Origin of the sequence: Olleya sediminilitoris, assembly GCF_016785945.1 — a bacterium.
Lineage (GTDB): Bacteria > Bacteroidota > Bacteroidia > Flavobacteriales > Flavobacteriaceae > Olleya > Olleya sediminilitoris.
Map to the genome: position 1 here is coordinate 1 of NZ_JAEMEF010000016.1, position 82,306 is coordinate 82,306.

Annotated in this window: 94 protein-coding genes and 1 tRNA gene; 55 read left to right on the forward strand and 40 right to left on the reverse strand. The window is 30.8% G+C overall.

Features of this window, described 5'->3' with window-relative positions; all coding sequences use genetic code 11:
• Positions 1-280 precede the first annotated feature (280 nt).
• The gene (locus tag JAO71_RS14290) at positions 281-760 is read right to left on the reverse strand and encodes a hypothetical protein (RefSeq protein ID WP_203001486.1); all 480 of its coding nucleotides are present in this window, start codon (positions 758-760) and stop codon (positions 281-283) included.
• Positions 761-1,111: 351 nt separating this feature from the next.
• On the opposite strand from JAO71_RS14290, the gene JAO71_RS14295 reads away from it, so the two are divergent.
• Positions 1,112-1,774, forward strand: a complete 663-nt coding sequence (locus JAO71_RS14295; RefSeq protein WP_203001488.1) for a class I SAM-dependent methyltransferase — start codon at positions 1,112-1,114, stop codon at positions 1,772-1,774.
• An 83-nt stretch (positions 1,775-1,857) separates the two neighbouring features.
• Here the strand turns inward: JAO71_RS14295 and JAO71_RS14300 are convergent, their stop codons facing one another.
• The 3 genes from JAO71_RS14300 to JAO71_RS14310 are packed head-to-tail and all read right to left on the reverse strand — an operon-like array spanning position 1,858 to position 4,638.
• Positions 1,858-3,066, reverse strand: coding sequence for a peptidylprolyl isomerase (locus JAO71_RS14300; RefSeq protein WP_084561288.1), 1,209 nt, complete (start codon positions 3,064-3,066; stop codon positions 1,858-1,860).
• Positions 3,067-3,083: 17 nt separating this feature from the next.
• On the reverse strand, positions 3,084-3,629 hold the full coding sequence (gldI, locus tag JAO71_RS14305) for a gliding motility-associated peptidyl-prolyl isomerase GldI (RefSeq protein ID WP_116823250.1): 546 nt from the start codon (positions 3,627-3,629) through the stop codon (positions 3,084-3,086).
• Positions 3,619-4,638, reverse strand: coding sequence for a DHH family phosphoesterase (locus JAO71_RS14310; protein ID WP_116823249.1), 1,020 nt, complete (start codon positions 4,636-4,638; stop codon positions 3,619-3,621). The genes gldI and JAO71_RS14310 overlap by 11 nt, the downstream gene beginning before the upstream one ends.
• Before the next feature lie 142 nt (positions 4,639-4,780).
• Here JAO71_RS14310 and JAO71_RS14315 point away from each other — a divergent pair, with 142 nt between their 5' ends.
• The gene (locus JAO71_RS14315) at positions 4,781-5,200 is read left to right on the forward strand and encodes a nucleoside-diphosphate kinase (protein WP_028290520.1); all 420 of its coding nucleotides are present in this window, start codon (positions 4,781-4,783) and stop codon (positions 5,198-5,200) included.
• Positions 5,201-5,371: 171 nt separating this feature from the next.
• Here the strand turns inward: JAO71_RS14315 and JAO71_RS14320 are convergent, their stop codons facing one another.
• From JAO71_RS14320 to recF, 4 genes are all read right to left on the reverse strand, one after another.
• On the reverse strand, positions 5,372-5,563 hold the full coding sequence (locus JAO71_RS14320) for a cold-shock protein (RefSeq protein WP_028281616.1): 192 nt from the start codon (positions 5,561-5,563) through the stop codon (positions 5,372-5,374).
• A gap of 110 nt (positions 5,564-5,673) precedes the next feature.
• On the reverse strand, positions 5,674-5,970 hold the full coding sequence (locus JAO71_RS14325) for a DUF721 domain-containing protein (RefSeq protein ID WP_054851578.1): 297 nt from the start codon (positions 5,968-5,970) through the stop codon (positions 5,674-5,676).
• A gap of 3 nt (positions 5,971-5,973) precedes the next feature.
• Complete coding sequence (locus tag JAO71_RS14330) at positions 5,974-6,387, reverse strand: lipocalin-like domain-containing protein (RefSeq protein WP_054851580.1); 414 nt, start codon at positions 6,385-6,387, stop codon at positions 5,974-5,976.
• Position 6,388: 1 nt separating this feature from the next.
• A complete protein-coding gene (recF, locus tag JAO71_RS14335; protein ID WP_116823248.1) occupies positions 6,389-7,468 on the reverse strand; it encodes a DNA replication/repair protein RecF in 1,080 nt (359 codons plus the stop codon).
• Between the two features lie 134 nt (positions 7,469-7,602).
• Here recF and JAO71_RS14340 point away from each other — a divergent pair, with 134 nt between their 5' ends.
• The 8 genes from JAO71_RS14340 (at position 7,603) to JAO71_RS14375 (ending at position 14,008) form a co-directional block, all read left to right on the forward strand.
• Positions 7,603-8,379: a tetratricopeptide repeat protein gene (locus tag JAO71_RS14340; RefSeq protein WP_054851576.1), complete on the forward strand. Its 777-nt coding sequence runs from the start codon at positions 7,603-7,605 to the stop codon at positions 8,377-8,379.
• An 8-nt stretch (positions 8,380-8,387) separates the two neighbouring features.
• Positions 8,388-8,867 carry a 6,7-dimethyl-8-ribityllumazine synthase gene (gene ribH, locus JAO71_RS14345; protein WP_116823247.1) on the forward strand — a complete coding sequence of 160 codons (480 nt, stop codon included), beginning with the start codon at positions 8,388-8,390 and terminating at the stop codon, positions 8,865-8,867.
• Positions 8,868-8,957: 90 nt separating this feature from the next.
• Entirely contained in the window at positions 8,958-9,176 is a 219-nt protein-coding gene (locus JAO71_RS14350) for a hypothetical protein (RefSeq protein WP_028607764.1), read from the forward strand.
• 8 nt (positions 9,177-9,184) lie between these two features.
• Complete coding sequence (locus JAO71_RS14355) at positions 9,185-9,466, forward strand: riboflavin synthase subunit beta (protein WP_028607765.1); 282 nt, start codon at positions 9,185-9,187, stop codon at positions 9,464-9,466.
• Positions 9,467-9,469: 3 nt separating this feature from the next.
• Positions 9,470-11,326 (forward strand): DNA mismatch repair endonuclease MutL, encoded by a 1,857-nt coding sequence (gene mutL / locus JAO71_RS14360; protein WP_203001491.1) that lies wholly within the window; start codon positions 9,470-9,472, stop codon positions 11,324-11,326.
• 3 nt (positions 11,327-11,329) lie between these two features.
• Positions 11,330-12,121 (forward strand): rhomboid family intramembrane serine protease, encoded by a 792-nt coding sequence (locus JAO71_RS14365; RefSeq protein WP_203001493.1) that lies wholly within the window; start codon positions 11,330-11,332, stop codon positions 12,119-12,121.
• A gap of 1 nt (position 12,122) precedes the next feature.
• Complete coding sequence (locus JAO71_RS14370; RefSeq protein ID WP_203001495.1) at positions 12,123-12,983, forward strand: rhomboid family intramembrane serine protease; 861 nt, start codon at positions 12,123-12,125, stop codon at positions 12,981-12,983.
• Between the two features lie 8 nt (positions 12,984-12,991).
• A complete protein-coding gene (locus JAO71_RS14375; RefSeq protein WP_116823243.1) occupies positions 12,992-14,008 on the forward strand; it encodes an endonuclease/exonuclease/phosphatase family protein in 1,017 nt (338 codons plus the stop codon).
• A 2-nt stretch (positions 14,009-14,010) separates the two neighbouring features.
• Here the strand turns inward: JAO71_RS14375 and JAO71_RS14380 are convergent, their stop codons facing one another.
• The 13 genes from JAO71_RS14380 to udk form a co-directional block, all read right to left on the reverse strand.
• Positions 14,011-14,322 (reverse strand): DUF6122 family protein, encoded by a 312-nt coding sequence (locus JAO71_RS14380; protein ID WP_028290508.1) that lies wholly within the window; start codon positions 14,320-14,322, stop codon positions 14,011-14,013.
• On the reverse strand, positions 14,315-14,944 hold the full coding sequence (locus JAO71_RS14385; protein ID WP_203001497.1) for a WbqC family protein: 630 nt from the start codon (positions 14,942-14,944) through the stop codon (positions 14,315-14,317). The genes JAO71_RS14380 and JAO71_RS14385 overlap by 8 nt, the downstream gene beginning before the upstream one ends.
• Before the next feature lie 52 nt (positions 14,945-14,996).
• A complete protein-coding gene (gene lepB, locus JAO71_RS14390) occupies positions 14,997-16,691 on the reverse strand; it encodes a signal peptidase I (protein ID WP_203001499.1) in 1,695 nt (564 codons plus the stop codon).
• Positions 16,692-16,754: 63 nt separating this feature from the next.
• On the reverse strand, positions 16,755-17,456 hold the full coding sequence (dapB, locus tag JAO71_RS14395; RefSeq protein WP_203001500.1) for a 4-hydroxy-tetrahydrodipicolinate reductase: 702 nt from the start codon (positions 17,454-17,456) through the stop codon (positions 16,755-16,757).
• A gap of 45 nt (positions 17,457-17,501) precedes the next feature.
• Entirely contained in the window at positions 17,502-18,143 is a 642-nt protein-coding gene (locus tag JAO71_RS14400; protein WP_054851567.1) for a DUF5683 domain-containing protein, read from the reverse strand.
• Positions 18,133-19,041 (reverse strand): ParB/RepB/Spo0J family partition protein, encoded by a 909-nt coding sequence (locus JAO71_RS14405; RefSeq protein WP_054851566.1) that lies wholly within the window; start codon positions 19,039-19,041, stop codon positions 18,133-18,135. The genes JAO71_RS14400 and JAO71_RS14405 overlap by 11 nt, the downstream gene beginning before the upstream one ends.
• 3 nt (positions 19,042-19,044) lie before the next feature.
• Entirely contained in the window at positions 19,045-19,809 is a 765-nt protein-coding gene (locus JAO71_RS14410; RefSeq protein ID WP_028607771.1) for a ParA family protein, read from the reverse strand.
• 247 nt (positions 19,810-20,056) lie between these two features.
• Positions 20,057-22,177: a methylmalonyl-CoA mutase gene (scpA, locus tag JAO71_RS14415; RefSeq protein ID WP_028290500.1), complete on the reverse strand. Its 2,121-nt coding sequence runs from the start codon at positions 22,175-22,177 to the stop codon at positions 20,057-20,059.
• Entirely contained in the window at positions 22,177-22,608 is a 432-nt protein-coding gene (locus JAO71_RS14420) for a hypothetical protein (RefSeq protein ID WP_203001502.1), read from the reverse strand. The genes scpA and JAO71_RS14420 overlap by 1 nt, the downstream gene beginning before the upstream one ends.
• Before the next feature lie 208 nt (positions 22,609-22,816).
• Positions 22,817-23,512, reverse strand: a complete 696-nt coding sequence (locus tag JAO71_RS14425) for a hypothetical protein (protein ID WP_054851562.1) — start codon at positions 23,510-23,512, stop codon at positions 22,817-22,819.
• A 13-nt stretch (positions 23,513-23,525) separates the two neighbouring features.
• Positions 23,526-24,848: a methylmalonyl-CoA mutase subunit beta gene (locus JAO71_RS14430; RefSeq protein ID WP_203001504.1), complete on the reverse strand. Its 1,323-nt coding sequence runs from the start codon at positions 24,846-24,848 to the stop codon at positions 23,526-23,528.
• Positions 24,841-25,140, reverse strand: coding sequence for an FtsB family cell division protein (locus tag JAO71_RS14435; RefSeq protein ID WP_036600125.1), 300 nt, complete (start codon positions 25,138-25,140; stop codon positions 24,841-24,843). The genes JAO71_RS14430 and JAO71_RS14435 overlap by 8 nt, the downstream gene beginning before the upstream one ends.
• 5 nt (positions 25,141-25,145) lie before the next feature.
• Positions 25,146-25,754 (reverse strand): uridine kinase, encoded by a 609-nt coding sequence (gene udk, locus JAO71_RS14440; protein WP_054851560.1) that lies wholly within the window; start codon positions 25,752-25,754, stop codon positions 25,146-25,148.
• A gap of 223 nt (positions 25,755-25,977) precedes the next feature.
• On the opposite strand from udk, the gene JAO71_RS14445 reads away from it, so the two are divergent.
• Positions 25,978-26,052: transfer RNA gene (locus JAO71_RS14445), tRNA-Pro, on the forward strand.
• Between the two features lie 41 nt (positions 26,053-26,093).
• On the opposite strand, the gene JAO71_RS14450 is transcribed toward JAO71_RS14445, so the two are convergent.
• Both JAO71_RS14450 and JAO71_RS14455 read right to left on the reverse strand, forming a co-directional pair.
• Positions 26,094-26,246, reverse strand: a complete 153-nt coding sequence (locus tag JAO71_RS14450; protein WP_162874852.1) for a hypothetical protein — start codon at positions 26,244-26,246, stop codon at positions 26,094-26,096.
• A 5-nt stretch (positions 26,247-26,251) separates the two neighbouring features.
• Complete coding sequence (locus JAO71_RS14455; protein ID WP_116823233.1) at positions 26,252-27,616, reverse strand: NAD-dependent succinate-semialdehyde dehydrogenase; 1,365 nt, start codon at positions 27,614-27,616, stop codon at positions 26,252-26,254.
• A gap of 190 nt (positions 27,617-27,806) precedes the next feature.
• Between JAO71_RS14455 and JAO71_RS14460 the strand changes: the two genes are divergently transcribed.
• The 6 genes from JAO71_RS14460 (at position 27,807) to JAO71_RS14485 (ending at position 30,518) form a co-directional block, all read left to right on the forward strand.
• On the forward strand, positions 27,807-28,133 hold the full coding sequence (locus JAO71_RS14460; RefSeq protein WP_028290493.1) for a YtxH domain-containing protein: 327 nt from the start codon (positions 27,807-27,809) through the stop codon (positions 28,131-28,133).
• A gap of 1 nt (position 28,134) precedes the next feature.
• The gene (locus JAO71_RS14465; RefSeq protein ID WP_116823232.1) at positions 28,135-28,482 is read left to right on the forward strand and encodes a phage holin family protein; all 348 of its coding nucleotides are present in this window, start codon (positions 28,135-28,137) and stop codon (positions 28,480-28,482) included.
• A 2-nt stretch (positions 28,483-28,484) separates the two neighbouring features.
• A complete protein-coding gene (locus tag JAO71_RS14470) occupies positions 28,485-28,685 on the forward strand; it encodes a hypothetical protein (protein WP_028290491.1) in 201 nt (66 codons plus the stop codon).
• Positions 28,686-28,705: 20 nt separating this feature from the next.
• Positions 28,706-29,140 carry a hemerythrin domain-containing protein gene (locus tag JAO71_RS14475; RefSeq protein WP_054851556.1) on the forward strand — a complete coding sequence of 145 codons (435 nt, stop codon included), beginning with the start codon at positions 28,706-28,708 and terminating at the stop codon, positions 29,138-29,140.
• A 10-nt stretch (positions 29,141-29,150) separates the two neighbouring features.
• A complete protein-coding gene (locus JAO71_RS14480) occupies positions 29,151-30,227 on the forward strand; it encodes a DNA topoisomerase IB (protein ID WP_203001506.1) in 1,077 nt (358 codons plus the stop codon).
• Positions 30,228-30,359: 132 nt separating this feature from the next.
• Positions 30,360-30,518, forward strand: a complete 159-nt coding sequence (locus JAO71_RS14485) for a DUF1328 domain-containing protein (protein WP_028607782.1) — start codon at positions 30,360-30,362, stop codon at positions 30,516-30,518.
• A 2-nt stretch (positions 30,519-30,520) separates the two neighbouring features.
• Here the strand turns inward: JAO71_RS14485 and JAO71_RS14490 are convergent, their stop codons facing one another.
• The gene (locus tag JAO71_RS14490; RefSeq protein ID WP_028290487.1) at positions 30,521-30,931 is read right to left on the reverse strand and encodes an arsenate reductase family protein; all 411 of its coding nucleotides are present in this window, start codon (positions 30,929-30,931) and stop codon (positions 30,521-30,523) included.
• Positions 30,932-31,109: 178 nt separating this feature from the next.
• Between JAO71_RS14490 and trxB the strand changes: the two genes are divergently transcribed.
• Positions 31,110-32,093, forward strand: coding sequence for a thioredoxin-disulfide reductase (gene trxB / locus JAO71_RS14495; RefSeq protein WP_028290486.1), 984 nt, complete (start codon positions 31,110-31,112; stop codon positions 32,091-32,093).
• Between the two features lie 69 nt (positions 32,094-32,162).
• Here trxB and JAO71_RS14500 read toward each other — a convergent pair whose 3' ends face one another.
• From JAO71_RS14500 to JAO71_RS14515, 4 genes are all read right to left on the reverse strand, one after another.
• Positions 32,163-32,987 carry a GIN domain-containing protein gene (locus JAO71_RS14500; protein WP_203001508.1) on the reverse strand — a complete coding sequence of 275 codons (825 nt, stop codon included), beginning with the start codon at positions 32,985-32,987 and terminating at the stop codon, positions 32,163-32,165.
• Between the two features lie 188 nt (positions 32,988-33,175).
• The gene (locus JAO71_RS14505; RefSeq protein ID WP_203001510.1) at positions 33,176-35,020 is read right to left on the reverse strand and encodes a PspC domain-containing protein; all 1,845 of its coding nucleotides are present in this window, start codon (positions 35,018-35,020) and stop codon (positions 33,176-33,178) included.
• The gene (locus JAO71_RS14510) at positions 35,017-35,358 is read right to left on the reverse strand and encodes a PadR family transcriptional regulator (protein WP_028290483.1); all 342 of its coding nucleotides are present in this window, start codon (positions 35,356-35,358) and stop codon (positions 35,017-35,019) included. The genes JAO71_RS14505 and JAO71_RS14510 overlap by 4 nt, the downstream gene beginning before the upstream one ends.
• A 159-nt stretch (positions 35,359-35,517) precedes the next feature.
• A complete protein-coding gene (locus JAO71_RS14515; protein ID WP_028290482.1) occupies positions 35,518-35,964 on the reverse strand; it encodes a DUF4870 domain-containing protein in 447 nt (148 codons plus the stop codon).
• Between the two features lie 145 nt (positions 35,965-36,109).
• On the opposite strand from JAO71_RS14515, the gene JAO71_RS14520 reads away from it, so the two are divergent.
• The 7 genes from JAO71_RS14520 (at position 36,110) to JAO71_RS14550 (ending at position 41,228) form a co-directional block, all read left to right on the forward strand.
• Positions 36,110-36,565: a DUF4442 domain-containing protein gene (locus JAO71_RS14520; RefSeq protein WP_116823227.1), complete on the forward strand. Its 456-nt coding sequence runs from the start codon at positions 36,110-36,112 to the stop codon at positions 36,563-36,565.
• Between the two features lie 60 nt (positions 36,566-36,625).
• Positions 36,626-37,456: a TIGR00266 family protein gene (locus tag JAO71_RS14525; protein WP_036598879.1), complete on the forward strand. Its 831-nt coding sequence runs from the start codon at positions 36,626-36,628 to the stop codon at positions 37,454-37,456.
• Positions 37,457-37,603: 147 nt separating this feature from the next.
• On the forward strand, positions 37,604-37,801 hold the full coding sequence (locus tag JAO71_RS14530) for a hypothetical protein (RefSeq protein WP_028290479.1): 198 nt from the start codon (positions 37,604-37,606) through the stop codon (positions 37,799-37,801).
• A gap of 136 nt (positions 37,802-37,937) precedes the next feature.
• Positions 37,938-38,291 carry a hypothetical protein gene (locus JAO71_RS14535; RefSeq protein ID WP_203001512.1) on the forward strand — a complete coding sequence of 118 codons (354 nt, stop codon included), beginning with the start codon at positions 37,938-37,940 and terminating at the stop codon, positions 38,289-38,291.
• A 66-nt stretch (positions 38,292-38,357) separates the two neighbouring features.
• The gene (locus tag JAO71_RS14540) at positions 38,358-39,161 is read left to right on the forward strand and encodes an MbnP family protein (RefSeq protein WP_203001514.1); all 804 of its coding nucleotides are present in this window, start codon (positions 38,358-38,360) and stop codon (positions 39,159-39,161) included.
• Between the two features lie 56 nt (positions 39,162-39,217).
• The gene (locus tag JAO71_RS14545; RefSeq protein ID WP_116823225.1) at positions 39,218-40,264 is read left to right on the forward strand and encodes a cytochrome-c peroxidase; all 1,047 of its coding nucleotides are present in this window, start codon (positions 39,218-39,220) and stop codon (positions 40,262-40,264) included.
• On the forward strand, positions 40,242-41,228 hold the full coding sequence (locus JAO71_RS14550; protein WP_394370874.1) for a transporter family protein: 987 nt from the start codon (positions 40,242-40,244) through the stop codon (positions 41,226-41,228). The genes JAO71_RS14545 and JAO71_RS14550 overlap by 23 nt, the downstream gene beginning before the upstream one ends.
• Positions 41,229-41,282: 54 nt before the next feature.
• On the opposite strand, the gene JAO71_RS14555 is transcribed toward JAO71_RS14550, so the two are convergent.
• The gene (locus tag JAO71_RS14555; RefSeq protein WP_028290475.1) at positions 41,283-42,224 is read right to left on the reverse strand and encodes a LysR substrate-binding domain-containing protein; all 942 of its coding nucleotides are present in this window, start codon (positions 42,222-42,224) and stop codon (positions 41,283-41,285) included.
• Between the two features lie 104 nt (positions 42,225-42,328).
• Between JAO71_RS14555 and JAO71_RS14560 the strand changes: the two genes are divergently transcribed.
• Positions 42,329-42,808, forward strand: a complete 480-nt coding sequence (locus JAO71_RS14560; RefSeq protein WP_028290474.1) for a Dps family protein — start codon at positions 42,329-42,331, stop codon at positions 42,806-42,808.
• Positions 42,809-42,860: 52 nt separating this feature from the next.
• On the opposite strand, the gene JAO71_RS14565 is transcribed toward JAO71_RS14560, so the two are convergent.
• Complete coding sequence (locus tag JAO71_RS14565; RefSeq protein WP_203001518.1) at positions 42,861-43,319, reverse strand: DUF2141 domain-containing protein; 459 nt, start codon at positions 43,317-43,319, stop codon at positions 42,861-42,863.
• A 332-nt stretch (positions 43,320-43,651) separates the two neighbouring features.
• On the opposite strand from JAO71_RS14565, the gene JAO71_RS14570 reads away from it, so the two are divergent.
• On the forward strand, positions 43,652-44,254 hold the full coding sequence (locus JAO71_RS14570) for a trimeric intracellular cation channel family protein (protein WP_203001520.1): 603 nt from the start codon (positions 43,652-43,654) through the stop codon (positions 44,252-44,254).
• Positions 44,255-44,271: 17 nt separating this feature from the next.
• On the opposite strand, the gene JAO71_RS14575 is transcribed toward JAO71_RS14570, so the two are convergent.
• The gene (locus JAO71_RS14575) at positions 44,272-44,910 is read right to left on the reverse strand and encodes a glutaredoxin family protein (RefSeq protein WP_116823223.1); all 639 of its coding nucleotides are present in this window, start codon (positions 44,908-44,910) and stop codon (positions 44,272-44,274) included.
• A gap of 68 nt (positions 44,911-44,978) precedes the next feature.
• Here JAO71_RS14575 and JAO71_RS14580 point away from each other — a divergent pair, with 68 nt between their 5' ends.
• The 8 genes from JAO71_RS14580 (at position 44,979) to ftsY (ending at position 49,875) form a co-directional block, all read left to right on the forward strand.
• Entirely contained in the window at positions 44,979-45,752 is a 774-nt protein-coding gene (locus JAO71_RS14580) for a 3'-5' exonuclease (protein WP_116823222.1), read from the forward strand.
• 56 nt (positions 45,753-45,808) lie between these two features.
• Positions 45,809-46,420 (forward strand): fumarylacetoacetate hydrolase family protein, encoded by a 612-nt coding sequence (locus JAO71_RS14585; RefSeq protein ID WP_028289503.1) that lies wholly within the window; start codon positions 45,809-45,811, stop codon positions 46,418-46,420.
• Complete coding sequence (locus JAO71_RS14590) at positions 46,421-46,762, forward strand: hypothetical protein (RefSeq protein WP_054851543.1); 342 nt, start codon at positions 46,421-46,423, stop codon at positions 46,760-46,762.
• The gene (locus tag JAO71_RS14595) at positions 46,762-48,012 is read left to right on the forward strand and encodes a competence/damage-inducible protein A (protein ID WP_116823221.1); all 1,251 of its coding nucleotides are present in this window, start codon (positions 46,762-46,764) and stop codon (positions 48,010-48,012) included. The genes JAO71_RS14590 and JAO71_RS14595 overlap by 1 nt, the downstream gene beginning before the upstream one ends.
• An 81-nt stretch (positions 48,013-48,093) precedes the next feature.
• Complete coding sequence (gene rpmB / locus JAO71_RS14600; protein ID WP_028289506.1) at positions 48,094-48,330, forward strand: 50S ribosomal protein L28; 237 nt, start codon at positions 48,094-48,096, stop codon at positions 48,328-48,330.
• A 29-nt stretch (positions 48,331-48,359) separates the two neighbouring features.
• Complete coding sequence (gene rpmG / locus JAO71_RS14605) at positions 48,360-48,542, forward strand: 50S ribosomal protein L33 (RefSeq protein ID WP_028282775.1); 183 nt, start codon at positions 48,360-48,362, stop codon at positions 48,540-48,542.
• A gap of 38 nt (positions 48,543-48,580) precedes the next feature.
• Positions 48,581-48,733 carry a DUF4295 domain-containing protein gene (locus JAO71_RS14610; RefSeq protein ID WP_082396086.1) on the forward strand — a complete coding sequence of 51 codons (153 nt, stop codon included), beginning with the start codon at positions 48,581-48,583 and terminating at the stop codon, positions 48,731-48,733.
• Between the two features lie 167 nt (positions 48,734-48,900).
• The gene (ftsY, locus tag JAO71_RS14615) at positions 48,901-49,875 is read left to right on the forward strand and encodes a signal recognition particle-docking protein FtsY (protein WP_203001522.1); all 975 of its coding nucleotides are present in this window, start codon (positions 48,901-48,903) and stop codon (positions 49,873-49,875) included.
• Positions 49,876-50,221: 346 nt separating this feature from the next.
• Here ftsY and JAO71_RS14620 read toward each other — a convergent pair whose 3' ends face one another.
• Entirely contained in the window at positions 50,222-51,298 is a 1,077-nt protein-coding gene (locus JAO71_RS14620; RefSeq protein WP_203001524.1) for a serine hydrolase domain-containing protein, read from the reverse strand.
• Between the two features lie 94 nt (positions 51,299-51,392).
• Here JAO71_RS14620 and rimO point away from each other — a divergent pair, with 94 nt between their 5' ends.
• From rimO to JAO71_RS14635, 3 genes are all read left to right on the forward strand, one after another.
• On the forward strand, positions 51,393-52,697 hold the full coding sequence (gene rimO / locus JAO71_RS14625) for a 30S ribosomal protein S12 methylthiotransferase RimO (protein WP_203001526.1): 1,305 nt from the start codon (positions 51,393-51,395) through the stop codon (positions 52,695-52,697).
• Between the two features lie 76 nt (positions 52,698-52,773).
• On the forward strand, positions 52,774-53,244 hold the full coding sequence (locus tag JAO71_RS14630) for a DUF4878 domain-containing protein (protein ID WP_203001528.1): 471 nt from the start codon (positions 52,774-52,776) through the stop codon (positions 53,242-53,244).
• 5 nt (positions 53,245-53,249) lie between these two features.
• Positions 53,250-53,885, forward strand: coding sequence for a YiiX/YebB-like N1pC/P60 family cysteine hydrolase (locus tag JAO71_RS14635; protein ID WP_028289512.1), 636 nt, complete (start codon positions 53,250-53,252; stop codon positions 53,883-53,885).
• Between the two features lie 2 nt (positions 53,886-53,887).
• Here JAO71_RS14635 and JAO71_RS14640 read toward each other — a convergent pair whose 3' ends face one another.
• Positions 53,888-55,141, reverse strand: a complete 1,254-nt coding sequence (locus JAO71_RS14640) for a carboxypeptidase-like regulatory domain-containing protein (protein WP_054851536.1) — start codon at positions 55,139-55,141, stop codon at positions 53,888-53,890.
• Between the two features lie 129 nt (positions 55,142-55,270).
• On the opposite strand from JAO71_RS14640, the gene bshC reads away from it, so the two are divergent.
• The 6 genes from bshC (at position 55,271) to JAO71_RS14670 (ending at position 62,762) form a co-directional block, all read left to right on the forward strand.
• A complete protein-coding gene (gene bshC, locus JAO71_RS14645; protein ID WP_203001530.1) occupies positions 55,271-56,872 on the forward strand; it encodes a bacillithiol biosynthesis cysteine-adding enzyme BshC in 1,602 nt (533 codons plus the stop codon).
• A gap of 3 nt (positions 56,873-56,875) precedes the next feature.
• Positions 56,876-58,249, forward strand: coding sequence for a pyridoxal phosphate-dependent decarboxylase family protein (locus JAO71_RS14650; RefSeq protein WP_054851534.1), 1,374 nt, complete (start codon positions 56,876-56,878; stop codon positions 58,247-58,249).
• An 80-nt stretch (positions 58,250-58,329) separates the two neighbouring features.
• Positions 58,330-59,865, forward strand: coding sequence for a glutamine-hydrolyzing GMP synthase (guaA, locus tag JAO71_RS14655; protein ID WP_203001532.1), 1,536 nt, complete (start codon positions 58,330-58,332; stop codon positions 59,863-59,865).
• Between the two features lie 142 nt (positions 59,866-60,007).
• A complete protein-coding gene (locus tag JAO71_RS14660) occupies positions 60,008-61,945 on the forward strand; it encodes a LysM peptidoglycan-binding domain-containing protein (RefSeq protein WP_203001534.1) in 1,938 nt (645 codons plus the stop codon).
• Between the two features lie 38 nt (positions 61,946-61,983).
• A complete protein-coding gene (locus tag JAO71_RS14665) occupies positions 61,984-62,523 on the forward strand; it encodes a DUF922 domain-containing protein (RefSeq protein ID WP_236011292.1) in 540 nt (179 codons plus the stop codon).
• Between the two features lie 2 nt (positions 62,524-62,525).
• The gene (locus JAO71_RS14670) at positions 62,526-62,762 is read left to right on the forward strand and encodes a DUF3820 family protein (RefSeq protein ID WP_036598481.1); all 237 of its coding nucleotides are present in this window, start codon (positions 62,526-62,528) and stop codon (positions 62,760-62,762) included.
• 105 nt (positions 62,763-62,867) lie between these two features.
• Here JAO71_RS14670 and JAO71_RS14675 read toward each other — a convergent pair whose 3' ends face one another.
• Positions 62,868-64,496 (reverse strand): T9SS type A sorting domain-containing protein, encoded by a 1,629-nt coding sequence (locus JAO71_RS14675; RefSeq protein WP_203001536.1) that lies wholly within the window; start codon positions 64,494-64,496, stop codon positions 62,868-62,870.
• Positions 64,497-64,770: 274 nt separating this feature from the next.
• Here JAO71_RS14675 and JAO71_RS14680 point away from each other — a divergent pair, with 274 nt between their 5' ends.
• The 3 genes from JAO71_RS14680 to JAO71_RS14690 all read left to right on the forward strand — a co-directional run bounded on the left by JAO71_RS14680 (position 64,771) and on the right by JAO71_RS14690 (position 69,198).
• A complete protein-coding gene (locus JAO71_RS14680; protein WP_028289521.1) occupies positions 64,771-66,387 on the forward strand; it encodes a CTP synthase in 1,617 nt (538 codons plus the stop codon).
• Between the two features lie 83 nt (positions 66,388-66,470).
• On the forward strand, positions 66,471-68,381 hold the full coding sequence (gene yidC, locus JAO71_RS14685; RefSeq protein WP_203001538.1) for a membrane protein insertase YidC: 1,911 nt from the start codon (positions 66,471-66,473) through the stop codon (positions 68,379-68,381).
• A gap of 133 nt (positions 68,382-68,514) precedes the next feature.
• Positions 68,515-69,198, forward strand: coding sequence for a toxin-antitoxin system YwqK family antitoxin (locus JAO71_RS14690; RefSeq protein WP_203001541.1), 684 nt, complete (start codon positions 68,515-68,517; stop codon positions 69,196-69,198).
• Positions 69,199-69,301: 103 nt separating this feature from the next.
• Here the strand turns inward: JAO71_RS14690 and JAO71_RS14695 are convergent, their stop codons facing one another.
• Positions 69,302-70,273, reverse strand: coding sequence for a fasciclin domain-containing protein (locus JAO71_RS14695; protein WP_203001543.1), 972 nt, complete (start codon positions 70,271-70,273; stop codon positions 69,302-69,304).
• A 150-nt stretch (positions 70,274-70,423) separates the two neighbouring features.
• On the opposite strand from JAO71_RS14695, the gene mnmA reads away from it, so the two are divergent.
• From mnmA to JAO71_RS14730, 7 genes are read left to right on the forward strand one after another with little or no spacing between them, the layout of a single operon-like run.
• Positions 70,424-71,641 carry a tRNA 2-thiouridine(34) synthase MnmA gene (gene mnmA, locus JAO71_RS14700; RefSeq protein WP_262510791.1) on the forward strand — a complete coding sequence of 406 codons (1,218 nt, stop codon included), beginning with the start codon at positions 70,424-70,426 and terminating at the stop codon, positions 71,639-71,641.
• A gap of 25 nt (positions 71,642-71,666) precedes the next feature.
• Positions 71,667-73,298 carry a S8 family serine peptidase gene (locus JAO71_RS14705; protein ID WP_116823206.1) on the forward strand — a complete coding sequence of 544 codons (1,632 nt, stop codon included), beginning with the start codon at positions 71,667-71,669 and terminating at the stop codon, positions 73,296-73,298.
• 33 nt (positions 73,299-73,331) lie between these two features.
• Entirely contained in the window at positions 73,332-74,273 is a 942-nt protein-coding gene (locus tag JAO71_RS14710; RefSeq protein ID WP_116823205.1) for an NAD(P)H-dependent flavin oxidoreductase, read from the forward strand.
• A gap of 14 nt (positions 74,274-74,287) precedes the next feature.
• Entirely contained in the window at positions 74,288-75,049 is a 762-nt protein-coding gene (locus tag JAO71_RS14715; RefSeq protein WP_203001545.1) for an FkbM family methyltransferase, read from the forward strand.
• A 42-nt stretch (positions 75,050-75,091) separates the two neighbouring features.
• Positions 75,092-76,474, forward strand: coding sequence for an MATE family efflux transporter (locus JAO71_RS14720; RefSeq protein WP_203001547.1), 1,383 nt, complete (start codon positions 75,092-75,094; stop codon positions 76,472-76,474).
• 20 nt (positions 76,475-76,494) lie between these two features.
• The gene (locus tag JAO71_RS14725) at positions 76,495-76,722 is read left to right on the forward strand and encodes a hypothetical protein (protein WP_028289530.1); all 228 of its coding nucleotides are present in this window, start codon (positions 76,495-76,497) and stop codon (positions 76,720-76,722) included.
• A gap of 32 nt (positions 76,723-76,754) precedes the next feature.
• On the forward strand, positions 76,755-77,330 hold the full coding sequence (locus JAO71_RS14730; protein ID WP_203001549.1) for a phosphatase PAP2 family protein: 576 nt from the start codon (positions 76,755-76,757) through the stop codon (positions 77,328-77,330).
• Position 77,331: 1 nt separating this feature from the next.
• Here JAO71_RS14730 and JAO71_RS14735 read toward each other — a convergent pair whose 3' ends face one another.
• Genes JAO71_RS14735 through JAO71_RS14745 form a run of 3 tightly spaced genes read right to left on the reverse strand, consistent with a single transcriptional unit; the run spans position 77,332 to position 80,295 of the window.
• Positions 77,332-78,966, reverse strand: coding sequence for an ArnT family glycosyltransferase (locus JAO71_RS14735; protein WP_203001559.1), 1,635 nt, complete (start codon positions 78,964-78,966; stop codon positions 77,332-77,334).
• A complete protein-coding gene (locus tag JAO71_RS14740; RefSeq protein ID WP_028289533.1) occupies positions 78,959-79,582 on the reverse strand; it encodes a lipid-A-disaccharide synthase N-terminal domain-containing protein in 624 nt (207 codons plus the stop codon). Before JAO71_RS14740 ends, JAO71_RS14735 begins: the two co-directional genes overlap by 8 nt.
• The gene (locus tag JAO71_RS14745; protein WP_054851519.1) at positions 79,582-80,295 is read right to left on the reverse strand and encodes a glycosyltransferase family 2 protein; all 714 of its coding nucleotides are present in this window, start codon (positions 80,293-80,295) and stop codon (positions 79,582-79,584) included. The genes JAO71_RS14740 and JAO71_RS14745 overlap by 1 nt, the downstream gene beginning before the upstream one ends.
• Positions 80,296-80,389: 94 nt before the next feature.
• Here JAO71_RS14745 and JAO71_RS14750 point away from each other — a divergent pair, with 94 nt between their 5' ends.
• Complete coding sequence (locus JAO71_RS14750) at positions 80,390-81,331, forward strand: NAD-dependent epimerase/dehydratase family protein (RefSeq protein ID WP_203001561.1); 942 nt, start codon at positions 80,390-80,392, stop codon at positions 81,329-81,331.
• A 166-nt stretch (positions 81,332-81,497) separates the two neighbouring features.
• On the opposite strand, the gene JAO71_RS14755 is transcribed toward JAO71_RS14750, so the two are convergent.
• Together JAO71_RS14755 and JAO71_RS14760 are read right to left on the reverse strand one after the other, a co-directional pair.
• Positions 81,498-81,713, reverse strand: a complete 216-nt coding sequence (locus tag JAO71_RS14755; RefSeq protein ID WP_054851517.1) for a hypothetical protein — start codon at positions 81,711-81,713, stop codon at positions 81,498-81,500.
• Between the two features lie 18 nt (positions 81,714-81,731).
• Complete coding sequence (locus JAO71_RS14760) at positions 81,732-82,172, reverse strand: hypothetical protein (RefSeq protein WP_116823200.1); 441 nt, start codon at positions 82,170-82,172, stop codon at positions 81,732-81,734.
• Positions 82,173-82,306 lie beyond the last annotated feature (134 nt).

Consider the following 82,306-nt stretch of genomic DNA (forward strand, 5'->3'; position numbering starts at 1 on the left):
CGACTAAAAGTTTGGTTTCTAAAGTGGCTTTTTGGTAGCTTTTTTTTCGCCAGTGTTCATTTTGTGTTTTCATAAGTGACTGTAATTAATTGCTTAATTTTTAGTCAACCTATTTCAGGAAAGTTCACATTTCAAATGTATGCTAACGGTTTAGTATATGGTTTGTTGCGTGATTAAGTCACTAAGTTAGCAAATAAAAACCGAATAGAATATTCCGCAGGAATATTCGTAAGCAGGCTAGAACCTAGCAATAAAATATATGCATTGTTGTGCATAGTATTTATTCTACGCAAATAACTCCTTCTTGTGAAATTTTTTGTCCTTCATTCGTTGTCATTGTTGCATTGTAAAATAAACATTTTCCTTCAATTTTAATTTTAGAAACAACAATTCCGTTATTTTCGTTTACCCATTTAGTCATTTCGTCCATTTCTCCTTTGGAAGAGTCGTAAGTTAATCGATAAGTACAATCATCAATCCATTCAAGAATTTCATAAGTTGGGTTTCCGTTTCCGATTCCGTTTTTCCATTCGGTTTGAGAGTTTTTTTCTCGGATAACAACATAACGATTAACATTTAGGTCTCTTTCGGCTGTCATTTCACTTATACTGTCATTTGAAGTAATTTTATATTTTTTCATTTCATCACTCGTTGGAATGTAGAAAGTTCCGATTTTAAAATCCGAACAAGTCAATTCTTGCGCATTGATTTTAAGTCCGATTAGAAGAAATAGTGTTATTAAGATTATAGTTTTTTTCATTCAGCGATCTGTTTGTCTATATTATGCACAACTGGTTATATGACAACTAATATAGTTGTTTTTGGGGTTAAATTTCCCGTTATGACAACTTTTTGTGACTTATATCAAATAATTGTCTTTTTATTATTGTTGTTTATTGATAGCTAAATTATAATAATGCACTTGTAAATTCAATACGTATAACTAAGTGTTTTTAGCCATTGTTTATTTTGTGTTTAGATAGGTGCTTGTATTTAATTACTTAATTTTTATAAAATAAACTGGCGCTAACATTAAATGTTTTTTTACTTATTTGTAGGTTTGTTATAAGGTTAGTAAAATAGTTTTTAATAAAAATTTTACTTGTTATTAATGACAAAAACACGAACAAAACAACCTTGGCCAACTAAAAAGGCAATGGAGCAGGTTTATGAAATGAAACTTTGGGGAAGTAATAACACCCAGTTTTATTCTGGAGAAGGGTCTCATGATCCAGAAATTATTAGTCCTTATTTAGAGGTTGTGCTCACCTTTTTAAAATCGTTTAAAACACCATTAGCGGTTTGTGATTTAGGTTGTGGAGATTTTAATATTGGGAAACATTTAGTTCCTTTTACAAAGACATATCATGCAATAGATATCGTTGAAAATTTAATAGATTATAATAAAGCTAAATATAAAGCTGAACATTTAGATTTTAAATGTTTGGATATTGCAGTTGATGAATTGCTTGATGGAGATTGTGCCATTATTAGACAAGTTTTACAGCATTTATCTAATACAGAGGTGAAAAATGTACTTAAAAAACTAATAAAATATAAATACATTATTCTAACCGAACATCTTCCAAATTCGGCGTTTGTACCAAACTTAGATATTATTTCTGGTCAAGGTATTAGAATAAAAAAGAAGAGTGGTTTAAATATTTTAGAAGCACCTTTTAATTTTAAAGTAACCTCAGAAACACAATTAATGTCACATGTTTTAAAACACAATAAAGGTCTTATTGTGACAACTTTATATCAAGTTTTTTAAAATAGAATGTAGTTAATCTTTAAGTTTTGATAATAAAAAAAGCACTCTGAAAAGAGTGCTTTTTTTATTATTGTAAATAGTGTTTATTTTTTATCTAAACCAACTAATTCTATATCAAAAATTAAGTTAGCATTTGGTGGTACTGGACCACGTCCAGCAGCTCCGTAACCTAAATAACTTGGTACAAAAATTCTAGCTTTATCACCAATATCCATATTTAACATTGCTTCTCTAAATCCTGGAACTAGAGTAGCAGACTCGTTATATGGCATAGCAAATGCATTATATGCACCTTGCTTTTCAGCATCTTCATTGTAGTTGTTGTATTTTTTAGCGTCTTCTACTATTGTAGAAAAGAAAAAACTTCCGTCTTCAAAAAGACCAGTACAATCAATTAAAACACGGTCAGAAGGTTTTGGTTTAATACCATCTGCTTTAGCGTCTAATATCATAACCATTCCTGTAGGAAACTCTTTAACTTCTCCAGGGAAATCAGCATGTTTTTTAATAAAGTTAGCAGCTGCTTCTTTTGATTGTTCTTTAATTCGCTCTAATTCTTTAGCTTTAAGCTCTTCCAATTTTTGAGGTAATAATGGTTCTTGTTCTGTAAATACTTTAGCTGCATCAAATGCTTTAGCTGCATCACCTTTGCGTATTATATTTAATTTTTGAATCACAACATCTTCTAAAGGTTTGTTTTTTGGGTTAACGGCAACATTAGAGATACTGTCTTGTACTTCTAATCCTTTAACTAATTCTCCAAATACAGAATGACAACTTACGCGACCATTACAGTTTTTTAAGCTACCATCTGCGTAAAAACCATCAAGATTTTGTTTTGGTACTTCGGTTATAAAAAATTGACTTCCGTTTGTATTGTAACCACCAGAATTAGCCATAGATAAGATTCCTGCTTTGTCATGACTTAAACTTGTGTCAAACTCGCTAAAAAACTTATAACCAGCACTTCCCATTCCTGTTCCTGTTGGGTCACCACCTTGAATCATGAATTTGTCCATAACTCTATGAAAAATAATACCATCATAAAATGGTTTTCCTTTTAAAGAATCTGCTAATTTAGGGTGTGTACCTTCTGCTAATCCTACAAAGTTAGCGACTACAACTGGTACTTTTTCGTAAAATAATTTGGCAACCATTGTACCTTTATTAGTCACAAACTCGGCATAAAGACCATCTTCCAAATCTTGGTGTTTATCTTGACAAGAGCTACTTGTTAAACTGACCATTAAGGCAATAAATAATAGTTTCATTGTTTTAATTAATTTGTTCATTTGTTTTGGGTTTATATCTATTCTTTTTGGTTAATCGAAAATACTGAAACTTCGCAAATTATAGGAAGGTTAATTCCTATTTTATTTTCATCTCCATAATAACCGTATGCTTTTTGCGACGGAAAAATAAAAGTTGCACTCTCGCCAGCCTTCATTAATTTTAATCCTTCGCGTAGACCAGAAAATAACTCTTCTTGATCCATTGCATACTTTTGTATTTTAAGTTCCTCTTTACTATATATAGTTGTTCCTTTTAAATCCTTAATATTATAGCTAAATACAATTTTGTCTCCAAAATTGGGTGTAGATAAGCTATCGCTTTCAATTTTAGTATCAAAATAATACCAAAAACCATTACCTGATATTTGGTAGTTTTTTTCTGGTTGTTGGGCTATAATTGCTTCAATAGCTTTAGTTTCTTTTTGATTTAAAGATTTATTTCTTTCAATAGATTCATCTATAAAAGAGCCACTACTAACTGTTACTGGTTTTCTGGCTTCAGGAGATTTACATCCTAAAACCGTAAAACCTGTAATTATTAATATAATTAAACTATGCTTCATGTAATGCTGTGTTGTATTGCGGTAAGATACTAATAAATTTTTCAACAGTTTTAGCAATATCTACATCGCTTTTTCCTCCTGCAGCATTAGTATGTCCACCACCTTGGAAGTGCGCTCTTGACATTTCGTTTACAGAAAAATCACCTTTTGATCTTAAAGATATTTTTATAATGCCTTGTTGTAAATCTTCAATAAATATAGCTGCTAATACTACATTGTTTAAAGATAAAGCATAGTTTACAAAACCTTCTGTATCTCCTTTTTTGTAATCAAATTGCTGTAATTCTTTTTGAGACAATGTTATAAATGCAGCTCTAGATTCTGGTATTACTTTAAGGTTGCTTAAGGCGCAGCCCAAAAGTTGTAATCTATTATAGCTATTGGTGTCAAAAACCTGATTGTGTATAAAAGTATTGTCTGCACCTTTGTCTATTAAATTGGCTATAATCCTATGTGTAGCACTAGTTGTAGACCTAAATCTAAAAGAGCCAGTATCTGTCATGATACCAACGTAAATGGCTGTAGCAATATTACTATCTATAACAGGTAAACCGTCTAAATACTCTATAAAATTATAAATCATCTCACATGTACTACTCATGGTAACATCACTATATGTGTATTTAGCGTAATCATCAGGTTGTTGATGATGATCTATCATGATTTTTAATGCTTGACTATTAGCTAGTACATTTACCATGTCTCCAGCACGATGAAACGCGTTGAAGTCTAACGTAAAAATTATATCAGCTTCAGCTATTTTTTGTTCGCTATCTTCTTTTTGACTGTCGTATTTTAATATTAAATCTTGACCAGGAATCCATTTTAAAAAATCTGGATAATCATTAGGGACAATAACAGTCGCTAGATGATTAGTTTTTGTTAAATAATGAAATAAAGCCAAACTAGAACCAATAGCATCTCCATCAGGATTTTTATGGCTTACAATTACAATTTTTTTAGGTGTTGCCAATAACTGATTAATGGCTGTAATGTCTTGTTTTGTCATAGCCAACGAAGATACAATTTTTTAATATTGGATTGTATTGTTTTTCTTAATAAATGGCGTACTTTTGCACAAAATTAACAGCTACTTTATAACAATTACAGTGGTTGTAATTAATTACATTAGATAACATTAAAATTAAAAAATGGCAACTAACAGAACATTTACAATGCTTAAGCCTGACTCTGTTGAAAAAGGGTACATTGGCGCAATCTTAGAAAAAATTAACGCTTCAGGTTTTAGAATCGTTGCAATGAAGTTAACACAAATGACTAAGCAAGATGCTGAAGCATTTTACGCTGTACATAACGAAAGACCTTTCTTTGGTGAGTTAGTAGAGTACATGACACGTGGACCTATTGTTGCTGCTATTTTAGAAAAAGATAATGCAGTTGAAGATTTTAGAACTTTAATTGGTGCTACTAATCCTGATGATGCAGCAGAAGGTACTATCCGTAAATTATATGCAGCTTCTATTGGAGAAAATGCAGTACACGGAAGTGATAGTGATGAGAATGCAGCTATTGAAGGTGCTTTCCATTTTTCTGGACGTGAAATGTTTTAAGTATAAAACACTATAGATTATATAAAAAAATCCAGCGTATGCTGGATTTTTTTTGTTTTTACATTACTCAAAAATAAATTTAAAAGTAATTGAGTAATAAGGTGTGCCACGAAAAAAGCCTTTCCAATTGGAAAGGCTTTTTTTGTAATGGTTTAAATAGAAAATATATAATTATACTACTTTTACATTTACTGCGTTCATTCCTTTTCTTCCTTCTTGTAAATCGAATTCTACAACATCACCTTCACGAACTTCGTCGATAAGTCCAGAGATGTGTACGAAATGGTCTTTGTCTGATCCTTCTTCAGTTATAAAACCGAATCCTTTTGAATCATTGAAAAATTTTACTGTGCCTTGAGCCATTGTAATAAAAAAATTTGTTAATAATAGTGTCAAAGATAGAATTAATAATATTAACTAAACGTTATTTTTAAATTATTTCAAAAAAAAATATTTAGCATTTCTATTTTTAATTATCTCAAAACCAGTTTTTTAATAATTTCCTTTCCTAATTCCTCATTTAGCATGGTAATTATCTTTTGATTACCATAACTTAATTCTTCTCTTAAAGCACTAGAACTTAGTTGTATATAGAGGGTGTCTCTTTTTAGCTCAATTGCAGTGGTGTAATTGTTAATTCCGTTACCCATTAACTTAGACCAAGCGTCTCTAACATTAACTTTGTCAAGTCCTTTTTCAAGTTTATTTTCGGTAACAAAATCTTGTAATGCTTCAGATATGTTAAGTAAATTGTTGCTGCGTTTTGCCATGTTTTAATCTAGTGTAATTGGTGTGTAACGTCTGTATAAATACAAATCTTTATTTTGGTTTATGACTTGTAATTTGTCATTACTTGCTTTTAATATAGTTTCTTTCCATTTAGCAAATGGAGTTGAGTAATATAAATTTAGACTATCGTTTTCTATCTTAAATATAAATTGTTCTTGATTTTTTGAGGTTTGGTAAGTGCCTCCAAAATTAGGTTTTAGTTTTTTTCTAAATCCAACCGAGTCGTTATTTATTTCAATATAATCTATAGTTTCATTTATAGTGTATTGTTTTTTTGTGCCATCCTTAAGGATTACCTCTTCAATCTCCCAATATCCAGTAATATGTTGTTTAAATTGTTCAGGATTATTACTACAACTAAGTATAAGTAATAATACTATATAGATGGATTTTTTCATGTTAAAGTTTAAAAATTTCATAAGATTGGTGTACTTGTTTTACTGCATTTTCTGTACGTTCGGCATGTGTGTCACTTATAAAAATCTGACCAAAATTTTCGTCATTTACAAGTTTTATAATTTGGGCGACGCGTGTTTCATCTAATTTATCAAAAATATCATCCAAAAGTAGTATTGGATTATCACCACTTAGCGCTTTAATACTATCAAATTGAGCTAATTTTAAAGCAATTAAAAACGATTTTTGTTGGCCTTGACTACCAAATTTTTTAATAGGATAGTCTCCAATATTAAACTCTAAGTCATCTTTATGTATGCCTACACTAGTATATTGTAACGCTTTATCTTTGTTAATGGCTTTTCTTAGTAACTGCTCTAAATCGCTTGTAAATAGGTCACTTTTGTAATTTAAGCTAACTTCTTCGTTATTGTTGCTTATAGCCTTGTGACGTGCTTTGAATAACGGAATAAAGTCTTCTAAAAACTGCTTGCGTTTTTCAAAAATTTCGGTACCATATAATTGTAATTGCTGGTTGTAAACTTCTATGGTATCGTTATTATAAGTGTGGTTTGCTGCAAAATATTTTAATAACGAATTACGTTGCGATAGTATTTTGTTGTAATTAATAAGACTACTTAAATAGTTTTTATCACTTTGGCTTATAACGCTATCTATAAACTTACGTCTTGTGTCACTACCTTCAATAATTAAATCTCTATCTGCTGGACTTATTATGACTAAAGGTAAAAAACCAATATGATCACTAAATTTGTCATAAGCTTTAGTGTTTCGTTTGATAACCTTTTTTTGTCCTTTTTTTAGGCTAACAACTATGTTTTCGGTTTTATTATCTTTATCATATTCGCCATTTATAACAAAAAACTCTTCATTATATTTAATGTTTTGCGATGCGACAGGGTTAAAGTAACTTTTACCAAAGGATAAATGATAGATTGCATCCAATACATTAGTTTTTCCGACGCCATTATTACCTACCAAACAGTTAATAGTCTCATTAAATGCAAAGGTTTTTGAGTCAAAATTTTTATAGTTTAATAGTGATAAAGACTTTAAAATCATAGAGTTATTTCTAAAAGGGAAGGCTTTTAATGCGATAGCCTTGTAAGGATGTGCAAATTATTGAAAAATATCAAATAAATAACCTTTTATTTCTGAAGAAAAATTATATTTTTGTGCGCATTAATAAAATTAATATGGCAACTTACAAGAAAAGAGGATACAAACCAAAAACAAAAGTAGAAAAGGAAATTGAGGTTGAAGACACATCGTCATCAACAACAGCTGAGGTTTTTGATACTTTAGATGAATCTGCAAACAAAGCAGAAGAATTTGTAGAGAAAAATCAGAAAAATATTTTTATTATCATTGGTGCTGTAGCAGCTGTAGCATTGCTATATTTAGGATATCAACAATTTGTTGTTAAGCCTAATCAAGGTGAGGCAATGAATGAAATGTATCAAGCACAAAAATTCTTTAATGATGCTGTAACAGCAGCAGTAGGACAAGACTCTTTATATACGTTATCTTTAAAAGGAGGAGAAGGTAAGTTAGGTATGGTTGATATTGCTGACCAATATAGTGGTACTGCTGCAGGAAACTTAGCTAATTACTATGCAGGAATGGCGTATTTAAATACTAAAGATTACCAAAATGCAATTACATATCTTGATAAGTTTGAGAGTGATGACGAAACTTTAGCTCCTATGGCTAAAGGTGCAATTGGTGATGCCTTTATGCAATTAACAGAAGCAGAAAATGCTTTAGATTATTATATAGAAGCTGCTAACTTACGTCAAAACGAGTTTACTGCTCCAACATATTTATTTAAAGCTGGTATTACTGCTTTAAATTTAAACCAAGCATCAAAAGCATTAGATTTATTTAATAAAATAAAAGACAATTACCCAAGCTCACCTGAAGCAACTCAAGCAGAAGTGTTTATTGGTAAAGCTAAGGCAATGTCTAACTAATACATACTATGGCAACAACAAATTTATCAGCATACGATAAAGCAACAATCCCAAACGGAGAGCAATTTCGGTTTGGGATTGTTGTTTCTGAATGGAACGAAAAAATCACTAAAGGTTTATTAGAAGGTGCCAAAAGCACATTAATACAACATGGTGTAAATGAAGATAACATAGCTATTTGGGATGTTCCAGGAAGTTATGAGCTAATTTATGGTTGTAAAAAAATGCAGAACCAAATGGTAGATGCAGTTATAGCAATAGGTAGCGTTGTGCAAGGTGAAACAAAACATTTTGATTTTGTCTGTGAAGCTGTAGCACAAGGTATTAAAGACCTAAATGTTATTGATGAGACACCAGTTATTTTTTGCCTATTAACAGATAATAACATGCAACAAGCTATTGATAGATCTGGAGGTAAACATGGTAACAAAGGTGTTGAAGCAGCAGTTGCAGCATTAAAAATGGCCCAATTACGTAGTAATGCTTAAGGACTGTTAACAATTTTTAGCATTCTTAACCTATAGCTTTATAGTATTTTCAGTATTTTTGAGTAGTATTCATTTAAAAACTACTTAGACTTGTTTGGTCAAAAACAAAATAAAAAATTTAACTATCAGTCTCGTTTTTCAAAAGACGAAAACTCAGCAGCTAAACTTAAACAAAGTTTAAATACAAGTTGGACTGAAACTAGACGAACAGCTTCAAAATCAAAAAAAGGAAACACATTGTTTCTACTTATTGGTGTGTTAGCTGTTTTGTTGATTGTAATGGTGTACTTAAACACCAAAATTAAATAGATAACGCTATGGGATTACTATCTAAACGTAAAAATAAAAAGTTTAATTACTCGCCTAGATTTTATAAAGGTGAAGGTAATCCGTATGAAATCAAACATAAGTTTGATGAGCATAGAACAACAGTTGGTGAAAATCCAAATTTTAAACAAAAATTTAATAATGCTTTTGATGAGCTTAAAAATAGTCCAGATAAAGCAGCCAATAGACGTATACTGATAATCGTAGCTGTATTAATATTTTTATTTTTATTAATCATCGGTTTTGATTTGTCTATATTCTTCTCTAATTAAAGTATGGCAGATATTATTCAATTATTACCAGATCATGTAGCTAATCAAATTGCTGCAGGTGAAGTAGTGCAACGACCAGCTTCGGTTGTAAAAGAGTTACTTGAAAATGCAATTGATGCAAATTCTGACTCCATTAAATTAATTATTAAAGACGCAGGAAAAACCCTAATCCAAGTTATTGATAACGGAAAAGGGATGAGTGCTACAGACGCAAGACTTAGTTTTGAACGTCATGCGACTTCTAAAATAAAATCTGCTGACGATTTATTTCAACTTAACACAAAAGGGTTTAGAGGAGAAGCTTTAGCAAGTATTGCTGCAATTGCACATGTTGAGCTAAAAACGAAACAAGACGACGAAGAACTTGGTACGACTATAGTTATTGAAGGTAGTGAAGTTAAAACCCAAGAGGTTATTGTAACACCAAAAGGGACGTCATTGTCAGTAAAACACTTGTTTTTTAATATACCAGCTAGACGTAATTTTTTAAAATCAAATACGGTTGAACTTAGACATATTATTGACGAGTTTCATCGTGTTGCATTAGCACATCCATCCATTGCGTTTTCAATGTTTAGCAATGGTAACGAGACTTTTAATCTTCCTCAAAGTAATTACAGACAACGTATTGTAAATATTTTTGGAAACAAAACAAACGAAAAATTAGTACCTGTAGAAGAAACCACAGAAGTATTAACCATATCTGGATTTGTTGGTAAACCTGAGTTTGCTAAAAAGTCTAGAAACGAGCAATTCTTTTTTGTAAATAACCGTTTTATTAAAAGCGCGTATTTAAATCATGCAATTAATTCTGCTTTTGAAGGTTTGTTAAAAGATGGAGCACAACCAAGTTATTATTTAAACTTAACGGTTAATCCGCAAACTATAGATATTAATATTCATCCAACAAAAACCGAAATTAAGTTTGATGATGAACATACGTTGTATGCTATTTTAAGATCCGCTGTAAAACATAGTTTAGGACAATTTAATATTGCTCCTGTTTTGGATTTTGATCGTGATGCTAATTTGGATACACCTTATAGCTATGAGCAAAAAGGTATGCCAAGTGTAGAGGTAGACCGAAGCTTTAATCCATTTAAAGACGACACACCAGTTTCCAAACCTACAGCAATTGCTAGTCCTAGTTTTAAAAAAGATACAGGAGCAAGTTGGGAGAGTTTATATGTTGGTTTAGAGTCTAAAGGCACTAAAACGACTAAAGATTTTAATGAAATTACTTTTGAAAGTCAACCTGAAAATGAAAGTATTTTTAAAAATGAAAATGAAGTCGAAACTAAGCAAACTACTTACCAATTAAATAATAAATTTATAATAAGCACCATTAAATCTGGTATGTTGGTTATAGATCAGCATCGTGCACATCAGCGTGTTTTATATGAAGATTTTTTGCGTCATATTACTATAAAAGAAGGCGTAAGCCAACAATTACTGTTTCCGTTAGAATTGCATTTTTCTAGTCAAGAAATAGCCTTGATTAATCAATTAAAAGAAGATTTAGAATCTACAGGGTTTGTATTTCAATCCATAAAAGATGCTACTGTTTTAATTTCAGGTGTACCAGTAAATGTACCAGAAAGCGAAGTGTCTATAATCTTAGAACAGCTAATTAGTGATGTTGAAAACGAAGTGCCAGACAGCAATTTTTCGGCAACAGATTTATTAGCTAAATCTATGGCAAAAAGTTTAGCCATAAAAACAGGTCAAACGTTAACCAATCCAGAACAAGAACATTTAGTAAACCGATTGTTTGGTTGTAAGGAACCTAACGTGTCACCTACTAATAAAACCACATTTATAACAATGACTGTGGATGAGTTAGATAAAAAATTTATGTAAGTTATGATTAAAATAACAGATACAGTTAAGCATTTAATTATCATAAATGTATTATTTTGGATTGCAACATTAGTTCTTGTTAAGAATGGTATTGATCTCAATGCTATCTTTTCCATGCACTTTCCTTTAAATAATGAGTTTAAAATTTGGCAAGTTATTACTCATATGTTTATGCATGCTAGCTATGTTAATTTTGGTAACGGTCCATCAATTTTCTTTTTACATATATTTTCCAATATGCTTGGTTTGTGGATGTTTGGATCAGCAGTTGAAAAAAACTTAGGTAAAACAAAGTTTTTATTTTTATATTTTTCATGTGGTTTAGGCGCTATGATTCTACCTTTAATAATTGATTATGTGAATTTTTATTCTATTATTTCTCCTTTAATTGAAAATGGCTTAGATACACAAATGTTAACTAGTATTATGAATGAAGGAAAGTATAATCCAGAATGGTCTAATATTGTAGGCGAAGATAATTGGCTGAAAGTTAGTCGTATTTTTTATCAAGAAAGTTTAGGTGCTTCAGGATGTATAATGGGATTATTGGTAGCATTTGGTATGATGTATCCAAATAGTGAACTTATGTTATTGTTTCTGCCAATACCAATAAAGGCTAAAGTTTTTATACCTTTATTATTGGCATATGAAATATATTCTGGTATTGCAGGAGGAAGCTCTATATTTGGTTTTAATGTTGGACATTTTGCTCATATTGGAGGAGCAATTGTAGGATTCATTATTATTTGGTATTGGCGTAAAACACAATTTAATAAAAACCGTTGGGATAGCTAATATGAATCAAATTCAGCAATTAAAATATAAATATGCTAGACTAAATGTGCTAGAAAAAATTATAGCAATTAATGTTGTAGTATTTTTATTTGCTTTATTGTTAAGACGTTTGGTTCCTGTAATATTTGTGTGGCTACGTTTACCTAGTGACTTTATTGGTTTCTTATATAAACCTTGGACAATTATCAGTTACGGATTTCTTCATTTTGATCCGTTACACATGCTATTTAATATGTTATGGCTTTACTTTTTAGGTAGAATCATGCTTAATTTATTTAGTCCTAAAATGGCACTTAATATCTATTTTATGGGTATTATATCAGGAGGTTTGGCTTTTTTATTAGGTTATAACTTGCTGCCAAAATTATTTTTACAACCAGCCTATTTAATTGGTGCATCTGCAGGAGTAAGAGCTATTTTAATATTTTTGTGTACTTATATGCCTAATAAAGAGTTAAGGTTTTTTACCTTTAATTTAAAATTATGGTGGATAGGAGCAGTGCTAATTGGCTTTGATATTATTAATATATTTAGTGGTCAAAATGCTGGTGGAAATTTAGCCCATTTAGGAGGTGCTTTATTAGGTTTTGTTTACGCTAAACAGCTAGTTAAAGGTCAAGATATAGGTACAGGTTTTTCGCGTTTTATGGATTGGATTACTGATGTTTTTAAAAGTCGTCCTTCGACCAATTTAAAAACTGTACATAAACAAAAAGGGAAAGTTGCTGGTTATAAAAAAGAAGAGTTTAACCAATTTAATAATCAGAAAAAAGTAGACACCATATTAGACAAAATAAGCAAAAGTGGTTATGATAGTTTGTCTAAAGAAGAAAAAGAGTTTTTATTTAAAGCTGGTAAATAATTAATAATATGAAGAATTTAAATTTTTTAGAGAAAGTCGTGTTCTTCATAAATTCTATTGCTGCTTTTTTATTGTTGTTATCTTATGTTTTGCCTAATATTCCGCCAAAAACATTTGCAATATTATCTGTTTTAAGTTTAGGTGTTCCTTTTTTAATATTACTTAACGTTTTATTTTTTGTGTATTGGTTGCTTAAAATAAAAAAGCAATTATTACTGTCTTTAGTAGTCATAGCAGTCGGCTATTTTTTGTTTGGATCGTTGTACAAATTCTCTAACTGGGAAGAAAATGATGCAGATAGTTTATCTATTATGAATTATAATGTGCGTTTATTTAACCTTTACGATTGGATTGAAGATGATGCTATAGATAAGAAACTTGTAGATTTTGTAAAGAATGAAAATCCTGACGTTTTATGTATTCAAGAATATCATGAGCAAGAAAGTATTGATTTTTCTTTTTACAAATACAAATACAAAAAACTGGATGACAAAACTAAAAAAATAGGACAAGCTATATTTTCTCAATATCCTATTGTTAATTCTGGCTCTGTTCAATTTCCTAAAACAGCTAATAATGCCATTTTTGCAGATATTGTTAAAGGTAAAGATACTGTTAGAGTGTATAATTTACATTTACAATCTTTAAGAATTGATCCAAGAGTACAAAGCTTAACTACCCAAAATTCTGAGGAATTGATACATGGAATAGGAGAGGCATTTAAGCTTCAGCAAAATCAAACAGAATTGTTTTTAAAACATAAAAACCAAAGTCCACACAAATCAATTATAAGTGGTGATTTTAATAATTCTGCTTTTTCATACGTTTATAAAGCTATAAGAGGAGACATGAAAGATGCTTTTAAACAACAAGGTAATGGTTTTGGACGTACCTACAACTTTAAGTTTTTTCCGTTACGTATAGATTTTATTTTAGTTGATAAATCGTGGAATGTCAACAGTTTTAAAACTTATGATGTACAATACTCTGATCACTTTCCTATACTTACTAAAATTTCATTTTAATTTTAAGACATTAAAATACAGTCTGTAATATCTGCAATAATATGAATTACTAATCCTAGACCTATTAACCTAGTGGTTTTGGGTAATAGTAAAATAATATATAATGCAATTGCGTAATAGCTGTGTAAAGGATGAAAGTTTATACTACATCTGTCTGCCTGAAAGATTGGTGTAGCTAATAAATGATCTAAGTCAATTAAATACCCTGAAAGCATAATTAAGTATGCTTTTTTCCAATTAGATTTAAAAAATAACACTGCTACTAAAAGTGGTAGTAAAAAATGAATTCCGTAATGTATAAACGGTCTAATCATTATGTATTAAGCTTTGATTTTCTAAATAGTTTAAAGCATTTGTACCTTCGTTAAATAATAAATCAAGGATACTTAAATTACTTATAAAGCCATGTTTAGGACTAAAAACTTGTGTGTAAGCTTCAAAATTAAAATTTTGTTCCTGTCTTGCATTTGATAAGGACCTATAATCTTTTGCATTTGCATTAGTTTCCTTTTCAAAGGTAGTTGTAAATTTTGGTGTCATATCCAATTGAAGACAATCACAAACTATTTCAAAACATTTAAGATTATGGTCAAAAATAAAATCTGATTTTACATTGAAAAGCGGTTGTAATTCATCTTCATAAAATTCAAAAAAAGGTGACGTTCGGTAAGCTGACTCTAAGCTTTTCCAATGTACAGTTTGCCAATTATCTACATCACTAATTTTAACTTCTTTATAAAGCTGACGTTGTTTATGACTATGAATAATAGGTACACTTAATTGTAGCTTTCCGTTTGCTCCATAAATATAAGTCCTATTTCTGTAAGATTGTTTCTGAAAATTATCATGTATTTCAAACGTCAGACTTTCAGCTTTAGCTATAGCAACAAATTGTGCTATACTTGGAAAATATGTTGGATGTAGTACTATATTCATTTTAAAATGGAGTACACTTAAATTAATATTAGAATACTAATGTTTTTGGATTTTAAGTGGTTTTTTTATTTTTTCTAAATTTTTTGTAACCAAAAAATAAAGCTAATACTATTAAAAACGGAATAAAATAAGAGGTTAATTTACCATTACCACCAACGGTTGTAAATAATCTGTTCCAACGTATTTTATTAATACCTTTTCCGTTAGTATCATAACTCATCCATACAAAAACAGGTTTTCCAACAACATGATCAAACGGTACAAAACCCCACATTCTTGCATCTTGAGAGTTGTGTCTGTTGTCTCCCATCATCCAATAATAATCTTGTTTAAAGGTGTATGAGGTTGCAATTCTTCCATTAATTAAGACTTGGTTGCCTTTTACATTAACAGTATTGCCTTCATAGGCTGTTAGTAAGCGTTTGTAAACCGGTAAGTTATCTACATTAATATCAATAGATTTTCCTTCTTGTGGTATGTAAATTGGTCCAAAATTATCTCTGTTCCAAGTATATCCAGGAGCATTAGGGAAAATGTTTTCAGTTGTACTATTAGATAAATCCTTAGTAACGCTTTTAACGTCAGGATCACTTTTCATTATAGTCGCTAAATCTTCAGTTAGATTAACATGTAATTGACTTTCAGCAATATCTAATTTTAACAAGTTAAATGATTCTTGATCAATATTAGCTGTAAAGTTAACTTGTAATGAATCCTGTTTAGTGATATCTACACCAATTTTCTTGACCTTCAAGTAATTCTGAAATTGAGGTCTATTAAAATTAGCAGTTTCAGTTTTAAAAACGTATTGGTCGTATTTTTCTGTAATGTTATATTTTTGATAAATAGATTCAGGTGACACACCATTTAATATAACTTTATAAAAAAACTGTAGTTTAGCTCTGTCTGGTAATTGGTTTTTAGTTCCATTTATATAAACATAACCATCTTTAATAGATAGATTGTCACCAGGTAATCCAACACAACGTTTTACATAATTAGTTTTTTTGTCAATTGGTTTGTGTCTTACTTCTCCATAAGGATTATTTATGTCAACTAAAGTATCTACAGGCCAGTTAAAAACAACAATGTCATTACGTTTTATACTTTGAAAAGCAGGAAATCTAAATTTTGGTAATTGAGGAAATTTAAGATAGGATGGTGTAGTACTTCCTGGTATTGCATCATGTATCATTGGTAAAGCTACTGTAGTTTGAGGTGCTCTTGCACCATAATGTACTTTACTTACCAATAAAAAATCACCAACTAATAGTGTTTTTTCAAGTGATGATGTTGGTATAACAAAGGGCTGAATAAAATATGTATGCACTATAGTTGCAGCAACAATTGCAAATAATATAGAGCTTACCCAATCACCAACTTCTGTTCTAGGTTGTAAGTCTCTATCTTTTATATGGTTGATGTCCTTAGCGACATAGTTTAAATAAAAACTATAAAAACCAAAAGTGAAAATAGCTAAAAAGGTATCTACAGCAGAATTTTTGCCATAACTTCTTGCAATTTCAACCCAAATTACTGGAAATAGAATGAGATTAACAATTGGTAAAAACAATAGAATAGTCCACCACCAAGGTCTGTTAATAATTTTCATTAAAATTACAGCATTATAAACAGGAATAAATGCTTCCCAAGCTTGTCTGTCAGCTTTAATGTATAGTTTCCAAGTGGCTAAACCATGTAAAACCTGAATAACTAGAAAAAATATAATCCACTGCGTAACGTCCATATTGGTAAAAATTATTGTTTTTTGGTTAATCTATTATTGCAAATGTTGTTAAAATTAATAAAGTTACCCAATATTTAACACATCTTTCATAGTAAAAACACCAGTTTTATCTACAATCCACTCTGCAGCTATAACAGCACCAAGAGCAAAACCTTGCCTGTTGTGTGCTTCGTGTTCTATTTTTATAGTATCAATTGGACTAGTGTAACTTATAGTATGCGTTCCTGGTACTTCGGGAATTCGTTTAGCAACTATAGGTATATTGTTATTATTAGCTTTATCTAATTCCCATCCTTTATAAGCGTCATTATTTTTAATGATACCTTCTGCTAAAGTAATAGCAGTACCACTTGGCGCGTCTAATTTTTGAGTATGGTGTATTTCTTCAATATCTAATTTGTAATCCGTTAATTTAGACATCATTTTTGCTAAAGTTTCATTTAGCTCAAAAAAGATATTTACTCCTAAACTAAAATTAGAAGCATAAATAAAAGCCCCTTTTTGTTTTTTACAAAGCGAAACCACATCGTTATATTGATCTAACCATCCTGTAGTACCAGATATTACAGGTACTTGATTGTTAATACAATTACTAATGTTTCCAAATGCAGCAGAAGGGATGCTAAAGTCAATGGCTACATCTGCATCTGTAATAGTATAATTGTCAGTTTTTGAAGTTTTAATTACTATGGTATGACCACGTTGTAATGCTATGGTTTCAATTGCTTTTCCCATTTTACCGTAGCCTAGTAAAGCTATTTTCATAAGATGATAGTGTTTTAGTTTTCAGAATTATTGAAAACTATAGTTTTAAAATTGAAAATTTAAAGTTAATCCTACACGACCCACATTATCAATTTCTTCAATTTGATAGTGTGGTTTTAAACTTAAATCGTCATTAATATTATATTGTAGTAAATGCGCATCAACATTGGCATCAATTATATTTAAAGCATACATGCCTACAGTTACTAAAAGTGATAATTCTTTATTTCTACGGTAGTTTTTTTGAGCTTCTCTTAGACCGTCATCTGTTATACGATCTTGGAATTCGTCATCAGAAAAACCAGCTAAACGTCTTTTATAAGCGTCTCTAGCGCGTTTATATTGCTTATTATTATCTATATAAAAATATATACCTGTTCCTAATGCAGCATAGACTATAGGGATTTTCCAATATTTACCATTATAAGCTTGGCCTAAACCTGGTAAAATAGCAGAATAGAAGGCAGCTTTAGATGGCGCTAAAGGATCATAGGCTTTAGTTTTTTTTACAACTGTACTATCTATAATTACAGGTTTGTCTCTTTTTTTTTGTTTTAAGGATTTAGGTAGTTTTTTTGACGATTTAGCACTATCTGTTGTTTTGACAGCATCATCATCTGTTTGAGCAAAACCAATTGCACAAAATAAACAGAATATAACACAGAATAGATATGGCTTATTTACCACCTTCGACTAGCTTTTTAATACGATTAAAATCTTCTTCAGAATGAAAAGGAATCGTTATTTTACCTTTACCATTATTAGATACTTTAACGTCTATTTTATGTCCAAAGTATTCAGAAAATGTACTGATTCCTTTTTTAACAAAAATTGGTAATTGTTCTTTTTCTTTTTTAACAGGGATTTTGACTTCTTTAGTTGTGTTGTAGTTACGTACTAAAGCTTCAGTATCTCTAACAGAAAGTTTGTTAGCCAATATTTTTTCGTAAATCTCTAACTGTATATTTTGATCTTCAATATTAATTATAGCTCGACCATGACCCATAGATAAAAATCCGTCACGCATTCCTGTTTGAATAATTGGATCTAATTTTAATAAACGTAAATAGTTAGAAATGGTACTTCGTTTTTTTCCAACACGCTCACTCATTTGGTCTTGAGTCAGCTCAATTTCATCAATCAAACGTTGGTATGACAAAGCAATTTCAATAGGGTCTAAATCTTGACGTTGGATATTTTCTACCAATGCCATAGTCAGACTTTCCTGATCATTAGCTATCCTGATATAAGCAGGAATAGTTTCTAACCCAATGGATTTTGAAGCTCTAAAACGACGCTCTCCAGAAACTAATTGGTATTTTTCAAATCCTAATTTTCTAACAGTAATAGGTTGTATAACCCCTAATTCTCTAATAGAAGATGCTAATTCACGTAAAGTTTCTTCGTTAAAATTAGTACGTGGCTGAAATGGATTCATTTCAATAGCTTCTAAATCTAACTCAACTATGTTTCCTATAACTTTATCTGCATTTTTATCTTTTGCAGATTGAATATCATTTTCTGGATCTTTTAATAATGCTGAAAGTCCACGTCCTAAAGCCTGTTTTTTTGTTGCCTTCGCCATATTTTAGGAGTTTTTTGTAATAATTTCTTTTGCTAAACTTAAATAGTTACTTGCACCTTTACTTGATGCGTCATAGTTTATAATGCTTTCTCCATAACTTGGTGCTTCACTTAACTTAACATTACGTTGAATGATAGTTGAAAACACCATGTCGTTAAAATGCTTTTGCACTTCTTCTACGACTTGATTAGATAAACGTAAACGTGAATCGTACATAGTAAGTAGTAAGCCTTCAATATCTAATTCTGGGTTGTGTATCTTTTGAACACTTTTTACAGTGTTTAATAGTTTTCCTAAACCTTCTAATGCAAAATACTCACATTGTATTGGTATAATTACAGCGTCTGAGGCTGTTAAAGCATTAAGGGTTAGTAAGCCTAAAGAAGGCGCACAGTCAATTAAGATATAATCGTAGTGATCTTTGATGTCTTCTAATGCTTTTTTAAGCATGTATTCTCTTTGGTCTTTATCTACAAGTTCTATTTCAATAGCAACTAAGTCTATATGAGCAGGAATAAGATCAAGGTTAGGCGAATCTGTTTTTAATACAGCTTGTGCAGCCGAGTTTGTATGCTCTAATAATTGGTAGGTACCAATATCTACACTTTCAACATCTATACCTAAACCAGATGTTGCATTAGCTTGTGGATCTGCATCAATAAGTAGGACTTTTTTTTCTAAAACACCTAGTGAAGCTGCTAAGTTTACTGAGGTTGTTGTTTTACCAACACCACCTTTTTGATTGGCAATTGCTATTATTTTACCCATTAATTCGATTTGGTTTTATTGAAATTTTAGCTTTTAACAAAAGCTAAAAGACCAGCGTAAAAATACAATTATTTATGACTAATAAAAACCTTAGTTGTTAACAATGTTTTAAATGAAACAACCTTGGTTTATAAACCTGCTTTAAACTTCTATTTTAATGATGGTTATGCTTTAAATATAAAAACAAACTCACATTTTTGTATATAATTTATAAATTTGATTGTTTATGTAGGAATTTGATGAGTGATTAATCTATTAAAATTTCCAAAATTTTAATAGCAGCATCACTAATTTTTGTTCCAGGTCCAAAAACAGCAACAGCACCTGCATCAAATAAATATTGATAATCTTGTTTTGGTATCACTCCTCCAACAATTACCATTATATCGTCACGACCGTATTTTTTTAGTTCTTCAATAACTTGCGGAACCAAAGTTTTATGTCCAGCTGCAAGAGAGGATACACCAAGTATGTGTACATCATTTTCTACCGCTTGTTTTGCAGCTTCTTCTGGAGTTTGGAATAATGGTCCAATGTCTACATCAAAGCCTACATCTGCATAGCCAGTTGCTACAACTTTTGCACCACGATCATGTCCATCTTGTCCCATTTTTGCAATCATTATACGTGGTCTTCTACCATCTTGATCTGCAAATTGGTCTGCTAATGCTCTTGCTTTTGCAAAAGACTTATCATCTTTAATTTCTTTACTATACACGCCAGAAAATGATTTTATTTGTGCTTTATAGCGTCCAAATTCAGCTTCAAGAGCATCACTAATTTCACCTAAAGTAGCTCTTTCACGAGCAGCAATTACAGCTAAAGCTAATAAATTTTCTTGACCTGTTTTAGCAGCTTTAGTTAAATTGGCTAAAGCTTGATTCACTTTATTTGTATCTCTAGTGGCTTTTATCTTTTCTAAACCTTCAATTTGTTGTAATCGTACAGTTTGGTTGTCTACTTCAAGCGTTGCAATAGCATCCTCTTCATCTAGTACATATTTATTGACGCCAACAATTATATCTTGACCAGAATCAATACGTGCTTGTTTTCTAGCAGCAGCTTCTTCAATACGTAACTTTGGTATACCAGCTTCAATTGCTTTTGTCATACCACCTAAAGCTTCAACTTCTTCAATTAAAGACCAAGCTTTTTCAGTAATATCATGTGTGAGTTTTTCGACATAATAGCTACCTGCCCAAGGATCAACTGTTTTAGTGATATTAGTTTCTTCTTGTAAAAATATTTGTGTGTTACGTGCAATTCTAGCAGAAAAGTCTGTAGGTAATGCTATGGCTTCGTCTAATGCATTAGTGTGTAAGCTTTGTGTACCACCAAAAGCAGCAGCAGCAGCTTCAATGGTTGTTCTAGCTACATTATTAAAAGGATCTTGCTCGGTTAAACTCCAACCACTAGTTTGGCAATGTGTACGTAGTGCTAAACTTTTAGGGTTTTTAGGGTTAAATTGACTTACTAATTTTGCCCAAAGCATTCTAGCAGATCGCATTTTTGCAATTTCCATAAAATGATTCATCCCAATTGCCCAGAAAAAGGATAATCTTGGCGCAAAAGTGTCTATATCCATTCCTGCAGCTAGTCCTTTTCTAATATATTCTAGCCCATCAGCAAGTGTATATGCTAGTTCAATATCGCAAGTTGCTCCAGCTTCTTGCATATGATAGCCAGAAATACTAATGCTATTAAATTTAGGCATATTTTGACTAGTGTATTCAAAAATATCCGAAATGATTTTCATGGAAGGAGTAGGAGGATAGATGTAAGTATTACGTACCATAAACTCCTTTAAAATATCATTTTGAATAGTTCCTGCCAGTAATTCAGGTTTAACACCTTGCTCTTCAGCTGCTACAATATAAAAAGCCATGATAGGTAAAACTGCTCCATTCATGGTCATTGAAACAGACATTTTATCTAATGGGATTTGATCAAATAACACTTTCATGTCTTCAACCGAGTCTATCGCAACACCTGCTTTGCCAACATCTCCAACAACACGTGGATGATCAGAATCATACCCTCTGTGAGTCGCTAAGTCAAAAGCAACAGATAATCCTTTTTGACCAGCTTCAAGATTACGTCTGTAAAAGGCGTTACTTTCTTCAGCTGTACTAAAACCTGCATATTGACGTATAGTCCAAGGTCTTCTAACGTACATCGTGCTGTAAGGTCCACGTAAATTAGGTGCTAATCCAGCAACAAAATCTATATGATTGACTTGACTTAAATCGTCTTTAGAATATTCAGATTTAATACTAATGTCTTCTGCAGTTAAAAACGTATTGTTGTTTGTGTTTAACTTTTTTGCGTCAGATTTTAGGGTTATATGTTGAAGGTCTTTTCTAGCCATTAGTTAATTATGGTTTTTTGTATGAACTTATTATAATCTCTGTTCAATAAAGAGCGAAAGGTTATTATAAAAGATTTAGAATTAGAACTTACAGCATATATAGTTGAACAGCTAGAAGGTTCTGTTTCTGAATCGATTTTAAATTTAGCCATAAAAGCTTTTGTTTTATGGTTTCCTGAATAGCCTGATTTTATCTTTGTACATGTACTATTGGTTGTTTCGGCAATTTCTTGACAATGATGCGTTAATAAAGATGACATGTAATTAGAATCTTTTTTACTAAATGGATAATAATCAATCATTTTTACGGAAACATCTGTAGTATGATTTGCAGATCTAAAGAAGTAAACGTTTTTTTTTGAATATTTTAAAATATTATAACGCAATATCTCAGATTCTCTAGCTATTGAATCTTCAATAGTATTGAGCATTCTTTTGTATTCAACTAAGTTATATTGATGTAAGGTATTAGGTAAATAAATATCAATATTATCTTTTTTTAAGTTGAAATATTTACCAAATATCTCTTGTTTGACAACAGTTTGTTTCTTTTTCTCTTCACAAGAAAAACAAATAAATAGAATTATTAATATTGAAATTTTTATTTTCAAACTGTGTTTCGATAAAGTGGTTTACTTATTAGTTGTGATTATGTCCTGTATGGTCAATATTATTATTAATAGGTTCTTTAACTTTTAAAGGTGTTTTAGCAGGTGTCTTATTAAAATCTATTGGTTCTGGTTTTGGTGTGTTTGCTGTTAAATCTACTTTAGAAAAATCTATGTCATGTAATTTAGAATAGTATAAATCTAAAGCAACAAAAGTTGCTAAATAGGCATCTCTTGAGTATGCAGTACTACTTCTTAATGGTGCAGCAAATAAGTCCGAACTCATACTATTAACAGATAATAATGACTGTATGGTTTGCTTTAAGTTTTTGTCGTTTAAATTGTCAATAATACATGTTACTTCTGGGCTACTGTAGTTTAACTGTTTGCCATTCCATAATGTTTTTTTGGATTTTAAAACATCAAAAACAGCTTTGGTGTGAGGTGAAACTGTTTCTTGTAAAGCGGTTCTGTTAGAAATGTAATTACTGATATATGCACGATAAGCGCGTAATTTGTTTTTTTGTTTTGGGTCGTATTTATTAATAATATCACTCTCAAAAGTATACAAAGCTTCTTTTAAAATAGCGTCATAACCTGTATTACAAGTTATGGTTTCTTTTTGGTCAGCGTATTTAAACTGTTCAAGCTTAGCTTCATTTGTATTACAACTTAAATTAAAAGCAATGATTAATAATAATGAAATTTTTAAAATACGTGTACTCATGGTTGTTTTGATTTTATTCGGTTTTTAAACGATTTTGTTCAAGGGTTTCGGCTAATCTTTTTTCTATAATAGGTTCGATTAAAGTTTGTCTTGGGTTCATTTTAACAAAAGGATACAATTCCAGCTCATTTTGCATTTTGTCATTTTTATTAGGATGTTTATTGGTTCCTAACAAAGTGACTTGTCCATTATCAAATTGTTCTTGCTCTTTGGCAGCGCTTTCTTTTATTTTTTTCTGAATACTGCCTTCTTTTAACTGAGCGATAAAACCACCATTAGCCTCAATATCTTTAAAGATAATTAAAGCTTTCTCTGCTAATTGAGAGGTTAAAGTTTCGATGTAATAACTACCATCTGAAGCATTGTTGACAATATCAAAATAGCTTTCGTTTTTTAAAATTAACAATTGGTTTCTGGCAATACGCTCGCCAAACTCGTTATCTTTATGGTAAATAGCGTCGTAAGGCAAGTTAAAAACTGTGTTTGCACCACCTAAAATGGCACTCATACACTCTGTTGTAGTCCTAAGCATGTTAGTATTGTAGTCGTAAATAGTTTTATTACGTTTACTTGGGATTGCATTAATTACCAAATCTGCATCACAATTATACTCAGCTGCTAAAGTGTTATAAAGTGCACGAAAAGCACGAAGTTTTGCAATTTCAAAAAAGTAATTGGTGCTAATGGCTACATTAAAAGTAACCTGTTGTATTGCAGAAACATCAGCTTGAGCAACATTAAAATATTCGTTTAAATGTGATAAACCATACGCTAATTGTTGCGTTATATTTGCTCCTGCATTTTGATACGTATCAGTATTAATGGTAATAGTATTACTAACTATTAAGCTGTTATTAGTTGTGTTAAACCAGTTACCTGATTTAGCAAAGTGACCAATTGGATCTATAATTAATACTGCTTTCGCAGAAATTTTAGCCAGTTGATCTATATATTCTTGGTTAAAAAACTGAAGTTCTATTTTAATATCGGCAGTGTCAAGGTCAATATTTAATAGTGTTTTTTCAATTGAAATAGAGTTGTTAGGGATTACAAACTTTATTGTTTGTGCACCTCTGTTTAAAGCATCAATAGCCTTAAGGTTTGCAGCACTTTCATTTTGAACAAATATAATTTGACCAATCGTCCATTGTTGCGGTCTGATGGTTAATGTTTCAGTCATTTCATCTTGATGATAAAATGGTCTAACATCTATACCATGATTGGTGTTCCAAATTAAAATGTCATTATAATCAGCACCTTTTAAATCTACATGTATTTTTTGTTTCCATGCTTTAGATGATACTTTTTCAAATGCGGAAAAAAGTGAATTATTCATTGTTATTAGTCTTTAAACTGTCAGCATACTCGATGATATAAATATCTTCGTTCTCTTTTTTCATATAATATTTTTCTCTAGCAAACGTCTCTAGACCATCTTCGCTAGTCAAACGTTTGATAGCTTGCTTATCCTTAATGATTTCTTTTTTGTAGTATTCTTTTTCATCTTCCAATTTATTTTTTTCTTGGTTGACGTCATTATGGTTTAGCAAAGAATTGGTGTCAAAAAATATCATCCATACACCAAAAATGATGAGGATAAGAATATATATGTTTTTGAACCATTTCATCTTAATTACTGAAGTTTTTCGTTAATAATTGTTTTAACAATACCAACAGCAACTGTATTATATTTGTTGTTAGGTATAATTATATCAGCATACTCCATCATTGGTTGTATAAATTGTTGGTGCATTGGTTTAAGTGTGTTTTGGTAACGTGTTAAAACCTCGTCAATATCTCTACCACGTTCAGTAATGTCGCGTTTAAGTCTTCTAATAAGTCGTTCATCACTATCCGCATGCACAAAAATTTTAATATCAAACATCTCTCTCAATTCAGGATGTGTTAAAATTAAAATACCTTCTACAATCATAACCTTTCTAGGTTTAGTTCTGATGGTGTCACCAGTTCTGTTGTGTTTTACAAACGAATATACAGGTTGGTCAATTGGTTGACCTTGTTTTAATTCTTTTAAATGTTGTTCTAATAATTCAAAATCTATTGATCTTGGGTGATCAAAATTAATTTTAATACGCTCATCATAAGTTAGATGACTTGTATCTTTATAATATGAATCTTGAGAAATAATACCAACTTCTCCTTCTGGTAACTGAGTTAAAATTTGATTAACAACCGTCGTTTTACCACAACCAGTTCCTCCTGCAATACCTATAATTAGCATAATATTTTATTAAATCTTTTAAAGTACAAATTTAATAAAATCTTTAGGATGTTTGTTATTGATGTTATGTAAATGCAAATTAGTTTTATTTAATTATGTAGAAATTGTCTTGCTAGATTTATTTTTAAAAATTTTTTTTGAAAAAATAACTTTAGTTTAAAGAAAAGGTATATATTTGCACCTCCAAAAAAACAAATAGTTTTTAAGGAAAGATAATCAAATTCGGGGTGTAGCGTAGCCCGGTTATCGCGCCACGTTTGGGACGTGGAGGCCGCAGGTTCGAATCCTGCCACCCCGACTTTTAAAGCTTCAGTTTTTACTGAAGCTTTTTTTTATATATTAAAACCATTTGAATATATAACCTGACGCAACTACCGCTGTTATTAATACTATTAGAACGACAGCTATAAATCCTCCTGTACGTTTTGTGGTTTTGTCTTTTTGTAAAATGTAATCTTTTGTGTTTTCGTTTTTCTCTTTTATCAAACTCATAGTTTTTATTTATTAATATATACTGTTTTAGTGTTTACAAATTCTAAAATACCTTCTTTAGATAATTCTCTTCCATAACCTGATGCTTTTGTACCACCAAATGGTAATCTTGGGTCTGACTTAACCATTTCGTTTATAAAAAGTGCACCATCAGGAATTTGACTAATATCTTGATAAATGTTATCAATATCTTCGGTGAAGATCATGGTTCCTAAACCAAATCTTGAATTTTTGGCAAGATTTAAAGCTTCTGTTTTGTCTTTTGCTTTAATTATTGCTGCAACAGGACCAAAAGTTTCTTCTTTAAATATTGGCATGTCAGTAGTTACGTCTGTAATGATTGTTGGTTGGTATTTTGCTTTATCTCTTAAATTTCCATAATGAACTTTTGCTCCTAATTGTAATGATTTAGAAACTTGTTCTTCTAGCTCTTTAGCTAAATCTTCTCTAGCCATTGAGGTACTGTAAGCATCATAGTCTTTAGGATTTGCTTGTTTTAAGTCTTTTACTTTATTAGTAAATGTTGTTAAGAATGTGTCATAAATATTTTTAGTTACAATAAACCTTTTTGCAGCAATACAGCTTTGACCATTATTTTGCATACGTGCATTTACCATTGTATCTATATATTTATCCAGATTAGCATCATCTAATACGATGCATGCATTATTTCCTCCTAACTCTAAGACTGTTTTTTTTAAGTTTTTTCCTGCTAAAGCAGCAATGCTTCGACCTGCTTTTTCGCTACCAGTTAATGTTACAGCTTTTATAGTATCGTTTTCTAATAAGCTGTCCATTTGATCATGTTGAATGATTAAGGTTTGAAAGCAACCTTCAGGATATCCAGCATCAGTAAAAAGTTTTTGAATGGCTAAAGCAGTTCCTGTTACATTAGAAGCATGTTTTAAAAGCCCAACATTACCTGCAGTTAAAGTTGGAACAGCAAATCTAAAGACTTGCCAAAATGGGTAATTCCAAGGCATTATGGCTAGAATTGCTCCTAATGGGTCGTAACTAATGAAGCTTTCTGAAGCTTCGGTTTCAATAATTTGATCTGCTAAAAAGTTTTCCGCATTAGCGATATAAAAATCACATAAGGTTGCACATTTTTCGATTTCAGCTATACTTTGGGATATAGGTTTTCCCATTTCTTCAGTCATTAAATTAGCATACTCTTGTTTATTGTCTTCAAGTAAATTGGCTAAATTCTTTAAAAGTTTAACTCTGTGTGCTATTGGTTTGTTACTCCAATCGTTAAATGTTTGATTAGCAGTTTCAAGTTTAGAATTGACTTCAGAATTTGAATTAAAGTTGTAAGATTTTAATTTTTCGCCTGTATACGGATTATAGGTTTCAACTTGCTTTTTCATCTCTTTTTGTTTTTGTTAAAATTATGAATAATCAGTATTTTTAGCTTTGTAATTTTGTGTTTTAACATAGATTTATCAGTTTATTTAAAGTTTTATTAAGAATTATTTAATGTTAAAATTTTATCTTTGAGTAAGTTACTTTGAGAGAGCTCTTAGAGTAAATTTATTAACCAAAAAAACAAAAAGAAAAATGAGTAAGAACACAAACACAGCATTAGGATTATTATTAGGAGGAGCAATTGGTACAGCAGTTGGAATTTTATTTGCACCAGATAAAGGAAGCAATACTAGAAAGAAACTTAAAGAGGATGCGGTTGCTACCAAGGATAAACTAACCGATAGTGCTTTACATATGAAAGATCAAGTAACTAGTACTTTGACTTCTAAAAAACATACGTTAGATACTCAATTAGAGTCAATAGTATCTGATGTAAGTTACAAAGCAGATGACGTTATTACAACTTTAGAGAATAAGTTGAAAGAATTAAAATTGAAGAACAAAAAACTTCAGAAATAAGATGACTGTATTTGAATCGATACAAGACTCGTCCAACCAAGCTATAGATAAAGGAGAGGAATATCTTAAAAAATCTCATGAGTACTACAAATTAAAAGTTTTTGAGCAACTAACTACATCTGTAAGTTTAGTTTTAAAAGCACTTTTAATTGGTGGTTTAATATTGATTGCTTTTGTTTTTATGGCAATAGCAGCTTCCATTGCATTAGGTAATGTAATGGATAGTTATTCAGGTGGATTTTTAATAGTTGGTTTATTTTTTATTGTTTTTGCAATTATTATATACGTTGCTAGAAAACACATAAATAATAAAGTCATCCAATCTATATCTAAAACCTTTTTTGAATAATTATGGCACAATATAAAACACAAGAAGATATTGAAATTAATTTAAAGCGTTTACGTCTTGAAAAAGATATTGCTTGGGAAGAACTTAAAGGCATTAAAGGAGATTTTAAAGAAGCAGTCCAACTACCAAATTGGTTACAAACTGGATATAAAATGATTTCTAAATTTAGTACCATGATGCTATTAAAAAGAATTATAAAATAATTAACCACAAAACAACCACCATGACTATATTTGAATCTATTAGAAAAGACCACGATACACAACGTCACTTACTTGATAGACTTGTTAAAACAGAAGGCGACAGTGACCAAAGAGATGATATCTACAAATCGTTAAAAAACGAATTAGAAATTCACGCTCAAGCTGAAGAGCGCCATTTTTATAAGCCATTAATTAGTAATGATATGATGCAAGAGAAAGCCAGACACGGTATTGCTGAACATCATGAAATAGATGAATTGATTAATCAATTAGATGAGACCGATTACAGCTCGTCTGCATGGTTAAAAATAGCTAAAGATCTTAAAGAAAAAGTTGAGCATCATTTGGAAGATGAGGAGCATGTTTTTTTTCAATTGGCTGGAAAAGTTTTTAATGAAAATGAAAAAGAAAGCTTAGCAAAACAGTATAGTGATTACATGGTGAATAACCTTTAATTTTAACAAATTGAAGGCTTTAACAAAACAAATTTACAATCAAATTCTTTTACAACCAGAACAGGTTATAGAAGAATTTGATTTGGTTTATACCAATCCGTCCAACTTAAAAATTATAAGAGAAAGACAGGATGATAATTTTATTTTTAAACTGAAAAATAAAATTATCAAAGAAAAAACGGAGCTAAGCAGAATTAATAACTTAGTTATACCTCCAGCTTGGAAAAACGTTAAGATTTCTGAATTAAAAAATGGTCACCTTCAAGTTGTTGGAAGAGATGCTAAAAGACGCAAACAATACCGCTACCATCCTAAATGGAATAAAATAAGGAGTCAGACTAAATTTTATAAAATGTATTTGTTTGGCCAACAGCTACCAAATATTCGTGCTCAAGTGGATTTGGATTTAGATCAAAACACTTGGACTAAAACTAAAGTTTTAGCTTTAATTGTAAGATTAATGGAAGAAACGCATATAAGAGTTGGAAATACTCAGTATGCAAAGCGAAATGAGACTTATGGCTTAACTACACTTAGAAGTAAGCATGTTAATACTTATAAGGATAGAATTTTATTTGAATTTACAGGAAAGAAAGGTAAAGAATATAAAATTTCATTAAGAAATAAGAAATTAATACGTTTAGTTAATAAATGTGAAGACATACCTGGTTGGGAATTGTTTCAGTATTATGATGAATTTGGAGAAAAGCACAAGGTGGATAGTACCATGTTGAATGATTATTTAAAAACCTTAAGCGGAACTTTATTTACAGCAAAAGACTTTAGGACTTGGGCAGCAAGTATCATTTGCTTTGAAACCCTAAAATCTATTGGTTATGTTTCCAATGTAAAACAAAATAATAAAAATATAATTCAAGCTATAGACATTGCAGCAAAGCAATTAGGTAATAGTCGTAATGTGTGTAAAAAATATTATATACATCCAGCTGTTATTAGTAGTTATCAAGATGGCACGATTGTAAATTATTTTAAGCAGGAAGCATTAGCCAGAAAAACAGCAAATTTCACCAAAATGGAACATGTGATGATGCAGTTACTTAAATCTTATCAGCCTCAGTTTGATTAATATTTTTCTTAATGACTTCTTAAAAATTTGATATTACTGTTAAGTGCAGTTAAAGTCTTTGTAAATGCGTGTTAAACAATGTTATACAGTCTTTTTTAGGTTTTATATTTGTAAAACTAAATATAATTAAACATGCGTTGGACTATTTTTTTTATAACATTTGCGTTTATATCTGCTGTGTTGGGATTTGGGCATATTGCAGGTAACTTAGCTATTATAGCTAAGTTATGCTTCTTTATTTTTATAGCCTTATTTTTAGCAAGATTATATAAAACGATAAACGAATATTAAACTTATATGTGTTTTTTATCGTCAATAATGTTCGAGCTTCCTTCTAGATATTGTCTAGCTTCAGAGGGATTTTCAATTTTATAAAATTTATCACCAATAACTAATATAGAAAAGGCAACGACTTGAGGACTTTTTTGTATTACTTTAAGCCAATCTTCATTATTTAAATTATTATCAGAATTATAATTATTTGTGTAATCTGGATGCTGTTTGTTTACCAAATCTGCAACAGATATATTTAATTTATCACAAATTTCAATCCATTGTGTATCTGCAACTTTTGTTTTAGAAAAATCTATAGTTGAAAGCTTTTTCAAGCTATCTGTAACATATGCTAAAGTTTGTTTGTCTAAGTTGCTGTTAGAGTTGTAATAAAAAGTTGTTTTGTTGTTATTGGTGGCTATAATTCCCATGATTTAGTTTTGTTTGTATTTAAGGGTTAAGTTATAATATTTGAATTATAATTTTCTTAAAAAAAAATCAAAAATTACAGTATAAGAACTGTTTATGATTAAATAATAACTTTTAATAATTGTAGTGTAAGTTTTCTTTTAAAAATTCTACTTTTGTAACAGATAAAATGATAAAATTATGTCAGACACAATAGAAAGAGTAAAATGCTTAATAATAGGTTCAGGTCCTGCTGGTTATACAGCAGCAATCTATGCAGCTAGAGCTAATATGAGTCCTGTTTTATATCAAGGCGCTCAACCAGGAGGGCAATTAACAACAACCAATGAGGTTGAAAATTTCCCTGGATATCCTGACGGAATTACTGGTCCTGAAATGATGATGGAACTTCAAAAACAAGCAGAACGTTTTGAGGCTGATATTAGAAATGGTTGGATTACTAAAGTGGATTTTTCTGGAGATGTACATAAAGTGTGGGTCAATGATGAGAAAGAAATACACTGTGATACTGTAATTATCTCTACAGGAGCTAGTGCTAAATACTTAGGACTTGACTCAGAGCAAAAATATTTAAATCTTGGTGGTGGAGTATCTGCTTGTGCAGTATGTGATGGATTTTTCTATCGTAATCAAGAAGTTGTAATTGTTGGAGCAGGAGATAGTGCTTGTGAAGAGGCTCATTACCTATCAAAACTATGTTCTAAAGTTACAATGTTGGTACGTCGTGACGAGTTTAGAGCTTCAAAAATTATGGCAGAACGTGTTAAAAACACTGAAAATATTGAGATATTATTTAATACTGAAACAGAAGAGGTTATTGGTGATGGTCAAGTTGTAACTGGTGTACAAGTAAAAAACAATCAAACTAATGATCAACATTTAATACCAGCTACTGGATTTTTTGTTGCTATTGGACACAAGCCTAATACAGATATTTTTAAAGGCTTTATAGATTTAGATGAAACAGGTTACATTATTAATGCTAAACCAGGAACTTCAAAAACTAATGTTGATGGTGTTTTTGTAAGTGGTGATGCTGCAGATCATGTTTATAGACAAGCTATTACAGCTGCTGGAACAGGATGTATGGCTGCTTTAGATGCAGAGCGTTATTTGGCTGCTAAAGATGCTAACTTTGAAGTAAGTACTTCAAATTATAACTAAAGTTTTAAAAACTTAATCATAAAAAAACCGAAGCTAAATGCTTCGGTTTTTTTATTGGTATTATTATAATTATTTCTTTTTTAAGATTGCATTATCTTCAAAAGATTCAATTATAATTTTTGGACTTCCAAAAGTTTCTATAATTGAAGATCCTGAAGCATTAATAACTAATTCTGAAGTTGTTTGAACGCTAACTTCAGCTCTGTTAGCAGTAGTCAGATTAGTGTTTTTAGCTGTTAGATTTTCTCCTGTAAAATCTGAAGAGTTATCTATGTTAAGTATTAAGTTTTTTGTATCACCTTCAATTTTTGCATTAGCACTTTCTAGCATATCTACAACAATTTTGGACGCGTTTATTAAAGCTTCGACTTTACTGCTTCCGTTTAACTCCAAAGTTGCAGATTGTGCAGTTATATTTAATTCAGCTTTAGCTTTATCATTATTAATTAGTTTAAACAAATCACTTTCTATAGTTAAATAAGCTTCAGAACTAGAAGTGGTTGTCAAGGTTAAATCTTTAAATTTTAAACTTGTTTTAGAAAGGATTTCTGCATCTTCATTTAACTCGATGGTATTCAAAAAATCATTATAATATATAGTTATATCTAATCTTTTTTCTTGAAGTCTAGCTGTAGTTTTAAGGCTTAAAGTACTGTCTTGAGATATAATTTTAATGTATTCGTGCAGATTTTCGTCTGTAGTGATTTCTATTTTAGTAGAGTCAGATCTAACTAAGTTAACTTCAAAATCTTCGTTTAAAACTAAGCGTTTAAAACTATGTAAAGGGGTTGTAACTTTGATTAATACACGACTACCTTTTACTTTTTCCTTTTTTTGAGCAAAAGCTGTAATAGTTATGAATGTAAAAATTAGTGTAAGTAAGCGTTTTGTCATTTATCTGTAATTTTTTTTGTGTACAAATATAATCAAAAACCATCCCAAACTTTTTGTTAAGGAAAAAGTGAGATGGTTTTTTTTGGTTGGTTTTTAAATGTGTATCATAAAAATATAGACACTAGGGTTGTTACTATGTACTCGATTACAGTAATCATAACGTTTGGTTTTTGATTGATGATTGATTATTAGTCTTTTGGTGTGATGTTAATTCCGTTTTTATTGTCAATAATTACATTAATATTTTCGGTACTAACTTCAGTACCTTCGCTTTCAATTATAGTTTCTGTGTTTTCAGGTTTATTAACATCATTGCTGTTATTTTTATTAATTAAAGGTTTAGTGTTAATTTGTTGATGGTTTACATCATTGTTTTGGTTATCACAATCTAGGCATAACAATTTTGAGCGTTTAACTAACAAATAGTGTTCTTCCATTCCGTTGTTTAAAATATCATTGTAATAATGTGTATTGTTTCTGTGGTAATTGTAAGTGCTTTCTTCTGCATATAAAATTGTTCCTTCAGGTAAAATTAATGTTAGTTCAACTTCTTGATCTCTTGATATTGCATCGTTAGGGACTGTAAAATGATTATTTAAAACCAAATTATTGTTAGTTAATCTGTAGTTATATTGTATATTTCTTGCTCTGTCTTTAGCAATATTATAATTTGTACCTCTAGCCGATTTATCCACTCTCAGTTTAGCAACACTGTCTTTAGTAGATTTTACTATTAGTCTGATGCCTTGCGAGAAAATTATTGGATTACCATTATCATCATGTGCTTTTTGTAAGCCATAATCACGTCTAAAACGATCAGCAAAACTGTCGTTGTAATTCATGCTAACTACTAAAGTGTCGTTAGCTTTAATTGAAGTGAAAGGTGTTGTTTTAACTACTGCAGCTTCTTCTTTATAGCTTAAACCTTGTCTGGCGCTAATTACAGCTAAGCCAATTACAGCTAATATCCAAAATCCAATTAGGCTATATTTGGCAACATTACCCATTGGTTTTAGGTTGTTTACCAAGATTTTTAATCCTAAGTAAATAAAAAAGATAATTGGAATAACGCTAACAATAAAAATTAATACCGGAAACATCCAAAAAGGACCAGCTTCAGTGTTATATCCATTTACAAAATTAGTATCAAAAAATCTTAAGTCGGCTTCAAAGAAGGTTCCGAAAATTAAACCAATTAAAAGCGCTATAATTCCTGCGACGCAAGATACAACCAGCGCGACACCAATAAATTTTGAAAACACTTTAAATACAGATGAAAATACTTGACCTAAACTTCCAAAAAATGATTTGCTACTAGATTTTATTTTATTGGTATCTATACGTTTAACCGAGTCTGATATACTATCTGAAGCTTGGTCAAAACCTTCTTTAAACTTGTCTGCATGTTTCTGAAAGTCTATGTTTTTTACGTTTTCAGAAACGCTGTCAAATCCGTCTCTAATTTTTTTTTCAATGTTTGTAATCGTGACTTCTTCTCCTGTCATGGTTATCTTGTCAGAAGTAGAAGTTGCTTCAGGAATAAATATCCATAATAAGATATATAAAAATACACCTGTTCCAGCTCCAAAAATTAGTAATACCCAAATTAATCTGATCCAAACAACATCAATATTAAAGTAGTAAGATAATCCAGAGGCTACACCACCAACATAACTATTGTCAGTATCTCTAAATAATTTTTTAGAGTTACTGTTGGATGATTTAGATCTAGAGGTTTTGGTTTTAGGTTCGTCTTCAAATATCTCGTCATCAACAAGGTAATCTTCAGGTTGTCCCATAATGGTAATAACCTGGTCTACTTCTTTGTTTCCAATAACTTGACGATCTGTTTTCATGCGTTCAGAAAACAATTCTGCTATTCTAATTTCTATATCAGCAATAATTTCAGAACGACCTTGAGAGTCAGTAAATGAACGTTTTATAGCCTCAAGATAGCGTTGTAATTTTAAGTATGCATCTTCATCTATATGAAAAAATATACCTGCTAAATTTATGTTGACTGTTTTATTCATTTTTTAGTTGATTTAATTGATGTTACTATATTAACTGCATTTTGTAATTCGTCCCAAGTCGTGGTTAATTCTTTTAAAAAAAGTTGACCTGTTTCTGTTAGTCCATAATATTTACGTGGTGGTCCAGAAGTAGACTCTTCCCAACGATAGCTAAGTAATCCTGCGTTTTTAAGTCGTGTTAATAAAGGATATATTGTGCCTTCAACAACCAGCAGTTTGGCGTCTTTTAATGTGCCTAAAATTTCGGCAACATAAGCATCTTCGTCTTTTAATACAGACAAAATGCAGTATTCAAGAACACCTTTGCGCATTTGTGCTTTAGTATTTTCTATTTTCATAAGTCTTTTCTAATGTTTGTTACAAGTCTTATGCATTTTGCATCATAGACATCAGTATATATTAATAAAGTATGTGATGATGTTACTGTCATAATTGTGTAATTGATTTCATAATTAACTGTTCGTTTTTTTGATGATTTGATTGATTGATGATGATGATTATTTGATAAAATTAATGGTAAAAGGATAATTGTAATCCTCTCCATCTTTGGCTTTTAAACTGGCATTAATAATAAATACAATTTCTAATATAAATCCTAATATGGCTAAAAGTGAAAATGTACCGCAGATATAAAATAATGGCGACGGACTGTTTATTTTAATGCTAATGTCACTAAAATAATTAAAGTCTAAAATGTCTAAATGATTAAATAAGCTAAAAGCAAAAAAAGGGATGCATAATGTGCCAATTATTAATACGTATAATAAAATACTAAACTGAAAATTAATAGCTTGTTTACCATGTGTATCTACAAAATCAGACTTTTCTTTATTAGTTATCCATAAAACTAAAGGCGCAATAATGTTTCCAAACGGAAATATAAACCTAGCAAAGGTGGATAAATGTATAAAAGTAGCGATGTTTTTGTGGTGATTAGTTACCATGATTTAAAAGTATATAATAGTTTCTTATGCAAATATATATCTTTAAAAAGGTATTATGCAATACAAAGTACTAAAAATTAACATTTTTTTAACATGTTGGTAATTCAATTATTTTCAATAATTTAGCTGAAAAATATTTTATATAATGAAGATGACTCCTAGTAAACTCAATACTTTTACAATGTTTAAGTTACCATCTGCTTTCTTGTGTGGTGTACGTACTAAAGTATTAAACGAAGCACAATGTATAACGACAGTAAAACATAAATGGATTAATCAAAACCCATTTAAATCTATGTTTTGGGCTGTTCAAGGTATGGCAGCAGAGTTTTCAACTGGAGCTATAATGATCACGAAAATTAAAAATTCTGGTAAAAAAGTATCCATGCTTGTAACTAGTAATAACGCCACATTTACAAAAAAGGCTACAGGAAAAATTACGTTTGTCTGTAATGATGGAGCTAAAGTAGATGCAGCTTTAGCTGAAGCTATAAAAACAGGAGAAGGTCAAGCCTTTTGGATGCAATCTATAGGTACCAATAAAGATGGAGTAGTAGTATCTACTTTTAATTTTGAATGGTCTATAAAAGTTAAAAACTAATAGATTTTGTAACAAAACAGAATCCTTTGCAACATATAAATAAATTAAAACCTTAATAATATGTATCAAAAAGACCAAATACCAAACAATAACTTAAATGCACACGAGATTGATTTTGAAATCTTTGGTGAAGAAATGCAATATGTAGAAATCGAATTAGATCCAGAAGAAGGTGTTATAGCTGAAGCAGGTAGCTTTATGATGATGGACGATGGCATTAAAATGGAAACTATATTTGGTGATGGATCTCAAAAAGACACAGGTTTTTTAGGAAAAGTTTTCGGTGCTGGAAAACGTCTTTTAACAGGAGAAAGTCTTTTTATGACTGCTTTTTACAACAATCTTACCGGAAAACGTAAGGTTAGTTTTGCTTCTCCCTATCCAGGAAAAATTGTAGCAATTGATTTGTTAGAGTACAACGGTAAATTTATTTGCCAAAAAGATGCTTTTTTATGTGCAGCTAAAGGCGTAAGTGTAGGTGTTGAGTTTAGTAAAAAACTTGGTCGTGGATTGTTTGGAGGTGAAGGTTTTATCATGCAAAAATTAGAAGGTGATGGATTAACATTTGTACATGCAGGTGGAACTTTGGCTAGAAAAGTTTTAAAACCAGGCGAAACATTAAGAGTAGATACAGGATGTATTGTTGGATTTACACAAGATGTAAATTATGATATAGAGTTTGTTGGTGGTATTAAAAACACTGTTTTTGGAGGTGAAGGTTTGTTTTTTGCCAAGCTTGAAGGTCCAGGTGTTGTTTATATACAATCTTTACCATTTAGTAGATTGGCAGGACGTGTTTTACAAAGCGTACCAAGTGGTGGTAAAAGTAAAGGCGAAGGTAGTATTTTAGGAGGTTTAGGAGATTTGTTAGATGGTGATAATAGGTTCTGATTTTACTGTTTTAACTTTGTTTTAACTGTTAAAATTTGAAGTCAGTAAGTTTTGAATAATATTTTTTCATTACCTTTAATCGAAACTTTTAAACTGTTTGCCTATAGTATAACACTACTTTAATTTAACCAAATCCAATAATTAATTATGGCAAGAGCAATGTTTGAGTACACTAAAACTGTACTACAAAAGGTTAGTTTTGACACTACGTTGTTTTGCAAAGAAGTACAAAAAGCCCTAGAACGCCTTTTACCATATGAGGTAGAAGAACTTAAAGTTTACATACAGTCTTTAGTACAGCAAAACCCAAAACTAGACCAGTGTTTAATTTATTTAAACCCTTAAAAAAATAAAATTTTAAAAAAGCGACCTATTAGGTCGCTTTTTTTGTGTTAATGCACAAGATTAATTAAAAAAAGACGTCTTAATAATGTAACTTTGCCAAAATTTTATTTTTCTGAAAAAGCTATTTACAATATTATTGTTTTTATCATTTGCTATACGTCCAATGTATTACGTTGGTTATGTGGCTTATTTTCAGTTAAACATAGATTACATTGTAGATACTTATTGCGTTAATAAAGAAAAACCAAAATTAGCCTGTAACGGTAAGTGTCATTTAGCTAAACAACTTCAATCTGCAACTGCAGATAGCATAAATTCTGAAGGAATAACCTCTTTAGCAGAGTCTTTTTTTCCAGTATTTTATACAACTTATAATTATGACCAACAACAAGTATTGTTAACAGACTTAGACAATCTTGTAAACGTTGCTTACAATCAGAGTTATTCTTTTGACTTTGATTATGTTCATTTTAAACCTCCAATTGCTTAATTTTTATTTATCGACCTAAGCCTAATAAGGCTTAATAACTTACTATTTAAAATAAAAATTATACAAATGAAATTATTAAAATACACATTTGCACTATTAGCGTGTGCAGTAATATCAGCATGTTCATCAGACGATGACGCAACATCAACTGAAGATTTATCAGGACAAACAGGATCATTAACATTAAAATATGATAATGGAGTAGGAGATCAAGATTTTTTATTCTCTACGTCTTACAATAAATCAAATTCAGAATCTTTTAAGTTAGATAATGTAAAATACATTATTAGTAATGTAAGATTTACAGATAGTAATGGAGATGTATTTATGTATCCAACTGAAGATAACGTATTTATTGTTGATGAAGAAGATGGTAATAATGCAGGCGAAATTTACATCACTTTAGATAATGTAGATGCAGCAGATTACGTGTCTGTAACCTTTGGTGTAGGTATAGATCAAGAACGTTTTGCGTTAGGAGCAGAAGGACAAGGTGACTTTTTAGACTTAGCAGACGAAAAAGGTATGATGTGGAGTTGGGCTACTGGTTATAAGTTTATTAGATTAGACGGAACTTACACAACTAGTACTGTTATTGATGAGCCATTAAACATACACATGGGAAGTGTAGGTACCTCTTTAGATAATTATAAAGAAGTAACTTTAGATTTTCCTAATACTGTTTTGGTAAGAACAGATAAATCTCCAGAAGTACACATAAAAGCAGATATTGCTAAGGTATTTGATGGTACTGTATCAGTAAATTTTGCAGATGGATATAATCAAGTGCATACCGACGAGCTTACTACAGGTATTATTGCAACAAATATCTCTTCAATGTTTGAAGTACACCACGTACACAACGATTAAAACTAATAATAATACACCATTGTAAATTTTATAATGGTGTATTAAATTTTATTAAAATGAAAAAAGTAAGCCTTTTAATTTTAGGGTTGGTTACTTTTTTTTCCTGTTCTGATAACTCATCACAAGAAAAGTATGTGCCAATACCCTTACAAATGGAATTGCCGACTAATTTTCCGGACTTAGCCTACAATTTAGATAATAATCCAATTACAGACGCAGGATTTGAGTTAGGTAAAACGTTATTTTACGATGGTAAACTATCATCTAATGGAGCAATACCTTGTGCTTTTTGTCATGAGCAAGCATTTGCATTTACACATCATGGACACACATTAAGTCATGGTGTAAATGGAGCTGTTGGTTTAAGAAATGCACAACCCATCCAAAATTTAGCCTATCAAACCTCGTTTATGTGGGATGGAGCCTCTACACATCTAGATTTACAGCCAATAATACCGCTAACTAGTGAGGTAGAAATGAATGAAACATTAAGTAATGTTATTAGCAAATTACAAGCCGATAGTTATTATCAAGAACAATTTGGTATAGCCTTTGATGATGGTGAAGTTAACTCTGAAAACATGCTAAAAGCATTATCTCAGTTTATGTTAATGATGGTATCTTCCAACTCAAAATACGATAAATATGTAAGAGAAGAAGATGATGTAACATTAACCGCAACAGAATTAGATGGATTAAATACCTTCCAGAATAAATGTAGTACTTGTCACGCAACAGATTTGTTTACAGATCAAACTTTTAGAAATAATGGTTTACCTGTAAACCCACAATTAGATGATAAAGGACGTTACAACGTGTTAGAAAATCCTGATGATTTATATAAGTTTAGAGTCCCAAGTTTGCGTAACGTTGAGGTGTCTTATCCATACATGCATGATGGACGTTTCTCTACACTAGACGCTGTTTTAAATTTTTATGATACAAATGCAGTAGATAATGGTAACGTAGATCCAGAGTTATTAAGACCTGACGGAACTTACGGAATTACATTATCGGACTACGAAAAAGAAAGCTTAATAGCCTTTTTAAAAACATTAACCGATACTCAATTTTTAGAAGATGAACGTTTTGCCGAATTTTAAACAAATACTACTAATTGTGCTGTTTTTAGGTTTCGCTAAAGCGGAAGCACATAGCTTGAAAAGTCCCTGTACAACACATCAACCATTACAAGTGTTGTGTGATCTTTGTGGATGTTCTACCAGTAGCGGAAGCTTTGGGTTTGGAACGCTAAGCAATGCTAACTTTGTTGGAGTACGTTATATTTATCAAAATTTTGAATCAAGAAATGGAATTTTTGAAGATTCGCCATTAAGTAAAGAAACCTTTAATACTTATCAAGTTTGGGCTCAAATACCTATTAACGATTCGTTTTATGTTACCGCTAGTTTACCTTATCAGGATCTTACTAGAGATTTTAACAATATAAAAGAAAACTTAAACGGAATAGGAGATGCTAATATTATAGGTTGGTACAAACATGTGTTTTATAAAAAAGAAGACGAAACTGTTATTAATTTTTCAGGCGAAAAAATAGCTTCAGGACACAGTTTACAGTTTGGTTTAGGTGTTAAGCTACCAACAGGCGAGTTTGAACAACGTTTAACAGATAATATTAATCCTGGTTTTCAAGTGGGAACAGGAAGTGTAGATGGTATCTTTTCGGTAGGATATAATTATGGTAGTGATACTTTTGGTGTCAACACTTTATTAAGTTATTACCTAAAAGGAGAAAACAAGAATGATTACCAATTTGGAGATCAGTTTAGTTATGCAGTTAACTTTTTTACTGCTATACCTAAAGAAAAAATGAATATTATGCCATTTGTTGGATTATCAGGAGATCGATATGATACTATTACACAATACGGAGAAACACTAAAAGACACCGATGGTAGCATCCTAAATGCGTCTATTGGTACAGAGTTGGCTATCGAAAAATTTATTTTTGGAGCCAGTTACACCTTACCAGTAAGTCAAAACTTATTTGGTGAAAATGTACAGTCCAAACAACGATTGTCTTTGTATGTCAATTTTGCATTATAGTAGTAATAAAAAAAGGCGACCATTTAGTCGCCTTTTTTATTACTTACAGTATGTTTATTTTTTGGAAATAGGACTTACAATTTGTACGTTTTGAAACGCAATTGCACCTCTAATAACTCCAGAGATTACATCTTGTAAAGCTTCAATGATTTGCATTTTAAGCTCGCTTTTATGATAGATTAGACTGACTTCTCTAGCAGGAGAAGGCTCAGTAAAATAATGTAAGTTTGCTTTAGATTTTTCGTTTATATCTAAAGTGTGTAAATAAGGTAGTAATGTCATACCTAAACCTTCATTAGATAATTTAATTAATGTTTCAATACTTCCGCTTTCTAACTGAAACTTATCATCAGTATGGTTTTTAAATGCTTTACATAGGTTAATAACACCTTCTCTAAAGCAATGACCATCTTCAAGCAACAGCATATCGTCAATATCTAAATCGGTAATATTTAATTTTTTGTTATCTCTTAATCTGTGATTATTTGGTACGTAAGCTACAAAAGGTTCAAAATATAAAACACGCTCTTTAATTGTTTCGTTTTCTAAAGGTGTTGCAGCAATGGCAGCATCTAAGTGCCCATCATTGATACGTGCAATAATTTCTTCAGTAGTTAATTCTTCAATTTTAAGTTTAACTTTTGGGTATTTTTTGACAAAGTTGTTTAAAAACATTGGTAAAAGAGTAGGCATAATTGTTGGAATGATACCTAATTTAAATTCGCCACCAATAAATCCTTTTTCTTGATCTACAATATCTTGTATTCTGTAGGATTCATTTACAATATTTCTAGCTTGAGTCACTATTTTTTTTCCAACTTCGGTTAGCTCAATTGGTTTTTTACTTCTGTCAAAAATTAAAATATCTAATTGATCTTCTAGTTTTTGAATTTGCATGCTTAATGTTGGTTGTGTTACAAAACATTTTTGAGCAGCTTTAGTAAAATTTTGGTGTTCGGCTACAGCCAAAACATATGATAATTGAGTAATCGTCATGGATATAAATTTAGGTTATAAAAATATAACATCTATCAATAAAACTTATTGAATATCTTGATTATTTAATCGTAAATTTGAGTAACAATCAAAACACAAATATTATGACTTTAAATACATTAGGATTAGATACCCAAAAGACCAAAGAATTAGCAGGACAATTGAATCAGTTATTGGCTAATTTTCAGATTTATTACCAAAATTTAAGAGGAATCCATTGGAATATTAAAGGGAAAAACTTTTTTGATTTACATGTAAAATTTGAAGAGTTATACAATGACGCTAATATGAAAGTTGACGAAATTGCAGAGCGTGTATTAACTCTAGGGGAAACACCTTTGCATACATTTGAGGATTACGTTAAGTTGGCAAAAGTACCAGTTGGTCACAACATATCTGTAGATGACAACGCTGTTGCTTTAATTGTAACTTCGTTAACAGAGTTATTAAAATTAGAACGTGACATTTTAAATGCTGCTGGAGATGCTAATGATGAAGGGACAAGCTCTATGATGAGTGATTTTATTTCTGAGCAAGAAAAAACAGTATGGATGATGAATGCGTGGTTAGGTAAAAGTTTATAAACTACAACTATAGTTAAAAAAAAAGAGCAACAATTGTTGCTCTTTTTTTTATTTAAAATCTGACCTTAAAGTCCAAATCTTGATTAGTGACTTCAAACTTAGCATCACTGTATTGTGGTGGTCCATAGCTTAATGGGGTATTGGTCATTCCGTAGTTTTCTAAAGGCATACCGTTTTTAAAATCCATACGGTTATTGATGTTTTCATCATGTAGTACCATAACTGCATATGTGCCAGGTTTTACGTTTTTAAAAGTAACCGTTGCTATATTGTTTTCAATTTTAGTTGAGGTATTTTGTATGCCTTGGGTTTTCATCCAAGTTTGATTGTTATGCAATCCAAATATAACTTGTCCTGTATTGTTTTTAACATTGTTAACTGTTACTGTTATGGTTTGTCCAGTTTCATTATTTTGTTCTGTTTGAGCTATTGTTGATAGGCTTAGTGCAAAAAATAAAATAACGTTTAATAATATTGTTTTTGTTTGGTTAAAAGATGTTGTCGTTTTCATAATGTGTTGTTTTAATTGGTTAACACTTCAAATTTGCAACATTTACTACTTGTATAATAAAACAACTTACTGAACTGTACTATTACATACCTGAACTGTATTTTTATTGTAAAGGGATGATTTCTACACGTCTATTTTTTTGTTTTCCTGCTTCTGTGTTGGTTTTATCAATAGGAAACTTAAAAAAACATTATAACTATTAAGTTAATGTGTTTATTTTGAGGGTTTAAGTCGTTTTTGTTATAGTTTTTAGAATGAAAATAATATGGATAAAACCAACCTTTAAGTTTTTAGTTTACATTATAAAAACTAATTTTACCTTTTTTTAAAACATGTTTTATATACTTGATATTTTAGGGACTATTGCTTTTGCCATTTCGGGTGTTTTGGTTGCATTAAACAAGCGTATGGATGCTTTTGGGATATTAATTATTGCTTTTGTAACCGCTGTTGGAGGAGGAACTTTAAGAGATGTTTTAATTGGCGAAACTCCAGTAAGTTGGATGAAGGATATGACCTTTATTTATGTTGTTGTTTTATCTACAATATTTGCTGTTATCTTTAGAACTAAAATAGATTATCTAAGAACCTCTTTATTATTATTTGATACCATTGGTATTGGTTTATACACTGTTGTTGGTGTAGAAAAAGGGATTTCGGCAGAATTACATCCCATTATATGTGTGTTTTTAGGTACTATGAGTGCTTGTTTTGGAGGTGTTATAAGAGATATTTTATGTAATGAGATACCTGTTATTTTTAGGAAAGAAGTCTATGCAACAGCTTGTATACTAGGAGGCGTAACCTATTTTTTGGTTATAAAACTGCCTATAGCCTCTAATTTTGTATTTATTATAGCAGGAGCTGTTGTAATTACGGTTAGATTGATAGCTGTAAGATTTAAGATTAGTTTGCCTAATTTGTATAAGGATTAATTAGGTTGATTTAAATTTTAATTAAATGCCTCACGTAAGCATTTTATAAAATCTTCTAAAGACCCAATGTCATTGTATAACTGGTTTTCAATCTTCAAAATAGGAATTTTATTAAAATCACTTTTAGGCTTAATAGCTTTAAATTCTTTAATTACTTTATTGTAATTAGTGGTGTCTTTATCTAAGTTATATTCGGTGTAATTAATTTTGTTTTTAGTTAAAATGTGTTTAGCATCAGGACATATTAAACAGTCATTTTTAGTATAAATTACAACGTTTTTATTATGTATTTCTTTGTCTAGTTTAAAATCTACTATTTCATAGTCATTATAAACTTCTAATGCATAAGAGACTTCATTTACAACCAAAATGTAGGTGTATTTTCCGGGTTTACCGTTAAGTTTAACCATAGTTAAAACTTTCTTCTTGCTTTTTCCGGCTATGGTTTGTAAAATTGGACGCTCACTACTACGTCTAAAATCGTTTGTTTCAATTTTTAAAAAAATATCGTAGGATATAGAGTCTGTATTTTCAATAAAAATCTCGTAACGTTTACCAGTTATTTTTTCAGATAACTTTACATATTTATGATTGTTTTGCGCTAAAGCAGTTAGTGATACTAATGTTATAAGTATTAGAGTTAGGTTTCTTATCATTTTAAGAGGTTTACAAAGTAAAAGTAACAGATTAAAATTATATTTGCATAAACCATACCATAATATTTATGTCTTTAAACTTAACAAAACCAATTTGCTTTTTTGATTTAGAAACCACAGGAATTAACATTACCTCAGATAGAGTTGTAGAGATTTCTATCTTAAAAGTGTTTCCTAATGGTAATAAAGAAAGTAAAACTTGGTTAGTCAATCCAGAAATGCCAATACCAGCTGAGGTATCAGCTATACATGGAGTAACCGACGAAAGAGTTGCAAACGAGCCAACATTTAAACAATTAGCGCCAGAAATTAACGCTATGATTAAAGATGCAGATTTAGCAGGATTTAATTCTAATAGATTTGATATTCCGCTTTTAGCAGAAGAAATGTTGCGTGCAGATTTAGATTTTGACATGAAAGGTCGTGTTGCTGTCGATGTACAAACTATTTTTCATAAAATGGAACAACGTACATTAAGTGCAGCTTATAAATTTTACTGTGACAAAAGTTTAGAAAATGCTCATACAGCCGAAGCTGATACCTTAGCAACTTATGAGGTTTTAAAAGCACAAGTAGAACGTTATGACGAGCTTGAAAATGACACTAAGTTTTTAGCCGAGTTTAGTTCGCGTAGACGATTTGCAGATTTTGCTGGTTTTATTAGCTTTAACAAAGAAAATCAAGAAGTATTTTCTTTTGGGAAACATAAAGGAAAACTAGTTACAGAGGTTTTAGATAAAGAACCTGGTTACTTTGGATGGTTGTTAAACGCAGACTTTCCTTTATATACCAAAAAAGTTTTAACAGCAATTAAGTTAAGAGCTTTAAATAATAAGTTTTAACCAGATTTACATATTTCAATCAATAATTACAAACAGTGTTTTAAATACATAAGTATATGAAATTAATTTGCATAGGTCGTAATTACACAGACCATATCAAAGAGTTAGAAAACGAAAAACCTACAGATCCAGTAGTGTTTATTAAATCTGATAATGCTATACTTTTAAAAAAACAACCATTTTTTATTCCCGATTTTTCAAACGAAATTCATTACGAATTAGAAGTTTTGGTAAAAATTAATAAGTTAGGAAAACACATTGATAAAAAATTTGCACACAAATATTATGACCAATTAAGTGTCGGAATAGATTTTACTGCACGCGATTTACAAAAAAAATTAAAAGACAAAGGTTTGCCTTGGGAAAAAGCTAAATCCTTTGATGGAGCAGCAGTAGTAGGACAATGGATTGATAAGTCTGAAGTTGCACATGTTGATAATCTTAATTTTAGGTTAGAAAAAAATGAAACTGTGGTACAAACCGCAAATACTAATTTAATGTTGTGGAAAATTGACGAATTAATAGAATATGTCTCAAAATATTTTACTTTAAAGATTGGAGACATTATATTTACAGGAACACCAGCTGGAGTTGGCAAGGTAGTTGCCAATGATAAATTAAAAGGATTTCTTGAAGATAAAGAGTTATTTTCAATAACAGTAAAATAAATGGAACAACATTACAAATTACATAGAATTAAAGAGTTAGCAGATAATGATCAAGATTTTATATTAGCCTTAGCTTCCACATTTATAGAGGAAGTGCCAGGAGATGCTAAAGTGTTGGAAATAGCAGTAAATAACGAAAACTATTTGCTAGCCTATCAAACTGCTCATAAAATGAAACCTACTGTGGATTTATTTGAACTAGGTGTATTAGACGACCTAATTGAAGTTCAAGATTGGGGTAAGTTTGAACAAAAAGATAAAGATATTTCTGAAAAACTACAAATCGTTTTAGATGCAGTAGATAGAACAACTAAAGAAATAATACAAGATTTTAAATTGTAATGCAAGCCGAAATAATTACAATAGGTGACGAGATACTTATTGGCCAAATCATAGATACCAATTCTGCATTTATAGGTAAAGCCTTAAACTCAATTGGTGTATCTGTGTATCAAATCACCTCTATTCAGGATGAAAAGCAGCACTTGCTTAAAGCTTTTGCTGAAGCAGAACAAAATGCTGATATTATTATCATTACAGGAGGTTTAGGACCAACTAAAGATGATATTACAAAACATACATTAACCGAGTATTTTAATGATGTTTTAGTACAAAACAATCAAGTTTTACAACATGTAGAACAGTTGTTTAAAAAATACATCAATCAGCCCATTTCAGATCTTAATAAACAACAAGCATTAGTGCCATCTAAGGCTAAAGTGTTAAACAATCGTTTTGGGACAGCACCAGGAATGTGGTTAGAAAAAGGCAATAAAACGTTTATATCACTTCCAGGAGTGCCTTATGAGATGAAAGCCTTAATTGATAATGAAGTCCTACCAAATTTAGCCGAAAAATACAAAAGACCATTTATCTTACATAAAACTATTTTAACTTATGGTTTAGGTGAAAGTGTTGTTGCAGAACGTATTGAAGCTATTGAAGACGCATTACCTAAACATATAAAGTTAGCCTATCTGCCAACATTAGGAGCAGTTAGATTAAGATTATCTGGTAAAGGTGAAGATGAAGCTGTTTTAGCTAAAGATATAGAGATACAGGTTAAAAAAATCTTACCATTAATTCAAGATATATTTGTTGGTTTTCAAAATAATAATGAAGGTTTAGAACTTATAATTGCTAAACAATTAGCTAAAATGGGAAAAACTTTGGCTTTAGCCGAAAGTTGTACAGGAGGAAAATTATCCGAGAAATTTACATCTCATTCTGGTGCATCAGCATTTTATAAAGGTGCAGTTGTTAGTTATGCTACGCAAACTAAAATTGATGTTTTAGACGTTTCTGAAACATTAATTAATCAGTATTCGGTAGTAAGTGAGCAAGTTGCAAAAGCTATGGCAACTAATGTTAGACAAAAATTAAAATCTGATTTTGCAATTGCTACTACAGGAAACGCAGGACCAACAAAAGGAGATAGTGATGCTGAGGTAGGTACTGTTTTTATAGCTATAGCTACAAAAGACAAGGTTCAAGCTTTTGAGTTTAGTATGGGAAACCACAGAGAACGCGTCATAAATAAAACCGTAAATAAAGCATTAGAGTTGTTTCAAAAAGAAATTTTTGAAAATTAATTACAAACATATTGTCAGATAGTAAAAAATTAGTATATTTGCACCTCGATTTTTAATAACATATTTTAAAGATATATAGTAATGTCAAGAGTTTGTGAACTTACAGGAAAGAAGGCAATGGTTGGAAACAACGTGTCTCACGCAAAGAATAGAACTAAGCGTACATTTGATGCTAATTTAATTAAAAAACGTTTTTATATTCCTGAAGAAGATCAGTGGATTACTTTAAAGATATCTACATCAGCGTTAAAAACAATTAATAAAATCGGTATCTCAGCTGCTTTGAAAAGAGCTAGAGCTAACGGATTTGTAAAATAATTACCCAAAAGGTAAAAATAATAATTATTATGGCAAAGAAAGGTAATAGAGTACAAGTAATATTAGAGTGCACAGAGCACAAAGAGTCTGGAAAGCCAGGAACGTCTCGTTATATTACAACGAAGAACAAAAAGAATACACCTGATAGAATGGAAATTAAAAAATTCAATCCTATCTTGAAGAAAATGACTGTTCATAAAGAAATTAAATAATATTCTTTATTTATTAAAGAAATAAAAAATATACAGAAATGGCAAAAAAATCAGTAGCATCATTACAGACAGGATCAAAAAGATTATCTAAAGCTATAAAAATGGTTAAGTCTCCAAAAACAGGAGCTTACATGTTTGTAGAGTCTATTATGGCACCAGAATTAGTAAAAGATTTCTTAAACAAGAAATAAGTTTTACTTCTTAAAAGTATTATTAAGCTGCTTTCCTACAGGAAGTGGCTTTTTTGTTTTTAAAATATTACGTTTCTTTACACTCATAAAACTATGACAATGTAGCAGTAATTAAAATTAGGCTTCATAATTGTTATAAATCAACCAAACCAAATAATAAAAAACAGATGAGTTTTTTTAAAAAAATATTTTCTTCAGAAAAAAAAGAAACCCTAGATAAAGGACTAGAAAAATCAAGTACAAGCTTTTTAGGTAAGCTTACTAAGGCTGTTGCTGGTAAATCTAAAGTAGATGATACTGTTTTAGATAACCTAGAAGAGGTTTTAGTCTCTAGTGATGTTGGTGTAAATACAACCTTAAAAATTATTGATCGTATAGAAGCTAGAGTAGCTAAAGATAAATACTTAGGTACTGACGAGCTAAATAAGATATTAAGAGAAGAAATCGCTGGATTATTGTCAGAAACAAATTCTGGTGAAGATACCGAGTATAAAGTACCTGTTTTACCAAAGCAAGCAGATGGAACCAAAACCCCATATGTTTTAATGGTTGTAGGTGTTAATGGTGTTGGTAAAACTACAACAATCGGAAAGTTGGCATACCAATTCAAAAAACAAGGATTAAAAGTTGTCCTAGGTGCAGCAGATACTTTTAGAGCAGCAGCTATAGATCAGTTACAGGTTTGGGCTGATCGTGTAGATGTACCAATGGTCCGTCAAGATATGGGAAGTGATCCTGCTTCTGTTGCATTTGATGCTTTACAATCTGGTGTTAATCAAGAGGCAGACGTTATTATTATTGATACAGCAGGTCGTTTACATAATAAAGTTAATTTAATGAATGAGTTAACTAAAGTTAAACGTGTCATGCAAAAAGTTGTTGGTGATGCACCACATGATGTATTATTAGTTTTAGATGGTAGTACAGGTCAAAATGCTTTTGAGCAAGCTAAGCAATTTACTGCTGCAACAGAGGTTACTAGCCTTGCAGTTACTAAATTAGATGGTACAGCTAAAGGTGGAGTGGTAATTGGTATTAGTGATCAATTTCAAATTCCTGTAAAATATATTGGTGTTGGAGAAGGTATTGAAGACTTACAAGTCTTTAACAAATTTGAGTTTGTAGATTCATTTTTCAAATAAACATGACTTTTAATTCTGATCGGATTTTTAGAATCATTACTGTATTTGTAATACTTTATTTATTAGTAACAATTGGTAGTAATATAGTTTTTGCTGTAAGTTCATTTTTACAACCAAAAAGTCCATTAATTCCTGAAAAATTAATTTACTATTCGCTTTTTCCTTTAATATTTTTAATACCGTTTTTTGCGTTTTGTGTTTGGTATTGTTGGAAAAGTCTATTTAAAGAAACAATTAATAAGGTGGTAATTACTTTGATATTTGCAATTTGTTTATTCTATTTTTTCTGCCCTAATATTGTATTTGATGGACTATATAGTATTAACCCTTATAGAGTATAAATTTATTAATTAAATACGTTATTTAATTTTTCCCAAAGCTCATTGTCATAATTTGATAAAGCAAAATTTGAGGCGTCAGCTGCTTCTCCCATTCTCACAATAACCAAATCTTTACTAGGTACAATGTATATCTTTTGGTCATTTTTACCCAAAGCACAGTACATATCACTTGGACCATTGGGAATTAATTCACCTGGAAACTCAAACTGAGTTTGAGGTAGATGAAAACTTGACTTTCCATTTAACCACCATAAATAACCATAAGATTTATTAATGTTTTGTGATGTGTTTGTAGCTTCATTTAAAAAAGATTCTGACACAATTTGTGTGTTGTCCCATTTTCCATTGGCATATGTCATTAACCCAAATCTTGCCATACTTCGTGTATTACTCCAATACACGCTTAAGTCATCTAGATTAAACCAACTACCTGACATACCAATTTTATTTTTTAAGTTTTCATCAAAATAATCAGACCAACTTTGATTACTAACTGTAGCAATAACATCCTGTAATTTGACGTATACATTGTGGTATGCCCAACGATTGTTAGCGTCTGCAACATATTGTAAGTTTTCTGGAGCAGCACTATCGCCTAATGTATCATCTAATCCTGAGGTCATAGATAATAAATTAGTGCAAGTAATTAAATTTTCTTTATCAATTGTAATGTTAGTCCAACCTGTGCCTAAATAATCGGATACTTTATTATTAATATCTAACAATCCTTGGTCTTGAGCAATACCAGTTACAGTTGTAGTTAATGTTTTTCCTGCACTTGCCCAATACCATCCTGAAGTTTCGGTATGATCATTAAAATAAGCTTCCCAAGCTATTTTTCCTTTATGCAAAATTATAAATGACTTTGTGTTTGAACTATTTAAAAAATCTGATAGTTCAGTCAATGCAGACGTATTCCATTGTAAATCTAATGGACTTACAGTGTCCCAAGTTTCCGAATTTAAAGGTGGAAAATATATAGATTCTGTTTCTTCAATTTCATTCAAAACAGTTTCATCTTCAGAAGAGCAACTTAAACTCATGAAAATTAGTAAACTAAGTGTTAAATAGGTTAGTCTCATAGTATTAGTTTTCTTTTTTACTAATATAAATCAAAATGTTTTAATATCAGTTATTTTAAAATTAGATAGTATCTTTGCAGTCCAAATTTGAGGTATGAGAACAAAATCACTTAAAAAGAACAAAATCAACGTAATAACTTTAGGTTGTAGTAAAAATGTTTACGATAGCGAAGTCCTAATGGGACAATTAAAAGCTAACGGAAAAGAAGTTGTGCATGAGGAAGAAGGTAATGTAGTAGTGATTAATACTTGTGGCTTTATTAATAATGCCAAAGAAGAAAGTGTGAACACTATTTTAGAGTACATGCAAAAAAAGGAAGAAGGTGAAGTAGATAAGGTATTTGTTACAGGTTGTTTAAGTGAAAGATATAAGCCAGATTTACAAAAGGATATTCCTAATGTTGATCAATATTTTGGAACTACAGAATTACCAGGATTATTAAAAGCATTGGGTGCAGATTATAAACATGAGTTAATTGGTGAGCGTCTTACAACGACACCAAAAAATTATGCGTATCTAAAAATTGCTGAAGGTTGTGATAGACCATGCAGTTTTTGTGCTATACCATTAATGAGAGGTAAGCACAAGTCTACACCTATCGAAAATTTAGTGACTGAAGCTGAAAAATTAGCAGCCAATGGAGTTAAAGAATTAATTTTAATAGCTCAAGATTTAACATATTATGGTTTAGATTTATACAAAAAACGAAACTTAGCTGAGTTATTAGAAAATCTAGTTAAGGTTGAAGGTATAGAATGGATTAGACTGCATTATGCCTTTCCTACTGGTTTTCCGATGGATGTTTTAGATTTAATGAAACGTGAACCTAAAATTTGTAATTATCTTGATATACCATTACAACACATTAGTGATGATTTATTAAAAAGTATGCGTCGTGGAACAACAAAAGCTAAAACGACTAATTTAATAGAGCAGTTTAGAGCAAAAGTGCCAGAAATGACTATTAGAACGACATTAATTGTTGGTTATCCAGGTGAAACTGAAGCTCATTTTCAAGAATTAAAACAATGGGTAAAAGACATGCGTTTTGAACGTTTAGGTTGTTTTACTTATTCTCATGAAGAAAATACACATGCTTATAATCTTGAAGATGACGTTTCTCAAGAGGTTAAGCAGGATCGTGCAAATCAAATAATGGAAGTACAATCTCAAATTTCTTGGGAATTAAATCAAGAAAAAATAGGTGATACATTTAAAGTAGTCATAGATCGTAAAGAAGGAAACTATTTTGTTGGTCGTACAGAGTTTGATAGTCCAGATGTGGATAATGAAGTATTAATTGATGCTACTGAAACCTATTTAAAAACTGGTGAATATTACACAATTAAAGTTACTGAAGCTGAAGATTTTGATCTTTACGGTGAAATTGTAAACTAAAAACAACTTAAGCTTTTTAATTAGTTTGGTTACTAAGTACAAAAAAGTATATTTACAAAAATAAAACAATCAAAAAATGAAAAAACCAATTTTTAAAACTCTTTTACTAGCTTGCTTTTTAGTGTTAACAGCATGTGGAGGAGGAGGTCCTGAAGGAGCTACAATTAACTTTTTAGAAGCTATGTATTCTGGAGATTTTGAAACCGCTAAAGAATACGCGACTACAGACACAAAGTCTATGTTAACAATGCTAGAGTCTTTTGGAGCAAAAGACCAATTTGCTGATAAAATGAAAGAAACAGATATTGATTTTGAAGTTGTAGACACTAAAATTGATGGTGATAAAGCTGTTTGTACTGTTAAAATGTCAAGTAGCAAAGAAGAAAAAGATCAAGACATGCCAATAAATCTTGAAAAGCAAGATGGGAAATGGTTGGTAAATATGGATAAAGAGTCTATGAATAAAGAAGGAATGGGTAACCAAAATAAAGAAACAGGAAACCCTAGTATGGATTATGAGGAGGATGAAGTTGAAACTGAAGACTAACTTAAATGCTTAAAATTACTATTAAAATAGGATTAGTTTTAATCTTAGTTTTTTTAGCTTATAAATTTTTAAAAGACGATTCAAACAAACCGTATGAATCGTCTTTTTTGTATAAATTATCCTCTGCTGAAAAATCAAAACTACAGGATGGTGACATCATTTTACGTCGTGGTTATGGACTTGTAAGTACCATGATTTTAAAAATGATGGATGAAGATTATGATGTCACACATTTAGGTATGGTTGTTACTGAAAACGATACCTTGAAAATTGCGCATGCTTTATCAAGTAGTGTGTCAAATCAAGACGGTTTACGTTTGCAAGCAATAGACTCTTTTGTGCATAATTCTCATGATAATACAATTTTAGTTACAAGGTTAAAAAACATAGACTCGGTAAAACAAAAAAAGATTGTTAAGCAAATAGCGTATTACAAGAAAAAAAATCTACCTTTTGATCATAGCTTTAACTATAAAGACAGCACAGAGCATTATTGTTCTGAGTTAATTTGGCGAATTTATGAGCATAATTTAAATATACTTAAAGTGTCAGATACCTTGACGGATGAACAAAAATATAACACACTTAAAACTTTTTACGATACTAATTATTTTGATATAATTATAAATCACCAACAATAAAATTAACTCTGTTTAAGTGTTTTGTTAATCTTTTTTATAGCATTTTCAATAGACTTTTCAGGTTCGATAATATTATATTCTCCCCAAAAATCTGGATCAGAAAACCCAGAAGCTTCATCTAGTAAAATACTATTTTGTTTTAAAGTTTTTGATTCTTTTTTGTAAACTAAGGGGTTGCCTATAGACCAATCTGTGATTGCCATTTCACTATTTAAAGTGTATTTACTGTTAAACCATCTTTTATCCCAATTGATCTTAAAAGTTAATTGTATGTTACTATATCCAAAGTACCATTTGCCATCTTTTGTTCTGTAATTAACTCTGTAAGAAGCTTCTGTTGGATAGACTTTTGCTCTATTTGGTTTTTTACGTACAAACATTTTAGACGCTTCTTCTCGATTCTCTACATTTAAATTATACACAGCACTAGTTAAAGCAAAAGTGTTAGCATCAATGTATAATTTACCAGTATATTTAGGTCTATAAACATCTTTTTTCTGTTTAAAATTAATAACATAAACTAGTCTGTTATCTATTTGTGTAGGTCTACTGAAAGTAAAATCATATTCAAGTAAGTCACTTTTAGAAAATATATATTTTGGATATTTAATCATATCAGTAAATAAACTACTAAAAGGTCCTCCTCGTAATTTTAGTGCTATAGTATCTAGTCTATTATAATTAACTTTTTTTCTAGCTTTGATTAATTTAATACCGTCATTTCTTGAGTTGTCATAGGATTGTTTGTTAATGTTTACCACAGCTTCAGAGAGTGAAGCATTTCGGTTTCTTTTTTTTATAGTTTCCCTGTAAAACCCAGTCATACTAACAGATTGGTTAAGGTAGTTGTCGCCCTTTAATTCTAACATTTTTTTGACTAAAGTAATGGCATCTTTAGGTTTATTAATATCTACTTGTGCTAAAACTGTAGCCGCTTGATTTAGTTGTATTGTAGGATTAGTTTTTAATTGTTGTAAAGGTATTTCAGATTTTTGATAACCCAAATAAGTCACAATAAGGGTTTCGTTTAATAAATCATTAGGAACTTTAATTAGATATTCTCCATCACTATTAGAAATGGTACTAATGTTGGAATTTGTAATAATAATATCTGCTAAAGCTAAAGGTGTATTATTATTTTTATCAATAATTTGACCTTTAAATTCTTGTACGTTTTGGCTGATGCCTAATACTGTAAATCCAAATAAATAAAGTGCAATAAATAGTTTGATGTAGTTAAGTAATTTCTTTTTCATAGTAATTTTATAACATAGTTAACCTTATAAAAATACTGAAAAAACCACAGTTTTATATAAGTTTTTATGTTAATTTTAAGACATAGTAATGGTTAAACTGCCTTATCTTTACGTCAGATTTTTGTAATTATGCCAACAGACTGTATACCATTTAAAAACACAGGATATTTTTCTAAATTAATATGTGATTATTTAGCTGAAGCTAAAACGCTTAAGCCTTTTTATAACATGTTTCCTAAGCTTCAAAATTTTGAAGCACAAATACAAGCAAAGCAACAAGAGTTTACTAACCAATCCAGAAAGGTTTTAGTTAATGCGTTACAACAGCAATATCAAGTATTTGAAACTTCAGAACTTACTGATACTAATATAGCGTTATTAGCAGATGCTAAAACTTTTACAATTACAACAGGTCACCAACTTAATCTGTTTACTGGACCATTATATTTTTTGCATAAAATAATATCAACTATTAATTTAACAAAACAGTTAAAGTTAGAGTATCCAGAATATAATTTTGTACCAATTTACTGGATGGCTTCAGAGGATCATGATTTTGAAGAAATCAATTATTTTAATTTTAAAGGAAAAAAAATACGTTGGAACAAAGATGCAAGTGGAGCAGTTGGTGAGTTAGATACAAATGGTTTGCAAGAGGTTTTTGAAACGTTTTCAAAAGAATTAGGTATTGGTAACAACGCCAAACAATTAAGACAATTATTTGAAACCGCTTATCTAAAACATAGTAATTTAGCAGAAGCAACATTATATCTTGCCAACGCATTGTTTACAGAGCATGGTTTAGTAATTATTGATGCTAACACTAAGGTTTTAAAACAGTTATTTATACCTCAAATAAAAACAGAGTTATTTAATAACACGTCATTTGACGCAGTAACAAAAACATCTAAGCAATTAAGTCTAGTGTCAGATAGTTATAACATACAAGTTAATCCTAGAGAGATTAACTTATTTTATATAACTAAAGGCATCAGAGAGCGTATTGTTTTTGAAAACGATACATATAAAGTTTTAAACACAACATTAACTTGGAGTAAAGCAGAGTTAGAGGTCGAAGTAGAAAGCTATCCTGAACGTTTTAGTCCAAATGTTATTATGCGACCATTATATCAAGAAGTTATCTTGCCAAACTTATGTTACATAGGTGGAGGAGGAGAGTTAGCGTATTGGTTTCAACTTAAAGCAAATTTTAAAGCTAATAATGTGGTGTTTCCAATACTATTACTTCGTAATTCAGTATTAATAAAAACAAAACAACAAGCTCAAAAATTAGAAAAACTTAATATTTCTAATCAAGATTTATTTTTAAAACGCGATAGTTTTATTAATAAAAAAGTAAGAGAAATTTCAAATATAGATATCGATTTTTCTGAGCAAATTCAACATCTAAAAACTCAGTTTAAAGACTTGTATGATTTAGCTAATTTAACAGATAAATCTTTTGTTGGAGCAGTCGCTTCTCAAGAAAAAAAGCAAATTAAAGGATTACAACATTTAGAAAAAAGATTGCTTACAGCTCAAAAACGAAAACTTAAAGACCAAGTACAACGTATGACGGATTTACAATACCAATTGTTTCCTAATTACAGTTTGCAAGAGCGAAACATCAATTTTTCTGAATTATATTTAGAATTTGGTGACCAATTAATACCTCAATTAATTAAAAATTTAAAACCTTTGCAAGGTGAATTTTTAATAGTTGAATTATAAGCCATGCATAAAATAGATTTAGATTTAGTTGAAATGACGCTAGACGTCATGAAATACACTATTGACCGCATTTCCAAAACCGAAGACGTTATTGGTAAGCCACAAAAAGCAGCTACATTAAAAGCTTTAGTTGGTGATACCGTTACAGATAAAGGAATTGGTGGAGAAACAGCATTTAATCTATGGAAGCAACATTTAATGCATGCTAATGTAAAAATAGATCATCCACGTCATTTAGCATTTGTACCAGCATCTCCAACCAGAGCCTCTATTTTATTTGATTTAGTGACTTCTGCCTCAAGTATTCATGGTGCATATTGGATGGAAGGTGCTGGAGGGATTTTTTGCGAAAACGAAGCCATGAAATGGATTGTATCCTTAACAGGATTGCCAGAAGGTGCGTTTGGAGTATTTACCAGTGGTGGTACAGCAGCAAATTTATCTGCAATTGTTACAGCAAGAGAATATTGGAGAAGTTTAAACGATCAAAATAAATCACAAAAAGGATTAATTATTACTTCTATTGGAGCACACTCTTCTATTAAAGCTATGGCTAAAGTAGTAGATGTGGATGTATTATTAGTAGATACAGAAGACCGTTTAAAAGGTAGTGCACTACAACACACAATTGATAAATTAACACCACAACAAAAACAACGTCTATTTGCTGTTGTAGCAACAGGAGGAACAACCAATGCAGGAATTATTGACGATTTAGATGGTATTGCAACTATCTGTCAAGCAGAAAATTTATGGTTTCATGTGGATGCTGCTTATGGAGGAGGAGCTTTAGCAGCAGATTCTGTCAGACATTTATTTAACGGTATAGAAAAAGCAGACAGTATAACTATAGATCCACACAAGTGGATGTTTTCGCCTTACGACTGTGGTGCTGTAATCTATAAACAACCAGAATTAGCTAAAAAAGCTCATGCACAAGAAGGGTCTTATCTAGATATTTTTAAAGACGAAGGTGCACATGGTTTTAATCCTACAGATTATCAAATACAATTAACACGTCGTGTCAGAGGGTTGCCATTATGGTTTAGTTTGGCTACTCATGGTACAGATAGGTATAAACAAGCGGTTGAAAGAGGTTTGGAGTTAGCTGCAATTTCTGGACAGTTAATTAAAGACATGGATCATGTAGAGTTGGTTAGAGAGCCAAGCTTATCTTGTGTTTTATACAGACGTAAAGGTTGGACGCCAAATGACTACAGAGATTGGACGTTTGCTAACCATGATAAAGGATTTGCATTAGTAACACCTACAAAATGGAAAACAGGTGACACTTTTGAAACAGTTTCGCGTTTTTGCTTCATAAATCCAGACACTACTGAGCAAGATATTAAGGCTATTTTAGAGTCTATGAAATAGTAAATTAAAATTGTTAAAAAAATAGTGTAAATTTCATATATCTTAAATAGTATTTTTCCGCACAATTACTATTTTTGTGCATGCAACACGACAAAGTACTTATTTTAGATTTCGGATCGCAATATACACAACTAATTGCGCGCAGAGTTAGAGAGCTTAACATCTATTCCGAAATACACCCTTTTAACAAACCACCAAAAAACGTAGACGACTACAAAGCAGTAATACTGTCTGGTAGCCCAATGTCTGTTAGATCTGAAGATGCATTTCATCCTGATCTATCAGAAATTAGAGGAAAAAAACCAATGTTAGCAGTCTGCTATGGTGCACAATATTTAGCACACTTTTCAGGAGGTGAAGTAGCAGAATCTAACACACGTGAATATGGACGTGCTAACTTAAGTTTTGTTGAAGATAATGAAGCCTTTTTAGAAGGGATCCAAGTTGGAAGTCAAGTATGGATGAGCCATAGTGACACCATTAAGCAATTACCAGAAAACGGTAAATTATTAGCAAGTACACACGATGTACAAAATGCAGCTTATAAAATAGAAGGCGAAACGACTTATGCTATTCAGTTTCATCCAGAAGTATATCACAGTACAGATGGTAAACAATTGCTAGAAAACTTTTTAGTTAATATAGCCAATGTTAATCCAGATTGGACACCAAATGCATTTGTACAAGAAACCGTAGATGATTTACAAGCTAAATTAGGAGGCGATAAAGTTGTCCTAGGATTATCAGGTGGTGTAGACAGTTCTGTAGCAGCTATGTTATTACATAAAGCAATAGGTAAAAACCTATATTGCATATTTGTAAATAACGGATTATTACGTAAAAACGAATTTACAGATGTACTAGAGCAGTACAAAGGGATGGGCTTAAATGTAAAAGGGGTAGATGCTTCGGCACGCTTTTTGGATGCATTAGCAGGACTGAGTGATCCAGAATTAAAACGTAAAGCTATTGGTAAAACCTTTATCGAAGTTTTTGATGACGAAGCCCATTTAATACAAGACGTAAAATGGTTAGCACAAGGGACTATTTATCCTGATGTTATTGAAAGCGTAAGCGCAACAGGAGGACCAAGTGCAACAATTAAAAGTCACCATAATGTAGGCGGTTTACCAGACTACATGAAATTACAAATTGTAGAGCCACTTCGCGCTTTATTTAAAGACGAGGTAAGACGTGTAGGTGCATCAATGGACATGGATAAAGACTTATTAGGACGTCATCCTTTTCCTGGACCAGGTTTAGCAATCAGGATTTTAGGAGATATCACAGCCGAAAAAGTACAAATACTACAAGACGTAGATGCTGTGTTTATAAATGGATTACGTGAGTCAGGATTATATGACAAAGTATGGCAAGCAGGAGCTATTTTACTTCCAGTAAATAGTGTAGGAGTAATGGGAGACGAGCGTACTTATGAAAAATGTGTAGCCCTACGTGCAGTAGAAAGTACAGACGGAATGACAGCAGACTGGGTAAATTTACCTTACGAGTTTTTACAAAAAACAAGTAACGATATAATTAATAAAGTAAAAGGTGTTAATAGAGTAGTTTACGACATAAGTAGTAAACCGCCAGCAACAATAGAGTGGGAATAAGAAAACTTGATTAGGGTTAAAATAATTTGGGCGTTACCACAAGGGTCACGTTTTACAATATATCTTTTTTTTGCCATATATGGCAGCAAAAAAAAGGATGCCATTACAACCGCTAACGCAGTTTGAAACGTATAAATAACATATGAGAAAATTAATACACATATTAAGTATAATTGTATTATTTGGCTGTGCTTCCGCAAAAGCGCAAAATTATAAAACGCATAAAGTACAAACAGGTGAAACTATAGAAGAGATTGCTACAAAATACAAAGTAACAAAATCTCAGATATATGCTTTAAATCCGGATGCAAGAAAGGAGTTAAAACCTAATGCTGTTTTAATCATTCCTAATGCTGCATTAGTACCAAATAGACCAACAGTAACAGAGGTTAAATCTTTAGAAGGTTTTAAAACGCACAAAGTAAAGCGTAAAGAAACCCTTTACAGTTTGTCTAAAAAATATGATGTTGCACAAGAAGAAATCAAAAAACACAATCCAGATTTATACTCAAACAGTTTACGCAAAGGAGACAAAATAAAAATTCCGATTTATAAAGTATCTAAAGAAGTTACTACTAAATCCTCAGTAACAAAATATACTGTAAAACCAAAAGAAGGAAAGTGGCGTATTGCTTACCAATATGGTATCACAGTTCAGGATTTAGAAGATTTAAATCCAGAAATGGCAGAAGTCTTGCAACCAGGAGATATTGTTAACGTCCCAAATTTAGAAGTAGAAGATGTAAAAGTTGTTGATGAGCAATATAGTTATTATACGGTTTTACCAGCAGAAGGTTTTTATAGATTAAAAATAAAAACAGGATTAACTCAAGAGCAATTAGAACAATTAAATCCTGATTTAGCAACTACAGGTTTAAAACCAGGTATGGTTTTAAAAATTCCTTTTGACGCTAATATCACAGCTATTAACCACGGATTAGATCCTTCAGTTTTGGCAGATTCATTAATGGTGTCTGACTTAACAACACGTCAATTAGATTTAGCAACTAAGCATGTTGCTATAATGTTGCCTTTTAAGTTAAATGAAGTTAATTCGGACTCAATCTATGATGCTAAAAAAATAATTAAAACAGATGCTTATGTTAGCATGTCGTTAGAATTTTATTCAGGCGTTAAAATAGCTTTAGATAGTTTGTCTTCTTTAGGTGTTAATCTTAAAGTTGATGTTTATGATACCGAAAAAAGAGAAAGTACAGTAAATTCAATAGTAAAATCAAGTGAGTTTGATGATGTAGATGTTGTGATTGGACCAGTAGATTCAAAGTTGTTTAATTCTGCTGCAGCAACATTAAAAAGTAAAAATATACCACTAGTTTCACCTATTACTAAAACAGTAAATCTAGGAGATAATGTATTTCAGTCTAGACCATCAGAGACATTATTAAAAGAAAGATTATTAGAGTATTTTAAAGCAGATACTACATCTCACTTTATAATTATTTCCGATATCAAAAATAAAGAAACTGCAACATCTCTTAAAAAGAGTTTTCCTAAGGCATCAATTGTTATGTCAAGAAAAGTATATAAAACAGGAGCTGATGCTTATTATATTATGGATTCTGATATTGAAAGTAAACTTAAACCAGGTAAAAATGTGGTATTTTTAGAAACAGCTAATGCAGGTTTTGTATCTAACGTTTCAAGTGTTTTAAATTCAATAATTAAACCAACAAAACAAATTGTTTTAACAACAACAGATAAAACTAAAGCTTTTGAAGACGATGAGGTTAGTAACATGCATTTGTCAAATTTAAACTTTACTTATGCCTCTATTAATAAGTCATTTAGTGAGGATGATAACAATAGTTTTGCAAAACGTTACAAAACGTTATACCATGAAACACCATCTACTTATGCAGTTAGAGGTTTTGATTTGACTATGGATGTAGTGTTGAGATTGGTGACTTCTAAAGATTTGTATTTATCTGCAATTCAATCTCCTTTAACAACTTATGTAGAAAATAAGTTTGCTTATAAAAAGGAGTTATTTGGAGGTTATTACAACAATACAGTATACATTGTGCAATACAAAGATTTAAGAATTGTTGAGGTAAAATAATAATTTTAGTCAATTTACGTTGATTACATATTATGCCTATGATTAAGTATGTTTTAATAGTTGCCAGTTTTTTGCTATTACAAAATGACGTAATGGAAGAGTTATCTTGGAGTGAAGACTACAAATTAACTTGGTCAGACTTTAAAGGAAAACCTATAGCAGGTAATGATGCTGTAGCAGTAACTGCATCAGGAATAACATTTAGCTATTCAATTCAAAGAGAAAATAAAATTATAAAAGGCTTTAAAACTATAGTTAAAGCCTTTTTTTATCCAGAACATTCTTGGTGTAAATTGGATAAAGTAGATACTCATGTTTTAGGACACGAACAATTGCATTTTGATATTACAGAGTTACATGCAAGATTGTTTAGACAACGCATTTCTAAAATACAACCACATAGTACACTTCCACAAACTTTACAAACTCTTCATGCGACTATAGATGCAGAGTTAGCAGCAATGCAAAATAAGTACGATATTGAAAGTGAATATTCAATTAATTACGAAGGGCAAAAAAAATGGAAAGATAGTATTGCAAAGCGATTATTAGTTCTTTCAAAATTTAAATCTAAATAATAATGCAGCTTCAGCCTGATAAAGATTTTTTAATAAAATTGGCACATACTAAAATGCCTTTTGGAAAATATAAAGATAGATTTTTAATAAACCTTCCAGAACATTATGTTGTTTGGTATCGTAATAAAGGTTTTCCAAAAGGAAAATTAGGTGAAATGCTTGAGACCGTTTACACACTTAAAGTAAATGGATTAGAAGATTTGATTTGGAATATTAAAAAGCAGTACCCTAGTAAATAGGATTTTAATTAACATTTGATATGGCGAATTTAAATTCGCCATATCAAATGTTAGATAAAAGTAGTTTCAATAAAATAGGTTATTCCATTTATATTTTGAGGCTAATTATTGCTTAATAAATTTATGGGTTATTGATTTTTTATCAGCTAAACGAATAATATATATTCCGTTTACTAAGTCAGAAACATCTAGTTTTTTGTTATTTAAAACAGTAGTTTCTTTAACCAATTGACCAATCATATTATATATTTTAACTTTTTCTTTACTAGAATTTTTAAATTGAATTGTTATAAAATCTGAAGTAGGATTTGGAAATATTGAAAAATTATTTAATGTAAAATCTTTAACTCCAAGTGTATTTAAAGTTACAGTTTGTAACAAATTATTGTAGCCTGTTGTAGCGTCCCATAAACCTGAATTTGCAAACTGAACACTATAATCTGAATTAGAAGATAAATTCGTGTTAATGTCAGGTAACCAAAGGTATAGTTGAAAAGTACCTGTTAAACCAATATTAAAAACTTGATTAATTGTAATTGTAGATTCCCATGTTCTAATATCCGAGTTTATTAAATAAGTAGTTATGTCATCTGTTGTAGTATTTTTTAATACTAAATAGGCATTTCTTTCTTTGAAAGGTCTAGCAAAACCAATATTTGTAATGTTTAAGGTTAAATCAATATCAGATCCTGATTGTGTTATTGATGACGAATTTAAAACAAATCGGTAGCCTAAATTTTTAAGGATCTCATTGTATTCATTTGTATTTAATTGATTCCAGAAGTCTTGATGATAATCTCTATTTAAAGTGGTCCAATTAGTCAAACCCATTTCGTAAATAGCATTTGCACCTGTGGTTCTAAATCCATTATCACAAGGGTTTAATCCATTGGTTTCTCCTGTCATTGGTAAATACTTAGTTTCATTAGACAAATAATTGTATTGTGTATTGCCAACAGGATTAGTACACTCATCAGTATTATATGTGCCTTGATCACCATAATTATTTAAAAAAGCATCATTATAAAAACCAACTCTTGCATTTGCAGTATTTTGGTAAGCAGATTGTTCTGTTAATTGGGTGTTACCATACATAGTTGTCTTAATGCCAGCATATCTAACCTGAATAGGTATCTCTATTGGTGTAGCAGCTAACATGGCATCTACAATGTCTTTACGGTTTGCCCATTGGGTTGCAGATATGTTTCCGTCGGTCCCAAACTCTGTAGAGTTTGTATAATACCATTCACCCCAAGTACCAATAAAACCAGCTTGAAGAGAAAATATAACATCTTTATTGTTGTTTAAAATAGCTGATAGTTGAGAGATATGAGTTAATATTTGAGACTTAGTTGGTTGTTGAGCTTCGGTACCTACTTCATTAGAATAAGAGAATCTTACAATAATTTTAAGACCTGCTGTTCTTACATTATCAAAATCGGTTTGTATATTATTTAAATAAGTAGTGCTAATGTCTTCATCTAAAAAGTTATCAAGTAAGAAGTAACGATAAACAACAGTTACTTTATCTGCACTAGTTTTCCAATTATTTAATGTTGTAACCGAAAAATTATTTGCTCCATCAATTGTTGCATAATCACTTGCTGTTATAGAATATTTTTGCAAGCCACGTTCTGGGTTTGTAATAATATCTGTAGAAGGAGTGTAGTTTACAGTTTGTCCCGATAAAATAGCTTGAAATAAAATTAAAAGCAATAAAAGTGGTTTTTTCATTGGTGTTGTTTTTAATTATTTTGTGGTTGATATGACTTGTTTAATATACGAGTAATTACAGTAAATGGATTATATTATAAATCTACTCCAAACTTCAAATACTATTTACATAAAACCATTAATAATCCATTAGTCTTAAATAACTACAAGATCAAGTATATTAAGTCTTTAGTTAATTTTATAAGTCAGCTATAAATTCTTCCAAAAATAAAACAAGAAAGACCAACACGTTCCACTTAAAAATCGTAAATTTGCTCGCGTTTAACAACGCAACATGACACCAGAAACTAAGTACATATTTGTAACAGGAGGAGTAACATCTTCCTTAGGAAAAGGAATTATAGCAGCATCTTTAGCTAAGCTACTTCAAGCTCAAGGTTACAGAACCACAATCCAAAAATTAGACCCTTACATTAACGTTGATCCAGGTACGCTAAATCCGTATGAACATGGTGAATGCTACGTCACTGATGATGGAGCAGAGACCGATTTAGACTTAGGACATTACGAGCGTTTTTTAAACGTGCCAACCAGTCAAGCTAATAATGTAACGACAGGTCGTATTTACCAAAGCGTAATTAATCGCGAACGTAAAGGTGAATTTTTAGGAAAAACGGTTCAAGTAATACCTCATATTACAGACGAAATAAAAAATAGAATCCAAATTTTAGGAAACTCAGGTGATTACGATATTGTAATTACCGAAATAGGAGGAACCGTTGGAGATATAGAGTCTTTACCATACATTGAAGCGGTAAGACAATTAAAATGGGATTTAGGAGATAATAACGCTTTAGTTATACACTTGACGTTAATCCCTTATTTAACTGCAGCTGGTGAGTTAAAAACAAAACCAACACAACACAGTGTAAAAACATTGATGGAAAGTGGTGTACAAGCAGACATTTTAGTATGTCGTACAGAGCATGAATTACCATCAGACCTTAAACGTAAATTAGCATTATTTTGTAATGTGCGTGAAGAGGCAATTATACAATCTATTGATGCATCAACAATTTATGATGTACCAAATTTAATGCTTGAAGAAAAACTAGATCAAGTTGTACTTAAAAAATTAGCATTAAATAGTGATGTTCCAGATTTAACAAACTGGAATAAATTTGTAAAAAGACATAAAAATCCAAAATCAGAAATTACAATTGGTTTAATTGGTAAGTATGTAGAGTTACAAGATTCTTACAAATCTATTTTAGAAGCCTTTATTCATGCAGGAGCAGAGAATGAAGTAAAAGTCAATGTAGAATCTGTGCATTCAGAATACTTAAATGCAGATAATATTAAAATGAAATTATCGCATTTGGATGGGGTTTTAGTAGCTCCAGGTTTTGGAGAACGTGGTATTGAAGGTAAAATTACAGCTATTAAATATGTACGAGAAAATAATATTCCGTTTTTAGGAATTTGTTTAGGTATGCAAATGGCAGTTATTGAGTTTTGTCGTAACGTAATGGGATTATCAGATGCTAGCTCGACAGAAATGAATCCTGATACTACCAATCCAGTAATAGATATCATGGAAGATCAAAAAACCATTACAGACATGGGAGGAACCATGCGTCTTGGTGCTTGGGATTGCCATATAGAAAAAGATACTATTGCTTACAAGGTTTATCAATCTCAAGATATTAAAGAACGTCACAGACATAGATACGAGTTTAACAGTACTTTTAAAGCTCAGATTGAAGCTGCAGGATTAAAAGCAACAGGATACAATCCTGATACTAAACTTGTAGAAATTGTGGAAAATCCTTCTCATCCTTGGTTTGTAGGTGTACAATATCATCCAGAATATAAAAGTACAGTTGCCAATCCACATCCTTTATTTGTAGCATTTGTAAAAGCAAGTTTAAAGCATAGTAAGAAAAAATAAGTGTCAATTTGACACCTAATTAAAAGTGGTCAAATATTTGACTAATAATAATTCCTCATAATAAGTAAGAGGAACCAAACAATATGGAAGAAAAAAAACTAGACGTCAAGTCAATAATAGGTTTCGTTTTAATATTCGGAATCTTATTGTTTATGATGTGGCAAAACCAACCAAGTGCTGAAGAAATTGAAACACAAGAAGCCGAAAAACAAGCACAAATTGAAGCAGATAAAAAAGCAAAAGCTAACACTGCTAATACAAATAATACTAAAGTAACTACAGCTTTAGACTTTGCTAAGCCAACAGATTCAGCTCAAGTTGCAGCTTTACAATCTAAAATTGGTGATTTTGCATTTTCAGCAGCAACATCAACATTTAATGATGATGAGTTAGCGGTTAGCAATAAAGTTTTAGATTTAAAATTTAATACAAAAGGTGGTCACTTATCAGAAGTTAAACTTAAACAGTTTGTAGATTTTAATCAAGTACCAATCTATTTAGTTAAAGATGGTAACTCTGTATTTAACATTCAGTTTCAAACAACAGATAATCGTACTTTAAATACTAAAGATTTATATTTTCAGCCTACAGTTACTAAAAGTGGTGAAAACACTATAGTATCCATGAAACTAAAAACTGCACAAAATAAGTTTTTAGAATATAATTATGTAATTAAACCAAATGACTATATGGTAGATTTTACCATTAAATCTCAAGGTTTAGAAACTGCAATTAATACTTCAAATCCAATTAATTTAGATTGGACACAAAAAACATACAGACACGATCAAAGTATAAGTTACGAGAATAGATACACACGTCTTACATACAAAACAGATGGTGATGTAGATAAATTATCTCAAATGGGGGATGATGATGAAACTGAAGAAGATGTAGATTGGTTATCTTACAGACAACACTTTTTTAGTACAATCTTAGTAAGTGATAAGCCTTTTAAAGAAGTAAAAATTACGTCTAAAAATTTAGTTGAAGATGAAGCTGTAGATTCAGTGTTTACTAAGCAATTTTCGACTAAAACTGCTTTAGCTTTAAGTGGAGCAGCCATAAATAATAATTTAAAATTATATTATGGTCCAACGGATAGTCAGATTTTAAAAAAATACGATAACAATTTAGAAGAAAGTATTCCTTTTGGATGGGGAATTTTTGGATGGATTAACAAGTTTTTATTTATCCCTTTATTTAGTGGTTTAAGTTCATTTTTACCTTATGGTGTAGCTATTATAGTTATGACTGTAATTATTAAACTTGCTATGTCGTTTGTACAATACAAACAATATTTATCTCAAATGAAATTGAAGGTGTTAAAACCTGAATTAGATGCCATCAGAGAAAAATATAAAGACAATAAAATGAAGGCTCAGCAAGAAACTATGGCACTTCAGAATAAAGCAGGAGCTAGTCCTTTAGCAGGATGTTTACCAGCTTTAATACAAATGCCTGTGTTTTATGCTTTATTTATGTTTTTCCCTACAGCTTTTGCTTTAAGACAGAAAAAGTTTTTATGGGCTGAAGATTTATCATCTTATGATGTTGTTGCAGAGCTTCCGTTTAACATTCCGTTATATGGAGACCACGTTAGTTTATTCCCAATTTTAGCAGCTATTGCTATTTTCTTCTATATGAAATTAACAACGGGACAAAACCAAATGTCTGCGCCACAGCAAGAAGGGATGCCAGATATGGCTAAGATGATGAAGTACATGATTTACTTTGCGCCAATAATGATGCTTATTTTCTTTAATCAGTATGCATCAGGTTTAAGTTTATACTACTTTATTTCTAACTTAATTAGTATTGGTATTTTATTAGTTATCAAGAATTACATTTTAGATGAAGAAAAAATACATGCTAACATTCAGGTTCAAAAAGCGAAACCTAAAAAAGAAAGCAAGTTTCAAAAACGTATGAAGGATATGATGGAACAAGCTGAAAAGCAAAAACAAATGCAACAAAAAAATAAAAGAAAGTAATTTCTTCTTATTTATCATATAAAAGCTGTCTGCTATATTTTAGTATGGCAGCTTTTTTGTTATAACAAAAGTGACTTATTAACGTTAAGGTTAAAGGCTTGATTTCCGCGAAAGCGATATAATATTTATTAGAATGAAAAAAATAACACTTTTAATTATTGTTTTAATTACTACTACTGTAAGTTTTTCTCAGGAGTTTAATCAGTTTGATGATAATGGTAAACGTCATGGAACTTGGAAAAAGACTTTTGAAAATACTAAAGTTTTACGTTATCAAGGTCAGTTTGACCATGGTAAAGAGGTTGGTACTTTTAAGTTTTATAAAAATATAAACGGAAAAGCTGTTTTAACAGCTACCAAGGTCTTTAACAAGGCTGATGATGTGGCTCAAGTTACTTTTTTAGCAAGTAATAAAGCTAAGATAAGTGAAGGTAAAATGCGTGGTCGTAATTATATTGGTAAATGGGTTATTTACCACAAAAACTCTGATCAAGTCATGACTGAAGAAAATTATAATAGTAACGGTAAACTTGAAGGCCAAAAGAGGGTCTATTACTTAAGTGGTCAAGTTGCTGAATTAGCATTATATAAAGACGGTTTGTTGGATGGAGAGTCTAAATGGTATGCAGAAAATGGTAACCTAATTAAAAGTGTAACATTTAAAGAAGACAAGTATGATGGTGTGTATAAAACTTATAATAAAAATGGACAAATAGCAAAAAAAGGTCATTATAAAAATGACGTTAAATGTTGTGTTTGGAAGCGTTATAAAGATGGTAAGTTAGTAGAAGAAAAAGATTTAGATAAAAAAGGATAATTTTTTAATACTTTATACAAAAAAGCCGACTTATATATTAAGTCGGCTTTTAAATTTACAATAACATTATTAAGGGTAAATGTTATGGTAAACACACTAAATATTATTGTGGTGGTAAAATAACTTGGTCAATAGCATGTACAACACCATTTGTAGCTTGTATGTCTACTAGACTTGTTATTATGTTGCTAACTCTATCATTGGCATCAGTTAAAGTAAATGCTGTAGCGTCTGCTGTAATGTCACCTCCTAAAGTAGCAACAGTACCAGAAGCAAGCATTGATGATTGTACGTTAGCTGCAACTACGTGATAAGTTAAAACAGCATCAACTGTAGCTGTATCAAGGTCTGTTAAAGCTGTTGCATTAAGTTCTACTAATAAGTCTCCAAAAGCAGCATCAGTAGGTGCAAATACTGTAAAGGGTCCAGCTTCAGCATCAGACACTGTAGTAATGTAAGGTACTGTTGGCATTCCAGAATCAGCATATTGTAAGGCTGCAACTAGGTTTGTCAAGTTTGGGTTAGAGGTTGCAAATGTCGCTATTGTTGGTAAATCAATTACTGCATCAACTACATGAACAATTCCGTTTGACGTATTTATATCTGCTAATGCTACGTCAGACGTTCCGTTAAACGTTACTCCAGAAGTACCATCCCAAAACAAACTTAAATTAGTGTTATTTGGTCCAGAAGCTAAAGTTGTTGTGTAACCAGTGCTTCCTGCTAAGTCAGAAGACATGATGTTAGATCCATCAATAACATGGTTTAACAAAATTTGCGTTAGTACTTCATCAGGAACTTCTTCTAAAGATGCAAATCCTTTAGCATCTAAAAATGCTGTAAAGGCATCATTTGTTGGTGCTAATACTGTTTTGTCTCCAGATGCAGACAAAGCATCTACTAATCCAACTTGTACAGCAGCTTCAACTAAAATACTTAAGCTTGGTGTTGCTTGTGCAGTTTCAACAATATTTAATTGTTGTTCTTGCATTTGTTGTGCGTCATCGTCGTCGCTACAAGATACAAATGCAAATGTCGCTAAAAATAGCAGTGATAATTTTTTGATAGTTTTCATATTTTTTGTTTTATTTTGTTTAACAAATCTAACAAAAGATTAAACAAAACAACTTAAAGATTTGTTAAAATTTTATAACCACTTGTTTTGTAGTTATGTTAGTAGATAATCCAATTCTAGTTTATGCTAATAGATTTTATATAAAAACTTATCTTTGCAGTCTATTTAAAATTAGTCATGAAAAAAAGAGTTATTGTTGGATTGTCAGGAGGTGTAGATTCTAGCGTTGCTGCTTACTTATTGAAGGAGCAAGGTTATGAGGTTATTGGACTGTTTATGAAAAACTGGCACGACGATTCCGTTACTATATCAGATGAATGTCCATGGTTAGACGATAGTAATGATGCTATGTTAGTAGCAGAAAAATTAGGTATTCCTTTTCAAACTGTTGATTTAAGTGAACAGTATAAAGAACGTATCGTAGATTATATGTTTGACGAGTATGAAAAAGGTCGTACACCCAATCCTGATGTGTTATGTAATAGAGAAATCAAGTTTGATGTTTTTATGAAAATAGCATTAGATCTAGGTGCGGATTATGTTGCAACAGGACATTATTGTCGTAAAACTACAATAACTAAAGATGGTCAAGAAGTACACCAATTACTAGCCGGAAAGGACAGTAATAAGGATCAATCTTATTTTTTATGTCAATTATCTCAAGCACAATTAGCAAAAGCACTATTTCCGGTTGGAGAATTATTAAAACCAGAAGTAAGAGCCATTGCTAAAGAGCAGGAACTTACAACAGCAGATAAAAAAGACTCACAAGGGTTATGTTTTATTGGTAAAGTAAGATTACCAGAATTTTTACAACAACAACTGAAGCCTAAAGAAGGTGTTATAGTTGAAATACCTAAAGATAATTCGTTTTACAACGAAACTTTACCAACTTTTAATAATAAGCTAGAAGAACTCCAATATCAATCCAGAAAGCCAAGTTACCAAGTGGCTGAAGGTAAAATAATGGGTAAACATCAAGGTGCACATTATTTTACAAAAGGTCAGCGTAAAGGATTAGCAGTTGGTGGTACGGTTGAACCTTTATTTGTAATTGATACAGATGTAAACGAAAACGTGATTTATACAGGTCAAGGTGCATCTCATCCTGGTTTATTTAAAAAAGCATTATTTGTATCCAATGATGAGTTACATTGGGTTAGACAAGATTTGGCTTTAGAAAACGATCAAAGTATGCAAGTTTTAGCCAGAATTAGATACAGACAACCACTTGAAAATGCCACTTTATATAAAGTAGAATCTGGACTTTACGTTCAGTTTGAAAACCCTCAATCTGCAATTACAGAAGGTCAATTTGTTGCTTGGTATTTAGATGAAGAATTAGTTGGTTCTGGTGTAATTTCTTAAATTGCAGTAACAAAACGTTATTGCTATGAAACACATTTACTTATTTTTATTTTCAATGTTTTCAATTGGGATTTACGCACAAGAACATGCTTGGGTGTATTTAGCAGACAAACCTGATAGTGCAACAGCTTTAGCTAATCCTATTTCTATTTTAACTCAAAAAGCATTAGATCGTAAAGCTGCACATAATGTAACTGTAGATTTTAGAGATGTTCCTGTTGATGAATCTTACATATCAGCAATAAAATCTCAAACAGGTATTACAGTAGTTTCAAAATCTAAATGGTTTAATGCAGTGCATGTTTTAGGTACTCAAACCAATATTAATGCTTTGTCAGCTGTTATGGTTAATGGTAATTCTATAGTAAGTACTATAGATTTTGCAGATTCAAGTTTAAATGCACGTCCTGCTCAAAACCAAAATAAACACGATTTTGAAGCTAGTTTAACAGACTTTACTTATGGTAATACCTCTAATCAAGTAACCATGATTGGAGTAGATCATTTACACCAAAATATCAATAATTACACAGGTACAGGAATGACAGTAGCAGTTATTGATGCTGGTTTTCCTAATGTTGAGACTATGAATGGTTTTCAGCGTTTAAGAGATGCTAACGGAATTGCTGGAGGTTATGATTTTGTAGATAGAAATTCAAACGTTTATGCTTACACAGGTAATTCTCACGGAACTTGGGTATTAAGTGATATGGCTGGATTTATTCAAGATCAATTTGTAGGTACAGCTCCAGACGCAACCTATTATTTATTTAGAACAGAAGATGCAGCAACCGAAACACCTTTGGAAGAAAGTCTTTGGGTTGAAGCTGCAGAACGTGCAGATAGTTTAGGTGTAGATGTTATAAATTCGTCCTTAGGCTATACGACCTTTGATAATTCTAATTACAGTTATACTCCAGCTCAGATGGATGGTAATACTGCTTACATTACAAAAGGCGCTAATATTGCTTTTGAAAAAGGGATACTAGTCGTTAATTCTGCTGGAAATTCAGGTAGTGGTAGTTGGCAAATTGTTGGTGCACCAGCAGATGCTTCAGGTGTATTTAGTATTGGTGCAGTGCAAGCTAATGGGACTTATGCGTCTTTTAGTTCAAGAGGTAGTAATGCTCAACCAACACAAAAGCCAGATGTTGTAGCTCAAGGTCAAGCTAGTTATGTTATAAATACTAATGATGCTGTAACAACTTTAAACGGAACATCGTTTAGTGCTCCAATTTTAGCAGGAGGAATTGTCTGTTTATGGCAAGCATTACCTAATAAAACGAATGCCGAAATTATGCAATTGGTACGCGAGTCAGCATCACAATACACCACACCAGATTTTTTCTTAGGTTATGGTATTCCTGATTTATCTCTAGCTTTAGCTGAAGGATTATCTTTAGATGAATTTAATACCCAAAACACAACACTAAAACTATATCCTAATCCTGTTGTCAATCAATTAACAGTCGAAATTCCTAGTCAATTTGAAGAAGTTAGTATAAAAATCTATGATGTTTTAGGTAAAAAAGTAATCGATACTAAAGTCAATGCAATTAATAAAAAGATAAATACATCAGTATTATCTAAAGGTGTCTATTTAATTAAAATTGAAGCAGAAGGCCTGTCAATTACTAAAAAAATTATTAAAAAGTAAAAGATATAATTTTAACAAACTAACATAAAACTAATGCCAAATTCTATAACAAAACTTTTCAGTATAAAATATCCAATAATCCAAGCAGGAATGATTTGGAATAGTGGATGGAAACTAGCTTCAGCAGCTAGTAATGCAGGAATATTAGGACTAATTGGAGCAGGAAGTATGTATCCTGATGTGTTAAGAGAGCACATTCAAAAATGTAAAAAAGCAACCGATAAGCCTTTTGGTGTTAATGTCCCAATGTTGTATCCAAACATTGAAGAGATTATGAATATTATTGTTGAAGAAGGTGTTAAAATAGTATTTACTTCTGCAGGAAACCCTAAAACATGGACTAAGTGGTTACAAGATCAAGGTATTACAGTTGTACACGTTGTCAGTAGTGTTAAGTTTGCTTTAAAAGCACAAGCTGCTGGTGTAGATGCAATTGTAGCCGAAGGTTTTGAAGCTGGTGGACATAATGGTCGTGATGAGACCACAACTTTAACTTTAATTCCAATGGTTAAAGAGCAGTTAGAAATACCATTAATTGCAGCTGGAGGAATAGCTACTGGTAAAGCTATGTTAGCGAGTATGATTTTAGGAGCTGACGCAGTACAGGTTGGAAGCCGATTTGTTGCAAGTACAGAAAGTAGTGCACATGATAATTTTAAGCAAGTAGTTGTAGATGCTAAAGAAGGAGATACACAATTAACTTTAAAAGAATTAGCACCTGTAAGATTAGTTAAAAATAAGTTTTTTAATCAAATTGAAGCTTTATACAAAACAGCGCCTTCACTTGAAGCACTTAAAGAATTACTTGGTCGTGCAAGAGCAAAAAAAGGAATGTTTGAAGGCGATTTAGAAGATGGCGAATTAGAAATTGGTCAAATTGCAGGATTAATACACGACATTAAACCAGTTGCTGATATTGTAAAACATATGGTAGAAGAGTTTGAAGCGGCTAAACTTAATGTGGCTAAACTTTAATAGTATTTATATAAATGCTAATAAATAAACTGTTTTTTAAAGCTTACCAGATAAAATATCTTTTCAAGTGGATAGATGTACTTGGTATTTTTCAATATCTTAAGCTAATATCTAATTTACAAAGTGATTCCGAGTTTTTAGAACTTAAACTTAAAAGTTATACTTCAACTATATATTTAAGACCTAAGACTTCCGATTTTAAAATTTTTAAGCAAATTTTTATTGCAGAAGAATATAATGTCACATACCCAAATCAGGTTGAAACTATTATAGACGCTGGATCTAATTGTGGCTATTCAATAGTTTATTTTAAAAATAAATTCAAGGATGCTAAAATTATTGCTATTGAGCCAGATCATTCTAATATTAAAATGATTAGAAAAAACACTCAGAATTTAACAAATGTAGAGCTATTAGAAGGTGGTGTATGGTATAAAGATTCAGACTTAAATATTTTAAATAAAAATGCAGGGAAATGGGCTTTTAGAGTTGTTGAAGCTAAAAAAGATGAAGGCGAATTTAAAGGGGTTTCGATTAATACGATAGTGAAACAATTTAATTTAGAAAGTATTGACTTATTAAAAATTGATATTGAAGGTACAGAAAAAATAATCTTTGAAAACAATGTACAACCATGGTTGTCTGTAACATCATTTGGATTTTTAGAGCTTCATGAAAATTATGAGCCTGGTGTCACTAAATTGATTCATAAAATATTAAAATCTGAGAATTTTAAAATATCATATTCTGGTGAAAATCTAGTGTTTTCAAAATAATATTTAAGATGTTTTCCGTTTAAAAACAACTACATTTGCTTTATGGTTTTAAGCAATTACACAAAAGAATTTAAATACAACTGGCAGCTTGCAGCTCCTGTAATGTTAGGTATGCTAGGTCATACTTTTGTGAGTTTTATAGACAATATTATGGTTGGCCAATTAGGTACAGCAGAGTTAGCAGCTGTGTCGTTAGGAAACAGTTTTATGTTTATAGCAATGTCTATAGGTATTGGTTTTAGTACAGCTATAACACCATTAGTTGCTGAGGCAGATAGCGCCAACAATTTTGACGAAGGAAAATCTGCTTTTAAGCATGGTTTATTTTTATGCACTGTTTTAGGTTGTTTACTATTCTTATTAGTGTTTTTTGCAAAACCTTTAATGTATTTGATGAAACAACCAATTGAGGTTGTAGAGTTGGCCATTCCGTATTTAGATTTGGTAGCCTTTTCTTTAATTCCGTTAATAATTTTTCAAGGTTTTAAACAATTTAGTGATGGTTTGTCATTGACTAAATATCCAATGTATGCCACAATTGTAGCTAACTTAATTAATGTAGGTTTAAACTATTTATTGATTTTCGGAAAATTTGGTTTCCCAGAAATGGGTATTGTAGGTGCAGCTTATGGGACTTTAGTGTCTCGTGTTGTTATGGTATTTTACTTATGGTGGCTTTTAAAAGGTAGAGCAAAATCTAAAGATTATGTTACCAATATTAAGTTGTTTGTTTTAGATAAATTAATGCTAAAAAAGATTATAAGTTTAGGTACACCAAGCGCTATGCAAATGTTTTTTGAGGTAGCCATCTTTACAGCAGCAATTTGGTTAAGTGGTTTGTTAGGTAAAAACCCTCAGGCAGCTAATCAAGTGGCTTTAAACTTAAGCTCAATGACCTTTATGGTTGCTATGGGATTAAGTGTAGCCTCAATGATTAGGGTTGGAAATCAAAAAGGTTTGTATCAATATTTAGAACTACGTCGTATTGCAGTGTCTTTATTTTTGATGGGTTTTATTTTTGCAGTAATTTTTGCTTCCTTATTTTTAATATTCAATCAGTTTTTACCACGATTATATGTGGATTTTGACGATGCTATTAATTTTAAAGATAATATGGAAGTTGTATCCATAGCTTCACAATTACTAATTGCAGCAGCCATTTTTCAAATTAGTGATAGCCTGCAAGTTGTTGTTCTTGGAGCTTTAAGAGGTTTACAAGATGTTAAAATACCGACTTTAATCACTTTTATTTCCTATTGGTTAATAGGATTTCCTGTTAGTTGGTATTTTGGAAAAGCAGATGCTTATGGTAGTTTTGGTATTTGGCTAGGTTTACTAGCAGGACTAACAACTGCTGCTATTTTATTGTTTATACGTTTTAATTATCTAACTAAAAGGTTAATTTTGAACTCAGCTAATAACTAACTGCTAAAAGTTAATAAAACATGGAATTACCAAAATATATATTAGGTGATAATACAGATCATCCAAATGCAATCTTTGTAATACATACCGAATTTCCTAGATTTATAATTAATCTTGAAGATGATGAGGTAGAGTGGTTTGAAGATTTTGACCAACATGATCAAAGAGAATTAGAAATGGAAACCGAAAACTTAATTAAAGAAGCTACTGCTTTTTATGATCGTGAAGTTGCACGTTACGAAGAGTAAAAACTGGGTTTAATTACCCTCAAAATTATTATATGTTAGACCAATTAGTACAATACGACAAAGAATTATTTTTGTTTTTAAACAATTTAGGAAGCACCTCTTGGGATGCCTTTTGGGTTTTTTATACTGACAAAGTACATTGGGTTCCGTTTTACGTTATCCTGTTGTTTTTAATGTATAAAAAGTTGAATACAAAAATGTTTGTATTAACATTAGTGGTTATTGCATTAATGATTTTGTTTACAGATCAAGTTACTAATTTATTTAAAAAAGTATTAGTTAAACGATTACGACCTTGTCATGAAGACGAGCTGGTGCAAGCCATGAGATTACTTAAATCTTGGTGTGGTGGACAATATGGTTACTTTTCTGGACATGCAAGTAACAGTATGGCAGTCGCAATATTTTCTGGATTAATGTTACGTTATAAGTATAAATACTTGATATACTTTTTAATTATTTGGGCTCTAGCTATGGCATATAGCCGAATTTACATTGGAGTACATTATCCTTTAGATGTTGTAAGCGGAATGATATTTGGTGCGCTCTCTGGATATTTATTCTATAAACTTGACAAATATTTACAGTCAAGGTTTCAATTAAAATAATTTATTTTTTTCTGAAATAATAATACTTGCTAATCAGTCTATCTTTATACTGTTTACTATCTGGTTCACTTTCGTTTAAATCAAAAGTTTTAATTAATTCAAATGAATAGTTTTTGCTGATTATTTCTTGATCTTTTTCACTGATATTGTTAGCTAAAACTCCAAATTCAGTAGCTTCAGGAAAAGTATAAGCGCCTTCTTTTTTTGTTATCTGCGGAATTTTTGTTCCATATTGCCAAATAGCTTCTGGAGAGATATGGTTTATATTATACAATTTAACTTGAGCTTCTTGATGAGTTTTTAATAAAGAATTAATTGGTTTAAAATTAGAACTTGTAAACGTTTTAAAAAGCGGTAATCCAAATAAAAATAAAGCACCAAAAAAAGTAGTTGTTAAGATAAAAACAGTTTTAATGTCTTTCTTTATTAGCTTTAGTAAAATAAATAGACCTAAAGTAAATGCAACTATTACAAAAACAGCAAACTTAATTGGATGCTGACTTAATTCTGTTTTAAACATAAAAAATAGAGCGATAGGAGCAATCATACCTATTACAGCTATTAATCCAAAATTAAAATATACAGGAATAGTTTCGCGTTTATCTGTTAACGATTTAAATTCACGAATTAAATAATTAATATAAAAGCCAATATTTAAAGCTAGTGGTATTAATACAGGCATCAAGTAACGCGATTTTTTTTCAGGTATTAAGGATAATAAAATAACTGCAAAAATGGTCCATAATAATGTAAATTTATAGGCTTTAAAATTTATAACTCTCGATTTTAAATATGGATAAAGCAAACTTATAAATGCAGGAATAGTCCATAATCCACTTTGTGTAAAAAAGCTCCAATAGTAGTAAAATGGTCTAACATTGTAACTTGTCCAATTTCCAGTTTCTTTACTTGTGATGGCTTTAAAAGTTTCAACATCTTCTAATCTAACATATAAATACCACCAACCTCCAATAGTTAATGCTATTATTAAAAGAGCTAATATTGGTACTATTTTAGGTTTAATAGTATTGTATTTAAAACTAAAACCATAAGCCATTGTAAATGGTAATAACAAGGCATAAAAACTTACAGGACCTTTACTTAAAATAGAACATCCTATAAAAAATCCAGCATAAATAACAGAGGTCCATTTAGTAATGTCAGAATTAAAAAAGCAAACTAAGTGGTAAATAGCAACCATCATAAAACCATGAGTAAAAATATCCCAAGGTGCTTCAATTGTAATTCCAATAACGTAAAATGAAGTCACTAAAATTAAAGTGTTTAAATAGCTGTGTATTTGATTTTTTAAAATTAAGTTAGACAGTTTGTAGCTGTATATCGCTAAAACCATAATCATGATTATAGCAGGTAAACGCATTCCAAAAATACTTTTAACACCAAAAACTAATCCCGAAATAGCAGTTAACCAAGTTGGTAAAGGTGGTTTTTCGTAACGTGCTTGACCATTCATGGTAGTTAACAACCAGTTGTTATCTTGTATCATCTCTCTAGCTGTAATAAAATTACGAGCCTCCATAATGGTAACTTGAATAGTGTCTAAATTTGGTAGTAGCATGATTGCAATAAGCAAACATAGAGTTGCAAGCGGATATTTTTTTAAAAATTTAGGCATCTTGTTTTTTTAAGATCAATAAATTACGAATGTAAATAACAGCTCCTAATGAGTGTCCAACTAATAAGACATAATCTACTCTAAAAATAGCGTAAGTCAAAATTAAAAGCGATCCTGTTAAGCTTAAAGCCCAAAAGCCAAGCGGTAAAGATGATTCTTTGTTTTTTTCAGAATAAATCCATTGAAATACAAAACGTAGTGTAAATATAATTTGAGATACTATGCCTAACGACAATAACCAAAACGGAATGGCTTCGTTTTTAAATAATTTTACAGTATCAATTTCGTTATTATTAAAGTAAAAGACTGTCACAAAAACAGGCATTAATAATAAGATGTAACGTACACTAACGTGGTAGGTTTTCCATTGGTTTTGTAATTGTAGATTTCTTATGTAAATATAATAAGTCAAACTTTGACCTAACATAATTGCAAAATCATCACGTAAATATCCATATATAAACAAAAGGAAAGACGCAATTAAACTTAGAGTCCAGAATAAGGTTGGTGTAATGACACGTTTTTGTTTCTCGCTTGTAATCCATTGGATGATTAATCGAGAAGAAAATAAGGTTTGAGCCAAAAAACCTATACTAAGTATAATCCAATTGCTCATTATTTTTGTTTAGCAACTTCGTAATTGATGTACTTTTTTTTCATCCATAAATAAGCAAAGCAATCCATTAAAGGTCCAAGTAAACGGTTCCATAAACCAAATTTGGCTTCTCCAGCAACTCTAGGAAAATGTTGTACAGGTATTTGCTTAGTCTTACCGTTTTGTAACATAATCATAGCAGGTAAAAAACGATGTAATCCTTTAAACATTGGGATACGTTTAGCATAGACTGTTTTAATAACTTTTAAAGGACAACCAGTGTCATCCATACCATCTTTGGTAAAAGCACGTCTAATTCCGTTAGCAATTTTTGACGACATGTTTTTTACAAAACTATCTTTACGGTTAGAGCGTACACCTGTAACCAAATCAAACTCACCAATATGTGCTAAAAGTAAATTAAAGTCTTCTGGAGTAGTTTGTAAATCGCTATCAATATAACCAACAAGCTCTGTGGTAGTGTAATCAAAACCTGCTTTAATAGCAGCACTTAATCCTCTATTTTCTTTAAATAAAATATAGTCAAACTGCTCGTTTCTGCTACAAATAGCTTCAATTAAATCTTGGCTTTTATCTTTAGAGCCATCATTAACAAACAATATTTTGGTAACTTTAGTTGCTATTTTTGTATAAGCTAACAGCTCCTTTTCAACTCTTAATAAATTATCTTCCTCGTTATAAACAGGAACAACAATGGTAAATTGGTAATTCATAAACCTATTTTAGTACTGCAAATGTATTGTTTTTTAAAGAATTGAAATTACTATCGAAAAAAAATCTGTTTCTTTGTAATACTTAAAAACATTTATGAAAATATTAGTCACTGGAGCAGCAGGTTTTATAGGCTCTCACACCTGTGAGCGTTTACACGATTTAGGTCATCAGGTTGTTGGTTTAGATAATTTTAATGATTATTACAGCTTAAAGCTGAAAACCTTAAACGAAAAAGCACTTTTAAATAAGGGAATAACCATTATAAAAGCCGATTTAAGAGATGATAGTTTAGCCAAAGCTTTACCAAAAGACATCAACTATATTTTTCATTTTGCTGCACAGCCTGGTATTTCTGCAAGCTCTACATTTGAAGATTATTTTAGTAATAACATTATTGGGACTAAAAATTTAATAGATTATGCATTACAGTGCAATGCATTGCAATTATTTGTTAATATAGGGACGTCTTCAATTTATGGTTTACAAGCAACCTTTGCTGAAGATGCAGCACCAAAACCAGCATCACATTATGGCGTTACAAAATTAACAGCAGAGCAACTTGTTTTACAAAAAAGTAGAGAACACCAATTTAAAAGCTGTTCCTTACGCTTATATTCTGTAATAGGACCAAGAGAGCGTCCAGAAAAAATGTATACAAAATTAATTACTTGCGCATATAATGGAGAGGCTTTTCCGTTATATAATGGTAGTGCAACGCATTTACGTAGTTTTACTTATGTTGGTGATATAGTAGACGGAATTGTAAGCGTTATAGATAATGAAGATGTTGTAGATGGAGAAATTATTAATCTTGGTACAGAGGTAGAACATACTACTCAAGATGGTATTGAAGCAGTACAACAAGTTATTGGTCAAACTATAAAAATAGATCATGTCAAGTCTAGAGTAGGAGACCAATTGCGTACAAAAGCTAATATTGATAAAGCTAGAAAACTGTTACATTATAATCCAAAAACAACTTTATTAGAAGGTGTTGCAGCCCAAGTAGAATGGTATAAGGCTAATTTTTTGTAGTTGTTTTTTCAAGTTTATTAGTAAACTAGCTTTAAAAGCTAATTTTCTTTGTAATTATTACTTTTACAATAGCAAAATCAGGACTAACTTATGATAATAATTATAAAAGTGTTTTATTGAAAAATTAATGAGTTTTTACTTGTTTTTTAACACAGTACTTTGTTTCCTAACGTTTTTTACTTTTTTCTTTTTCTCCAACTGCCCATTTCCTTATTTTTTCATTTAAACCTCGAAATCCAATTCCGCCAAATAACATTCCAATCGGCATTCCGATAATAGTTCTCCAAAATTCTTTTGGGTTTCGTTTATAGTCAGGTAAATATGCCCAATAAATGAAAGCTCCAAGAAGGATTACTAAAACGACAATTATTATATTTTCCATTTTTAAAATTTCTCGTTTTTAATTTTCAAATTCGGTTTTTTCATAATTCAACATCTTATCAATTTTCCATTCAGAAACTTTTCTAATTCTTTTAATTCGGTCAGATAATTCAGAGTTGTAAGAACATCTACTTTCATTAAATCTAATCCAATTCGGAAAGTATTTTTTTGCTAATTTAAAAGTCCGTTTTTCAATTTTACCTGAATTAGCGTTATTAGTTTCAAAGTCTGTATTCGCAATTAAATTTGTCCGATAATTAAGTGCATACCTTAAAGCGTTTTCCAATTTAGGATTGCACTTTTCAATTCCTTCGTCTTCCCAAACTATCGCATCAGCTAAAACGTGATAATCAAATTTCGGATTTTCAAAATCAGATTTAGTTGGAAGGCTATCTTTAAATTTTCTGAAAACTCTCCTAATAAATAATTCTTGTATTATCCGTTCTGCTGTTTTGCGCATCTTTAAATGTCTCGTCCTGAAATATGGCTACAGGTTAAAATTTATTTTTAAGCTGATAATTTATATACCATATTCGGTGTTTTATAACCTAAAGATAAGTGTAATCTTATTTCGTTGTATAAATTAATTGCATT

What these genes read in the sequence shown, in the direction of transcription:
- JAO71_RS14325 (WP_054851578.1), bottom strand. Translation starts at nt 5,970, where the DNA reads ATGGCAAAACGCAGCAACAATTTACTTAACATATCTGAAGCATTACAA.
- JAO71_RS14640 (WP_054851536.1), bottom strand. Translation starts at nt 55,141, where the DNA reads ATGAAAAAGAAATTACTTAACTACATCAAACTATTTATTGCACTTTAT.
- dapB (WP_203001500.1), bottom strand. Translation starts at nt 17,456, where the DNA reads ATGAAAATAGCTTTACTAGGCTACGGTAAAATGGGAAAAGCAATTGAA.
- JAO71_RS14530 (WP_028290479.1), top strand. Translation starts at nt 37,604, where the DNA reads ATGGCAAGAGCAATGTTTGAGTACACTAAAACTGTACTACAAAAGGTT.
- udk (WP_054851560.1), bottom strand. Translation starts at nt 25,754, where the DNA reads ATGCTAATTATAGGTATTGCAGGAGGAACTGGTTGTGGTAAAACGACG.
- JAO71_RS14550 (WP_394370874.1), top strand. Translation starts at nt 40,242, where the DNA reads ATGAACGTTTTGCCGAATTTTAAACAAATACTACTAATTGTGCTGTTT.
- JAO71_RS14560 (WP_028290474.1), top strand. Translation starts at nt 42,329, where the DNA reads ATGACTTTAAATACATTAGGATTAGATACCCAAAAGACCAAAGAATTA.
- JAO71_RS14575 (WP_116823223.1), bottom strand. Translation starts at nt 44,910, where the DNA reads ATGATAAGAAACCTAACTCTAATACTTATAACATTAGTATCACTAACT.
- JAO71_RS14585 (WP_028289503.1), top strand. Translation starts at nt 45,809, where the DNA reads ATGAAATTAATTTGCATAGGTCGTAATTACACAGACCATATCAAAGAG.
- gldI (WP_116823250.1), bottom strand. Translation starts at nt 3,629, where the DNA reads ATGAAGCATAGTTTAATTATATTAATAATTACAGGTTTTACGGTTTTA.
- JAO71_RS14650 (WP_054851534.1), top strand. Translation starts at nt 56,876, where the DNA reads ATGCATAAAATAGATTTAGATTTAGTTGAAATGACGCTAGACGTCATG.
- JAO71_RS14465 (WP_116823232.1), top strand. Translation starts at nt 28,135, where the DNA reads ATGACTGTATTTGAATCGATACAAGACTCGTCCAACCAAGCTATAGAT.
- JAO71_RS14760 (WP_116823200.1), bottom strand. Translation starts at nt 82,172, where the DNA reads ATGCGCAAAACAGCAGAACGGATAATACAAGAATTATTTATTAGGAGA.
- JAO71_RS14580 (WP_116823222.1), top strand. Translation starts at nt 44,979, where the DNA reads ATGTCTTTAAACTTAACAAAACCAATTTGCTTTTTTGATTTAGAAACC.
- yidC (WP_203001538.1), top strand. Translation starts at nt 66,471, where the DNA reads ATGGAAGAAAAAAAACTAGACGTCAAGTCAATAATAGGTTTCGTTTTA.
- JAO71_RS14460 (WP_028290493.1), top strand. Translation starts at nt 27,807, where the DNA reads ATGAGTAAGAACACAAACACAGCATTAGGATTATTATTAGGAGGAGCA.
- JAO71_RS14505 (WP_203001510.1), bottom strand. Translation starts at nt 35,020, where the DNA reads ATGAATAAAACAGTCAACATAAATTTAGCAGGTATATTTTTTCATATA.
- ribH (WP_116823247.1), top strand. Translation starts at nt 8,388, where the DNA reads ATGGCAACAACAAATTTATCAGCATACGATAAAGCAACAATCCCAAAC.
- JAO71_RS14435 (WP_036600125.1), bottom strand. Translation starts at nt 25,140, where the DNA reads ATGAAATGGTTCAAAAACATATATATTCTTATCCTCATCATTTTTGGT.
- JAO71_RS14630 (WP_203001528.1), top strand. Translation starts at nt 52,774, where the DNA reads ATGAAAAAACCAATTTTTAAAACTCTTTTACTAGCTTGCTTTTTAGTG.
- JAO71_RS14675 (WP_203001536.1), bottom strand. Translation starts at nt 64,496, where the DNA reads ATGAAAAAACCACTTTTATTGCTTTTAATTTTATTTCAAGCTATTTTA.
- JAO71_RS14595 (WP_116823221.1), top strand. Translation starts at nt 46,762, where the DNA reads ATGCAAGCCGAAATAATTACAATAGGTGACGAGATACTTATTGGCCAA.
- JAO71_RS14735 (WP_203001559.1), bottom strand. Translation starts at nt 78,966, where the DNA reads ATGCCTAAATTTTTAAAAAAATATCCGCTTGCAACTCTATGTTTGCTT.
- JAO71_RS14545 (WP_116823225.1), top strand. Translation starts at nt 39,218, where the DNA reads ATGAAAAAAGTAAGCCTTTTAATTTTAGGGTTGGTTACTTTTTTTTCC.
- JAO71_RS14515 (WP_028290482.1), bottom strand. Translation starts at nt 35,964, where the DNA reads ATGGTAACTAATCACCACAAAAACATCGCTACTTTTATACATTTATCC.
- bshC (WP_203001530.1), top strand. Translation starts at nt 55,271, where the DNA reads ATGCCAACAGACTGTATACCATTTAAAAACACAGGATATTTTTCTAAA.
- JAO71_RS14375 (WP_116823243.1), top strand. Translation starts at nt 12,992, where the DNA reads ATGAAGAATTTAAATTTTTTAGAGAAAGTCGTGTTCTTCATAAATTCT.
- JAO71_RS14525 (WP_036598879.1), top strand. Translation starts at nt 36,626, where the DNA reads ATGTATCAAAAAGACCAAATACCAAACAATAACTTAAATGCACACGAG.
- guaA (WP_203001532.1), top strand. Translation starts at nt 58,330, where the DNA reads ATGCAACACGACAAAGTACTTATTTTAGATTTCGGATCGCAATATACA.
- JAO71_RS14610 (WP_082396086.1), top strand. Translation starts at nt 48,581, where the DNA reads ATGGCAAAAAAATCAGTAGCATCATTACAGACAGGATCAAAAAGATTA.
- JAO71_RS14740 (WP_028289533.1), bottom strand. Translation starts at nt 79,582, where the DNA reads ATGAGCAATTGGATTATACTTAGTATAGGTTTTTTGGCTCAAACCTTA.
- JAO71_RS14380 (WP_028290508.1), bottom strand. Translation starts at nt 14,322, where the DNA reads ATGATTAGACCGTTTATACATTACGGAATTCATTTTTTACTACCACTT.
- JAO71_RS14455 (WP_116823233.1), bottom strand. Translation starts at nt 27,616, where the DNA reads ATGAAAAAGCAAGTTGAAACCTATAATCCGTATACAGGCGAAAAATTA.
- JAO71_RS14370 (WP_203001495.1), top strand. Translation starts at nt 12,123, where the DNA reads ATGAATCAAATTCAGCAATTAAAATATAAATATGCTAGACTAAATGTG.
- JAO71_RS14355 (WP_028607765.1), top strand. Translation starts at nt 9,185, where the DNA reads ATGGGATTACTATCTAAACGTAAAAATAAAAAGTTTAATTACTCGCCT.
- JAO71_RS14690 (WP_203001541.1), top strand. Translation starts at nt 68,515, where the DNA reads ATGAAAAAAATAACACTTTTAATTATTGTTTTAATTACTACTACTGTA.
- JAO71_RS14520 (WP_116823227.1), top strand. Translation starts at nt 36,110, where the DNA reads ATGAAGATGACTCCTAGTAAACTCAATACTTTTACAATGTTTAAGTTA.
- JAO71_RS14410 (WP_028607771.1), bottom strand. Translation starts at nt 19,809, where the DNA reads ATGGGTAAAATAATAGCAATTGCCAATCAAAAAGGTGGTGTTGGTAAA.
- JAO71_RS14420 (WP_203001502.1), bottom strand. Translation starts at nt 22,608, where the DNA reads ATGCTCAATACTATTGAAGATTCAATAGCTAGAGAATCTGAGATATTG.
- trxB (WP_028290486.1), top strand. Translation starts at nt 31,110, where the DNA reads ATGTCAGACACAATAGAAAGAGTAAAATGCTTAATAATAGGTTCAGGT.
- JAO71_RS14705 (WP_116823206.1), top strand. Translation starts at nt 71,667, where the DNA reads ATGAAACACATTTACTTATTTTTATTTTCAATGTTTTCAATTGGGATT.
- rpmG (WP_028282775.1), top strand. Translation starts at nt 48,360, where the DNA reads ATGGCAAAGAAAGGTAATAGAGTACAAGTAATATTAGAGTGCACAGAG.
- JAO71_RS14555 (WP_028290475.1), bottom strand. Translation starts at nt 42,224, where the DNA reads ATGACGATTACTCAATTATCATATGTTTTGGCTGTAGCCGAACACCAA.
- JAO71_RS14745 (WP_054851519.1), bottom strand. Translation starts at nt 80,295, where the DNA reads ATGAATTACCAATTTACCATTGTTGTTCCTGTTTATAACGAGGAAGAT.
- JAO71_RS14720 (WP_203001547.1), top strand. Translation starts at nt 75,092, where the DNA reads ATGGTTTTAAGCAATTACACAAAAGAATTTAAATACAACTGGCAGCTT.
- JAO71_RS14570 (WP_203001520.1), top strand. Translation starts at nt 43,652, where the DNA reads ATGTTTTATATACTTGATATTTTAGGGACTATTGCTTTTGCCATTTCG.
- JAO71_RS14715 (WP_203001545.1), top strand. Translation starts at nt 74,288, where the DNA reads ATGCTAATAAATAAACTGTTTTTTAAAGCTTACCAGATAAAATATCTT.
- JAO71_RS14695 (WP_203001543.1), bottom strand. Translation starts at nt 70,273, where the DNA reads ATGAAAACTATCAAAAAATTATCACTGCTATTTTTAGCGACATTTGCA.
- JAO71_RS14670 (WP_036598481.1), top strand. Translation starts at nt 62,526, where the DNA reads ATGCAGCTTCAGCCTGATAAAGATTTTTTAATAAAATTGGCACATACT.
- JAO71_RS14470 (WP_028290491.1), top strand. Translation starts at nt 28,485, where the DNA reads ATGGCACAATATAAAACACAAGAAGATATTGAAATTAATTTAAAGCGT.
- JAO71_RS14300 (WP_084561288.1), bottom strand. Translation starts at nt 3,066, where the DNA reads ATGAACAAATTAATTAAAACAATGAAACTATTATTTATTGCCTTAATG.
- JAO71_RS14315 (WP_028290520.1), top strand. Translation starts at nt 4,781, where the DNA reads ATGGCAACTAACAGAACATTTACAATGCTTAAGCCTGACTCTGTTGAA.
- recF (WP_116823248.1), bottom strand. Translation starts at nt 7,468, where the DNA reads ATGATTTTAAAGTCTTTATCACTATTAAACTATAAAAATTTTGACTCA.
- JAO71_RS14310 (WP_116823249.1), bottom strand. Translation starts at nt 4,638, where the DNA reads ATGACAAAACAAGACATTACAGCCATTAATCAGTTATTGGCAACACCT.
- mutL (WP_203001491.1), top strand. Translation starts at nt 9,470, where the DNA reads ATGGCAGATATTATTCAATTATTACCAGATCATGTAGCTAATCAAATT.
- JAO71_RS14405 (WP_054851566.1), bottom strand. Translation starts at nt 19,041, where the DNA reads ATGGCGAAGGCAACAAAAAAACAGGCTTTAGGACGTGGACTTTCAGCA.
- JAO71_RS14565 (WP_203001518.1), bottom strand. Translation starts at nt 43,319, where the DNA reads ATGAAAACGACAACATCTTTTAACCAAACAAAAACAATATTATTAAAC.
- JAO71_RS14490 (WP_028290487.1), bottom strand. Translation starts at nt 30,931, where the DNA reads ATGGGAATTATAGCCACCAATAACAACAAAACAACTTTTTATTACAAC.
- JAO71_RS14510 (WP_028290483.1), bottom strand. Translation starts at nt 35,358, where the DNA reads ATGAAAATAGAAAATACTAAAGCACAAATGCGCAAAGGTGTTCTTGAA.
- JAO71_RS14365 (WP_203001493.1), top strand. Translation starts at nt 11,330, where the DNA reads ATGATTAAAATAACAGATACAGTTAAGCATTTAATTATCATAAATGTA.
- JAO71_RS14330 (WP_054851580.1), bottom strand. Translation starts at nt 6,387, where the DNA reads ATGAAAAAATCCATCTATATAGTATTATTACTTATACTTAGTTGTAGT.
- JAO71_RS14290 (WP_203001486.1), bottom strand. Translation starts at nt 760, where the DNA reads ATGAAAAAAACTATAATCTTAATAACACTATTTCTTCTAATCGGACTT.
- JAO71_RS14660 (WP_203001534.1), top strand. Translation starts at nt 60,008, where the DNA reads ATGAGAAAATTAATACACATATTAAGTATAATTGTATTATTTGGCTGT.
- JAO71_RS14485 (WP_028607782.1), top strand. Translation starts at nt 30,360, where the DNA reads ATGCGTTGGACTATTTTTTTTATAACATTTGCGTTTATATCTGCTGTG.
- JAO71_RS14340 (WP_054851576.1), top strand. Translation starts at nt 7,603, where the DNA reads ATGGCAACTTACAAGAAAAGAGGATACAAACCAAAAACAAAAGTAGAA.
- JAO71_RS14755 (WP_054851517.1), bottom strand. Translation starts at nt 81,713, where the DNA reads ATGGAAAATATAATAATTGTCGTTTTAGTAATCCTTCTTGGAGCTTTC.
- JAO71_RS14635 (WP_028289512.1), top strand. Translation starts at nt 53,250, where the DNA reads ATGCTTAAAATTACTATTAAAATAGGATTAGTTTTAATCTTAGTTTTT.
- JAO71_RS14750 (WP_203001561.1), top strand. Translation starts at nt 80,390, where the DNA reads ATGAAAATATTAGTCACTGGAGCAGCAGGTTTTATAGGCTCTCACACC.
- JAO71_RS14425 (WP_054851562.1), bottom strand. Translation starts at nt 23,512, where the DNA reads ATGAGTACACGTATTTTAAAAATTTCATTATTATTAATCATTGCTTTT.
- JAO71_RS14430 (WP_203001504.1), bottom strand. Translation starts at nt 24,848, where the DNA reads ATGAATAATTCACTTTTTTCCGCATTTGAAAAAGTATCATCTAAAGCA.
- JAO71_RS14320 (WP_028281616.1), bottom strand. Translation starts at nt 5,563, where the DNA reads ATGGCTCAAGGCACAGTAAAATTTTTCAATGATTCAAAAGGATTCGGT.
- rimO (WP_203001526.1), top strand. Translation starts at nt 51,393, where the DNA reads ATGAGAACAAAATCACTTAAAAAGAACAAAATCAACGTAATAACTTTA.
- JAO71_RS14475 (WP_054851556.1), top strand. Translation starts at nt 28,706, where the DNA reads ATGACTATATTTGAATCTATTAGAAAAGACCACGATACACAACGTCAC.
- JAO71_RS14730 (WP_203001549.1), top strand. Translation starts at nt 76,755, where the DNA reads ATGTTAGACCAATTAGTACAATACGACAAAGAATTATTTTTGTTTTTA.
- JAO71_RS14725 (WP_028289530.1), top strand. Translation starts at nt 76,495, where the DNA reads ATGGAATTACCAAAATATATATTAGGTGATAATACAGATCATCCAAAT.
- lepB (WP_203001499.1), bottom strand. Translation starts at nt 16,691, where the DNA reads ATGGACGTTACGCAGTGGATTATATTTTTTCTAGTTATTCAGGTTTTA.
- JAO71_RS14500 (WP_203001508.1), bottom strand. Translation starts at nt 32,987, where the DNA reads ATGACAAAACGCTTACTTACACTAATTTTTACATTCATAACTATTACA.
- JAO71_RS14295 (WP_203001488.1), top strand. Translation starts at nt 1,112, where the DNA reads ATGACAAAAACACGAACAAAACAACCTTGGCCAACTAAAAAGGCAATG.
- JAO71_RS14680 (WP_028289521.1), top strand. Translation starts at nt 64,771, where the DNA reads ATGACACCAGAAACTAAGTACATATTTGTAACAGGAGGAGTAACATCT.
- JAO71_RS14385 (WP_203001497.1), bottom strand. Translation starts at nt 14,944, where the DNA reads ATGAATATAGTACTACATCCAACATATTTTCCAAGTATAGCACAATTT.
- JAO71_RS14710 (WP_116823205.1), top strand. Translation starts at nt 73,332, where the DNA reads ATGCCAAATTCTATAACAAAACTTTTCAGTATAAAATATCCAATAATC.
- JAO71_RS14590 (WP_054851543.1), top strand. Translation starts at nt 46,421, where the DNA reads ATGGAACAACATTACAAATTACATAGAATTAAAGAGTTAGCAGATAAT.
- JAO71_RS14620 (WP_203001524.1), bottom strand. Translation starts at nt 51,298, where the DNA reads ATGAGACTAACCTATTTAACACTTAGTTTACTAATTTTCATGAGTTTA.
- JAO71_RS14450 (WP_162874852.1), bottom strand. Translation starts at nt 26,246, where the DNA reads ATGAGTTTGATAAAAGAGAAAAACGAAAACACAAAAGATTACATTTTA.
- JAO71_RS14540 (WP_203001514.1), top strand. Translation starts at nt 38,358, where the DNA reads ATGAAATTATTAAAATACACATTTGCACTATTAGCGTGTGCAGTAATA.
- rpmB (WP_028289506.1), top strand. Translation starts at nt 48,094, where the DNA reads ATGTCAAGAGTTTGTGAACTTACAGGAAAGAAGGCAATGGTTGGAAAC.
- scpA (WP_028290500.1), bottom strand. Translation starts at nt 22,177, where the DNA reads ATGGCTAGAAAAGACCTTCAACATATAACCCTAAAATCTGACGCAAAA.
- JAO71_RS14665 (WP_236011292.1), top strand. Translation starts at nt 61,984, where the DNA reads ATGATTAAGTATGTTTTAATAGTTGCCAGTTTTTTGCTATTACAAAAT.
- ftsY (WP_203001522.1), top strand. Translation starts at nt 48,901, where the DNA reads ATGAGTTTTTTTAAAAAAATATTTTCTTCAGAAAAAAAAGAAACCCTA.